The sequence below is a fragment of the Dendronalium sp. ChiSLP03b genome, assembly GCF_034531165.2.
Lineage (GTDB): Bacteria > Cyanobacteriota > Cyanobacteriia > Cyanobacteriales > Nostocaceae > Dendronalium > Dendronalium minutum.
This window is the reverse complement of the sequence record NZ_JAVRBR020000003.1, coordinates 1-115,343: the sequence shown is the minus strand read 5'-3', so window position 1 is coordinate 115,343 and position 115,343 is coordinate 1. Positions and strand designations below refer to the sequence as shown.

Genomic DNA, 115,343 nt, shown 5'->3' with positions numbered 1-115,343 from the left:
CAAAAGGTTCCAACTCAATGCCTGACGCTTGGGCAACAGCTTGCCAGCGCTCATTAGCATAGCTGCCAGATGCTCGCACTACGCCACCACCAAAGTTGAGAGCCACATTGCGGAAAGAAACGGTGCGATTTGAGTTGACAACCACCTCACCAGTGCCGGGATAGGTCGCTCTGGGAGCCTGCCACTGTACCACAGTCTTGACATCATCAGCATTGCCTGTGACTTGGGCTGTAGCGGAGACAGTGCCGATTTGAAAGCCAGGTGTTGTATCGTAGAGTTTAGCGATCGCATTACCAGGAACATTCTTAGCTGCGAAATTCAAATTCAGTCGCGGAGTTTCCCCCATCTTGATTGTGCCACCGCCTATAATTTGTCCGCCAACTTTTGCTACACCCTGGATATCTCTCAAAGTAACTAAGGAATTGCTAGTAGCAAACTCAAAATCACCACTGACGCTATTAAAATCAACTTTGTCAATTCGGGCAGGTTTGGTAGTGGCAACTGTGCCTGAGAGAATCGGGCTGATAGCCGAACCAACTAGCTTCACATCAGCTTTTAGTTGACCGCTTACAGGTACAGGGAGTTGTAGGTTCAGAGTTTGCTTAGCATCTGCAACACTCACAGCTTTTACACGCCCTGCTAACTTAAAGCCAGCTTCAGTATCGATGATTCCCGTTGCAATGACGGGAATTTTGCCGTAGTTGGTAGTCAGACCGTCTAACTGGATTTCCGTTCCTTGAAAGCGGAGATTTCCTTGAGTCTTATTCAACGTTTGTTGTAAGCGAGGAACCTGAATCGTTACTCCTTGCAAGTCAGCGCTACCAAATAACAAGGGTTTCTGTTCCACTCCCTGTTGAATCTGTAAGTCGCCATTAACTCGACCTGCCTGTAACTCCAAAGGTAACTTGACAAGCCGGGTAACATCAGCAGCTAGCAAGCCCTGTCCTCGTACCTGGAACGTGCCTGCTATTACCTTGGCAAGTGTCTCTCCCTGAACAGAAACACTGCCACCACTGTCTGCTTGTCCCTCCACATCAAATCTGATCTTCTGGTTATTTTCCAGAATTTGGGCAGTGCCGCTAAGTTGGGAAAATGCTACAGGCGATGAAAAGGATGAGGGAGATTTTGCTCCCCCTGCTCCCCTACTCCTCTGCTCCCCTACTTCTAATACTCTCTTCTGCCCTAGCAATGTCAGCTTGCCATTACGGAAATGCAGTTTATCCAGATCGGTTTTAATTGGCCCTTCTTCACCAGGGGGGGCTATGCTCACGGTAATCCAGCGATCTTGTTTATCCTGTTCAATGTAAACGTCGGGATTGACTAGAGTTACATCTAGCTTTAACTGACGGTTAAAGATTAATTCCAATGGGTTAAAACCCACCTCCACAGCATCAACTGCAACTCGATCTGGATCTGTAGGTGTCGCTGGTATAGCTGAAGCCTCAAACTTGACTCCCGTTAGCGAAAATCCTGTGACTTTTCCCAAGTTTACCGGACGGTTGAGTGTAGTCGTGAGACTTTTTTCTGCTAACGGCGTTAACTCTTTTTGTACAAATGTCCACAATCGCCAACTAACGACTGTTAGTCCAACCAGAAAAATTCCGCCAAAGGCAATGCCACCGCGAGTCAACACCAGAAACCAAAAACGCTTACGGGTGGCGGAATTGAGATGATGTTCTCGATTGGAAGTTTTAGTCATGTGGTTGGTTTCACTTTTTACTTGCTGGATGTTGCAGGCAAACTACTAGCACTAACGAGCACATGTGTTAACAATGCCAATTCCAGCATACAAACCAATTTGAGATTTTGGATTACTTGGGTGGCTGTTAGTATAGTGGCCCTAAGTTAGAATTCCCATTTACCAGTACTTGTATTAATTCACTAAATTATTGCTACGGCAATTGGCAAGCCAGGAAGGTAGAGAGGCGGAGGAGCAGAGGAGAAAAACTATATTGAGATATTCTTTTTCGCTTATCTCCTCTACTCCCTATGCCACCATCCTCTTCTTGACTCCTTGTCTTCCTTGGCATAACCCCTATACCTTCACACCCCTACACCCATGTTCAAGACACTCAGATGTAATCTGGGGTTCCAGATTTGAATCTATTGCCAGATTTTAGAGAATTGGTGTATGTCCAGAGGATTTGACAGTGCAAACTTGATTTTTTGCGTGCTTTAGTGTCTTCATCTCTGGTGCAAAGATACAATAATAAACTGCTCGCGATCGCCCTATGAAAAAATTTCATTATTATGCATGAGAAAAGGAATATTTCCTATACACCATACCCCAGAATCTTTATAAACTAGATAGTTGTTTCTAGCACATTGAACTAGTTTTTCAACAAGCCGTAGCTTTCAGCTGTAAATATTGTTTGGAGTTAGTTTACTTTTAATTAATAATTTTTACTTTCATCTACTTCATTCGTGCAGTTCTCATAAATTTGGCAGAAGATGTTATTTACCCAATCAAATAGGAGCCGGACTTGTGAGTGAAAAAGTGAGGACGGCTAAACTAGATGACTACCTAGCTGCTGGCAAGGAGATAGGGCGTTAATGCGGTCGCTTGCTTATGCACCACGATAAGCCCTGTTGCCAGTTGGTCCCAAAGTTTGCGAACAGCGGTGACCATCCTCCTGTCCTCTTGCTTGCCGATCGTGATTCACTAGGGTTGAGCAAACTATCACCTTGGAGGTACTGAATCTGCAAAATATACCATTTACTACTTATCTGCGTCAAATTGCCAAAGATTTTAAAGTCAAATAAATACGACAATTTTTTAAAAATTCAAGAGGCAATAATGATTTTTAATAAACCTGAAGAAGGTGTAATTTTAATTGTCGATGATACTCCAATTAATTTAGAGGTATTGTTCAATGTTTTAGGAAATGCTAACTTCAAAGTGCTGGTAGCTGAAGATGGAGAAAGTGCTATTGAAATGGCACAATATGCAACACCAGACTTGATTTTGTTGGATATATTAATGCCGGGAATTGATGGTTTTGAAACCTGTAATCGGTTGAAAAGCGATCGATCTACTCAAGACATTCCCATAATTTTCTTGACCGCCCTTACTGACAAGGTAGATAAAGTTAAAGGGTTGAATCTTGGCGCTGTAGATTACATTACTAAACCATTAGAACATGAAGAAGTTTTAGCTCGTGTTAACATCCATCTACGCTTGCGAAATCTGACTAAAAAACTTACAGAACAAAATGAGCGTTTAGAGATGGAAATCTTTGAACGTAAGCAAGCAGAACAGAAAATCCGCGAACAAGCTGCCTTGCTCGATATCACAAAAGATGCGATTATTGTCCGAGATTTAGATAACCAAATTCGATTTTGGAACAAAGGCGCTGAATGTCTATACGGATGGATGGCAGAAGAAGCACTAGGGAAGAATGCCAATCAACTTTTGTATCCAAAAGACACCTTAGTTAAACTGAAAAATATCCAAGAAACTGTGGCTAAATTTGGTTCTTGGCAAGGTGAGTTAAATCAAGTTACGAAACAAGGTCAGGAGATGATTGTTGCTAGTCGCTGGACATTGGTATACGACGATCGAGCAAAACCGAAATCTATCTTAATTGTCAACTCCGATATTACAGAAAAAAAACAACTCGAAGCGCAGTTTCTTCGCGCTCAGCGTATGGAAAGTCTTGGTACCCTAGCAAGTGGTATTGCCCACGACCTCAATAATGCACTAACACCAATGATGATGTCGGTTCAACTTCTTGAAAAAAAAATCACCGACAATCAAAGCCAAAAATGGCTGTCGATTATGGAAACCAACATCAAACGAGCAGCAGAGTTGGTTAAACAAGTGCTTTGGTTTTCACGAAAAGTTCAAGACCATTTTACAACCTTGCGGGTGAAAGATTTAATTTTAGAAATTGAAAAAATTATCAAACAAACATTTTCCAAAAATATTGAAATCTACGTCAATATTCCCAAGCAAAATCTTTGGAATATATCTGGTGATGCTACTCAGTTACACCAAGTGTTAATGAATCTTTGTATTAATGCTCGTGATGCCATGCCTGATGGCGGTATACTACAAATTTCGGCAAGAAATTTTTGGGTAGATAGCCAATATAGCCGCATGAATATTGATAGTAAAGTTGGTTCCTATGTGATGATTTCGGTTTCCGATACAGGTACAGGAATTTCTAAGGAAATAGTAGATAGAATTTTTGAGCCTTTCTTTACAACTAAAGAAGTCGGTAAAGGTACAGGGCTTGGTCTTTCAACTGTAATGGGCATCATTAAAAGTCACGAAGGTTTTGTGAATGTAGTAACCGAACTAGGAAAAGGAACAGAGTTTCAAATATGTCTACCTATTACACAGGTAATGGCAGTAGAAAATATAGAAGATACACTTAGAGACTATGAAGAATTACCTGTAGGGCATGGGGAATTGATTCTTGTTGTTGATGATGAATATGCAATTCGTGAGATTACTAAAACCTCATTAGAAAAAAATGCTTACAAAGTTTTGGTTGCTAGTGATGGGATTGAGGCTATTGCTTTATATACAAAAAATCAACAAGAAATTAGTGTTGTGTTAATTGATATGATGATGCCATCTATGGATGGTCTAACTACTATTCAGGTGTTGAAAAAAATAAATCCAGAAGTCAAGATTATTGGTGTTAGCGGTTTATCTTCAAATAATGACATGATTAAAGTAGTTGGTAATAACATCAAATCTTTTATGTTAAAGCCATACACGTCAAATGATTTGTTAAGAAGTTTACATAAAGTTATTAACGGTAACTAATGGTTTGTGGCAAAATTTTTGATAAGTTTGTAGTAATTACTTTAGTGCTTGAATATTAGAGGACTAAAGTCCTCACTACAAAGATTGCAAACCTAGTGACATAGACCAATAGTGCGAGTAGAAAACTGGTAGGGAATGAGGGAGACAAGAGAGACAAAGAGAATAAATAACTCCTGTACAGACGCGATTAATGAGCCAGCGCGTTGCGGGGGTTCCCCCCGTTGTAGCGACTGGCGTCGCGTCTCTATTCCTCACTTCACTCAGTAATTTAATATGAGGAGTGAAGAATATTTTTGTTCTCACTCCTCATTATTCACTCCTTACACACATAGCTATTCTCGATTGTGTTCGTTACATTGTAGGGATGCAAAGCTTTGCATTCCTAAGACTAATGTTTGTATTGAAACCAATTGAGAACTGCCATAGTTCATATACAACATGTAATCAATGTACTAAACCTCTAACTAAAGTTGCACATTATTGTGAACTAATTGAGTATTTATAGATACACAAAATTTATGAATTATATATCTTTACTTGGTACTGGTGGTAACTTGGGTTTTTGTTGCTCTAACTGTTCTTGCAAACGTTTCTGGGCAATGCTTTGATTGGCTTGTGCTAAAGAGTTTTTGGGGTCAAGTTTTAAAGTTTCATCAAATGCAGCGATCGCTTCTTGAAATTTGCCCAATTTAAGTAAGACAACTCCTTTACCAGCTAATATGTTGGCATTATTAGGAGTGAGATTATTGGCGCGATTGTATGCAATAATTGCTTCTTCATACCGTGCTAAATCTAATAGCACTACACCCCGGTTATACCAGCCTTGTGATAATTCGGGATTGATACTAATTGCGCGATCGGCAGAGAATAAAGCTTCTTGATTTCTGGCTAAATGCCACAAGACTACACTCCGATTAGCCCAAATATTTGCTAACAGTAAATTTTCAGTCAATTTAGTAGTATTTTCTAACGCTTTATTGTAAGCTGCTAACGCTTCAGGATATTTTTCTAAGGTTCTGAGAATTCTACCTTTATTAAACCAAGCTTGAGCATATTTAGGATTAATTTTTGTGGCGCGATCGCTACTAACAATTGCTTCGGAATATCTGCCTAAATACCATTGTGTAGCAGCACGATTATTCCAGGCTTCGGCATATTTGGGATTCAAAGCGATCGCTCTGTCTATAGATGCTAATCCTTCTTCATAATTTCCCAATCCTGCTAAGGCAATTCCCCGCTGTTCCCAAGCGAGTGCGGGACTCGCATCACCCCAGCGATTATCTCCTTGTAATGCTTGTTCGCTAGCTGTTTGTGCTTCTTTGTATTTGCCTAATTTGTTGAAAGCTACACTTTGACTTGCTAAAGCTAAAGCATAATTAGGACTCAGTTTCACAGCAAATTCATAAGAAACACTTGCTTGTTCTGGTTTCCCCAATAATGTTAAAGATTTACCGTGTTCAGTCCAGATATCAGCATCTTTGGGATTAATCGCGATCGCCTGATTAAATGACGCGATCGCTTCTTCTATTTGTGAGTTTTGTTTTTGTGCTAAACCCTTGGCATACCACGCAACCGCTGGAGAACTATCACCCCAATTCCGATTAATTTTGATTGCTAAGTCGCAAGCTGTTATTGCTTCTACGAATCTGCCTAAATTAGATAAAGCTTGGCAGTTAGCAACTAAAACTAGAGAATTTTGGCGATCGATCGTTAAGGCACGATTAAATGAGGCGATCGCTTCGTTAAATTGACTCAATTTACTTTGTGCTAATCCTTTGTGATACCATGCCACTACTGCTGTAGTATTTCCCCAATTTTCATCTGAACGCAGTGCTAGATCGCAAGCTGCAATTGCTTGTGCATATTTTCCTAAGTTCAATAATGCTTGACACCGCTGGGCTAAAGCTAAGGAATCTTTGGGGTTGAGGCGTAAGGTACGATCTGCTGAAACCAAAGCCTGAGTATACTTTGCTTGTTTAATTAGCACTTGGGTTCGCGCTATCCAGATTTCTGGTTCTTTTGGCTTTAGCGCGATCGCTTGGTTGCAAGCTGCAATCGCTTCTTCATATTTATTTTCTTCTGCCAGCAAATTACATAAACTTGCCCAATAATCAAAATCTTGGATCTCTAACTTTTCTTGAGCTAATACAGTTTGGGGTACGAACCAATTAGTTATCAAAAAAGCAAAAGTCAATACCCAGCCTAAATGGCTTTTTTGAGCTTTCTTCCCCACGATGTTGATTGTTAACCATATAGTGCATGTGATACTAGTTGATAGCATATGCTTTTTTTGCTAAGAAGTATACCATAAGTATTTTTAAATTTTACTGAGATTTTTAATAATTAATTTTGTAAAAAATGAGTAAGCAAAAACTAAATTTTTAATGAGATGCAAATATTTGCAAACATCAACTATTAGAGCAGCTATATAATGACAAAATACAGCAGAGTAACTAAAAAATTTTAGATATTTTTAAAGATTACTTAGTACAGCAGTATATTAAACTTTTTACAAAATAGTAAATTCTAATTAACGAACCGCCTGAGCGCAGCATCTCACAGAGAATAACGCCAAAATAAGAGTTTCAGAATTATTTAGCATAGCTGTCGTGACGGGTGATTTAAATTTTATTTCTGAAATCTTGATGATGCCAACAATTTCTCTAATCGTCACAGTTTACAATCGAGAGCGTTATCTTGGCGCTGCCATTGAAAGTATTTTGGCTCAAACTCGGGGTGATTTTGAGCTACTGATTTGGGATGATGGTTCTACGGATCGTTCGCCAGAAATTGCCCGCGAGTATGAAAAGCGCGATTGCCGCGTGCGGGTGATAGTAGCAGAACCTTTAGGGCGAGTATTAGCTTTAAAAGCTGCGATCGCCCAAACTACTGCCCCTTACCTTGGTTGGGTAGATAGTGATGATTTGCTGGCACCAACAGCACTGGCAGAAACCGCAGCGGTTTTAGATGCAAAACCAGAAATTGGTTGGGTTTACACCGACTATTTAGACATTGATGCAAACAACACAGTTCTTAGCTACGGCTATCGTTGTCTGATTCCCTACAGCCGCGAAGAACTGTTAAACAAATTCATGACATTTCACTTTCGCCTGATTCGGCGGCAAGCGTTCGACTTGGCGGGTGGAATTGACGAGTCTCTAGAAACAGTAGAAGATTACGATTTATGTCTGCGACTTTCAGAAGTAGCTAGAGTGCAGCATATTTTTCAGCCACTTTACTATTACCGCACCCATGCAGGCAGCATATCTCAGCAACGGCAACAGGAGCAAATTGAGCAATCGCATGAAGCTGTTAGAAAAGCCTATCAACGGATGAAAAAGGCAGGGGAGCAGAAAGGCAGGGGAGCAGAGGGGCAGAGGAGTCTTTTATGTGTAGGTTCTAGAGTAAAACAAGCAATTCCTTGTTTTTCCTTTTTCCTTTTTCCTTTTTCCTTTCTTTGCCTATTTCCTAATTTCGCCCAAGCCCAATCAATTACTCCTGCTAATGATGGCACAGGCACTGTTATTACGAACCAAGGCAACAACATTGATATTAGCGGTGGGAGTTTGAGTAGCGATCGCGCTAACTTGTTCCATAGCTTCTCAAAATTTGGACTTGATGCCAATCAAACTGCTAATTTTCTTTCTCAACCAGCGATTCAAAATATTTTAGGACGTGTCACGGGTGGCGACGCTTCCTTAATTAACGGCCTGATTACAGTCACAGGCGGCAATTCTAACTTATATTTAATTAACCCGTCTGGGATTATATTTGGCCCTAATGCTAGTTTGAACGTACCAGCTGCTTTTACAGCTACCACTGCTAACCGCATCGGCTTTGGCGAAAACTGGTTTAATGCTAGTGGCTGGAATGACTACACAGCATTGCTTGGCACGCCCAACAGCTTTGCATTTGATTCTAGTATTGCAGGTGCGATCGCTAATCAAGGAAATCTCGCAGTCAAATCAGGCAACAATTTAACTTTGATTGGCGGTACTGTAGCCAGTACGGGAGAAATTTCCGCACCAGGCGGTAAAGTCACTATCGCCGCTGTACCTGGTACAAGCTTGGTGCGCTTCAGTATTCCTGGAAATCCTTTAAGTTTAGAAATTCAACCAATCAATGCATCGACTAGCGCTAACAATCAACCGACGAATTCTCTAGCTACCTTATTGACTGGTGGTGGCGGTGGTAATGCTTCGGGATTAACAGTTAACAGCAATGGCGAAGTAGAATTGACTGGTTCTGGCTTGCGAGTTGAAAATGGTGATGTGGTAGCGACAAAAGCAACTGCTGATACTGCCACCTTCATAGCTAACCGCAATTTAACATTACCAGAAAGTCAACTTTTAACGACTGGCAATCTTAATTTACTTGCCAAAGATACAGTGATAATTCGTGATAGTGCTGCGAATCCTTTTTCTGCGATCGCTGGAGGTAAACTCTACATCCGAGGCGAGCGAGGCATCGATATTTTGGCGATAAATCATTTAGATAAAACACCTTTAGTTAGTGGTGGTGACTTAACATTAGTTAGTGATGGCAAAATTTCTCTAGATGCCCACTTTGCTAGTAGCGGTAAATTTTCAATTCTCAATTCTCAGGGTAAAGGCGCTAATTTTATCAGTCTTTACGATCCGATAGTTAGTTCTGACGAAGATGTTACCTTTGGTGATTATGAAGGCCCAGCTTTGAAAGTAGAAACTAGAGGTAGTATTAATGGGGGAAATATTACTATTACCGAGAATGACGGTGAATTGTCAGAACTTTGTGCTGAGACTACATGTTCCGCAGACGAGCAAATTTTAGCTAATGAACGAGCTTTAATTTTAAGAGCAGGTTTGAGCAATTTAGAATCATCTGCCAACTCTGTTATTCTTCCTCCCAGTCAAACGGTGTTAGATACAAATTTTAGCGCTGATGGAGTTACATCATCACCTGGAAGTATTAATGTTGGCAATATTAATACTAGCGATCCTGATTTCGGACAAGCAGGACGAGTTATATTAGAAGCTTTAAATGGTGATATTACAACAGGTGATATTAATTCTTCCTCAATCAATAACAATTCTGGCGAAGGAAATATTGATTCTACTGCTGGCTTAGTGGATATCCAAGCAGGAGGAAACGTTACAACAGGCAATATTGATACCTCAGCTGTTAAAAACGGGTTTGACTTTACTAGCAATATTACTAGCGGAAATGTCAATATTATTACCCAAGGAAATATCATCACAAATGCTATTAATGCCTTTGCTTCAAGTGCATATGGCACTGTTGTTAGTGGAGATGTGAATTTACAAGCAGCAGGCGATATCACTTTTGAAAGCATAAATACCAGCGCTGATAATTTAATTTTTGGTAGCGCTGAAGGTGGCAATGTTACTGTCTTAGCAAATGGAGTTGTCAAAGGAACCGGAGAAGTTGTAATTGATGAAACTCCAACTGGCAATACTATCCTGACCAGCGGAACAACTACCCCAGGAACTGTGCAAATTCAACACGATGGCGGCCCTGATAACGTCCCATTTACTGTAGGTGATGTCAGCCAAAACGGTACAGCGGGAAGTATTAATACAGGAACTTCTCAAATTACATCCACTTCGACTGTCAACTCATTTCCAGTATTAGAAAATGGCGGAATTGCTGCTGATACACCTAGTGGTATTTCCATTACTTCTATCAACAGTCCGCCCACGATCGCAACAAGCGTTAATGTACCAATAACTCAAGAAAATCAGGCAGTAACGTTTAAGTTTGGCGATCTAAATGTGTCAACTAACGATGATAATAAAGACAATCTCACCTTGGTTTTTGATGAGTTAAAAGCTGGTACTTTGACTTTAGAAAATGGCACTCCTGTTACACAAGGAACGATTCTTTCTGCCGATACAGTTTTAACGTACACACCGCCAGCAAATACCAGCGGTAACATTCTAGCTTTTACCATTAAGGCAAGCGATCGCGTTTCTTCTTCATCCCCGCAATCAATAAACATAAGTATCACACCAACGCCAACACCAACGCCAACACCAACGCCGACACCAACCCCGACACCAACGCCAACGCCGACACCGACAATTCCAGACAACGCTCCCAACCCAGAGGAGTTGCAAAAAACCCCCGCTACTCAACAACCACTTGTAGTCAGCAACTCTTCCCCAACAATTGAACTGAACAATACTGTATTTAAAATTGACGAAAAGTTTACGAACGAATTTCGGCAATACTTAGGAAGTACAACTCAACCTGAGATTAGAAACGTCAGCGAAACCCAAAGTATCCTGCAAGATGTTGAAAAAGCAACGGGCGTTAAACCTGCACTAATTTATGTCAGCTTTGTACCAGCAACCATTTCAACTTCTGATACACCAGACCCTAACAGAATATTAAATGTCGCATCACTAAGCGATCGCGTAGAAGTTATAATTGTCACCGCTAAGGGTCAGCCAATTCGCCAAGTATTAAAAGTAACGCGATCGCAATTTATGGAAGTTGCCAAAACTTTTAAAAGTGAAGTTACAAGTCGAACATTATCTGAAAACTACAAGGACTCTGCCCAACAGCTTTACAAATGGCTAATTGCACCCATTGACATCGACCTCAAAAACCGACAAATTAACAATTTAGTCTTTATTATGGATGAGGGATTGCGATCGTTACCTGTAGCTGCCCTCTACGATGGCAAACAGTATTTGGTAGAACGCTATAGCATCGGCTTAATGCCCAGTTTAAGCCTTACCGATACCAAATATGTAGATATTAGAAAAGCTGAAGTTTTGGGTATGGGTGCATCTCAATTCATTAACACTGAGCAACAACCTTTACCTGCCGTCCCTGTAGAATTGTCTACGATTACTCCACGTTTATGGCTAGGCAAATCTTTCTTAAACGAAACCTTTACCCTAGAAAATCTCCAAGCCCAACGTCAGCAAACACCCTACGGCATTATCCACTTAGCTACCCACGGTCAATTTAGACCTGGTGTACCTAATAACTCCTACATTCAACTTTGGAATGGCCAGTTAAAAATGAATGAGTTGCGGAAACTGGGTTGGAATAACCCTCCAGTACAGCTAGTAGTGCTAAGTGCCTGTCGTACCGCCATCGGTGATAGAGAAGCAGAATTGGGTTTTGCTGGCTTTGCAGTGCAAGCCGGTGCCAAGTCAGCACTAGCGAGTTTATGGTACGTTTCAGATGAAGGCACATTAGGATTGATTAGCCAATTCTACGAAGAATTAAAAAAAGCCCCGATCAAGGCTGAAGCACTCCGCCAAACACAAATTGGAATGCTGAAAGGGCAGGTGCGCTTAGAAGGCGGTAAACTCAAAACTTCTAGTCTCAACGTACCTTTACCGCCAGCCCTTGTCGAACTTGGCGACACAGACTTGAAGCATCCCTATTTTTGGTCTGCCTTCACGATGATTGGTAATCCTTGGTGAAGCAGCCCTGCTACAACGGGGGGAACCCCTGCACAGAAGTGGAACCCTCCCGCAGTGCTGGACTCACCGTACTGCCTCACGAATTACGAATTAGTATCACCTGTTCGCCGTTCTAGAAGTAACAGAGCGTTGTAAATTAGCGAGAGCGCGGTTGTAATCCAAAATAGCTGTGACTCGATTACCTTCAGCTCTTGTCAGGTCGTTTTGAGCAGCAATCACATCTGTTTGAGTGCCAACACCAGCTTGGAACCTCAGCCTAGCTAAAGTCAGAGCTTCCCTAGCTTGATTTAAAGCTACAGAAGAAGTTTGCACATTTTCTAGGTTGGATTGCAACTGAGAATAGTACTGTTCTACATCAAAGCGAATTTGATCGCGCTGGCTGGCAAATTGAGTTTCTGCGATCGCAATATTAGCTTTCGACTGATCTGCACTCGCTTTTGCTGCTCCCCCATCAAACAAAGTTAAATTTGCTTGTACTCCCACTGAATAACCATCAGCAACGCTAAGACCATCATTATATTGGTCTTGCAAGTTGTAGCTACTAGCCAAACTAATTTGTGGCCCTAGCTGCGAAAGCGCCTGCCGTCGTTGTTGTTCGCTGATGTTGCGTTGTGCTAGAAACTGTTGTAGTTCCGGACGATTTTGAAAAGCTTGCACAATAGTTTGCTCTAGCGTTGGCTGCCAAAGACCTGCCAATTGCACGGGATCTGCTGCACTGACATCAACTGACTGTGGCAAACTTAACAGCGTTGCTAACTGGCGACGGGCAATTTGCTGCTGTGAGACGGCATTAGTCAGGTCTTGTTGGGCATTGGCTAAATCCACCTGAGATTGCAGCACATCGAAACGCGTTCCCACTCCAGCTTGTTCTCGTGCTTGAGCATCACGCAAACTAGCTCGAGAATTTTCTACAGCTGACCGATTAATTCTGACTAGTTCATCTGCTTGTTGCAAATTGTAGTATTGGGTAGCTACATTTAAAGTAATTTCTAAAGACCTAGTTTCAACATCAAATTCATCCACACGTACTTGTTCTTCAGCAGCTCGGATGCTGGCTTGCCGTCTGCCAGAGGTGTAGATGTCATAATTCAGTTGGGCTTGACCGCTAAAAGAAGTAGTAGATGATTGGTTATCAGAATTTCTTTCCAGCACACCATCACCACTGTTAGTTAAACTACCGTTAATACCAAAAGTCGGTAATAAGACAGCTTGAGACTCCCGTAGCGCGGACTGACTGCGTTCTAGCTCTAATAGAGCCACCTGTAAGTCTCGATTGTTGCGTTTTGCTAGTTCTAAAGCCTGTGCCAAACTGATAGGTACAATTCCTTGAATCCTAACTTCTTCTGGCTTAGTGGGAAACTGGAGAGGATTGGGATTAGGGATGAGGTAATTGGGAATAGGCATAGAATTAGCACCCGTAACGCTGGGGGACCGCTGAGGTTGTGGGGGAGTTGTTGCACCTGCGCTCCCTGCTAAATTTGGGATGATAGCGATCGCCACTGCCACCCAGGTAGAATACACAAGAAATAAGCTCAAGTTCATATTTAATGTGGTAATTAAGTTAAAACTGTTCACTGATGATTAATAACTGATGACTGTTGTCATGAATTAACATTCTCCCTCATCTCCCCCCTACTTACCCTGCCTCGCCTGTTCTCTCAGAGAGTCAGCCTAAAATCAAACCATCCTGAACTCGGATAATCCTTTTGGTTTGGGCAGCAATATCTGGTTCGTGTGTAACAATCACAATCGTAATTCCTTGCTGATTAAGTTCTGTCATTAAATTCATAACATCATGGGAAGTCTCAGTGTCTAAAGCTCCCGTTGGCTCGTCTGCTAAAACCAAAGCAGGCCGGTTAACCAAAGCGCGAGCAATAGCTACCCGTTGTTGTTGTCCCCCAGAGAGTTGACTAGGACGGTTAAAAATACGCTCTCCTAGTCCTACCCTTTCCAGGGCTGCCAATGCCCTTTGACGACGTTTTCGCTTCGGTAAGTTAGCATAAACCATTGGTAGCATAACGTTTTCCAAGGCTGTTGCTCGTGCAAGTAGATTAAATTGCTGAAAAACAAAACCTATCCTTTGGTTGCGAATATACGCTAATTCGTCATCATCAAAAGTCGTCAGATTTCTGCCTTCAAAAATATAGCGTCCAGTTGTAGGACGATCGAGACATCCGACAATATTCATTAGCGTCGATTTCCCCGAACCGGACGCACCCATAATAGCGACATATTCCCCTTCCTCAATAGAAAGTTGAATTCCCTTGAGTATGGGAACATTAATTTCTCCTAATTGGTAAGTTTTAGTGATGGAATCCATCCAAATCATTGTTGGCATATGTTTTAGAGTGCTGATTAGAGACGCGACGCCAGTCGCTACAACGGGGGAAACCCCCGCAACGCGCTGGCTCATTAATCGCGTCTGTACAAGAATTATCTCTCCCTTGTCCCCTTGCTTTTCATTACTTAGTCACTACGTAAAGCAGCAATAGGATCTAATTTGGCGGCATTTCGCGCTGGAATTACTCCAGCAACTAAGCCAACGCTCAATGAGAGTCCAAAGCCAACGATGATTGAGACTAAAGAAACAACAAAGGGAAATTTGAAAATATTTGCAGCACTAAAGGCTATCAAAATGCCGCTTCCCATACCAATGCAGCCGCCAACGATCGAAATTACGATCGCTTCTGCTAAAAATTGATTGAGGATTGCGGAATTGGTGGCTCCTACGGCTTTGCGAATCCCGATTTCCCGCGTTCGTTCAACCACGGAAACTAGCATGATGTTGGCAATACCAATGCCGCCCACAACTAACGAAATTCCAGCGATCGCCACTACCATGACTGTAAATAAACCCACCACATTCGTAAAGGTGCTGACAATATCGGCTTGGTTGGTCAGCCGAAAATCATCGGCTTGCGGGGGATAGATGTTGTGGCGCAAGCGGAGAAGATTAGTGGCTTGAAACTGCGCCGCCTCTAGTTGCTCTTGATTGCTGGATTTAACTAAAATCCCATTTACAGAAATACCTGCTAGGGCATTGTTACCAACTAATCTGCCCGACATACTAGTTAGAGGAATAAAAATTTGGTCATCTCGATCCATCGGTCCCTGAGAACCTTTAGCCTCCATCACCCCAATCACTTCATAAGCCTCTCCTTGAATCCGAATTTTCTCGCCGATGGGATTTACACCTTGACCAAAGAGTGTGTTTTGGACTGTTGGCCCTAGAACAGCAACCTGTGTGGCATTATTTAGTTCTTCTTGAGTAAAATATCTTCCCTGCTGGGGGTGAGTATTTCTGGCTTCTGGATAGTTTAAATCTGTGCCATAAATTGTTGTGGATGTGTTCTGTCCGCCATAAACCACTTGGGCAGTGCGTTGGAGGTAGGCGGAAACAATTTCAGCCGATGGCGCTTGTGTAGCGATCGCTTTGGCATCTTCCCAAGTCAAGGTGCTGCTAGAACCTATTCCTTGACGGATATTCCCGCTTCTTGCCGCACCCGCCAAAATTTGGATTACATCCGTACCCAAGGCTTGTATCTGTTGCTCAACCCCCTTTTGTACTCCCTGACCCACAGAGGTAATGGCAATGACTGAGGAAATTCCAATAATCACCCCCAGCATAGTTAATCCTGTGCGTAATTTATTACTCCACAGTGTCTCAGCTGCCATTGACAATATCTCTAACAGCGGGACAGTGCTAGTACTCTTACCCTTGTAAAAACCCTTAAATATCGTAAACATATTGTTATATTTGTAACTAAAAGCCGAGTACTGAGTTGGTTGTCAGTTGTGAGGCAGTGTGTTGGGCGGGTTCCCCGACTTGTAGACGCGCTCTGCGCGGCTTCCCGCAGGGTAGCAACTGCCGTTAGCGCAGCGTTAGCGACGCAGGAGCGTCACCCGTAAGGGTCAGTTATCAGAAGGCAATAGAGGCAATAATCAGTAGTTATTCTCCGCGTCCCCGCGTCCTCTGCTCCACGGCAGTTGCTCCACTTGGGGAGCCACCCCCGTAGGCGGGTCTCCCGACTTGAGGGGAGTGGCGGGAAACCCCAAGACCGCACTGCCTCCCCTGCTTTTTTTTAAGGAGCAGCGTTGCCTGGAGAATTACCACCTCGGGAACCACCGCCTGGAGAACGACCACCACCACCTCCTAACCCTGGGAAAACTCCTCCTCGTGGCGTTGATTGCGGCCGCGATCCTGGTGGGAAGCTGAGTAATACCCTCTCGTTTCCTCGCAATCCAGACTTAACTTCAGTAAAGTTATTCACGGTTACGCCAGTCTCAATGCGAGTAAACACAGGTCTGTTATTCTCTCCTGCCACGTACACGCCTGTAGCATTTTCTCGGCGCACAACGGCTGCTGTTGGCACTACTAGGGCATTCTCTAATTTACCAACTTGAAAATCTGCTGCCACATTCATCCCAGACCGTAAGAGCCTTTCAGGGTCTGTTAGGGATACTTTCACTTCAAAACTGGTGACGTTTTGCGTAACCGTAGCCTGGGCAGCAATTTGACTGACTTTGCCTTCAAAGGTTTTTCCTGGGTAGGCATCTGCTGTAATCTTGACTTCTTGACCAAGCTTGATTTTAGAAATATTTGTTTCGGCCAAATTGGCTACAACTTCATTTGTAGAAGCCAGAGCCAAGATTGAAGAAGAAGTAGCCGAAGATACTTCACTACTGGCAGTCGTTGGTGTCACGAAAGCTCCCGGATCGGCGTACTTCTTCGTTACAACACCATCAAAAGGAGCTCGAATAATCGTGTCATTAATATCAGATTGAACATTTTGTAGTGAACCGCGAGCAGAAATCACCTGAGCGTTTGCAGCGTCAATATCTTCTTGGCGCGACCCGGCTTTTAGGAGTGCTAAAGCTTGCTGTCTTTGCTTGACTACAGCTCTTGCTTGCTCGATATCTTCTGGGCGTGACCCAGCTTTTTGTAACGCCAGTGCTTGTTGTGCTTCATTTACCTGTGCTTGGGCACTATCACGATCTGCACGGGTTTGGTTGAGAGTCTGAAGGGAAATACCTCCAGCTGTGTAAAGTTGCTGATTGCGACGGAAATCATCTTCTGCCTTACTTAAGGTAGCTTGAGCGCTTTGTAAACGTGCCTGCGCTTGGGCAATATCTTGAGGGCGATTACCTGCTTGCGCCTTTTGCAAATTTGCCTCGGCTTCCTCAAGTTGTGCTTGTGATTGGGCAATGTCTTGAGGGCGATTACCTGCTTGCGCCTTTTGTAAATTTGCTTCGGCTTGTGCTAATTGTCCTTTAGCAGAAGTGAGTTGCCCTCGCAGATTGGAATCATCCATGTAAGCTAAAATCTGTCCTTGTTTGACGAGGTCTCCTTCTTTTGCTAGCAGTGTTTTCAGCACCCCTGAATTTTTAGGGCTGAGGTTGATTGACCGTTCCGGCTTGACGGTACCATTAGCCGAAATCGCGATCGCTAAGTTTTGCCTTTCTACAGGCTGGGTTAAAATCCGCCGTCTTGCTTGTTGACCGGGAAGGACAGCCACTTGGTAATAAACTGCGTAGCCAATTCCGCCCAATAGGCAAAGAGCGACCAACCAAGATAGCCAACGATTCTTGCCTTTTTTTTTGATTTCTGGAACCAAAGCTGATGAATCTACAGTTTGTGATGTATTAATTGTCATGATAATTTCTAATGTATAAAAAAACAGCTACCGGGCTAGTTTTTCACGGCTGGAACCATAGCCTGGTAGCCCTATACTTACAATTCAGTTTTTAGTGTTTTAGAGGTTTATTTGTACTATCACTCCATTGGGCAGCCTAAAGTCGCCGTTTTGAAGCCTAACTAATCTCCTAGCAGGAACAATTTCCTGACTGGGAAGAAGAATATCCCCATTGGGAAGTCTCCAGTAATCTTGATTACGTAGTCTCACCAACCTTCTAGCAGCAATAATTTCCCCATTGGGATATCTGACATCACCATTACGAAGTCTAACTACTCTAATATTGGCTTCGTTATCGCGGTTCCAATCACGTCTGTCTATACGAGTTCTTTGTTCTCTTCTATCTTCTCTGTAGTTGCGTCTGCTGTCGCGATTCCAATCGCGATCGCGTTCACCGACAACGTGGACTTTTGTCTGGGCATTTGCAGGCGCACTCAATAAAGTTGGAACAATTATTAGGGCAGCCGCTAAGAGAATAGAGACGCGGTTTTGATTCCACATAGTATTGACTCCTTTATTTGTGTTGAAGTCTGATTCTGTTTAAGTTCCAGTTAAGTAACTTTAGGCAAGAACTAATATTGACGTATTTGTTGCTTTTGTTTTGGCATCAGAATCTTTGAATATCTGATGGCATTTTCTGCTGTTGCTCTGGTAATCTGTTAATATTTGATTACCTCCTCGTATAAATTCATGCAAGTAATTATCGTCCAAAAAGCCCCTAATTAATGCATGACCAAAGTCACTAGTAGTTCCTAAATGATGTATGACCAAAGTCACCAATTTAAACGAGACTGAGGATTTCGAGTGGCTAAAGCAACGTTAATACTTAAAGATAATTGCTAACAAAGCAGTACGAAGCAATAACATAAGGGACTTGCAAATCAAAAATACTCAATCGTAATCTTTAACTTTTGACTGCAAACAATTATCGAGTAGAGCTATTTATAGCAGGATTCAGGAATCAGAATTCAAAAAAATGTAAGTACTAACTTATTAATATAGAAAAAAATATTTGACTTGATTAAATAAGTCAATCTTGGTTAGGTGCAATTCCTTGCCAGAGAATATCTACAAGACCTCGAACAAACAAAGATTTTGGCGTTGGCTGGTCTTTTGTACCACTGACTGCAACTGGGAAAATCCCCGAATGTCCTGAGGAAAACTGATGCCTCTTGCCTGGGTTGGGAGAGCCTTTCGGCTGTTCCTGTAGGGGAAAATCCCCAAGTTCCTTACGGGTGAATCCTTCTCCTATCGGAACGGATACGCTACCCTTCGGGAATGCCAAGGGCGATCGCGAGTCATCTGGGTTGGGAAATTCTCCCATACTGGAATCACCAGATTGCCTCATTGTAGTGCTAGCTCCACCTTGTAACTTCTCTGTGGCAACATAGTGGCTGGGCTGGAAAGTCTCAGTTACTGTCTCATCTGTCGCCCAATGTATATGGGACGACATTTGCTTTAACAAAACGTAGTTCATTAGAGATCCGAGTAAGATATGAGCTACTGTTAGCGGGTCGCAAAGGCGAAGCCGACCTTGCTGTATCTCACGTTCTAGAAAAGCTGACATTATCTTGACATCTCGGATGGGCCTAGGCTCTTGTCCTCCAAATTCTGTCTCTGGGAGAGCATTACCTCGGGAACGCAGCATCATTATTCGAGGCATTACCTCGCTATAGAATTCCAAAATCTGGTGGCATACTTTAGTCAGGTTCTCTTTAAGATTGCCCGTACCAGAAAGAGTTTCCATCTCTTTAATCCAGAGGGGTTTTTCTGGAATTCCCATAGCAGCTAAGAATAATTCTTCCTTCGTTGAGAAGCGTTTGAAAATCGAAGCTTCAGAAATATCAGCTCGCTGAGCAATTTCTAAGGTGGAGCCACCAAAGCCTTTTTGTAAAAAGACTTCGCGGGCAGCATCTAAGATTTGCTGATTAGTAATTTTAGGTTTACGAGCCATAAATAAGTAATTTCACACTTACTAATTTATTCCTTGTCAATGGTGATGTCAACAAGGGATTTGGGAGAAGAAAGCAGGGGAGGTAAGGGGAGTAGGGAAGCAGGGGGAGACAAATCAATTCAAAATTCGCTCATTCAAAATTCAAAATGAAGAATCTATAATTCTGCCCTTCGGGTTCAGCAGTCCTCCAGGTGCTCGTGACGCTCGGTCAGCGTCTCACGCCACTTGCTTAACTTGGGGAAACCCCAAGACCGCAGTGGCTCCCCTTGGGGGAAGACTCGCGCTTCGCTGCGCTATCGCTTTTAGCGTCTCACGCCACTTGGGGAAACCCCAAGTAGAGGAAGTGGCATCCAAGACGGCAAGTGACTCACCAAGACGGGGGCTGCTTCACCGCAGTGGCTCACCTTCTGCCTCCTAACAACTAACTCAGCACTTTTTGTTGAATTAGGTTAAGGTGATTGATGCAGCCAGTGCTAACGACTATCAACTTGGCTTTTCGTCCAGAGGGGAGATCGTTTAAGCTAGCTGAAAGATTATTTGATTTGGCTAAGAGGCGGTAGTGTGCCAAAAAACGTTAGTTTAATTTCTTTTCTGGTTGTCTGTAGTTTGTGGAGTGTGCCAAGAGCTGCTCACGCACAGGCGCTAGCACCTTATACACTGCAACTAGATGCAGCAAAGTTGGAAAAACAGGGGTTGAGTTTAGCACAAGAGGCAGCTCAACTAGGACAATTCCAACAGTTTGAGTTGGCTTTGCCACGCGCTAAATTGGCCAGCCAACTAGCTCCTAAAAATGATAAAGTATGGTTTCTGTTAGGTGGTTTGCAGTTGCAAGCCAAGGATTATGATGCGGCGATCGCTGCATTGCAAAAAGCGCAATCTCTCAATCCTAAAAACGCCGACGTTCTATTTGCTTTGGGTTCGGCTAATTTTCAACAACAAAAATATCAAGCAGCACTTGGCAATTACCAAACGGGTTTGCAGTTAAAACCCAATGACCCAGATGGTTTATTTGATTTGGGCAATACTTACTATATGTTGGGTCGATTGCCAGATGCGATCGCTCAGTATAATAAAGCCGTTTCTCAAAATAAGAAATTTTGGCCGGCGATTAATAACATTGGCTTAATCAAATATGAGCAGGGTGACAGTGAGGGAGCGATTAAGCAATGGCAAAGTGCTGTGACGCTTGATAAACAAGCTGCCGAACCTTTATTGGCATTAGCAGTGGCACTTTATACTAAAGGCGATCGCCAACAAGGGCTAAAAATGGGAGAAACCGCACTCCGCATTGATGGGCGCTATGGCGATTTGGATTTCCTTAAGCAAAATCTCTGGGGTCAACGCTTACTCTCTGATACGAAAAAATTCCTGGAGTTGCCCAGTATCCAAGCTGCTTTGGAACAACAGCCTAGCCAATAGGAGTATTCAGTAAAGACGCGATTATACTCTTACGAGCGTCTACGCGTCTTTACAAAAGTGAGGAGTGCTGAGTCTTGAAATACTTAACTCTTAACTTTATTGCTTACCACTTGCTGAACGCGACCATTTCATAGTACATATATACTATTGCGACCAGAATTCGCCCAAAACATGAGTGGGCAAAGATTTCGTGAAAGAGGTCGTCGGTTCTTAGTGGTTATTTTAGGGGAGGAGTGCCATGATTTGGTCAACAAATTGTTGATGGTCTACAACAGGTTTAGAAATGTAGCCATCAGCACCGCTTTGCTTGAGAAAGTTCTCGCGATCGCCTTCCATGGCGTGTGCCGTCACCAGAATAACAGGTAAATTTGCTGTTTGAGGGTCAGATTTTAACATTTGTGTAATCTTGATGCCATCAACAGACTTACCTTGATACACGCTTCTTGACAGAGAAACATCCATCAAAATCAGGTCTGCTTCTCCTGATTGGGCGATTTTTATAACTTCTTCTACATTTTCAGTGTGTTTTACATCCAAGCCACCTCGCTTGGTCAAAATTTTGGAAAAAACGCGAGCATTAATTAGATCGTCTTCAACAATTAAAACGGTTTTCATGAGAATTTTATTTATAGAGGTGAGGGAGATTACAACTTGAGCAAAACAATTGTCTAGCTCGTTTTTAGTAATCAAAGTGCATCCCCGTCATCAAGGATAATACTACTGCTTTTTATCCTTTGACTATCAAGATTGTGTTAGTAATCGCATTTCATCCGTTATGCTGTGTTTGCTGCATTATTCAATTCCATCGACTTTTGTGTAGTTAAAATTCAGGGAAAAACTCATGGCAAAACAGTTAAACCTTCTCTCAACGGGACAGGTCATCACAACAGCCCTGCACACCGAGATGCAACGGTCTTACTTAGAATATGCCATGAGTGTGATTGTTGGGCGAGCGTTACCAGACGTGCGTGATGGCTTAAAACCAGTGCATCGGCGGATTTTATATGCCATGCACGAGCTTGGCTTGACACCAGATAGACCTTATCGAAAATGCGCTCGTGTAGTGGGAGACGTTCTAGGTAAATATCATCCCCACGGCGACCAAGCGGTTTACGATGCGCTAGTCAGGCTGGTGCAGGAATTTTCCAGCCGCTATCCCTTACTGGCAGGACATGGTAATTTTGGCAGCGTCGATAATGACCCACCAGCGGCGATGCGATACACAGAAACGCGTCTCGCACCCATCAGTCATGAGGGTATGTTGACGGAAATTGGCGAAGAAACTGTGGAATTTGTCGGTAACTTCGATAATTCCCAACAGGAACCTACTGTATTGCCTGCTCAGTTGCCATTTTTGTTGCTCAATGGTTGTACTGGCATTGCGGTGGGTATGGCGACGAATATTCCTCCACACAATTTAGGGGAAATAGTCGATGGCTTGATTGCTTTAATCGACCAACCTGATTTGTCAGATGAAAAATTATTTGAGTTAATTCCGGGGCCAGACTTTCCCACTGGTGGGGAAATAGTTGGTGATTCCGGAATTCGAGAAGCATACACCACTGGAAAAGGTGGGATTGTGCTGCGGGGAGTTGCCAATCTAGAAGAGATTCCACCTACCAGGGGAAGCAAGCGGCGGACAGCAATTGTGATTACAGAATTGCCTTATCAAGTGAATAAGGCGGGCTGGATTGAAAAAGTAGCGGATTTGGTGAATCAAGCCCGTCTGCAAGGAATTTCTGACATTCGTGACGAAAGCGATCGCGAAGGTATGCGAGTCGTAATCGAACTCAAACGCGATACGAATCCCCAAGAAATTCTCCAGCATTTGTATCACCAAACCGCTTTGCAAAGTAACTTTGGGGCAATTCTTTTAGCAATAGCTGATGGACAACCCCGTCAGTTAAGCTTGCGGCAACTGTTACAGGAGTTTTTAAACTTCCGGGAAGAAACGCTCAACCGTCGCTACAGTTACGAGTTTGGTAAAGCGGAAAATCGGCTGTATGTGGTAGAAGGTTTACTCAAAGCGTTATCTAACTTAGATGAGGTTATAGAAATTTTGCGAGGAGCTGCTGATGGTAGCACTGCAAAAATGACCCTTTGTAGCCGATTGGAATTGACTGAGGTACAAGCAGATGCGATTTTGGCTATGCCATTGCGTCGCCTCACCAGTTTAGAACAGCAAAACTTGCAAAGAGAATTTGAGGAACTCAGTCAGCAAATTACCTTATTGCAAAGGTTACTAAGCGATCGCCGAGAATTACTCAAGGCACTGAAAAAAGACTTGCGATCGCTCAAGCGCAAGTACAGCGATCCCCGACGCACGAAAATTGTAGAGGAGCAGAAGGAGGAGCAGAGGGGCAGAGGGGCAGAAGGGCAGAGGAGCAGAAGGGCAGAGGAGGAAGAAAATCATCAATCTTCTGACCCAGCAGAAGAAGTGGTTTTAGAGTTTACTCAACGGGGGTATGTACGTCGTGTTCAGACATCGGGGAAAAAGCCCAAAATCGAAAACGGTCTGCACGATCATGACTTCATTATCCAAACCGAGTTAACCGATACAGACAAAGAGTTGTTGGTATTAACTAGTGGAGGTAAAGTCTACCCTGTGAGGGTGGGAGATATCCCAGCTACTACTGGACGTTCTCCACGGGGAACACCATTAATCACCACACTCACCAGCACTGCTCAAGGCGCTCAAGAAGCTGTTGTCAGCCGCTTTTTACTGCCGGAAAATTTAGACACTACGCAGATGATACTCCTAACGAAGCAGGGACGAATTAAGCGCCTGTCTCTTGAGGAATTTTCTAATATCACACGTCGCGGTATTACAATTCTGAAGCTGAAAGACGATGATGAATTGTCATTTACTCATTTCACCAATACAGGTAAACATTTGATTTTAGCTAGTTCCGGAGGGCGACTGTTGCGGTTTGCCGTAAATGATGAGCAACTACCAGTTATGGGTCGCACAGCAATGGGTTTACAAGCATTCCGGCTATTGAGAAATCAGCAAATGGTCGGCTGTGTCACTGTAGGTAAAGATGACCAACTATTGTTAGTTACTCAAGAAGGATATGCCAAGCGGATGGTGGCGAGTCAGTTAAGAGCAGCGAATCGTGGCGATTTAGGCACGCAAGCGCTGAAATTTGCTAGCAAAACTGACAATTTAGCCGGTATGGTCATGGCGATCGCTTCTGCTGAGGTGGCCCTGGTGACTAACAAAGAGCGGGTAGTGCGGGTACCTGTGGAAACAGTACCGATCTTAGGCAGAGAAGTTAGAGGTGAAAGTATCCTCCAACTCAACCGTGATGAAAAAATTATCACGGTTGCCGAAGTACGCTCATAGTGAAGACGATGTTAAACCTGCGGCAAGCTAACTTAGCAGATTTAGAGGCGCTAGTTCTACTGCGCCTTGAATTCCTGCTTGAGGTTGGGGATATTAGAGATGATAGCGACACCGCAGCGATCGCAGCAGCAATTTCAGCATGACGAGACCAGGGAATTGCGACAGCACTTTTAAGGAAAATTATTAGCTTTGTCAAAGAGACCGAGGCAAAATGCATCTGGCTCCACACTACCAAAGATGGTAAACATCTCTACAAAAAGCTTGATTTTATTTCAACTACAAAATAAATGAAAATTGTTTGGTACTGAGCTGAGTCGATATTGTAGCGATCGCCTTTTTGTATGCCCAGTTAAGCAAATTCATACATAGCAAGCTTTTTGCGCTTTCCTATCCGTCGAACTCACGTTGTTTTAGTGTTTTGTACTTGAGATGTCTACAATAAATGCTAAAAATTACTAATACTAAAGATAACTAATACAGATTTATCTATAATTAAAATTCTTGTTATCCAGGCGCTATAAGCTAAAAATAGCTACTCAAGTGTTAAAATAATTGCTAATTACTGGCAATAATTTAAATATTCTCTGAGAAAAATTGATTTTGTCATATCTTTTAATTTCTAGTAGTTGTATCTGGAGATAGATGTTTGAGCTAGCTGTGTTCATAATTACCACTATTGATGTCAAGCTATAGCCATAAAAATATAAGTATATGTTGCAATTATGAAAAATATTGTTATATTAGTTTACGTAACGCAATAATCCTTTGTAAATCCAGTTTGGAGTGCCAACGATGACAAACGCAACTACAACCAAAATTACTGCCCCAGTTATTGAAGATCGCAACGCTTGGCGTTGGGGCTTTACCCCCCAAGCAGAAATTTGGAACGGTCGCTTGGCGATGATTGGCTTTTTAGCTGCCGTACTGATTGAGCTTTTTTCTGGTCAAGGCTTTTTACACTTCTGGGGCATTCTGTGAGTTTAAAAATACAAGATGACTGATAAAACAAAAAACCTGGAAGTGCAGTACTCCCAGGTTTTTCATTGTTTGGATTTTGCTAGTCGTCAGTTGTTAGTTGTCACTTGCTACTGACTACCGAATATATTCCTTGAGAACGCTGTTACGATTTGGGTGGCGTAACTTACGCAGTGCTTTTGCTTCAATTTGACGAATCCGTTCGCGGGTGACATTGAAAATCTGTCCGATTTCCTCAAGAGTCTTCATGCGACCATCATCCAAGCCGTAGCGGAGTCGGAGAACATCACGTTCGCGAGGACTGAGGCTATCGAGGACTTTTTCCAAATCTTCACGTAAAAGATTTTTGGAAACTTGGTCTTCTGGAGTCTCACCATCAGACTCAATAAAATCGCCCAATCGAGAATCTTCTTCTTTACCGATGGGCGTTTCTAGTGAAATGGGCAATTGCGCGGATTTAGCAATAAATCGTAACTTCTCGATGGTCATTTCCATGCGAGTAGCAATTTCTTCTTCTGTGGGTTTGCGACCCATTTCTTGAGAAAGCAGCTTGGTAGTTTTCTTGATCCGCGAGATGGTTTCGTAGAGATGGACTGGAAGCCGAATAGTACGAGATTGGTCGGCGATCGCTCTAGTGATTGCTTGACGAATCCACCATGTAGCGTATGTAGAAAACTTGTAACCTTTTTCGTGGTCGAACTTCTCAGCCGCGCGAATCAAACCGAGACTACCTTCTTGAATCAAGTCTTGGAAGGACAATCCACGATTCATGTACTTCTTGGCAATTGAAACCACAAGGCGCAAGTTCGATTGCACCATCTTATCCTTTGCCCTGCGACCAATATGCAGTCGGTAGCGAAATGCTGGCAATGGCAGTTGCACTGCTTCTGCCCATTCAATATCCCGAGGATCGCGTTCCAACTGTTCGCAAAGTCTTTCCCGCACCCTCTCTAATTCCAGTAAATCGGCTATTTTCCGCGCCAATTCAATTTCTTCGTCTGCCCGCAACAGACGAATTCGACCAATTTCTTGCAAGTAAAGGCGAATCGAATCTTCGGTGTAATGCTTTTTCTTGCTTTGTGTCCGACGACGCGACTTAGCGGCTTTTCCAGACTTTGCGTCGTCCTCATCAGACTGAGGCTCTAAAAACTCATCAATTTCGCCATCATCTGCGATCAGCAAGTCCTCTTCTTCATCAATTAAGAGTTCTTCTAACTCGAGTTCAGGCTGATTTATCATTTCTAGATCAGGCTGATATATGCTTTCGAGTACGTTGTTAGCCTGGTTCATGCCGCGTTCCTCATGCTCCTTGCAGAATCAATTACTCAAGATGTGTTTACTGCTCTTTTTAAGAGAGCTAATTAACAACCGAAAATAGGGTTTTGGACTGATTTCCCTAAGATGTTTTCGGAATTTTTACTCCTCTTTGTAGAGGAATTTTTTACTGAAAGTGGAAAGTCACAGTTAATGCTGACTTAATCACCTTAGCAAAAGTTATATGTGTTGCTGTCGCACACTACTTTTAATCGGTTTGTCTAATAAAAGACTCGTCTTGATAAAAAAATTTACCACTTCGATACAAAATATGACTGTTGGCATATTTTCCTATAAAGACTGTTCCGATTGTAGCCTGTTTCACAGAAATTGCACTCTTTTTGTGTGTAATCATCAAGTCATTCATTAAGGTAAAGCCACTATTATCAAAAAGATATTGAAATTGGTAGTCATACCCTTAAATTTTGCCTAAAACTTTTTGAAATTGCAGTGGCATTATCTTTACATTGGAAGGAAAATACATGCACTCTTACACTAAATTGAAAGGGAAATACACACGTTTTTACACAATTTTTAGTATTATTCATAACTTTAATACTTAGAAAGTGTGTATTTTATATTAACTTAGCCGAGAAGCATTAATACACCCATTTTTACATTTCCTTCATAAAATGACTGATTCCGAATAGTTGAGCGGGTATTGCCGCAGGATAGATACAGCAAGGGTGGTGATGCTTATCTTAATATCTGTAACTTGATGTATGCCAACTACCTTAACTAAGGAGCTGAGGTTGTGGCCCAATCAAGGAGATCGCAAGCAATTGAGAGATAACTAATTCGGTCTTATTCACACATTAGCGCACTGCTGAGATTTCAACCCTATGAAACTTGACAAGCTGTTCTTATTGTATACAACGATATTTTAATCAATCTAGACAGGATTTAACAGTTGAGATTATAGATATTTGCCTACTTAAAGCAAAAATTTATCAGATACAGGCAAACAATAGTTGTCCCACAGCAATACTGTGAAGGTATTAGCAAGTTAGTCGCAAGCTGTTGTTTGCTGCTAGCAGCGAGAAGTTAGAACTTATTTAAAAAGAGGCTTTCCGTAAATAAATTGTTAAATTTAATACGCAATCTTGTAATATTCAATTTTAAAGACATTTGGCGCATTCTGCTCGCCACAGAAGACTGAGCTTTGCTCTTCAAGCATAACAAAGGCTCTTCGAGATTATGGGAAAAGTGAATCCAGAATTTACTAAGTGGAAATTTTGTATGTGATTGTAGTGCAGCTTAAGTTGGCACATCTAAACAACACTCAATCATTCTTAAGAGTTACTTGACAAAAAATACTTTTTATGAACTAACACATAATAGAAAATTAATAATTTCGATAATTTGTAATTTATGTATTCTATCAAACAATTTACATTGCTTATAAATGACCAAAGAAAAGTTTTCGGTATTACTTAATACCGAAAACTTTTTTATTTACTGATTTACAAATTTACTGTGGTGTTGGTGTTGATGTTGGACTTAATGTTGGTGTTGATTTTGTGTTGAAACTGGCTGGAAAATTTGGTGGCAAAATTACCTTATCAACTATGTGAACAATGCCGTTGCTGGCTGGGATGTCTGCCTGAGTTACTTTAGCACCGTTGACAGCGATCGCTTTGCTGGCACTATCAACCTTGACTGTGGCGGGAGTACCCTCAAGGGTTTTGACTGGGCCGGATGTTAATTGGCTGGAAGTAACTTGCCCAGGTACAACGTGGTAAGCAATTAGCCTCACTAATTGTTGTTTGTTTTCTGGCTTTAGAAGATTGTCTAAAGTACCTTTCGGTAAAGCAGCAAAAGCGGCATCAGTAGGCGCAAAAACTGTATAGGGCCCCGCTGTAGTCAACTGTTCATTTAAGCCTGCCGCCTGCACTGCTCGCGTGATAGTTTTAAACTGTCCCTGACTAGCTGCTGCTTGTGCTAGTTCTGCTAAATTGCGGTTGGCGGTTGTGCCGACAGGACTAGTCGTAACCGGAGTTGGCGCGACAGGAGGGACAGTTGCAGCGGGAGTTTCTGCAATGGGCGGGACAGTTGCTGTTGGCGTTTCCGTGACAGGCTGAGCGCAGGAAGACAGAGTAACTAGACTTCCTACACTAATAATAGTGAACAATGTTTTTTTGACTACGCCTTTGCTCGCTTTCATACGTTTTACGTAAAATTCCAGTGAAATAGAGATTTACTGACAATAGTTAATAAATTTATAAATACGATCCCTCAGCCTAACGACATAGTTTGAAAATATAAAAATTAATGGGTAATTAGTTTTACCAATTACCCATTACCAATTAATTACCAACTTCACTATAATTGAACATCAGCCTAAGTTGTTATGAGCTTGATATTTAGATATCTAAATCTGTGAAGTTGAGTTTAGAACCGTAGGTTTCAATGAATTCGCGTCTAGGTGCAACACGATCGCCCATTAAAATTGTGAAAATGCGATCGGCTTCTGCTGCATCTTCTATTTCCACTTGCTTAAGGGTGCGCCTAGCCGGATCCATGGTGGTTTCCCAAAGTTGTGCTGGCATCATTTCACCTAAGCCTTTGAAGCGTTGGATAGTGTAGTTGGCGTTGCTGGGTAATGTGGCTAGGTGCTGTTGCAGTTCGCGTTCGTCATAACAATATTTTGGCTCACTACGTCCCCGTTCTACTTTAAATAATGGCGGGCAAGCAATATATATGAAACCTTCTTCGATGAGCGATCGCTGATATCTATAGAAGAAGGTTAACAGTAGTGTCCGAATGTGTGCCCCATCTACGTCAGCATCAGTCATGATGACTATGCGATGATAGCGCAGTTGGGAGGAGTCGAATTCCTCGCCTTTAACACCTAAACCGAGGGCTGTAATTAGCGCCTGAACTTCATTATTTTTATAGATTTTCGCGTCGTCAGTTTTCTCGATATTAAGGATTTTACCGCGTAGGGGTAGGATTGCTTGGGTACGGCGATCGCGTCCTTGTTTGGCACTACCACCTGCTGAGTCGCCTTCCACGATGTAGATTTCCGACTCGCTGGGGTCGCGAGAACTGCAATCTGCCAATTTACCAGGCAATGGCGAAGATTCCAGTACGGATTTACGCCGTACTAATTCCCGCGCATGACGGGCGGCTTCTGCGGCTTTGAAGGCTTGGATAGCTTTATCCAAGATTGAGTCTGCTATACCAGGGTGAAATTCTAGGTACTCGGTGAGAACTTCTCCCACCAGAGAATCGACAATTCCCCGCACTTCGGTGTTACCGAGTTTGGTTTTGGTTTGCCCTTCAAATTCTGGATCGGGGACTTTAACAGAAATTACTGCTGTCAAACCTTCGCGGACGTGTTCGCCACTGAGGTTGGGTTCATTTTCTTTAATTTTATTGCGCTTGCGGGCGATCGCATTTAAAGTCCGAGTTAGAACTGCCTTTAAACCTTCTAAGTGCGTACCACCGTCAACTGTACGAATATTATTGGCAAAACCCAGCACATTGTCTGTGTAAGCATCAGTACACCATTGCAAAGAAACTTCCACTTGTACGTTGTTACGTTCTCCCTGCACGTAGATAATTTCTTCATGCAGTGGCTGCTTCTCACGGTTCATGTAAGCGATATATTCTTTGATGCCACCTTTATATTCGTAGCTTTCTACTTTGGGTGTATCGCTTTTCAGTAGTTCTAAACGATGGTCGGTAAAGGTAATTTTGACACCTGCGTTCAGATATGCCAACTCTCGCAGACGACCTGATAAAGTGATGTAATCGAACTCAATCCCAGTACTGAAAATTTGGGTATCTGGCTTGAAGGTGACAGAAGTCCCTGTTCTTGCTTCTTTATAAGGCTTTACTTGCAAATCGGTCGTTGGGATACCTCGTTCATAGCGCTGGGTATGAACTTTTTTATCCCGCCAAACTGTAACTTCTACAATCTCAGACAGGGCGTTAACTACAGAAATCCCAACCCCGTGCAATCCTCCTGAAACTTTGTAACCACCGCCGCCAAACTTACCTCCGGCGTGTAGTACCGTCATCACCGTTTCTAAAGCTGATTTTCCCGTGCGCGAGTGGGTATCGGTAGGAATACCCCGACCATCATCTGTTACAGTCACGGAACCATCAGCATTGATATCTACCTCTATATGGGTGCAATAACCCGCTAAAGCTTCATCAATAGAGTTATCTACCACCTCGTAAACTAGATGATGGAGTCCTCGCGGACCTGTAGTACCGATGTACATCCCCGGTCGTTTGCGGACGGCTTCCAGACCTTCCAGAACTTGAATCTGATCGGCACTGTAACTGCTCGTCATGTAAATTCTCCTGATGCGTGGGGTTAAAGTCGCCCAATGGCAAAAAAGTTAAAACACACCAAAATTATAACACAAAAGCCTTAATGGCGACTGTAGGGCAATTTTATGGGAAGTTTGGGTAGGGGATGTACTCCCTGAAGTTTTTTGAATAATTGCCTCAAAATTTCAGATTTCATATGTATAACTATCTGTCATAAAAGTTGTGCTAATAAGTGATGTTGAAATTGCCTATAGTGAAAAAAAGTAAAAAAGGCACCAAAATTTTAACACAGAAGCTCTGCGGGAGATTGGAGGGCAATTTTATGAGAAGTTTATACAGGGGTTGTAGTCCTGGGGAGTGTGGACAAGGGAGACAAGGGAGATAATTTCCTACTCCTGCCTTCTGCTTTCTGACAACCAATGACTGACAACTGTACAGACGCGATTAATCGCATCTCTACTAATGACTAAATTGATTGTGATTTGTGGGGCGACGGCGACGGGTAAGTCAGGCTTGGCTTTGGATTTAGCTATGCGGCTGGGTTCTGTAATTCTGAGTGCTGATTCTCGTCAAGTTTACCGTGAGTTTGATATTGGTACAGCTAAACCAACATTGGCAGAACAAAAATTAGTTCCACACTATCTAATAGATATCTGCGCTCCAACAGACATAATGACGGTAGCAGACTACCAAGAGCAAGCACAAGCTTTAATTAATTCTCCCCCATCTTCCGCATCCCCCCATCCCCCACTCCTCATGGTTGGCGGCACTGGTTTATACATACGTTCTATTGTTCAAGGGATGAAGATTCCTAGGGTAGCACCGCATCAAGAATTGCGATCGCAACTCGAATCTCTCGGTCAAATTCAACTCTACCCAATGTTACAACAAGTCGATCCTGTTGCCGCACACAAGATTCATGCTAACGATATAGTGCGGACTTTACGAGCATTAGAGGTGTTTTATATTACTGGAAAACCTATTTCAGAACAGCAAGGGGAGAATCCACCGGATTACCCGATTTTGCAAATTGGATTAGATTGTGATGTGGAAAAGTTGGGCGATGTTTCCGACGGGCTACGCCTACGCATTCACAAGCGTACTGAGCAAATGATAGCAGATGGCTTAGTAGCTGAAGTAGAATATCTTTGCAAAAAATACGGTGTTGATTTACCTTTATTGAACACTTTGGGATATCAAGAAATCAAGCAATATTTAGCTGAGGATATTTCTTTAGATGAAGCAAAAGAATTAATCGTTTTACATACACGACAATTTGCCAAGCGACAACGCACTTGGTTTCGTGCATATCCACAAATTGAATGGTTTGATGCCAACGATCCCAATTTGTTAGAGAAAGTTTGGCAACGCGTACAAAACTTCCTCGACAATTCTAACTGAGAGTATCGGGATCGATCCCCAATGCTCGTAATCTTTCTGCTAGTAATTGGGCGCGTTGTTCAGCTTGTTCAGCACGTTGTCTTTCTTGTTCAGCGCGTTCATCTCCAGTTGTGAGAACAGTTCCATCCTGGTAGCACCAGCGTAACCAAACATCCTGTCTACCTTCAAATTCACCTTGCCATAAAGTTACACCTAAACCAACTTGTTCTAACCAAGTTTCTGAAGTTTCAAAGTAACGCATTCCTCTTAGTTCATAAATGCGTAGTGCTTGTTCTCCTAGTTGCTGGGTAGGGTCATATAAGATGTAGTAACTAGCCCGCATTTGTTCATAAATTTTTAATTTTTTTCCTAGCTCATCACCTTCTTTGTTAGAGACAATTTCAACGACAACTTCTGGAGGTTTGCCAAATCGCCAAACCATATAACAACGATTTTGCTTTTCCCACCAATTTTGAGGTAGTTGAACATCTAAGCTGAGAAAAACATCAGGTACAATGGCGGGTTGAAGGTCAGTATAGTAAACACCGACATTTGCTTCGGCTAAAAAAGTCTGGTTTTGCAGGGAACTGTAAAGAGAACCAACTAAAAGGCGTTGTTGTTTGGCAGATGCGAAATTGTCCACAGGCGTATCATCTTCGGTGACAAGCAGGTTGGCATCTGGCACATAGAAATCATCATCATTGATTAAAAGTTGCTCAACCATGACTTTATCCACTATTTGAGAGTGTTATTTCTAGATTAGTTGATTGAAGATAAGAAAGTATTTAGCAGTAAGGATACTGCTATAGGGTGGGTTGTGCCAAAATCTACAGAAAGTGGTCTGTAGCATCAGCATCATGATTGGATATATACTGCGACAGCGTTACAAAATTGTAGATAAATTGGGATCTGGGGGGTTTGGGGAAACCTATCTGGCTGAATACCCACAGGATTTACCCATCAGCCCCAAGTATAAATGTGTTGTCAAGCGGCTTATCAGACCCCAGTTTGACGTAGCTCGCGACTTTCCCGAAGGACTAGCAGCAGTTAATATTGGTGGGCGAGAGAGCTTATTTGGTGGTGAAAGTGGTGGTAAGTGGGGCTATATTGACAAGAATGGGCAGTTAGTTATCCCGCTGAATTTTTACAATGTCAGAGCATTTTCAGAAGGACTAGCTGCGGTTGTAGCCATACATAAGCTACTTGGCATAGGAGGACAAAAGACTTACCCAAAGTGGGGTTATATCGACAAGATGGGATCTTGGGTAATCAGACCCCAGTTTGATATGGCTTATTCCTTTCACAAAGGAGAAGCAAAAGTCGAAATTGATGGACAGGAACGGCTTATCAACAAAACAGGAAGATTTATTTATTAGTCTGTGACGGATGTTGTAAAACCTGGTGAGATACTTCTAAGTTTTAGCTTACCTAGCCTCAGTTCATATCCTAGACAAACAAACATCAGTCATAATGATCGCCTCCTAAACCTTAAACTGAATACAGAAGATAGGAGCGATCGCCCCTCATTTACCCTAAACTGCTATTCTTGCAACAATAGTAATTACAGCTATACCAACCAGCCTGTAACATCTCCCTTTAACTATAAAAACTATGCTTACTGAAGATAAAAAACAACGTAACTGGAAACCTATTATCAAGGCATTCGAGGCTGTACTTAGTAAAAATGGTGTAGTGCAACGCCGCGAGGAACTCATTACCTATGAGTGCGATGGTTTAACTAGCTATCGCCAACGTCCGGCTTTGGTTGTGTTACCCAGAACTACAGAACAAGTGGCTGCGGTGGTGAAGATATGCAACCAATACTCTGTCCCTTTCATAGCACGGGGTTCTGGCACTGGTCTATCAGGTGGCGCTTTACCATCGGAAGATTCTGTTTTAATTGTCACTTCACTAATGCGGCAAATCCTCAGCGTTGATTTGGATAATCAGCGCATTGTCGTGCAGCCAGGAGTAATTAATAGTTGGGTAACGCAAACTGTCAGCGGTGCTGGATTTTACTACGCACCTGACCCTTCTAGCCAAATTATTTGCTCTGTTGGGGGTAATGTTGCTGAAAACTCTGGCGGAGTACATTGCTTAAAGTATGGTGTCACCACTAACCATGTTTTAGGATTAAGAATTGTTACGCCGGAAGGAGAAATTATCGATTTAGGCGGACAAATCCCGGAAATGCCTGGTTATGACTTAACGGGTATATTTGTCGGTTCTGAAGGTACGTTAGGTATCGCTACAGAAATTACTCTACGAATTCTTAAGAGTGCAGAATCAATTTGCGTACTGTTAGCAGATTTTACAAGCATTGAAGCTGCTGGGGCAACTGTTTCTGATATTATCAGCGCGGGAATTATTCCCGGCGGTATGGAAATGATGGACAACTTCAGCATTAATGCTGTTGAAGATGTTGTAGCAACAAATTGTTATCCCCGCGACGCGACAGCCATTCTAATAATAGAAATTGATGGTTTAGATGTGGAAGTCGAAGGAAATAAACAGCGAATTACGGAAATTTGTAAAAAGAATGGTGCGCGTAGTGTCACTTCTGCTAGTGACCCGGAAACCAGATTTAAATTGTGGAAAGGGCGTAAAGCTGCTTTTGCTGCGGCTGGACATTTAAGCCCAGATTATTATGTCCAAGATGGTGTGATTCCCCGGACTCAATTACCATATGTTCTTCACGAAATTTCCAAATTAAGTGAACAATATGGTTATCGTATTGCTAATGTATTTCATGCTGGTGATGGCAATCTTCACCCACTCATTCTTTATGATAATTCCGTACCTGGAGCATTAGAGCAAGTAGAAGAAGTCGGGGCGCAAATTCTCAAACTTTGTGTCAGAGTTGGCGGCAGTATTTCTGGAGAGCATGGTATTGGCGCAGATAAAAAATGCTATATGCCAGAGATGTTTAGCGCTGTTGATTTAGAAACTATGCAATGGGTACGGCAAGTATTTAATCCTAGAGGTTTAGCAAATCCTGAGAAAATATTTCCTACACCCCGTACTTGTGGTGAAGCAGCAAATGCCGCAAGTACCAAGCAGTTTGAAGGAGTGGAAAGATTTTAATTTTACATGTGAATAATGACTGTTAATAGTGAACATTATCATCGAGATAATGTGTGATTTTCCTGTGTGTAGTTTATGATATCTTTACATAATCCGGAGAAATGCTAATTTACTTTGTAGTAATAAGTATTCCTCCAAAATGAATTCAAAGCCACAAATGAATTGGTTGACTAGAAGTGGTTTTATCTACTTGCTGTGCTTGGACTTAATACTATGCTTAACAGCCTTTTCAGTCCCTTCACTCTCAGGTTATTACCAACAAAAGAGCTTACCAACTACAACAGAAATCCGTGGTGTTTGGCTAACTAATGTTGCCAGTGGTGTACTATTTGTACCTTGGGGAATTGACCATGCTATCAATCAATTATCGGCACTTAACTTTAATACGGTCTATCCTGTTGTTTGGAACCGAGGACATACCTTTTACAAAAGTGCTGTTGCTCAAATTGTTACAGGTTCAGATGCTCAACCTTTTTTGAATTTAATGCACGGTGGACAGGATGTTTTAGCAAAGCTAGTTAAGCTTGCTAAACCTCAAGATTTAAGTGTCATTCCCTGGTTTGAATACGGTTTCATGACACCGTTTGATTCAGAATTAGCAAGGCGTTATCCTGACTGGTTAACAAAAGGGCAACAAGGTATAAACTCTATCAAAGAAACCCCGTTGGAAGAAGTGGACAATGGCTTGACAAATAAGCAAGCTTGGCTGAATCCTTTACATCCAGAGGTTCAGAACTTTATTCTCAAGCTGGTTGTGGAAGTCGTTAGCAATTATGATGTAGACGGTATTCAGTTTGATGACCACTTTGGAATGCCAACACAGTTTGGCTATGACTCTTTTACTATCGACCTTTACCGCCAAGAACATCAAGGCAAAAGTCCTCCAACTAATCCATTTAACTCAGAATGGATGCGTTGGCGAGCAAACAAAATTACTGATTTCATGGCAGAAATCTACCAAGCCGTGAAAGCAGTTAAATCTAATGCCAAAATATCACTGTCCCCCAACTCACAGACTTTTGCTTACAAATACTACTTGCAAGACTGGGAAAGTTGGGTAAAAAAAGGTTTGATAGACGAGTTAATTTTGCAGGTATATCGAAATGATAAAAGCAGTTTTATTGCTGAATTGCAAAAACCAGCGTTAGAATTTGCTCGTACTCAAATTCCTGTAGGCATTGGTATCTCAACGGGAACATTACGTAATCCTGTAGAAATTGCTCAAATTCGAGAACAAGTGCAGATAGTGCGCGATCGCTCTTTTGTTGGCATATCCTTTTTTTACTGGGAAAGTTTGTGGGGTTACATCGCACCCGAATCACCCCGACAGCGACGCAGGGTTTTTCTGGAGATGTTTGCCAATAAAGCTATCAGACCTTTACCGCAGTCTAGGAAATGACTAAGTTACGGCATCCAAGACGGCAACTCCCTCACAAAATACGAATTATTTTGACTCGCACTCCCGTTTCGTTATGTAGTGTCGGTAGCGAAACATTGCTTCTAGTTGTGCTTGGACTAACCAACCGCCGATAAATTCAACTGTTCCTCCACCAGGCATAGAAAAGGAAATCGCATCAGTCAACCTAGTTTTACCATCTTGCGGTTCAAACTGATGTCGATGTACCCAAGACTCAAAAGGCCCAGATATTTGTGTATCGGTAAACAAGCGATATTGTTCGCATTCAGTATGGCGCGCTAACCAAGTTAAGGGTAATGGGCCTAGAAATAATCGAAATTCTGTGATAGCACCCACTTCCAATCCTCCTTCACGGCGGACTACTTGAACTGGTTGCCAAGGGGGATTTAGTAGTTGCAAAATATCTGTTCTTTCGTGAAATTTCCAAACTACTTCTGGCGGCGCATTAATTGTTGAGGAATGTGTAAAGTGCAGCATGGAAAGAAAAACCTAAATTTTAGCCTTCGTATTCGGTATCGATTTCGATATCTAGGGTGTCTTCATCAACCCGCACATATAAAATGTTTGGATTACAGCAAACTTGACAATCTTCTACATAAGATTGTTGTAACCCAGCACTCAAATCAATAAAAGTTAAGTTAGGTTCGCCACAATAGGCGCAGTAATACTCAGATGTTGTTTGCATCAAGTTTTTAGCTATAAATTTATCGGTACTGGGGACTGTGGACTGGGTATTAATATATTTCATATGTCCCGTTTTAAAGCCTCTTCCATATTTCAATTTGCAACCCAGTCCTTAATTCCTAATCCCCAATCCCCAGTCCCTTGTTGAGATGATTGGAAATGACTGGTAGCATCAGCCAAATGCTTTAGTAGTGTAGACTGTGGTAGAGGCCCTTGCAAGTGACTCCAGGGTAGAACTTGCTCTGTTGACCAGTTGGCATGGACGTAGAAATCTAAATCGGGAAGTTGGCCTTTGAGTTGCTTGAAAGCACGTTTGTAGCTGCCTAAAGAATCGCCAAAGTTGCGAGTAAGTTCTAAAAAATGCGAGAGTCGGCGATCGCCTCTGGATAACAAAGCTTGGATTATTGACCAATTATAGCTTTCTGGGCGAAAATCTATCCCTTGGGGTTTTAGCTGTTTTTGTAATAATTGCAACCGCTTTTCTGCTTGCTTATTCACTCCAAACCATTGAAACGGTGTATGTGCTTTGGGAACAAAAGTGCTGCATCCCAGTGTTAAGCGTAATCCTGGTGCAGCTTTTTTGATATTACGCATCATTGCCACAGTTTGCTCTAAATCTTCTGGTTCTTCACCAGGAATTCCTACCATCCCGTAGAGTTTCAAGCCTGACAATCCACCAGCTTTGGCATTTGCTGCCGCTTGGATGATTTCGTCATTATGCAGCTTTTTGTTGACGATTTGCCGCAATTTTTCTGAACCACTTTCGACAGCAATTGTAAGCGATCGCGTGTCTCGTTGTGCTAAAGTTTTGGCTAGCTGTACTGTTACTGTATTTGTTCGTACCGAAGCAATACTCAGACGGACATCATCGTATTTTGGCTGATTAATATAGTCTAGTAATACTTCAAATTCTGGATGCTGGGTAACAGAAGCGCCCAATAATCCTAGACGATTTGTAACTTCTAAACCTCTATCAATAGCTGGAATTAACGAACCTTCCAAACTTGCTGTTCTAAAAGGCAATGTCAGATAACTAGCCAGACAAAAACGGCACATTTCTGGACAACTTCTTACCACTTCCACCATGTAAATATTTTCCCAAGCAGCATTTTGGGTAACAACAGTTGATGCTGATAAAGTATTTCCCCGATAAGTCTGCTTTTGCACCAATGTAGGAATTTCTGGTGAAATTGGTTTAATTGACTTGACTGCACCATCTATTGCTTGATATTCCACTTCGTACATACTCGGAACATAAATTCCTGGTATTTGTGCAAGTGTTTTTAGTTGAGTTTGTCTAGAAGCATTTCTGACATCTTTATACGCTTCAATGAAATTCCCTAGGAGGTTTTCGCCATCTCCTAACAAAATTACATCGAAAAAATCTGCAAAAGGTTCGGGGTTAGCAGTGAGAACAGGACCACCACCAAAAATTATCGGATGAGAATCATCGCGTGAAGTTGTCCGAATCGGAATTTCTAAAGATTCCAGTAAATTTAAAATATTCACATAATCCAGTTCCCAAGAAATAGAAAATCCGATTATTTCTGGCTTTCTGGGTAGTTGTTCGTGAATATCGGTAAATAGGCGGCTAACCTGCACATCATCGCGCATTGCCAGAGTTGCCCATACTACTTGATAGCCTAAGCTTGTGATACCCACGCTATATTCATTGGGAAAGGCAAAAATGAGTGGTATAGCGTCGTTGTTGGGGGTGGTAGGGGTAAAGAGGAGACGTTCGGAGGCAAATACAGATGATGTCACAAGTGTTTGTTATGGCAAGTTTATCTATATCTAATTTTAAGCCATAGAATAATTAAGTTAAAAACCAATGTTACACCGTTAGCAAGAATAATCGGTAACGATTGTAAATAAATTCCATAAATTAACCACAAAAAAATACCACTTATGAATGTAATCAGCGTAACCAATGAAACATCTTTTGCTGATTTTGTTTGCCAAGTTTTCAACATTTGTGGCAGAAAAGAGATTGTGGTTATTGTGGCAGCAGCTAATCCTAAAATTGTTAAAAAATCCATTAGATAATTTTTTAGGTTATTTATAGTTTAATGTAAAACTCAAAAATCTACAGAAAATATGTGCTATAATCAGTAAATATATCAAATTTTTAAAAAGTATTGAGCTATAAAAATACTATTTCTTGAAACTAAAAATAAATGCCGATTTAGGTTATTTATTTCAATGTTCCAAGTTATTGTTTAGAGCAATAGACTGAATTAGCGGCATAGGAGAAATAAAACAAGCCGAACGCGATCGCCTCCTAAAGCATCCAATCCAAATATTAGGTGTTGGCTTTGGCAGTAGTGCGATCGCGTTTGGTATAATCGTCAAACACATCGACAAAATTAACCACCCGCTAACAGCAATATCTCATCACAATCTACCAATCCTTTTTATGCCTCTTTGTTTGTAAGTATTGTGGCTACATTCTTGTTTATCGCTTTAGGTTGGCTGATAACTCAAAAACAAGTGAGACAAGTAGGAAAGAATTAATAAGTATTACTAATAAATAATCACTAAATCTTTATGGCAAACACTATTTCAATTACCGATTCTTTAGTTCCTAATTCTGTACCAAAATCAGCCATTATTCGCTTAGAAAGTATATATAAAATCTACGGTAGTGGCGAAACAGAAGTACGAGCATTGAATGATGTCAACTTAATTGTGGAACAGGGTGAATATTGTTCAATTATGGGGCCTTCTGGTTCGGGTAAATCCACAGCCATGAATATTATCGGCTGTCTAGATCGCCCCACTGGCGGACATTATTATCTAGATAACGTCGATGTAGCACAGATGAACGATAAAGAATTGGCACACATTCGTAACAAGAAATTGGGGTTTGTGTTCCAACAATTTCACCTGTTACCCCAACTGACAGCATTAGAAAATGTGATGCTGCCAATGGTGTACGCTGATATCGATCCTAGCGAAAGACGCGATCGCGCCGCAGAAGCGCTCAAACGAGTAGGTTTAGCCAATCGCCTTAACAACAAACCAACACAACTATCTGGCGGACAACAACAAAGGGTAGCGATCGCTCGGGCCATTGTCAACCGTCCCGTTGTCCTCTTAGCCGATGAACCCACTGGCGCACTTGATTCCCGCACCACTCAAGAAGTATTAGAAATATTTAACGAACTTAATGGCAGTGGAATCACGGTTGTCATGGTTACTCATGAACCTGACGTTGCCCGTCAAACCAAGCGCATCGTTTGGTTTCGCGATGGACAAGTAGTACACTCAAACTTGACTCCAGCCGACTTAAAGCAGTTGGTGACATCATGAGTGATTAAATATTTTTATTCAATATCCTCTACTATTCCACCCACAACAGCACGTGCCTCCACTGGGTTTAGGCGAACAACAAAGAGTATGACTCCCTATAACTTTCGACATCATCAGTCAAGGTTTATATACTCAACCAGCAGTAATAGTAACACCATCGATAATTAAATCTCTACTGGCTCTTGATCGAATTTCCGCATCAATTCTACAAGAGCATCTCGGTCTGGAGTTTGCCCATCTTTGAGGAGTTCAGCTAACCCTTCAAAATACTGTTCGCGTTCTCCTGCTGGACAAAACATGATTAATAATTTTGCAGGCTGAGTTCCGCGGTTAGCGAATGTATGAGGTGTATTACGTGGAACTAACACAAATGCCCCTGGTTGCCCTTGTACTATCTGATTGCCAACTTGAATTTCTACTTCTCCTTCTAAAACGTAAAACATTTCTTCCATTTGTCGATGAATATGCAGTACCGGAGCAGTTCCACCTGGTTGTATTAAGTTTTCAAATAATCCCAAGTGGCCGTGAGTGTCAGCACCAACTACCTTAAATGTTATTTCACTATTACCAGTAATTAGATGATTACCTTGTCCTGGTGCTAATATAATTTCTTTAAGTGGTAAAGTCATTAACACTCCTACTATAATTTGATGTTTAACAGTTTCTTCAATCAGTCAGCATTACGTTATATTTGTATTTTGTTAAACACTATAAACTTGAACATCATTCAATAAGTAAGTTTTTTACACCACAGGAGTTTAGCACTCACACTTTCAGTCTAGATGAATGCCGATCGAGGTGCCGGGTTGCACATTTGCAACTTGTCCCTGACAGATAATCTTTACTGATTCCCTGTTATCAGGAGCGGCTGTAATGCCCAAATGCTTTGCCGTAATCTCAATTTGCAGATCGTTGCCCTGATGATTCAAGTTAACGCGCAGCCGATTGAGGTGTGCTGGAAACGATGGCTGGAGGTAGAGAATTGCATCACGGGCGCACAAGCCAAGGTAGCAATGATGTAGCATATGTAGCGTACCTGCCATTGCACCTAAATGGATTCCTGTTTCAGTACCAGAACCGTCTCTATGGGAGCAATCTGTGAACAGTGCCTGTGTAAATAGCTGCCAGGAAGTATCGCAATCGAGCGTCGCCGTTGCCCCTGCATAAATAAGACGGGACAAGCTGGATTCATGGGTAGTGCGCTGGAGGTGGTAGGCGATCGTGCGCTGCATCTGCTCTTGGTCAAAAGCGTATCCTAACCGTTTTAAAAGGGCTGTCAGTTCCATTTCGCTTAGTAGAAAGAATAAAACAGCGACATCAGCTTGTTTAGCGATTTGATAGCGATTGATATCGTCGCCCTCTGCCTTTAGAACCCACTCAATTCTTTGCTTGCCGTGCTGCTCGTGGAATTGCTCTACATCAAACGCTTGCAGGCGCTCAAACCCTTCGTACTGGCTTAGAATCCCATCATCGTGGAAGCTGACATACATCTTGCGGCTTACAACATCCCACTGGTCAATCTCATCCTGGTGCAGTTCTAATACATGGCAAAGTTCAGCCCGACGGGAGGGTGATAGTCGACCGAGTGCCTCCCGCGCCCGGCAAAGAGTCCAGACAGCCATCAAATTGGTGTAAGTGTTGTTGTTAATGCCGGGAGTTTCCGCCTCTGGATACGTTGTGTGGTATTCGTCTGAACCCACGACACCCAGAATTTCATAGCGATCGCGCTTAGGATTATAGGTGGCGATACTCGAAAAGAAACGGGCAATTTCAATTAGCAGTTCAGCGCCCCAATCGCTCAAGAACACTTGGTCATTGGTCGTGATGTAGTACTGCCAAACCGTGTAGGCAACGATCGCCCCAATGTGACGTTGCAAAAAGGTGTTGTCTGGCATCCACTGCCCTGAAAGGAGATTGAACTGAAAGCGGGGAGTCTCTTCGCGTCCGGTGCTGGCACTACGCCAAGGAAACATGGCACCCCGGTAACCGTGCTGGCGTGCCAATTGTCGGGCTTCATTTAGCCGACGATAGCGGTACAGCAAAATAGAACGCACGATCGCCGGAAACCGACAAGACAAGAACGCTAGTACAAAAGTTTCATCCCAGAAAATGTGTCCGCGATAATCTTCCCCGTGCCAGCCCCGTGCCGGGATGCCCACATCCAAGTCAACGGTATGGGGTGAGACGGTTTGCAGCACGTGAAAGATGTGCATTCGGGCTGCTTCCAGGTATTTCACAGGGTCGAGGTCAAAGTCGCAGCGAAGCCAAAGCCGCTCCCAAGCTCGCTGATGTGCTTTGAGCAGCTCGGCAAAATTGGGAGCCTGTTGGATTGCCAATTGTGCGGCTTCTGTGCTTTGGGCGATCGCCGGATCGCGTGAGGTGTAAAGGGCGGCAATTTTTTCGATCGCAACTGTTGCACCACGCTCAACCTGCACCTGTATTCGCTCTGCAACTTGAGCTTCATCACAGTCGCGAATTTGGGCTGCATTAACCTCATGTCCGTTCGCAGCGACGCGAGTTCGGGCTGCCATTGCGATGTCAATGTGAGATTGGCAGGTACGCATTGTCAACCAAATTCCTTCTGGTAGCGCTCCAGTTGCTACTGGCTCTAAATGTTGCTTATTGAACGGCGCATAGCGATCGACATTGTTGTTAGTAACGCGTCCATCGATCGCCGAACGAATTTCTAAGTTGCCTGACCAATTCTCTGGCGTTAGTTCAATGTGCAGCCCAGCAAGATGCGGTCGATCCATGCTGACAAAGCGCTGTTCTTGCAGCGTTGTTTCCCGTCCCTGGCGATCGCGAAATTGCACTTCACGCCTGAGAAGACCCTGCCGCAACTGCAAAATCTGGCGATAGGCAAGAATCTCAACCGCGTCGAGCGAAAACCACTCACCACCATCAATCCGAAACGTCAGCGACAACCAGTTGGGCAAATTGACAATTGACTCGTCATCCACTTCTTCGCCATTGACTTGACTGACCAAGCGATTGTAGAGACCTGCCCGATATGTACCAGGGTAGTGAACTTCATCGGCTGTGGCCTCCGGTGCGGCTGCACGGGTGACAAAATAACCGTTTCCCAGGGCGCATAGGGCTTCCCGCCGGCCTTCTTTTTCTGGGTCGTAGCCCTCAAAGACGATGCTCCAAGGATCGTCCGAGGGGTGAGAGTTACTAGGAGACATGGGCATGTTGGATGAGTTGTTCAAATAGGGCTTTTAGCTGCGATCGCTTTGGGTAGGCGGGTTGGGAACCATACTCGGTCAATGATGTCTGCGCTCCTAGATTCAATGGACAAACCCTGCTGAAACTGCCAATAGATTCACCAGACAATTAGACAGGTTGCTTGGTCAATTAAACAATTTTCTAAGGGTGCAGGTCATCTAACTGGAGTTAAATAAGTCTAACAATACTCGGAGATTTGGATCGTTTTGCTTGGTTCTGTTTCGGAACCTGGAAATAGCACAGACACCAAGGGAAACACGACATAGCTACCGAGGTGTGAGAAATCAAAGACCTCTGTTCCATCCCGCTAATACACTTGCAGCATGAAGCGGATTTTAAGCAGGGATTGCTCCGGCGGTCGAGCATTACACATTAGTTGCAAGAGCTATCGCGGTCAATAATATTTACGGTGAACCCCATCAATAGGATTTAGCAGCTATAAACTCAAGAACAGAAGCATGGGTGGCAGAAGTTACACCAGCCAATGTATATATGGAGATTGTTGCTTAAACAAATTTATGTCCATTCAAGTTTACGGAATTCCCAACTGCGGCACTTGCAAAAAAGCTTTGACGTGGCTCCAACACAACAAAATTGACTATGAGTTCATTAACACGAAAGAAACTTCGCCGGATCGCGAGCAAATCCAAAACTGGGTGAATTCTTTGGGTTCTGCTTCCATGCGAAATACCTCTGGCCAATCCTACCGCGCTTTAGGAGATGAAAAGAAGACTTGGACTGATGAACAGTGGATTGACGCATTCACTAAAGACGCAATGCTGCTCAAACGCCCAGTTTTCGTCAAAGATGGAACGGCAGTGCTAGTAGGCTTTAGAGATGAGGTAGTAGTTACAGCAAAATTAGGGCTTTAATTTAGACTGGTTGCTCTAACTGTTGATTCCCAGCAAATTACAGCTAGATTGGCATGTACATTGTTGTGAAGTGCGATCGCCACAAATAAACTTTCAGACTGATAATCTGTAATTTTTGAGAAAGTTTCACATCATGCACACACATTACTATTAGCCATAAATTCAATGACATCTCCAAGATTAAAGTTTAAACAGTGGTGGGGAATAGCTGTCCATTAAAGAATTATTTAAAGTGGTTATTTAGCTCTCTTTTCCTCATTACTGAATCGGCGTTTTAGCATTTTTTTATACTTTGACTTCACCAAAATCCAAACTACGAATTAGTGAAGCATAATGTCCATCCAGATGTAGAAGTTCCTCATGGGAACCTTGTTCAACAATTCTCCCTCGATCGAGGACTAAAATTGTATCTGCATTGCGGATAGTACTCAATCGATGAGCGATCGCAATCCGCGTACATGAGATGTGATGCAAATTCTGTTCGATCGAGCTCTCAGTTACTACATCAAGATGGCTGGTTGCTTCATCCAGTAAAAGAATAGCAGGTTGGTGAGCGAAAGCACGCGCTAGTGATAACCGTTGGCGTTGTCCTCCCGATAAACCACTGCCTCCTTCAGCAACTCTTGTTTCATAACCCATAGGCATTTGCATAATATCATCGTGGATAGCCGCAAGCTCTGCCGCTGCCACGATCTGCTCAAGGGAAAGGCTGGGATCGTTAATGCTGATATTTTGACGAATTGAACCGCTAAAAAGGAATGGCTCCTGAAGTACTACCCCAAATTGACTACGCAATGTGCGCCAGTTTAATGCCTGCAAGGGCATCCCATCATACAAGATTTCGCCTTCCGTTGGTAAGTAAAGTCCAAGTAAAAGTTTAGCTAGTGTACTTTTTCCCGATCCAGAACGACCTACTAAAGCTATTTTTTGTCCAGGTTCGATACTAAGTGAGATATTGTGTAAGACTGATGGGGCATTTCGATCGTAACGGAAGCTAACCCGATCTAATTCAATTCGACCTGTTAGTCGTGGTGCAGTTTGAACTTTTTGCAACTTCTGCTCCGACTCGGCTGTAAGAACATCAGTCAGCCGCTCAAGATGTGCGTCTACTAATTGTAAACGCTGACCGTTTGATACCAGCGAGGACAGGGGCATTAAGAAGGATGCGGCGATCGCATTTAACGCTAGCATTGTCCCTAAGCTCATACTTCCATCTAGCACATACAGCGCTCCCACCCATAACAAGACAAGCGGTGAGAAAGATCGCAGCGATAGCATTGCTGTGTCAACCAGTGCACCTAAATGATTGCGTTGTAGCGAGACATTCAATTGCTTGAAAAATAAATTAGACCAGTATTCAAAGGCACGGTCTTCACTTCCACACGCCTTGAGCGTCAGGATTCCTGTTAATGCTTCGACTAAGTAACTTTGAGACTCTGCCTGAGCTAACAAATCGCGTTGCATTAGGTCATGGACTCGGTTGGTTGTGCCAAATAAGAGCATCACCTGAAGCAGTCCGACGATCGAAACAACGACCCCAAAAGCAGGTTCTTGAACAAACAGTAAGATCAGGTACCCCAACACAAACGTACCATCTAAGATGATTGATAGCGTCTGACTAGTGAGCGTTTCTCGAATCATGGCGTTGCTCCCCAAGCGCATCAAGAGATCGCCAACTGTACGTTGCTCGAAAAAGCGAAAGGGAAGTGTGAGCAAGTGTTCAAAGAAACCGAGCATTAAGCGGGTATCTATGCGTGCTTGTAAATAAATCAGCAACGCGGCTCGTAAATAACTCGTTACCATTTGCGCGAGAACGAGAATCATCATCCCCAGCCCCAGGATTGGCATGACATCGGTGATGTGAAGCGGCAAGATGCGATCGACAACTACTTTAGTCAAAATGGGTAGCGCTAGCCCAAGTATTTGTAAAAGGAGAGAGGTACTGAGGATTTGCAACAACAAGCCGGGTGTATGCAATATGTATTCAAGCAAGTAGTCCCACCACGATAATTGAGCTTTTGTCCGGCGGTATTGGAATTGCACTCCTGGCTCGAAAGTCAATACCACCCCTGTAAAGCCCTCATGGAATCGATCCACAGTTAATTTGCGTCGTCCGCAGCTTGGATCGACAATTTCAACGGACTTCGATGACCAACGTTCCACAACTATGAAATGCTCGAAGTTCCAATACACAATTGCTGGTAGATGGACATATTTAAAATCGGCAAGTTCTTCTAGGGAGTATGCTTTTACACGCAATCCATAGGCACGGGCAGTTCTGGCAATTGTCTGTGCAGTTACACCATCTCGACTAATGCCCATAAACTCTCGACATTCAGCAACCTGAGTCTGTCTGCCATAATAACTAAGAATCATTGCTAGGCAAGCTGCACCACATTCAACAGCATTTAGTTGTAGTCTGATGGGAACTCGACGTTGATAATGCTGCAAAAACCGCCAACGAACAGGTGAGATGAGATATTTTAGTCGCCAGCCGATCGCCTCAAGCGGTAAATACATTTGTTGTACTTTCTTAAGAACATTCATAGTTGCTTATTTAAAGAACTGCCCAATTAGCGGTAACAGAGATATGATGCGTTGCGAACCAACTTCAGCTTTGGCATCACCGACACTACCTAGATATGCAGAAGCAGACAAATTTTCGGGTATTGGCTCTAATTGTGCGATCGCTACTGCACTTGGCCCAGCGATTTGCTGTACAATCTGCGAGTTGAGCGCAAATTGTTTTTGGATAGCATCAGGGCTAATAATCTCCGGTTCAACGGCAATAATGGAATGGCTGAAGCGATCGCCCCTAGCATCAAAATTCAAAAACAATTTCTGGGTAGTTCGCAAACTTGAAAAATGTTGAGGCGGGAAAAAAGCAGCGACAACAATACCTTCATGAGTGCCTTTTTTACTTTTCCAGTGAACAACAACGGCTGAACCAGAAGCATACACGGGCACTTTAGTAAACCAAGCGATGATGCTACTCATCACCAGCAACCCTAACAGGAACCACAAATAAATAAACGTGCGTGGAGAAACCAGTCGTGGCAAAATGGACTTTTCTCTGCCTTCTAGATAGCGACGAACAGCATCTTCACGAAAGATTGAGCGACGTGAGTCTTTCATGTTGTTTATCTGGTGACTTGTAATTAGTGGGAGTTGCTTAAGGCGATCGCTCTCAAAAGCGTTTACTCCCACAGCAACACTGAAGGTAATTGCTCTGGTTGTGCTAGGCGAAGTAGCTGATAACCAATTCCGGCTGTTCCTGGGAAGAAGCCAGGATTAAATACAGAATTAGGTAAATTGGGAAACAGTTGATATGCTCCAGTGCGCTGGGCTTTAGCCACAACATTGGTCGCATTCTGGAAAGCAGCCTGATACCAATCAGGACGAGAGCAGCGCTGGGCACCAACTAACAGCACTTCAACGCGACCCAGATTGCCACAGCAGAGATGATCGATGACTTGCAATGCATAGCGCTGAGTGGTTTGCAGAGCTATTTCAATCTCGCGTTCAATTTCAGATGTTTTGACAATCTCGAAACTGCCTAAGCGTGCCAATCCAATTCCGGCTGCGCCATGACACCACTGAGTTGGAAAGACAGGCTGCCCTGTTTGTGCTAATCCACGGAAGTCGGGCCAGTTGGCGTTGGAGTTGGAAAAAACGCTGCGCTCATACTCAATCCCTTCTAAGGCGGCTTCTAAGTAGTTGCAGTCTTGGGTAACAGCGTAAAGTTGAAGCAGCGCATAGGAGATACCTGCGGCTCCGTGGGAGAAGCCTGTAAAGGGCATTTCACCAATGGTCAACCAAGCTTTAGGCGCACCTTCATGGCTGACTTGGTGGGTGAGTAAATGCTGTCCGCAGGCGATCGCTTTTTCCAATACTGTTGCTTGTTTTGTTACTCCATAAAGAGACAATAGCCCTAATATGGCTCCAGCAGCTCCGCTGATAATATCCAAATATTTATCCGCTGCAATCAGTTCCGGTGTCATCCAATCAGACAAAGCTTGAGCATCTTGCAACAGCGTTTCATCGCCAAGGAATTGGCTGATTTTGACGAAAGTATAGATCGTAGAACCCAAACCTGATGCACCCCCAATTCCCATGAGGCGAGCTTTTCGCTGCTGAGATTCTGGGTCGATTTGGATCTGGCTACGTAAGGATTGTAATGTCTGCAATGTCAAATTACGGAAACGTAACTCACCAGATACCTGAGAGAGTGCAGCGAGAAACAAAGCAACTCCACAGCGTCCGTCATAAAGACTGTCGTTTAACACTTGTAGTTGGAATCGTTCTGCCTCCGGGATATAGACTAAGCCAATCCAGTTAACGCTACCATCGGGGTCGGGAATGGCTCTGGCTTCGAGTTCAGTAGCGATCGCCTTAGCTTCCTCAATCAACTGTTGTGAGTTCAGCACTGGTAATGATTCTACATCCCATCCCTCGTTTTTGCTTGAGGTTTGCGCCATCTTGGCGTAGTAGGAGCCTTGAATGATAGCGACTTGTCGGGACAGGTCAGTTTCATCAAGGGCTTGCAATTGACTTAGAACCTGCTGGTAACTAGGTTGCTTGAAGTAGTGCCCAATAGCTTGATTGCTGCCTACACTCAACTCATCACTACCAGCGCTAGCTGTGAAAAAAGGAATGTCTAACTGTTCCATAGCTTGCAGTTCCGCAGTCAGGATTGGCCAGGCATGGGGTTTTTCCTGAGCGACCAGAAAGGCATAACTGAGGCGATCGAGTTCAATGCTATAGTCTGCCCCGTTTTTCAGGTAATCGGGTGCCCACGCGTTTTGCAAGATAGTACCGTAAATCTGGGTAGCGCGGAAGATAAAGCGGACTTGTTGATTTTGCATGGCAGCAAGTGGACTGTCTGGAGCCAGCAGTCTATCTTTGTTTACCATTAAAAAACGACACATCTGCTCAAATCCGGCAGCGATTTGTACCTGATAATCGTTGGTAGACAAAGCGATTTCACCTAAGCGCGGTACATTTTTTTCTAGGGGAAATGGCACAGACTCATACCGTTGGTGCATATTGTCGGTATTAATCGCCTGCCAGCGAGGCATTTTCCGGGGAGCTTGCCCTGAATCGGTACTGCCCAACCCGCTAATATCATAAGCAACGCGGCGATCGCTGCTAAAGTCCCACCGGGGTAACAGTCCGGTGCGGAGTACCGAATCCCAAAGGCGTTGGGCTGCGGCTGTCTCAAACTCTTGAATAAACGGTGAATTTTCAATTAAATTTGCTTCATGATGCAACAGGGTTTCCATATCGATCAACACTAGGTGTTCGCCACTAGCGATTAAGTTTTCGCAGTGGCAATCGGTTCCCCTAAGCGCATAAAGTACACACAACAGCATCCCAGCTCGCTGATAAAAGCGTTCCGCAGCAGCTTCATCCACACAAGGTTGATGCTCAACATATTCCACCCAACCGTAACCGTTCTGGTTCAGCACCTGGATGATTTTAAAATCCAAGAGTTGGCTGTGTTGGTCGCACCAGGTCAAAAATTGGTTAAAAGCAACCTCCAACCCTAAATCCTTGGGCTTATAGACGAGTTTGAGTCCAGATTCAAAGGTGAGTAAAATGACGGTTCTGCCTTGCTTATGCGGGTCAGAAAGAGAGGTTTCAATTTCAGTAACTTTGCCTAAGCTATCAATTGTTGAGCTAAACAGGTGCAGAATATCTGTATCCTCAGCCAATCGCTGAAGAAACTCAGCCACGAACTCAACCCAAAAATTGACTGCTGTTGCCACTAACCGACCGAGGACTGGATACTTCTGGAAGAAGGTCAGCAATCCATCTTGCAGTAGTCGATAAACAAATTGGGTGTAGTGGCTTTTGCTATTACTGTCTTCCGTTTCTAGCCCCAGCAAATTGAGCAAATTCTGACCAAAGGGACGAACCTGGGAAAATTCAAAGTCCAGTGTCTTGGTGCAAAGTGCCGCCAGTCGTTGCAGTAAGCTTTGTTCTAAAGCTTGATAAGCAGCTTTTGAGAGAATCGATAAAGGAAGGGTATCTTGCGTGAGTTGCCCAGAACCGAGACGAGTCAGGAGTTGCTGTCTGGCAACTATGATGGCAGGTAAGAGAACGTCCTCGAAAGGAATAGGTTTGTCTGGATCGATTGGCAGAAATGATTCAGATGCAGACATAAACTCTGTTGCCGTTTGCATAATTTGTTGCAGGGTTTGTGCCCATTCCGGCAACGGTTGAGTGCCAGTAATTTGCACGCTTCCTAACCGAGGACGAACCGTATCGAGGTTCAAACCTTCCCACTGTAAGCGTTTTTCTAAGGTGTCCAAATTGCCCTGGGCGACAACCTGACACCAGCGATCGCATCTGCGATCGATTTCTGATTCATTTGCCTGTTCGCCATCCACAGTAAAACGCTCTGGATCGAGACGTTCCCAGAGGAAGCTAGCGTTAGCAACAATTGCGGCTAACTCTGCATGTGTGCAATTAACTGGAGGTGCGTAGGCGCAGCCTACCGTAGGCATCGATATCTGAGACATAGTGTAATTCCTGGGAATGGGAGCTAGACAAGTGCTAAATGAATCAAGTCTGCAATTGAAGTGAAAAGAAATCTGCTTTTGATTTCAAGCAATCTTACTGTCGAACTGGGATTCAACAAAGGAACTGGAGCTTGCTAGCTTATTCCGTGCAATAAACCAAGCCACATTTACAATCGGGCATTAGCCCACCGGCGACCATGAGTAAGTCAGATTCCGTCAGTGCGTGTTCCTCTAACATGAGCTTACCGACCGCCTGAGCCACACTTTCTTGGGTAAACGAGTAGCCCTTTTGTGCGCCGACAGTTGTAATCAGTTTGATGGCTTCTGCTAAGTTAATAGCTTCCTTTATTTGCTGTTGTAGTTCGGCATTTTGTAGCAGTTGTTTGATGTTCTCAATCATGAGTTTATTCTCCTTTTTGAAGTTAGATAAAATTACCTTGAGCAGATTGAAAGCTAGCCGTATAGTCTCCCGCTAAATCCAACACGAAGTATTTCTCATTTTCGTGTTGCAAGGAGGAGGCAACGCCCCAGCAATTGAGAGTAAGTCAGCTTCTGTAAGTTCATGCCCCTCTAACATCAGCCTGCTGAGCACCTGAGCTACACTCTCTTGGGTAAACGAGTAGCCCTTTTGTGCGCCGACAGATGTAATCAGTTTGATGGCTTCTGCTAAGTTGGCAGCTTCTTTAACTTGCTGTTGCAGTTGAGCATTTTGTAGCAGTTGTTTGATGTTCTCAATCATGAGTTTATTCTCCTTTTTGAAGTTCAATACCTTGAGTAAATAGAGAGCTACTTGACCTAGAAATTATTCGAGTAGCTCTGAGGTTTGTTGAAGCGCATTACTTAATGCGTATTAGTACCAGATGTTGAAATTGTCCAACCTTGGATAAATTCACAGCAGTTTCCCACTCGAACTGTTTTTTGGAAGCAATTTCACTCTCCAAATATGAGCGAATAAAAACTGAAACCGAGCTAATAACACGGGCCAAAAAAAGTCTGCCACGATGTAAAACTTTGCAAACCTCCAGCAACTGTGAGTAAGTCAGTTTCAGAAAGTTCGCGTTCTTCTAACATGAGCTTGCTGACCACTTGAACTATACTTTCCTGGGTAAAAGAATAGCCTTTTTGTGCGCCGACATTTACAATTATTTTGATAGCTTCTGCTAAGTTGGCAGCTTCTTTGATTTGCTGTTGTAGTTCAGCATTTTGTAGCAATTCTTTGATGTTGTGAATCATGAGTTTATTTTCTTGTAAATTAGGTAATCTGAGGAAATATAGAAGCGATTTTGCTGTTTATTTCTCTAAATTTCGAGCTAGGATTGAATCCGTTTCGCAAGAGCAGTCGGCGATCGCACTAAATCACACAGCTTCGCCACGTTGCCTTGAATCTATCAACAACAGCTCAAAATGCTTCCCGTTATAGAAGAAGCCCGCAATCCGCCAGCAACTGCGAGTAAGTCAGCTTCCGAGAGTTCGCGCTCTTCTAAAATTAGCCCGCCAACCACTTGAGCTATACTCTCTTGAGTAAACGAGTGACCTTTTTGTACACCTGCGGTTGTAATAAGTTTGATGACATCTGCTAAGTTTGCAGCTGCTTTGACTTGCTGTTGTAATTGAGTATTCTGTAGCAGTTCTTTGATGTTTGTAATCATGATTGTGTCCTCATTAAATTAGATAATACTGAGAAATTTACTTACCTAAAGTAACCGACTACCTCTGACCGCTCTGATGAAGCATTTGGCTTTACGTTAGTCGTGTTCAAGTAAGTAATACCAGATTCTCTTATGAATTCAAAAACGTAAATGTGGATAATTTAAGGAGTTCAATTCAATCAAATGAAGTTATAAAAAAGCTCAATTAAGGTTAAGTAAGTAAATTTAAGGATAGTAATCTTTGCCGATCCAGACTAGCTCACACTTTCAGCCAAATGAATATTGTTTAGTGAAAAAAGAGTGAGAAAGTCGCGGCGTTCATGACGAGCTTTTTGGGTATTTAAAAGCTTTAGCCTCACAAGGAGAAAAACTGCAACAACAGAAATATGATGAAAAATTTAAGGGATGTCGAGCTTAAACACAGGCTTACCATACAGACCGGAAAAGAATACATCTAGCCCGTGGCTTTGTTTATCTGCTTTTGCGAGCATACTTCATCACCTGCAAGCAAATATACCTCATTAGCACGGTACAAATGTTTGCAAGACAATGCCTTTTTTTGTCCCTTTTCAACCCGTCGAACTCCAAGGAAACAGGATCGCCTAAAGAAGATTGAGGTACGAGATAAAAGCCAAGTTGTAAAACTTTTTTCTTCAAGTTATTGAGTACACGTTCATGGTATTGCTGTTCATAAGTAGGTAGACATCATTAAATGTAAGATGTCATTGCGTTCGCGTAGCGTCTCGTAGAGAGGAGGAACGAAGCAATCGCAAAGACTGGGATTGCTTCGTTCCTCGCAATGACAGAGCATATTATATTTTTTTAAGTCTATCTACTTAGGCATCAACACCAGGATCTTTGTATTCTCCACCTTGAATCCAGAGATGGTAAAAAATGCAAGCCAATTTATGAGCAGTCGCAGTAATGGCTTTCGGTGTGCCAAGGCGAACACGGAAGTGACGAAAAAAAGCGCCCAAGGCAGTTTGGCTGTTACGTAGGACATGAAGTGTCTAAATTTCTCTTGTTTCCAGGCTTTGTCATTGCATCATCAGCTGACCCATGTCTTCACAGTTGCAAAGTGCCCCAGCCTGGGTTCAGTCAGTTCAAATTCTCCTAGACGGGATAGGGAATCGCTCCCTTCACCAATAGCACAACCTTCTCACCAGAACCAAGCTCACATACGGGTCTAGTGACACCATTATTCGTGCGGTCTTAACTGCTAGAGCATCTTATAGATTAAACCCATTTACTGTCTTTATCCGCTGCTATTTTGTTTCTTTTTAGGCATAACGAATGCTGTTCTTTGGAAGCTCACGTTAATTTTTGTTAGGAAATAAGATGCGTTTCCCCTGCGCTATATCTGCCCCATATTGAGGGACAGTTAATGGCAATCCATCTGGATAAAAGCTTGTTAACCTCCTCAGCACGTTCATGCTGCATCCAATGACCCGAATCGATCTGATTAATTGTCAGGCGACGACATTTTTTTTTCATCGGGTTTATAAGATTGGTTCTTACCGTATCGTTGATGTAGTCGTAAGTACCCGCCAGGAAAAGAACTGGCATTTTGAGTATGCCATTGTTCATAGCTTCATTGGCATACACTAGATTGTTCGCATCGTTCATGTATAGAGAATTCACACCGACAAAACCAGTGCGTTGATATGCGTCAACATAGATAGCGAGATCGGATGGTGTGAGAATAGAAGTGTCCAGAGGTACATCTGGTGCTACGCGAGTAGGGCCAAACCACCCGCCTTGCAGTCGAACGAAGGCCGTCGGGAAAGGCTTGCCAGCTTGTGCTGGGTCGCCCCGACGCAATAGGATTTTAAACGTATTCTCGATATTTGCTTCAAAATCTTGCGTTGCGATATCAAAGTTCTCTTGATAAAACTTGTAGTATTCATATTGTCCATACGGGAATTGAATTTCGGGGTAAACTGTTCGGTCAATAAACTCTCTTAATCTTTCAACCCCACGTTCAAGCGTGTCATACGGAACAGTGAGAGCGACAACGCCATGACAACGGTTGGGATGATGGCTAGCGATGTTCCAAACTACGGGTGCGCCCCAATCATGCCCAACCCAGATCGCGCGATCAATGTCTAGAGAATCAACCAATTCGAGCATGTCTTGAACGATCTCGCGTTGTGCATAAGCGGAATGGGTACTGTAGAGGTTCGACTGACCGCACCCACGAAGGTCTGGCGCAACAACGCGAAAACCAAGCGACGAGAATGCCACGAGTTGATTCCGCCAAGCCCAAGAAATTTCGGGCCACCCATGAACAAAGACGATCGCCGACCTGTGTCTTCTTGGCCCAGCCTCAAGATAAAAACTCTTGTGCCGCGCTGTGCGTACATACCCTGTCCTGATGTATTGCTTCATGCGACCAAAATGCTGATTTTGGTTTTCTATTTTTTCATGGGCCTTCAGTTGCGAGTCCAGTAAGAAAGTCGCACCCATCGTTGCGAATGCGCCAGCACTCATGAGAATATTTCTGCGTTTCATTGTCTATCTCTTCAGTATTGCGGTTAAAACCCACGGATAAGACCTCATACCAATTCGTAATTCGTAATTCGTAATTCGTAATTAAGAAAGTCCCATTTAGTCTAGGTTCCTGGGTTTGGATCTGTATCATTATTTTTGGGAAATGGTATGAGCCATCCATGTATGAAAACGATGTTGCGTTATTCAATAACCCTTGTATAAACGTTGCAGTGCCACGTCTCTACGCCCAGATTCATACTTCGTGGTACTAACATTTTCAAGACATTCAACCTTTACCCAGTCCAAGATTATTGTCGCTTCGCTGATGCTTAGTCATACCGTCCATCACCCCACCCATAATCCGCACCCTCGCCCACCTAGGCAACGTGGAGAGGGAGTATATCAGTAGCTTTGACAGTCGCCCTGGCAATATTGTGGACTTGCGACCCAAGGCATTTAACGTTGGTTGAGCCACGTCCGCAGGGTTCATTGCCATCCCCATCCGCATACCAGCGCGGCTAGCGAAGCCGCTGTTTGTTGGGGCTGGGGCAGAGGCCAGGACATCAACTCCCATAGGCGCAAGTTCAACATACAGTGCCTCGGCTAACGTCTGCACGTAGGCCTTGGTTGCTGCGTAGTGGGCAGCGAAGGGCATACCCTGGAATCCCACGATGGAACTCATCAGCACCATGCCGCCGCCACCACGCTTTGCGAACCGCCGCCCAAAGTACCAACTCAACTCCAAGAGCGCACGGCAGTTAACATTGAGCATTTCTATCTCTTGTTCCAGTCGGGAATTGAGAAACGATCCCGAAGTCCCAAAACCAGCAGATGCGATTAGCAAACCGACATCCAAATTTCGGGTAGCAGCTTCTAGGGTTTCGACTCCTTTCTCCAGAGCTAAGTCTAGTCCAACAACCCGAACCTCGATACTATACTGAGTGGTGAGGTCGGTTGCCATTTGCTCCAGTACTTCTTGGCTGCGCGCGCTCAAAACGAGATTTAGTCCTGCCTCAGCCAGCTTGAGTGCCATTTCACGACCGATACCTGAGGATGCACCAGTCACGACCGCCCAAGGGCCATAGCGAGTGTATAGTCGCTTTTGCCAGCTTACGCCCATATTTAGCTCCTTTAAGTTGATTTTTCTGGAGTTTCGCGCCGGAAACTCGTCTATAGTCCAGTCATGATATTAAGCGACCATCTTCCATCTCAACAATGCGATCGGCAATATCTAAAATGCGATTGTCGTGAGTTACCAGCAAGATAGTACATCCTTGTTCTTTTGCTAAACGCTGCATGAGGTTAACAACGTCTCGACCAGTTTTTTTGTCTAATGCAGCAGTTGGTTCGTCAGCTAAAACTAACTTGGGATGACTAACTAATGCACGAGCGATCGCTATCCGTTGTTTTTGTCCGCCAGAGAGATTTTCGGGATAATAATTGATTCTTTCTTCTAGTCCCACTTCTGTAAGTATTGCTTCAGATTTAATTCTTGCTTCTTCTTTATTAACATCTTCATGTAGTTCAATCGACATTTGTACGTTTTGTCTTGCTGTCATAAATGGCAATAAATTATGAGCTTGGAAAATATAACCAATAAAACGTCGAATTTGCACCATTTGCTCTTCATTTGCACCATTTATTTCTTTATTGAAAATGTTCAGACTTCCTTGTTGAACTGACCTTAAAGCACCGATTAATGATAGTAAAGTAGTTTTTCCCGATCCCGAAGGGCCAGTCATAATCACAATTTCTCCAGGATTTATATCTAAGTTAATATCAAACAAGACTTGTTTTTTTAAATTACTATTACCAAAATAATGGTTGAGATTACGAATAGAAATTACAGATTCCATAGATATATAACCTTTAAAAAATATCAGCCGGATCTGCCGATTTTAGTTTACCTACCGCAGTTGCGCCGGAAATAAAACACATGATAATAGTTGCTAAGATGACAAACATCGCCCGATTGAATGTCATTTCCACAGGAAGAAGTGTAGCTTTTTTGGTGATTTCATACTGAAATATAGAAATTAACAAACCTGGAATATAACCTAAAATACTAATAAATAAAGCTTGTTGTAAAACCATCGATAATAAATATTTTTGTCGATATCCCATTGCCTTAAGTGTTGCATATTCAGGTAAATGTTCAGAAACATTTGTATAGAGAATTTGATATACAACTACCATCCCCACAATTAGTCCTAAACCCACTCCTAAATTAAAGATAAATCCAATAGCTGTACTACTCTGCCAATAGTTTTTCTCAAATTGGATAAACTGTTGTTTGGAGAGAACTTTAACATCTGGAGGTAAGTAATTTTCAACCTGCTTGATAAAATTTTGAATATCTGTTACTGGTTTTAATTTAATTAAGCCAACATCAATAAAACCTTTTTGACGGTTACTAAAAATTCTTAAGAAATTTACATGACTCATCATTAAATTACCATCAGAACCAAAAGATGTTCCTAACTCGAACAAACCTACTACATCAATTTTGCGATTATTACCCCTGCTATTAACTTCTGTAGTCACAGTCTTTTTCTGCTCAAAATCTGAAACAATAGGGCCAAATTCAGAGCGAGAATTGCGGTCAAATAGAACTGTATCAGGTATTTTGAGAGCTTCAATATTCTCATTAACTCCTGGCAAATTGAATATGCGATAACGTAAATCAAAACCAATTACATAGAGATTTCGCCAATAATTTCTAGTTTCAGGGTTTTTCCACTGAGCAAAGTCTAAATATATAGGAGCGACAAAATCAACTTCTGCAAACGCCAATACTTGATCTAAACGTCTTTCCGAAAATGTTTCCATAGCAATTAAAGAAGTAGAACGGGGACTGATTAAAAAACAATCTCCCTCTAATCCTTTATGCAGACGGACGGCACTATCAAATAAAGCATCGCGGATACCAAGCTGCATAAAGATAATCACAACAGCAAAAATTACTCCCGAAAGCGCAACTATCAGCCTAACTTTTTGATATCTCAGTTGTAACCAGGCTGTAGGTATTTTACTAAACATAGTATTTGATTAAAATTAAGTAGGCGTGAATTGTGATTATTTGGAGCAGTTAGGAGAGTGCAAACTTATTTTGTTTTTCTTGAAATAGTACTGTTTTTCCATATTCTTCTACTAAGATTGCTAAATTAATTACTCTTACTGGTCTGAGAATCAACTGTGTTGATGATTACATTCACTTGTAAATTAGTTAAGCTGGCAACTTGTTGACTAGATTCTGAATTTAAGCGAATTTTTACTTCTACTACTCTGGCATCTGCATCTGCAACTGGGTCAGTACCTAGGGCATTTTTAGTGCTAATCTTCCACCCAATTTCCTCGACTGTTCCTTTTAATTCCTCTATGACTCCCTGCGCTTTAATAGTTGCTATTTGATCGACGCGGACTCTAGTGATATCTGTTTCATACACTTCTGCTTTTACATACATTTGGTCAGTTTTACCTAATTCTAAAATTCCGTCACTACCAATTAGTTCGCCAGGCCAAGTATGAATTTTAATAATCCGACTATTTCGAGGCGATCGCACATAAGCTAAATCTAATTCAGCCTGCGCTTGCTGCACAGCTGCTTGCGCTGCTTCAAGTTCCGACTTGGCTAGTTGTACGTCCACCGGACGAACTTCTGCTACTGAATTAAGAGTCGCTTGTGCTTCCTTGATTTGCTTGCGATTCGTGGCTATGGTGCGATTTAAGTTGGCTTGAGCTTCCGCGATCTGCTCTTGATTTGTGCTAACAATGCGATCGAGATTTGCTTGTGCTTCCTTGAGAGTTTCTTGTGTGGTGTTCTGTTGTAAGCAAAAACTATCTCGCTGTTGAGTTGCAACCGCCCCTTGTTGATATAAGCTTTGATAGCGATCGCAATTAATCCGAGCATTTTCCAATTCAGCCTTAATGCGTTCAATAGTTGCTGTTTGAGCGCTTCTTTCCCCTGCTAACTTTGCTTTTAAGCTAGCAATAGTTGCTCTCTGGGTGGCAATTTGCCCTTCTAATTCAGCTTGAGTACGCTCAAATCTGGCATCTTGAGCGTTGATATCACCTTTTTTTGCTCCAGCTTTGACTTGCAAAAGACGAGCTTCAGCAACTTTAACTTGTGTTTGCGCTTGTTTGAGAGCTGCTTGTAAGCGATCGCGATTATCCAAAATCGCCAACACCTGTCCTGACTTGACTTGAGATCCTTGTTTAACAAGCAGTTGTTGAACTTTTGCACCTTCCATAAAAGCTGGAGCTGAGATTTTAATCACTTCTCCTTGAGGTTCTAAATATCCTGTCGCAGCCACAGCATTAGGAGTAATTACAGCAGCTTGGGAAATAACTGGAGGGCTAGAAGTTACTGACTGGAAATGTAGTACAGAGTAAGTAGTCACAGCACCAGTTACTAAAGCAGCAGTAACTAAAACACCAGTTTTTGCCCATCCTGTTGGTTTGAAAGCTAGCTGTATTTTCATGGAGCTATCCTGTAATCGAAAAAAATTTCTACGATCGCTTCAGTCTAGTGGTAGTTATACACGTTAAATAAGCATTGCGGCGGCAGATTGGCTTTGACGTTTTTCAATTCCCAGCTCTACTTATTCAATTCACATTTTTTGTAACAGTCCTTTTCTACCAATGTATTGACCGTGAATGCTAACCATATAAGGAACAATGTAAGTCAAACCTCCAGAAATCCAACGCTCAGATGTCATGTGACCAGTCAAAAGTGCCCAAGCATGATTGATTGCGAACAGAAGAGATCCGATAAATAGCGCTACTTTAAAAGCAGTTGGCATCAACTGACGATCGAATAAACTCGATAGATATTCTCTTACAAAGTTCCTATGCCTCATTCTGTAACTTTCCTTGAAATGAAGATATCACAATCATGGAGTTGCATTTATTGACATAATGTTGTGTTGTGGAGAATTTATCCAACTTTTCTGATGGTAGGAGCATTTAAATAAGCTTGAGGATTTTCCGGATCGAATTCCAAACCATTAAAAAATTTCTCTACACCTCGTGATGTACTTGGTGGAATTGCTTTTTCCTGACCAATTAATTTTGCTGCTTCCCGCCATAAATCTTCACGATTGACAGCATCAATTAAAGGTTTAGTTTCAAATTCTGGTGAGCGATGTCCCCAGCGCATATCCTCAATTAGAAACCATAAGTCATGACTTTTGTAGGGGTAGGAAGCACTGTCACGCCAGAATTTAATCGCATGAGGACTGTTTTCTACCACCCGCCCGTTTCCATAATCAATCTTGCCCAGTAAGCGATCGCGAATTACATCGATTTTTACTCCCATCCATTGGCGCTGTGAGAGAATCTGGAACATTTCTTCCTTATTTTCAGGGCGATCGCACCACATTTGAGCTTCCAAGACTGCTGCGAGCATTGCTTTAGCCGCCTTGGGATGCTTATCTACCCACTCACCACGCATTACCAGCGCTTTTTCCGGGTGATTGTTCCACAATTCTCCAGTAGTTACAGTTGAGTATCCAAACCCCTTTTGCAGCAGTCGTTGATGCCAAGGATCTACACAAGAGAAGGCATCCATGCTTCCTGCCCGCATGTTAGCCACCATTTGCGGAGGTGGCATTGTAACCAAGGATAAATCTCTACTGGGATCGATACCACCGTAAGCTAGCCACCAACGCATGAAAAAGTCCCCTGTACATCTGGGAAAAGGAACAGCACAACGCACAGTTTCTCCAGCCAGAGCCTTCTGCTTAAATATTGATTTGAGAGCAGAGCTATCCAAATTAAGGTTTAACTCTTTATAAGCATTGGCAAGTGAAATTCCTTGTCCATTCACATTCAAGCGAGCCAAGATATACATCGGAATTTTCCGACGATAGCTAATCTCTCCCGTGGCAATCAGGTATGCCATATTAAAGAGTAAATGAGCGCCATCCAAGCCACCATCAGGCGAGCCTAACATCAGTTTGTCTCTTTGCACAGCCCAAGAAGGTTGCTTATTTACCTGGATATCAGGCATACCATACTTAGCAAAAAAGCCCTTGGCTTTGGCAATGATTAAAGGAGAACAGCTGGTCACGGCGATGAAGCCAAGTGTAGCTTTTTGTACTTCCGGAGTATCGCTTTCACCAGCATATACACCCGATTTTAATTGGGCAAAAGTAGAGCCAGAAGTAGAGCGATGGTTTACGGTTTGAGTTAATAAAGCTGCTGCACTCGTTGTTAACAGAAATCTGCGTCTGGAAAACTTTGTCATATCGATTCACCTCTGGAAAGTGAATAAAACAACCACAATATATCTACTTGATTTACCAAAGAAACTTTGATGGATTAGTCATCTACAAAAATTAAGTTTTCACCTAGACAGGAGCAGAGTTTGAAATTATTTTTCGGAGATACCTATTAAATAAAAAACCACAGAAGATGCAGAGTGATAAAAGTGAAGAATGAGTCTCAAAATTGGTTTACCGCTCAAAGTTCCTGTGGCAAAATATTAAACGGCTTTGGGTAAAGTTTTGACAATTTGACTTTCTATATACTTAACTTGCTGCTGATGATGCAGAAATTGCATGAGTTCATGGTGTAGGTGATGGTAGTTACTACTATCCATAATCTCTATCGGGAGTCGAGGATACGGAAATGGCACTGCTAAAATTTGCTCAATGGTAGCACCAGGACCGTTGTTCAACATCACTACACGATTGGAAAGCAACAGTGCTTCATTCACATCATGAGTAACCATCATCGTAGTAATATTGTTTGTACTACAGATATACATCAATTCAGCTTGCAAATTACTACGGGTGAGTGCATCCAATGCTCCAAACGGTTCATCTAACAATAGCAACTTAGGCTTAATAGCTAAGGCACGGGCTAACGCCACTCGTTGCTTCATCCCCCCAGAAAGTTGTGTGGGTTTCTTGTGAATGGCATCTTTGAGTCCGACCATTTCCAGGGTATGGGCAATCAATTGATGGCGTTCTTTCTTGGATTTATGGCGCATGACTTTATTAACAGCTAAGGCAACATTATCCCAAGTACTTAACCAAGGTAAGAGGGAATAATTCTGAAACACCATCATCCGGTCTGAACCAGGTCTAAGTATCAGTTGACCATCAATTTGCACATAGCCTTGTGTTGGTTTATCTAATCCAGCTACGATATTGAGTAAAGTAGACTTACCACAACCTGAATGACCAATTAGGGAAACAAATTCTCCCGGTCTGATTTCCAAATCTATGTTTGTGAGGACAAGATTTTTACTACCATTGGATAGTTGAAATTCCTTGGTTACCCCTCTAATTTCCACAAAACTAGACATAGTTTACGATCCTTACTGTTATAATTTGAATATTTTTCTCTGCAATAAAGTTAAGCTGTTGTGCCGATCTGCCCAATAAAAAAATTAAAAATCTAACAAACTTACTCTTGTGGAGTTAATTTGAAGGATAAATAACCCATCATCTTATCTAGAAGCAAACCTACTCCACCTAAGTAAATAATTGCCAAGATGATTTCACTAATGTTTGAGTTGTTGTAAGCATCTACAATGAAAAAACCAATTCCATCATCAGAAAGCAACATCTCAGCTGCAACAACAGCTAACCAAGATAAACCAAGCCCAATTCTTAATCCTGTGAAAATGTAAGGAAGGGTGGCAGGTAATTGAATTTTCAGAAAGTTCTCAAAAGTTGTTAGTCCTAAAATTCTGGAGACATTCGTGTAATCTCTAGGAATCAGTTGCACGCCCAAAGCAGTGTTAAGGATAATCGGCCAAATTGCCGTGATGAAGATGACAAATATGGCAGAAGGATCTGGTTTTAGGAAGATAGCTTGAGCTAAAGGAAGCCAAGCCAGAGGCGCGACAGGACGCAAAATTTGAATAATGGGGTCGATCGCGTCTTTAGTAAATTTATTGAGACTAATGATAAAACCAATAGAAATGCCTACGATTGCAGCTAGGGAATAGCCAAAAGCCACTCGTTCTAGGCTAGCAAGAATCAGCCAGAAGAATCCTTTGTTATTACCTCCTTTGTTAAAAAAGGGATCGATAATTAAACCCCAAGTATCGGTTGTCACCTGAAATGGAGAAGGCAGTGATGTTTGAGGATTTAAGCTGAGTAAATGCCATACAATCAACATGACTGCAATACCAACAACAGGTGCAATAATTGACTGAAACTGCCGATGAAAAATTAATTTTTTAGTGTTGACGAACATTGAGGCATATCCTCTCATTTTTGACGTTTTTGCGCTGATGTCCTGCATCAATCCCGATACTAACTCACCTTTTCAGGCGATCGCTAATTCTGTTGTCCACTTGCAGGAATGTTTACCACCTGCGGTAATGTTTACCTATGTCATTGAGAAAGCGATCCATACTGCGTTCGGCTAAAGCCGCTATAGTGAGTGAGGGATTGGCGCAGGCTGAAGAGGCTGGAATCAGAGAACCATCAACAATAAATAAGTTACGATAACCGTAAACTTGCCCATAGGTGTCGCATACTTGTCCAATGACTGCACCGCCCAGGGGGTGACCTGTGGAACTAAAGTCAGGTGGCCCGGCCAAACTTGTACCGTTTGCTTGATTAATCAGTTGATATGTATATTGAATAGCCTTAGCCAGTTTTTGATTGTTAGGGGAGGTAGAAGGCCAAAATAGATCCGTTGACTTAGTCGAAGCATTGTAAGTAAAGTAACCCTCTGGCTTTGTGATTCCTTGACCGAGAATAATCGCAGCACCTTGTGGTACTGAGGGAATAGGAAATGGTTCGAGTAGTACTGGTGCAATGGGATTATTCAAATGCTCGATGGCTACCACTCCTGGAGTTCCAAAAGTCGGATTAGTTTGTTTGTTGCTAATCACGGTAGTCACTGAATCGGCATTAGTTCCCCATCCGAACCCAATTTGATTACTGAGGCGGGGTAAAGTCCGTTCTTCCCTAGCACGCACCAATAACTCTGTAGTGCCAATTGAACCGGCAGCTAAAAACAAGTACCGACAAATAAAATGCTTTTGGGCAAGTACTTCTCCTTGCTCGTTAATTTGATTGCAAACAACCTGGTAGAGCTTATCTCTGAATTCGCTGATTTCAGTCACGACGTGCAAAGGTCGGATTTCGACGTAACCCGTTTTCTCTGCCATTTTCAGATAGTTGCGGTCTACGCTGTTTTTTGCACCACTTTCAGCACCGTAGTAATATTGACCTGAAATAATTGAAGGTTTCTTTTTACCTGTGATTTCTTGCCGAACAATATCCCAATCAAAAGCGATCGGAATTTTTCGGGTTTTTAAACCTGCTTTGGCTGCTTGTTCTAGAAAAATGCGGCTGGATAAGTAGTAAGGAGTTTGAAGAATATCATCTGGAATGGGAGTTGCCTTCAGGATGGAGCGTACTCGTGGATAATAGATAGAATCCAGTTCAGAATACCTGATTGAACGTGGAAAAACCTCGTAAAACAACCTTTCTGTCGGCTGAGAGGTGATACCGCCGTATACAAGTGAAGTCCCGCCAACACCAGCTCCATTCAACGCACCAATACTATTTCCTACTCCCAACTTCCCACTCAGAATGCCAGTGTAAATGTCGATAGGAGTGCCAGCATTAAAGAACAAGGCCGTTGGACTTAAAAAAGCCGCGCGACCATCAACCTTGTCGTAGGGGCTAAAAGTATTGCCAGCGTCAGTGATTGTCCATCGTCGGCCGCGCTCCAATACAATAGTTTCAATTCCGGCCTCACCCAAGCGCAATGATGCTACCCCTCCACCAAAACCACTACCAATAACGAGTGCTTCAATGTATTCATTAGACCCATGAAACTTATGAGCCTGCGCTCTCAGGTTAGATAAACCTATGCTGGCAGCCGCACCTATCGTACCTTGAATAAACTGACGACGCTTCAGCAACTGGGTCATATTCTATTTCCTCTAATTTTTATCCACAAAGTCACGAGAGTACTCTTTCTCATTGATTACAGGCATTAATTGGGTATATTTTGTATCTATTATGTTGCAAGGTTGCGATCGCAGTTAGCAGTAGCCAAGCGTTGCTGATTTATCTTTTGCAGACGCTGCAATAGCAATTCAACTTCTGCTGCTAGACGTAGAAACTTAACTTGCTGCTCGACTTTGTATGGTATTTTTTTTAACCCGTTCCAGTGTGAATTAGAGATCGATGTTATATCAACGTCACTCATCGACTGGAGATTATCCACTAAAGTTTGGTAACGGGATACACTAGATGACATGAAAGACTCAATACTGTGGTGGGTGTTTGAGGATGTTGAGCAATTACACACAATTTGACAGCAGAGACATGGGATTATATTCTTGAAGCCCTGCGTATAGCCGGAATTTTATAAAATGCTAGCAGAGTCAAATTTACTATTTCTCAAACATCCTCAGAGAACTACATTATTCCAAACGCTGTAGAAAATGTCGCATTTAGATAAATCTAGAAGTATCTAGATTTCCATACCTTAAAACCAAGGTTGTAGTTGAGGCTTATATTGGTAATTTTTAAAGTCTTGCCTCATTTGATTAATGAAGGTGTTATCTGGAAGAGTACGAGTTTTAAACAAATAAATTTGTTCGCCCATTCCAACATATATATACAACGCGAATAATTGCAATACTCGGAATATGCAGCGTGGAGATAGGACACCTAAAATTCCAAATCCTTTGAGGCGTAGTTTTAGATAATAAAAAATCAGGAAGAAGAAAGTTGCTTTCATCCCTGCAAACACATTACAACGCAGAGCCTCAAACTTTGTATTTGGTAGAAAATCATCAAAGGTTTTGGTAGGGGCATAATTCCAAAACAATTGATCGGCTCGTGTATAATCTATAACGCCAATATTAATCTGTCTCTCAACCAGTTGGTCAAATAGCTGATATAGTTCAGTAAAAATACTATTTTTACCAAAGAAGATAAAATCAGCAATTTTTTGGTACTGCGAAACAAAATCAAAATCCAAAAACCACTTACCTATATACATGGGAACTAATATGCCAAACCAGAACATATTTTCCATGTAAATTCGCCAACTCATCACACTGGCATCTCCCAAATGCTTATCATGTTTCTGATAAATTTGGTTATATGTGCGAGCATTTGTCAGCAAAAAACGATTGTAAAATTCTTGCTTTTTCTCAACATCAGGTTCGCCAGCAAGTTTGCCACAAATGATTTCCGTGGTACTTTCAATTGCCAAAGCTGTTAGGGTTAAGCCAGGAGAATAAAAAGGATCGAACATGTGAGCTGCGTCACCTAACACATACCAATTATCTTTGGAGATAATTTGCTTACTGTTATGTGCCAATCTTGGTAAGTGATTAAAATCAACCAGTTCGCCACTTTCAATCAGATTAGAGACAACAGTATGGTTAGCTTTTAAGAAATTAGTGAACTTCTCTAAAGTATTTATCTCCTGGCTAGGAATGACATTTTTATGATAAACAATTCCAATCGATAACTCTTTGTCATGTTTGTCGATAGGAATCATCCAAATCCAATGACCGTGACCAAACCAGTGATGAGTAGCATAGTAACGGCTAGCTGCGGAAGTTGCGGGATGATAGCCATTGTCAATAATGCTGCGGTCTATATTCTTCACCCGCAGCCACGCAGAACCAGTATTAATTCCATAAAGCTGTTCGGGGTCGAAGATTAAATTATCAGTTTTTTTACCAATAATAAAGCGACGACCGGCAGCATCAACCAGATGCTTGGCCTTCAGTTCAATTTGATTTTTCTCAAGTTTAACCTGAACTGTATGCAGTTCATCTTTGGGTGTTAATTCTACATCTACAACTCGACCATTGTAGAAAATTGCCCCCATTTCTCGATTCATTTGGAGTAAATCTTGCTCCAATTTCGCTCTGTTTAATTGAAATGTATCAATAGCAACAGTACGATTTCCAACATGATAATAGTCATCTATATTCTGGGTTTGATTGGGATTTTTTGCCCAATGAAAATTCAATCCATGTTTAGGGGAATGATTCTCAATCAGATATTCATGCAGACCCAATTCTTTGCTTAAGAAAGTTGCACCAATTTCTACAGTAGACTCACCCACTTTTAAATCTTTTGTAGTCCTTTCTGGAGAACGAGGATCGATGATTGCTATCTTGATACTGGGATTTTTTAGTAATAGGTGTCTAGCTTGACAGTTACCTGCAAAACCGGCTCCCATAATCACGACATCATAAACTAATTCTTCAGTAGAGTTCATGAACTGTTTCTCCTTTTTATTGTACAAATTCTAGGGGCTGCTGTCTGATGAGAACCAGACAGCAAATATTTTTAAGCTTTGATCGCTTCCTTCCAAGAACGTAGCTGAGGTTGATGTTGGTAGGTTTTAAACTCTTTCCTTAGATTGTCAACAGCAGTGTTAGCTGGCACGTTACGCATCTTGAACAGGTAAATTCGTTCGCCAATAGATACGTAGAGATATAAAGCTAATAATTGAATTGTCAAGAAAATGTTACGTGGAGATAACACTCCTAAAATGCCAAAGGCAGCGAAGCGTAATTTCGCAGAGGCAAGGATAAAGAACAGGAAAGTTCCCTTAATTCCAGCAAAAACATTACAACGCAAAGGCTCAAATTTAGTCTTTTTCAAGTAATCATCAAAAAATTGCAGAGGCCCGTACTTGAAGAATAATTGGTCGTTGCGAGTAAAGTCCATTAGACCAATATTGAGTTGGCGATCGACTACTTGGTCTAAAATCTTATAAATACCAGCAAACAGACTATTCTTTCTGAAGAAAAGAAAATCAGCTATGCTCTCATATTGAGAAATAAATTCAAAATCAAGAAACCACTTACCAATATACATTGGCAGCAAGACACCAAACCATAGCATATCTTCTAGGTAAGTACGCCAACTCATTGCACAAGCATTACCCAAATGCTTTTCATGTCTTTGATAAATGTAGTTATATGAATGAGAGTTGGTGACTAAAAATTGATTGTAGAAAGCTTGCTTTTTCTCGGCATCAGCTTCTTGAGCAAGTTTAGCACGAATGCACTCAGTCACGCTTTCAATATCAAGAGCTGTGAGGCTTAACCCAGGAGAATAAAAAGGATCGAACATGTGAGCTGCATCACCTAGCACATACCAGTTATCTTCTGAAATCATTTTGCGACTTTTATGTGCTAGTCTCGGTAGGTTATTAAAGTCAATACATTCACCACTTTCAATGAGATGATAAAGAAGAGTATGATTCTCTTTTAAGAAAGCTTTGAATTTCTCGTCAGTGTTGATGTTCTGAGTAGGAATCACATTTTTATGATAGACAACCCCAATTGATAACTCTTTGCCAGACTTACCAAGAGGAATCATCCAAATCCAATGACCGTGACCAAACCAGTGATTTGTGGTGTAATAATGGCTGGCGATTGAGGTATCGGGATGATAGCCATTATCAATTATGCTTCGGTCTATTCCTTTGACATGGAGCCATGATGAACCGGTATTAATTCCATATAATTCCTCAGGGTCTAAAATTACATTATCTGTCTTTTGACCAATTAGAAAACGGCGACCAGCAGCATCAACTACATGCTTGGCTTTGAGGTTAATTTTACCATCTTTAAGTTTTACCTCAACAGTATGAAGTTCGTCCTTAGGAGTTAAGTCTAAATCTACAACTCTACCGTTGTAGAAAGTTACTCCCATATTGCGATTCATTTGGAGTAAATCTTGCTCGAATTTTGCCCGATTCAGTTGAAAGCTTTCGGTGGGAGGAAGACCATTTGTCCAAATATTATAGTAATCATCTGTGCTATTTGTTTGATTGGGATCTTTCGGCCAGTGGAAACTAAGTCCATGTTTAGGTGCTTGGTTTTCAATCAGATATTCATAAAGACCCAATTCTTTACTTAAGAAAGTTGCAGCAATTTCTACCGTGGATTCGCCCACTTTTAAATCTTTTGTAGTCCTTTCTGGAGAACGAGGATCGATAATCGCTATCTTGATATTGGGAATCTTTAATAACAGGTGTCTAGCTTGGCAGTTACCTGCAAAACCTGCTCCCATAATCACGACATCATAAACTAGTTCTTGAGTAGAATTCATTTACTTAGCATCCTTTTTCTGTTGAATGAATTGAGTGAATGCTGTCTGATGGCAGTAAAATATAAGAAATTTTTACTTATACATGAGACAGCACATCGTTATTACTTTTACCCTTTACTGCCAATGAAAACTTGAGGTAGGTATTAATAAGCTAGGCTGCAACTGGCACTTCTATGAATTGACGGCGAATGGTTTCTCGATAGGTTTCGTAGATTGGTTGTTCTACAAACACCTTTTCATTCGCATTAATATTTAGCCCTTCCATCACTCCAATACTGAGTTTGGCAGCACTTTCAGCAGACATACCGCAGTGTATTGAGCAAGCTAAATCGTTGTGTTCAACAATGTTGTTAGCAAAATAACGAGCATTTGCAGCTTGGGTAGAACCTAGAGATACGTAAGATGCATAAGAACCAGCTGCTGCTTTTAAATTTTGTAATGTTTCTTCGCTAACTCCACCAGCGTAAGTACTAGCTACACCAATACCACTCCAAATATCTCTTCTCCGAGATTCTGGAAATTTCTGCAATTCTTTCACAATTGTGTTGATATCGGCACTGAAGAGAAACCAAATACTTCTGCCCAATCCGCGATCGAATGCTCGCTGGGCATAACCATTAACTTTCTTGGGAACAATTTGTTTTTGTACAGATTGTTTCCACTTAAAGATGCCATTATAAAAACCATAGCCATCCATAGCCCACCACCGTTGCATGGGGTTCATAGGTGCTAAAGATTTTTCGATATCTTTATTGAGTACAGAAATAGCAAAACCTGCACCAATGTGAGCCAAACTTGTGTGGTTAGGATTTTCGTCTACAAATTTTTGGAATTTGCTTTCTTTTCCAAAACTGGTGTAATCGATCATAATCAAGCCCATGCCAACTCCCTCATAGGCAAAGCCACGCAGATTAATATCAAAAGCTTGGAGTTCGCTGAGTATGATATGTGATAAACCAACTTCCAAGGCTGTATTATAACCGCTAATGAAAGCGTTACTAGACAATCTCAATAGCTTTCTCGCTTCTGTTTCAGGCCCCGGAAACTCTTTCCAAAATTTATCCATTCCTTCTATAGGAAGACCGAATAAGAATCGGCGCAAAAATCCAATGGTGAAAATCATAATTTACTCCCGTTTTAGTTGGTAAAGTTGGGTGAATTTGTCAAACAAATGCTGGCAATTGAGTTGACAATTAGACAGCAACTGTATTTTTGAGGAATTCTCTACGAACGCCTTCTCGGTAGGTTTCATAGATTGGTTGGTCTACAAAAACTGCTTCTTGTTCATCAATAGTTAGCCCTTGGATAATTCTCAATGTCAGTTGTGCTGCATCTGTTGCTGACATTTCACAAAGAACTGAACAAGCAAGGTTAGTGTGGTCGAAAATGTTGTTAGTCAGATAACAAGGATGTGCTGCTAATGCAGCACCCAAGCCTAAATAAGATGCCTTATCACCTGCTACTATCTTGAGATGTTGCAAAGTCTCTTCATTAACTCCGCAAGTATGGGTGCAAGCTAAGGCGATTCCACTCCAAAGATCCCCATGACGGTTCTCAGGAAAAGATTGTATTTGCTTGACAATTCTGGGGACATCCCCACCGTATACAAACCAAATTCCCCGCCCTAACCCACGATCGAATGCCCGAATGGCATAGCCTACAAGCCTCTGGGGAACAATTTGCTTATGTACAGAATTTTTCCAGTTAAGAATGCCGGCATGGAAACCAAAGCCATCAATTGCCCACCATCTTTGCAAGGGGATCATTTGAGATAAAGACTTTTGTACATCACGCTTTAAAACTGCGATCGCAAAACCTGCACCAATATGAGCCGAACTTGTATACTCAGGATTTTCATGCACAAATTGTTGCACTCTATGCTGGTTTCCGGGAGGAATATAGTCTAGGATCGCCAAGCCCATAGCTGCTCCCGTATAAGCAAACCCAAGCAAATCGCCATCAAAGGCCTTTAATTTGGTACTTAAATTCTCTGACAAACCAGTTTCTAGGGCGATGTTATAGCCATTGATAAAAGCACCACTTGATTTCCTTAATTCCTGACGAGTAGGGCTATCGGGAACGTTCAACTTTTGCCAACAGCTATCCATTACTTCTGTTGAGATCCCAAATATTGAGCGGCGTAAATATCCGAAATTGGGAACCATACTCTGTCTTTATCTCCTTGAAATGGCTTTGTTGTCTTGATAATTGTTAAGTGGGTAATGCCCGCCTAATAACAATTCGTAATTTGTAATTCGTAATTCGTAATTAAGAAAGTTAGATGCAGCAAGACTTTCCTGATTTACATCTGTTACCTCATTTTGGATAATTGGTATAATGCTCTATTTTTTATTCACGATCGCAGCAATCATTCTCTGGGAATCTTTTGTAAAGCTGACTGGAAAAGTCATTACGTATAGCTCTTTACCAGCAGCTTTTCCTTGGAACAAGATTGTATCTTCTTGTTGAGAGTCAATGCTCAGACTAATGTCTTTAGTATCAAAAGCTTTACGCAGAGCTTCTATTGCAGCCCACAAGCGTGTACCTGCAATATCTACAGACTCGTAACTAGTTGCTAGTAATTGATTGAGCAGCAATTGGCGATCGCTACTAAACAGAGACATCCAATCTGCTTGGGAGCGATGATTGACAGGAACAATGTCACAACCTTGGGGGCCGCGACCGACAACGCATAGGCAAAACCTATCATCATGGGAAAGCGATACTTCTACTTGTTGGCTTTCTAATCCTTCAAGTACTGGTTTCCCGGAATCGAGCCATTTGATTTGTACTTTTTGTGGGCTTTCTGAACTAAATAGCGGTATTGAATTGGATTCAGTTTGAGTAGGATGGTTTGCTTCTGTTTGGAGACTGATGGACTGTACAAGAGTTGTCATTGTTTTTGACCGTTTGTTTGTAATTATTCAAAAGCGTTCAGAAATTTAGCGACAGTCTGACAAACAACTCCCTCACTGTCACCGCGAATATCAGCAGTAAAACCAACAAGTTCAGATATTTACCAACAGTCCGAGAAAAAATTGGTATTTGCTGATGGTGACGTTCTTCCGCAGATAGGTTGTGCATACCAGGCATCTCCACTAAGGATATTTGCGGTACGGTGACATCAAAAGCTGCGGCTCGCTCAACCAATTCTTGATGTAAAAGTTGTTCGTGGCGATCGCTGCGTGCCAATTCTTCCGCAGTTGGATGATCGGGACGATGGTCAATTATGCGTAACTGATAACCTTCTAGCTGTTCAATTACCCGTCCGTCTGCATCGACACTGAAAACTGTGGTATCGTACTGCTTGCCTTTTTTGCCTTCTCCTTGAGCCACACCAATACAAGACTCTACACCTTGGCTATAGATTTGATAAATCTGAATGCCTTTGATACCGATGGGTAAACCTAAATCCTGGGGAACCATCGGCTGCACTGACTGTAGTAGTGAATCCCGGTAATAAGGATCTCCTAACAAGAAAGGCCCATCAGCTCGATCCCCAGACCCTTGCACTTCCTCCCCTGCATCCCTTTGAGTGCGGAAGACCATTTTTGTGGAGTTAAGGGTGTAAATCTGTTGCAACCGTTGGAAACGCGGCCCTTGGAATAATAACCAGCTGTAGAGGTCTTCTTTGGGTGCGATCGCCAGAGGTTCGGGAGGCAGTTCCAACTTTTGAATCGGCGCTTCCACTTCTTGACCCAAGATAAAGGTAGCAGCAAAATGAGCTGTAGTAAACCCAGTCTGCTCGGTTCTAATTTCTGCCAAGACTCGCAGTGGAGCATTGCTAGATTCTCGTTCCAATACCTCTGCACGCAGTTCTATTTCTACGCCGTTTTGAGGATCTACTACAATGGGTCGTTCTAGACGAATATTTTCAATACGCAGAGTATAGAAGCGTTCTTGAGCTACAGTATAGGCAACGAGTTGTGCCATTGCTTCTAGACCAAACACTGTGGGAAATAGGTAAGAACCTTTGTATACGTGGTCTTTGACGTAGGAATCTTTTTCTAAACTGAGGTGGGTACGAGCAGTGATTTCAATCGCTGGATCGATAATTTGTAGCTGTTCGATAAATTTAGATGTTTCTGGAGGCGGAACCCGTTTAACTCGCCAAGTATCAAAACCACGTCCTAATGTCTGCACGCCGCCCAGACTGGAAGTAATCACAACTTGAGCGTCACCTGGATCTTTTTGCATCAATTGGACAAAACGATTCACACCCTCATTTTTAGGAATAGCTTTGATCCCCATCCGGCGGAGGTTGTGAACAGTTCCCATGCGCGCTCCCATACCTACTTCAGCCCAAACGCTATAGGCAGTGGAAATAACTGAAGTTTCTGGGTGTTCCTGACCGAAGCGACGCAGAATTAGATCGAGTACTTCATTGGAAAAACTGTACCAAGAATTCCCAGGTAAACCAACCACCGCACCGATGGATGAGATACCTGCAAACATCTTGGGCGGCTTGTCCTGGAGTGCTTGACAGAGGTTGATTGCACCCATTACTTTCGGTGCGATTTCGGCTTCTGCTTCTGCCAAAGAACAATTTTCTACCCGTCGTGCTTTATTAACTGCCGCTCCGTGAATAATCCCTGTAATATTACCTAAATCTTTCTCAACTCGCTCCACTAATTCTACTACAGCTTGAGCATCAGCAACATTACACTGGTAATATTGACAAGTTAACTCTTCATCGCCGAACCTTCTCAAAATCCGAGCAATTTCGGGACTGCTCTTACCCATCGGATTATCCTGGGGATGTGGTGAACTACCCACTAAAGCCATTTTTACACCAGTTACTCTAGCTAAAGCTAAAGCACACTCAGCTGTGATCCCTTTTGCTCCTCCTGTAACTAAAAATACATCATTGGCTGACCAAGTGAGATTACGGTTTTCATATAGCGATCTGTCTTGGATTTTAGGACGAGGAATGCGACGAATCAATTGCGAATCGTAACCGACTGCCAAGAAGGCATCTGGTCTAGCGATCTCTTCAATTACACGTTCTACAACAGCACTCGGTTCTACATCAGCAGGCAAATCGATAATTCTTACTTTCAGGTCTGGACGCTCAAGATGGAGTGTAGATACAAAGCCGATAGTACAACCTTGTTCAATATCGCCGATTTGATGCAGCTTGCCAAAATAACCGCCGCCAAACTGAATATAGCTGACACTGGTATACTCCCGTTGTCCTTGAGATGATGGCGGTGGAGTCGCTACAGCGTGAAGTCTAGCCATAGCTCGTTTCAGTTGTGTTTCTGGGGATGCCTCACCTTTGACATTGTGGGGTAGTACGGCGATGAAGTGAGTAAACTCCACTTTTTGAATTAGGGAGTTTGCCAAGATTTCTTCAAAGTTAGTCACCTCTACTTGAGCGCCTATCAGCTGAAGTTTTTGATGAACTGCTGCGACGAAATCTGCTGCTTCTGATTCTGCAACTATTAAGACTTTGGCAGTTTTCCAGTTATCTACTGCAAACAAGTGAGTATTTTGCCAATTCTCCTCCTGAGGGGATATGGAGGTGGCTGACTCTGCAACGTATTCAACTACAAAGTTACGCGTCCAAGAGTTTAATTCTTCACTTACAGTAGGCACGTTTTCCGTAGAGGTTTGCTGTTGTGACTGTTGGGGTTTAGATAGCTCTTTTAAAGCCTCTATGATTTCCGTGAGGCTAGCATTGGCAAAATGTGATGGATCTACCTGTCCTTGAACTCCTACTTGTTTAGCTGCTTGAGCAACTAATTCTGCGGATTTAATCGAGTCCAGATTTAAATCGTCTAGTAATCTTGCTTGCAGGTTAATACTATGTCGTGGATATCCAGTATGCTCGACAACTAAATTAACGAGAATATCTTGTATGGAAATTGTCTGCTGTTGATTTGCGTTATCAACTGGATGAGTCGGTTGATGTCCGTTATCAACTAGATGAATTGGTTGATGTCCGTTATCAACTGGATGAATCGCCAGAGGTGCGGAAACTTTAACTTCAAGCTTTTGTTTGCCGTTAGATGTACTCTTTTTGTAAATTTTCGGCTTGCTAGTTAAATATGGCGAACTTTGGAGGTCGGCTCGAATGACTTGAGCTAAAAAGTGACCTCTGTGAGAAAAGTAGCTAGACAGTAACTCGATCAGTTCCTCGTTGTTGGATGAATTCATAGAATTATTTAACGCTCTTGAGTGATAGTTGATAGCAAAGGTAAGCTTTCCAAGTCAGCCCGAATTAACTCAGCTAAGAAAAGACCGCGTTCTGAGAAGTACTCGGTTAAAGCTTCTACTAGTTCTTCTGAGTCTATAAATTGATGTAATGAGTCAGTCTGAGTTCCGTTTTCCACCAAGCCATTTTCAACCGGAGCGATCGCAGATATTTCTGCATCGGACACTTGAAAAGGTCGTTCGCACTGGTTCTCTATAAAGATGCGTTGTGATGCTCTGACAAAAGGACGGACTAAGCGATTGCCATAAACAACTTGCCAGTTAATTTCACCGCCACGAACAAAGAAACTACCTAAAACTGTGTTGAGGTCGCGATCGCGTCCTGGTTTTGATTCTAAGGGAAGACATACAAGATTTGGTGAGGCGGTAGTTGCTTCTACTAAACCAGCTAGCACTTTTCCCGGCCCTACTTCTACCATCAGATCGCACTTGCTCTCCATTGTTTTCACTAAGGAGATAAAGTCCACTTGCGAGAGCATCTGATGAGCAAAGTGCTGTCGTAATTCTAATCCTTCTGTTGCCCGTTTTCCATTGCCGCTGAGAAATAAGGGTATGGAAGTTGCGGTGAGTTTTTGTGGTATCTGAGCTTGCTCCTGCAAAAATGCTGCTGCTGAGGACATCATTTGCGAATGGAAAGCGTTAGCAACTGGTAGTTGACGGCTTTGAATATTTTGCGACTGAGCTTTTTGCACTACCTCTGCTACACTTGCACTCTCGCCAGAGATGACAGTCTGTGTGGGACTGTTAATATTGGCAATCACTACATAACCAGATACTCCAGCTATTAATTGCTCGGCAGTTTGGCGATCGCAGCCTAGACTAGCCATTGTACCAATACGATCCCCAGAAGCAGACATGGCTTTTCCCCGCATGGCTGCTAGACAGATGAGGGTTTTCTCATCATAGGCACCGGCGGCACAAAATGCTGTCAGTTCACCCAAGCTGTGACCACCTACAGCCACAGGTTTAATCCCCAGATATTCCAGGTATTTTTGCCACAACAAAGAAACAAAACAGATAGCTGGTGAAGCTATATCTGCTTTGGTTAAATGTTCTGACCATGCTTGTATTTCCTCTGCATCAGCCGCCCGTTCTAGAGGACGATATATGTATTTACTGATGGGTTTGCATCCGATTTCTTCTAACCAACTATCAGCTTGCTCTAGAAATTGCTTTGCCCAGGAATGGCGTTCCACTAAGGTGCGAGCCATGTTTAATTTTTGCGAACCTTGCCCAGGAAATAGAAAAGCCACTCTACAGCCTGGGAGATTGTTGCCAATCCAGATGTCTCTTTCTGGAGACGCGATCGCGTCTCCAACAGCGGGAGGCATATGATTAAGCATTTGCTCTAACGCATATAAACGCTCCATTAAAGCTTTAGGAGTGTCAGCAATCAATGCAGCGCGTATTCTTTGTGATGAGTCTATCTCCTGTGTTAACTGCACCGCCAAGTCAACCATCTCTGCAATACTTACCCCTTGTGCCATTACCCTAACGATTTGGGTGCGTTTTATTAAATCTGTAATGGATTTGGCACTGATAACAAACAACTCTGTATCCTGATTGGAAACTAAGAGTGCTTCTTCTTGAAGAGAAGGTTTTAGTTGGGGTGCAGGTCTATCCCCAGATTCTAGGGTGATGTGGGAATTAATCCCCCCAAATCCCATAGCGGAAACTCCAGCTCGGAGGATATCTGTTGGCTGACGCACCTCTCCAGAAAGTACTGGATAAAGTGATTTAGCGGTAGTTTCAAATATGGGATTAAGTTCTTTGCAACCAGCAGTAGGGGGAATCACCCTTTGGTTAACAGCCATGACAGCTTTAATAAAGCCACCGATTCCGGCTGCTGCTTTTGTATGTCCCACTAGAGATTTAAAAGAAGTCACCCCTACAGAACGAGGATTAATTTCTCCATCCTCAGCGATAGCTAAAGCAATTCCTTCTAATTCCGTGCGATCGCCTACTGGCGTTCCCGTACCATGTCCCTCAATAAAGTCTAGATCGTGACTGCTGTAATATGCCTTATCGTAAGCACGACGCAGGGCTTTTGATTGCCCAATTTTAGATGGAGCTGTAATTCCGCCTTTACCATCGGATGAGATCCCCCAACCTTGAACAACTGCATATACATAGTCTCCAGCCGTTCTCGCATCTTCTAAACGCTTAAGAACGACAAAGCCACATCCTTCTCCAGGAATAAAGCCACTAGCCTGGCGATCGTAGACATTCATATCACCCTCTGTGAGCGCACCTGCCTTAGCAAAGCCAATTAATTCAAAAGTATCTAGACTAATGTCTACCCCTCCAGCTAAAGCAATATCTAGTTCTTGGGTTGCTAGTTGAGTGCAAGCAGTAGCTACAGAAATGAGAGAAGAAGAACAGGCCCCGTCTACTACATAGCCGCCACCGTCAAAATTAAAGTAGTTGCAGATTCTACCAGCAACTGTATTTGCCAGATTTCCCGCTAGGGTATCCTCTGTAATTGGTGCAAACACAGACTTGTAGTACTTTTCCATTGTCTCTACTAGCACTTCTGTGTTCTGTGCGGTCATACCTTTTGCATTCGCAGCAGCCTGGAGAGACTTGCGGACAAAGGGCCAACGCAGCCGCATATATTGAGAACGACTTTGTTCTCCAGTTAAGGTATTTCCTAAAATAACCCCTGTGCGTTCTGTAGGAACATTTCCACGGGTATATCCGGCATTCTCTAGAGCTTGTAAGGCGACTTCTAGAGCTAACCAATGAACAATGTCAGACGATTCAAAAGCTGTTTTTGGAATCCTCTGATTAGCCCAGTCAAACTCAAAGCCATCTATAACAGCAGCACGACTTCCATAAGTCTTATCTGGTGCTTTTCGGTCTGGATCGTAATATTCAGATACTGGCAATCTGATGTCTGGAAATTGTCTAAACTCGCGTCTTCTTGCAAGTATATTTTCCCAAAGTTGTTTTAAGTTATTGGCACCAGGATAGTAGCAACCCATGCCAACAATCGCAACAGCAGGCGTGTTTGCTTTAGCAAACATACTTATGCTTCTCCCGTTTTATTAGACATCTGCGAAAATTTTTCAAGTCCGACTAAACAACACAGTCAGTTCACTGCCAGAATCATCAGTCCTAAAACCTTATGTCCTCAAGCTTAGCTCGATACTGATAGTTCTTGAACTCTTGCTACGTCTTGGTCATTTAACTGTTGGTGAGTGGACTTCTGGTTCTGCACTGGGAAATTAACTACGCCCTCGTCCCAAGGCTGTAGCTCAGACTGGTAGCGGTAACTTGTGAAGTCTTGGCGTATCTTGGCCACTTGGCTATTGGTCGGCACGCCCTTGATCTTGTATTTATAGACCAACTCACTTATAGAAATGTAGCCTGCCAATATCAACAATCGGAAGAAGTGGTAGAGGTGTCGTGGAGCCAGCAAGCCAGGAAGGCCAAAGCCTTTCCACTGCAACTTCATGTACCAGATGGCGAAGTAGAAGTGGGTGTATTTTAAACTAGCAAAGATGTTGCACCGCCAAGGCTCAAACTTGGCGTTCTCCAAGAAATGATCGAAGTGCATCAGCGTGTTGTAATCACCAAGCAACTGATCCGCCCGATAACAGTCCATAAATCCAATGTTGGCTCCCCGATCTACTAATTGGTTGAACTGTTTGTACACATCAACGAATAGTCCGGTTACAGTGTCGCGATAGACCTTCATGAAACTGTTGATGAACGTCAGATTCAAATGCCATTTACCAACATACAAAGGTACAACTATCCCGAACCACAACATGTACTCAAAGTAAATGCGCCAGCTCATAACGCTAGCATTACCTAGCTGCTTGGCATGATTACTCATGAGTTGGTTGATGCCTCCCGTTTGTATGAGATTGAACTCGTTGTAGGCAGACCGCTTCGCCTCTGCATCAGCTTCTCCTGCTAGCTTGGCGCGGATAATCTCCGTCACACTCTCAATGGCAAATGCAGTCATCGACGATCCCATTGAGTAAAAAGCATCGAAGATACAGGCAGCATCGCCAATCACGTACCAGTTGTCTGGAGAGAACATCGTTTTACTGGTGTGTGCCAGCCTCGGCCAATAGTGGAAGTCGATGTTTTCACCACTAGCGATCAGCTGGTAGAGCATATTATGGTTCGCCTTCAGGAAAGCGTAGAACTTTTCTTGGGTGTTGATACTTTCAGCAGGAATCACATCATGATGTTGGACGATCCCAATTGACAACTCCATCGATTGGGTGTCGGTCGGAATCATCCACAGCCAGTGTCCATGACCAAACCAGTGATTCGTAGCATAGTAATGACTGCATGAAGCACCTGCTGGGTCATAACCATTGTGGAAGATGGTGCGGTCTACGTTTTTAACACGCACCCATGCTGAGCCAGTGTTGATCCCGCAGAGATTATCCGGCCCAAACAAGACATTATCTGTCTTGCGACCAATAATAAACTTACGACCGGCAGCATCAACCACGTGTTTAGCCTTGAGTTCCACAGACTCAGTGCCGACTTTGACCTTGACGGTCTTGAGGGCATCACCTAGCGTCAGATCCACGTCAACCACACGACCGTTATAAAAGACCGCACCCATATCTTTATTCATCTTCAGCAAATCCCGCTCGAATTTGGCGCGGTTTAGCTGAGTGGCGGTCATCGGAGGTTGTCGGTTAGTCCAGATGTGATAGTAGTCGTCGATAGTCCCGGTTTTTGCTGGATCTTTAGGCCAATGGAAGTTCAATCCAAATTTGGGTGGGTGGTTCTCGATTATGTATTCATACAGACCCAACTCCTTACATATGAAGAGAGCGGCAACTTCGACTGTTGACTCACCAATTTTCAGGTCTTTTTCTGTGCGTTCTTCTGGGCGTGGGTCGATGAAGGCGATTTTGATATTTGGAATGTTGAGCAGTAGGTGTCGAGCCTGACAGTTGCCAGCAAGACCCGCACCCATGATTACAACATCGTACTCTTGTGTCTGAACGCTGTACATTTGTAACTCCTTACTAACTTGCTTAAATTTTTACTAGAAAATATGGTCTTACTAAATACATGTGAGCCTTGGTTAGTAGTACAAGTCAATGCAACAAAGTCGTCTTGATTGCAGATTTACATAGTGAAAACTCACACTAAATGGACAGGTTAATATGCGGTTATGTGTATGTTTTCAACCCCAAAATGTAGATTCAAACAGGCGAAGTCTACGAATCAAAGTGGCGATTCTAAGAGGTTTATGAGAACTTGAACAGACTAATCACCAAGTCAAGCAATAATCCAAGTTGCACAAGGCAAAGAATAAGGCGGATATTGTGACGTGGGGAGACCGGCACGCAGAAGATTTTAAGTCATCAAAGTTGCTTTAGCAGACTACTATCGCATTCAATTTATCTGAGCGTTGAACTTTCACTACCGCACGACGAACGATTAGTAATGCTTTCATTGCTATTGTGCCTAGTCTATATGTGGGTCTGTGGGATTTCTAATATATGTCTTCCTTGTAGTTGTAAACAGCAGTGGTTTTCTAGGCTTCGGATCAATTCCTTTTTTGACCAGCTGAAATTCTGCCTGACCACAACAATCAGGATTTGTGTAATATTTACACGAATTGTTGATGTATGAGACAGCTAGTATGGATAAAAAGGAAAATTTAACTGTAATGTGAATTGAGTGTTAGAATCCTTGCAATTTCATCGATAGTGCCAAAACCACGATTTTTAACAAGTCTTGAAACGCTTATGGTACAAGAGACATTTTTAATTCACATCAGGCGTAATTAACCAATTAATACGCTAATTGGGAACAGATTAATTAAATGATGCCATTTTTTATTTGGCAAATTTAACGATCTGATTAACTTATCCCGCACTTATCTAGATCGTAGATGATGACCGTAATGGTATATGTTTGTCACCTTACAAGTCAATACATTTACATCCCAAATTTTGAATATGATACAAAACTTTATTTAAAAAATTACACTTTAATTAAGTGTGTAATATTTATTTAATTAATTAACAAGTATGCAAGATTGATTTAAGAAAAAGGTAAATGTCACAGAATTTTAACTAGATAAGAGGAGTTTTAAAAGTGAGGGAGTGTTGTAAAAAAACTTACAATGCTCAAGCTGAAATATTTAAGAAATCAGTGCCTCGTGAGCAAATGACTAAAGCATATCTACACCTATTTGACTTGGAAACAGTGGGAAATTATTACACATCTATTTCCAGAAGCAAAACCAGATGGGCGTACTTGCATTGAGTATTAATTTGTACTAATAAATTAAGTATAAAACGTAAGCTATAAGCATAATCTAAAGCTCAAGTTTTATTATCTACACTTAGTACATCCAGAATATATTGAATTGTTAATGTCTAATTAAATATTCCTTAATCTGAAAGAAATAAAGAATATCTATTGTTTTGATATATTATTTCAACTCTAGTAATACCAATTCTTTATGGAGCTAGCAAAAACAATCACTAATATTCTTGCTCAGTCGGGTAGGGCGGAGGATTTCTACTTCTTTTCCCCTTATAAGCGTCCAAGCGCTTTACATTGCACATCGCTTAAACAAATCATGAAACTACCACTTAGGTAACTCTTAATTTATAAGTAAAAGCACTTTTAAATGGGAGTTTATCTGTTGATGGCAGTCGTAATCTACCAATTGATTAGTGTAACTATTTTTGCCTTGTAGATGTCGAGAGATGATGTGGGGAGAATATAATGTTTCTCCATTAAACAGAGATTTACTATAGATTAGACATTGATATTCTTGCTTAAAAGCTATCTTCTGATAACTGGGAATTAACGCTTTTGATTTTGCCTTTTTCCTGTTCTTCCAATTGCTTGGCAAGAATTCTGATGTAGGTGCGCTCGTCGTTCATCAATCTGATTACTCTGTAACCAATTCTGTAAAGCTATATTTTGAGTGATAATTTTACAGTTAACTTGACACAAAATATCTAAATCTTCTCTCAGAATGCCAGAGGCGATCGCTTATATAAATAATCTCAGTATAAAAGGTAAAGTAACACATAAAAATGTATAAATCAAAACTAATAGTAATAAAAATTACTCGCATTTACGACAATAGGTTAAGGAATGGTTATAGGATAATTGTTTGCCTCTAGGTTAATCTAGCAAATATAAATTGATTTACAGGCTTAGTGTAATTTTGTGTTAAAACAAATACATGTAATTTTTATTTTGACAATTGTAACTTTAGGGTTTGCATCTACGGCTACTGCTGCAACTCCTCGTCAAAGTTGGGTAGAAAATGAAATTTACCAATACAATCATCCGTTTGCCTCTCAATTACCTCAAGAACTAGCAACAAAAATGCAAAAGATGGCGGCTAGTCCTTTCGCGTTTTATCGGGGGACTGCTCATATCTTTTATTGTGATATGCAGACATTACCAAGTTCATCATTTGTCAATTCTTCAACCTCAGCTATTTGGTTAGAAGGTGATATGCATATGCAGAATCTTGGAGGAATGAGGGATAGCAATGGTAACAACGTGTTTGATACCACCGATTTTGATGAAGGCTATCTTGGCTTTTACGTTTGGGACTTGCGACGTATGGCGGTTTCGATTCTTTTAGCAGCTAAAGAAAATGGCCTTAGCTCTAATGATGCTCAGGATGTTGTTCGGAATTTTCTGGATACTTACCTTAACAAGATGAGCGACTTCAAGGGAAATAATGACGAATTATCTTATCGTTTAGAATCCAGTAATACAAACGGTGTCGTTAACGACCTAATTCAACAGGCTGCCAGTAAAAGTCGTTCAGGCTTATTAAGCAAGTATACGCTGCTCAACAGCAGTGGCGATCGCGTTTTCCAGACAACCTCTGAACTCCAAGCTCTATCTAGCAGTACCTATTCAAGTATTAGTACTGCTATGAGTAGTAGCTATATAGCTTCAATTCCTAGCAGTAAGCGCTACAGCAATAGTTATTACAATCTCAAAGATATTCGTCTTAAATTAGGATCGGGAACTGGTAGTCTTGGTAGATATCGATATTACTTGCTAATTGAAGGCCCCAGTTCTGCAACCGACGATGATCGCATTTTAGAAATGAAGCAAGAAACCAGCAGTACTGTGGCGATCGCTGTTCCAGGTTTGTTATCGAGTTCTGTATATGGGAACAATCAAGGCGCAAGAGTGACAATCGCCACGAAGGCAATGCTTGCCAATACCGATCCTTTAGTTGGCTATACTACGGTCAACAATCTCTTCTTCATGCTGCATGAAAAATCGCCTTACCAAGAAGACTTTGATTTTACCTTGCTAACAACCAAAACAAAATTCATGGATGCGATGGGATATGCAGGGAAAGTCGTAGCGAAAAACCATGCTATCTCTGACAAAGATTATAATGATGCGATCGTTCCCTATAGTGTGGATAAAGAAGTAACAGATATTGTCAGCGGTAATAAAGCTGCATTTAAAAACGAGATTGTCAACTTTGCTTTAGACTATGCAACTCAAGTTGAGTATGACTATGCAAGTTTTGTAGATGCTTTAAACCGAGGTGTACCACTCTACTAATAACTTTATTTTAACACAATATCCCTGTGTAGAGCGACTGTCGATTAACTAATTATTTGTCGTCTTAACAAAATAATGTCGTTAAACATAAAATGATTACAAACGCTGCTACATAAGTGTTTACAGCGTTTTTTAGTATGTAAACTGCTAATCATTAATTTAACACTTTAATTGTCGCATTTTAAAATGCTAACAAAATTTATGTCGTTTTTTGAAAGTTGACATTTTCTAAAATTCTAGAGTTTCGTAACAAATTAACTGTCGCTTTTTAGCGTTAATAGTGGTATTATTATTTTACATAGTATACTTGTACTAAATAATATATCCTCATACCGAAAAGTGATTACTTCCATTGAAGTGTCAACCGCTTTAGGAATATTGGATTTTCTCGCACAATAGCGAGACTGATATTAGTGTTTTGAGCATTAATCAAGTTTTCCTATGGATCAAATGCCCATTTTCAATCAAGGTGACGAATCTTTACTTTTTGAAAGCAACGATGATATAGGTGAAATTCAAGATGATGAATCAGAAGAAGCAAACGTAATTTTTACGGAATTATCGGCCGAGGCAAAACTCAAAATGGAAGTGATCCAAGGTTTACTTGAACCATGCGATCGCAAAACTTATGGTCAAAAGTTAAGGGCAGCAGCAGAAAAACTGGGCAAGACAGTACGAACAGTCCAACGTCTGGTCAAAAAGTATCAACAAGACGGTCTATCTGCAATTGTTGACACGCAGAGAAATGACAAAGGTAATTATCGAATAGACCCTGAGTGGCAAAAGTTTATTATTACAACTTTTAAAGAAGGCAATAAGGGTAGCAAAAAAATGACTCCTGCTCAGGTGGCGATGAGAGTCCAAGTCAGAGCAGAACACTTAGGCTTAGAGAAATACCCTAGCCACATGACAGTTTATAGAGTTCTCAATCCTATCATTGAGCGTCAGGAGCAGAAACAAAAACAGAGGAATATTGGATGGCGAGGGTCACGAGTATCTCATAAAACTCGTGATGGGCAAATTTTAGATGTGCGCTATAGCAATCATGTTTGGCAGTGCGACCATACAAAATTAGATGTCATGTTGGTCGATCAGTATGGTGAACCATTGGCTAGACCTTGGTTGACGAAGATTACAGACAGTTATTCTCGCTGCATTATGGGTATTCATGTGGGCTTCGATGCGCCTAGTTCTCAAGTGGTTGCCCTAGCATTACGTCATGCTATTTTGCCAAAGCAATATAGTACAGAATATAAACTTCTTAGCGAATGGGGAACTTATGGCGCACCGGAAAATCTCTTCACTGATGGTGGTAGAGATTTTCGCTCTGAACACTTAAAACAGATTGGTTTTCAATTAGGCTTTGAGTGCCATCTACGCGATCGCCCCAGTGAAGGTGGTATAGAAGAACGTAGTTTTGGCACGATTAATACAGAATTTCTCTCTGGTTTCTATGGCTATTTAGGCTCTAATATTCAGCAACGTTCAAAAACAGCAGAGGAAGAAGCCTGCTTAACTTTACGGGAATTAGACCTATTACTAGTTCGCTACATTGTTAACAACTATAATCAGCGTCTTGATGCACGTACAAAAGACCAAACAAGGTTTCAAAGATGGGAAGCCGGACTACCTGCTCTACCAAAAATGGTTAAGGAGCGGGAATTAGATATCTGTTTGATGAAGAAGACTCGGCGCAGTATTTACAAAGGTGGATATCTCAGTTTTGAAAATATCATGTATCGCGGTGACTATCTAGCGGCTTACGCGGGAGAAAGTATTGTAATCAGATATGACCCTAGAGATATTACAACGGTTTGGGTTTATCGAATAGATAAAGGAAAGGAAGTGCTTCTGTCTGCTGCTCATGCACTGGATTGGGAAACAGAGCAATTATCTCTAGAAGAGGCTAAAGCTGCCAGCCGAAAAGTTCGCTCTGTTGGTAAAACGCTCAGTAATAAATCCATTTTGGCAGAGATACACGACCGTGATACTTTCATCAAGCAAAAGAAAAAGAGCCAAAAAGAACGCAAGAAAGAAGAACAAGCTCAAGCTCATTCTGTTTATCAACACATCAATCTGAGCGAGAGAGAACTGCTAGAAAATTTGCAAGAAACACCAAAATCTGAAACTCGAAAACCCAGAGTTTTTAACTATGAGCAACTTCGTCAAGATTATGACGATTAGTTTTCATTGTATCTACACAAAAATTTTAGTAAACATATTCAGACGCTAAAACATTATTGATTTTTTGCAGCAATCAGAATCATGAAAGACGATTATTGGCAGAAATGGGTACAAAATTTATGGGGAGATGAACCCATTCCAGAGGAATTACAGACAGAAGTCGAACGTCTTCTTACTCCCAGTGTTGTGGAATTAGAGCATATACAAAAAATTCATGATTGGTTAGATGGTTTGCGTCTTTCTAAACAATGTGGTCGAATTGTTGCACCTCCACGAGCAGGTAAATCAGTTACTTGTGATGTCTATAAACTATTGAATAAGCCACAAAAAAGAGGAGGTAAAAGAGATATTGTACCTGTTTTGTATATGCAAGTACCAGGAGATTGCTCATCGGGTGAGTTATTGGTTCTGATCCTGGAAAGTTTGAAATATGATGCAACTTCCGGAAAACTTACTGACCTGAGAAGGCGAGTACAAAGGCTACTCAAAGAATCCAAGGTTGAAATGCTGATTATTGATGAAGCTAATTTTCTTAAATTGAGTACTTTTAGTGAAATTGCACGAATTTATGACTTATTAAGAATTTCAATTGTTCTTGTTGGTACAGACGGTTTAGACAATCTAATAAAAAAAGAACCATACATTCACGATAGATTTATCGAATGTTACAGATTACCTTTGGTATCAGAGAAAAAGTTTCCTGAATTAGTAAAAATTTGGGAAGAAAATGTCTTGTGTTTGCCCCTTCCATCTAATCTCACAAGAAATGAAACTTTATTACCTCTGTATCAAAAAACAGGCGGCAAAATTGGTTTGGTGGATCGGGTATTGAGAAGAGCTTCAATCTTAGCCTTGAGAAAAGGATTGAAGAACGTTGATAAAGACACTTTGACTGAAGTTTTGGATTGGTTTGAATAATGGAAATCGGTGCAGAAGAACCTCACGTTTTTGAAGTAGAGCCCCTGAATGGAGAAAGCTTAAGTCATTTCTTAGGCCGCTTTCGTCGAGAAAATTATTTAACCTCTAGCCAGTTAGGTAAATTGACTGGACTAGGTGCAGTTATTTTACGTTGGGAAAAGTTGTACTTTAATCCGTTTCCTACTCGACAGGAGTTGGAGGCTATGGCATCTGTGGTGAGAGTTGATGCGGATAGATTAACCCAGATGCTATCCTCCAAGGGTGTGACGATGAAGCCTAGACCAATTCGATTATGTGCTGCCTGTTATGCAGAACAGCCTTGTCATCGAATTGAATGGCAGTTTAAGGAGAAAATGAAATGCGATCGCCATCAATTACGCTTACTCACAAAATGCACTAACTGCGAGACACCCTTCTCGATTCCAGCAGATTGGGTACAAGGTGAATGCCCTCACTGTTTTTTGCCTTTTACTACGATGGCGAAGCGTCAAAAATCTCGCTAAGAAATGCCATCGACCCTTTTATACAATATCAACTAAAGAGCGATCGCTCAATGGAAAAGTTTCGCTATAATTTCCCACCGTTTTGCCAGCAGTTAGAGGCGTTGGTGGGGGGTGATCGGCTTAGTGCAGATTTTACCTCCTGCTGGGGTAGTGATGAAAATAGAAGCAATTCCGTTGTTTGGGGGTGTTATGCTAATCCTTGTCTCAAGATTGAGTAGCAGTTTAAGGCAACTCAGAGGTGTCAGTATTAGTTTCAGTTTGCTGTCTGAGGGTACTAAGTGTGGGGCTAGGTTTAAAGTTCTGGTGTTGTAGGTTGATGGTTGGTGACCAAGGTGTTTTACTGGGTTTGAGGAGATCCAGACAAACCAAAAAGAGTTTAAATATCTTAACTTTACTTAATTTTTCTTTTAATATTCCCTTCCACTTTCATGACTCAAGGCTTTTTTCCTGAATTATCGAACAGGACTACTAAACATGAGGGAAGAATCCATAGCGTCCCAAATCAGGATTTTTTGTAAAGTGTGTAAAGGTAATCCTGTTTTTAAGATCATCTGGGGGATGCTCATTCTCAATGATGGTTATTTGACTGTCACTATGGTTATCAGCCAAATAATTATAAAACCGAACCTTGAGATCCGAACCTTGTAGGCTGTCTTCCTTACTTTCTGGTTCGTAGTATGCCAAAAGAGGTGAATCTAACACAACAAAACCTGGATGTGATAGATTCTTTTCCTTACAAAATTCCATAAGACCGATAGTCATTGCCGCGTGAGTAATCGCTCTCAGCCCCTTCCCTCTACTGGTACGGTTTTGTCCACCTATGACAATATCTTTAAGCTCCTTATCAAAATACACTCGATCAGAGCCAGGAAAATCCCACACTTGGAGTAGATGTTGAACTTTTTGGGCGAATAAATCAAGTAATGAGGTTGAAAGGTCAACAGGCGGAGTGATAACATTTACTGGTTTTTGAATCTCCGCAAGAAGTTCGACTTTCTTATCTCGTAGTTGCTCAACCCTATTAAATGTATCAATAGCACTTTGTATATAGCCAAACTGCTTTACAATTTCACTAAAAATATTTTGAGCACCCTTAATAGGAGAGCTAATTTCTTCTATTTCCTGATTGAGTCCCTGGAATTCAGGGTTGAGTAGCTCCCGTTGTGTGGTTAGTTCCTCAACCTCATCTCTGAGATCCGATGCGGTTTGGTCGAGTTCCCTTGAAAGTTTCTCTACTTTGGCAATTTCAGCAGTTGCAGCATGAACTACACTCGCAACGTCACCGTCACAGACTTCACTTTGATGCTGCTCGTTTGGAAGAGAACCACAGAGAGGACATGGTGTTCTCTCTAAGTGGACAAAAAGAGACCCAGACTCTTCAATTGCGGTAAGACGCTCAATGTCTACTAGGTAATGCTCTTTCAGCAGTTCAAAACGTGATAGAAGACTATTGATTTCGTTGATTCTAGTAGACAAACGTTCTAGCTGATCCATGATTGCACGACGGCGATTGATTCGCTCATTCAGTTCGTGTTGCGCTTTATTTAAGATATCTTGTTGTGCCTCGTAACGCGCTTTTAGTTGCGATAACTGAACTTCTGCTTCAGTACGATTAATCCCGAACTGGTTTATCTGAGTTTGTAACTCTTGAATAAGCTCGTCTATGAATTCAACTTTAGCATTATTATTCTGCCGAGTAAATTCTAGTTCTGACTGGATTTCAGCTTGCCCTACAAACGCACTATCATCTACACCAGTCAGCAGTAACTTGAAGACTGATGACTCTAATGTTTTATTAGTGTTCTGTCCCGATAAAAACGGCGAGAATCGTTTTTTTATCTCACTTTCTTGAACTACGATCAATTTAACAAGGTTACGAAAGCTAAGGCTTACTGTCTCTCCCTTTTGGTTTTTTCGTACACGCTGATCCGCGATTCCTATAGCGGATAAAAGATAAGTTGAAACTGTATCTTTCCTCCCCTCTGCATGTTTTTGGCGAAGAATATGTGGTTGTACATTAGGATTATCTAATAACCAATTTCCCTCAAATTGACGGAAATCTCCCCCGTCCGTACTTCTTTCAAGTGTGAAAACTTTGCCATTTGTTGCTTGTAAGACTAGCCTTGCCTGATTGTACTCAATCCGTTCAGGAATATCTCTTAGAGGTGATTTAGCACTAGCGCCGAGAAGAAAATCAATCGCCTCTACAATAAAAGACTTTCCGGTGTCAGATGCACCGCATATAACATTCAAGCCACTTTGAAATTCTAAGGAAGCGGGATCTTTGTACGGGCTGCTGAACGAAATTCCGCGCAATTGAAGAGGATTCCAGGTCATATTCCTTGTCCTCCTGCGCGATCAACTGAATGAAACTGTGTAGACCATTCCCGAAAAAAACTGCGCTCTAACGCTTGAAGTTCTTCGAGATTTGATTCACCGAAAGTTCTAGCTACCCACTCTGCACGGTCTTTAAGCTTCAAGATATATTGAGAACTCATCATCGAAAGAAATGCGTTAGCACTTTCCGATGCAATGTATTGAAAGCCATCTGATGAAACTAAACGCTCTACAAGTTGACGGCTCATCATCAAAAAAATGCCACGCTCTATTAGCCCACGTCGCACAGTTAGTTCACCGGAACGTAGTGGGAGTGGGGTGTGCAGACTGCTTGGGCCTTCAACATCACCCGAATGTAAAACTAGATAGTCAAAATAGACAAGGTGTTGGAGATCAAGTGATCTAGGAAATACTGCCGTCAAAATTGCAAGTGTTCTGATGCCCGTCTCAAGTGGACTATTGAACGGTGATGTCATCTTGCACCTCCCCATCCTTATGCACCCAAACTAGCTTGTATTCATTTGCAAGTTGATGGCAAATACCCTGTTTATCTTGTACCTGAACTACACTTGCCAGGGGGTTTGATGAAATCGGAATATTTGCGGCTTGGGCAATTGTTGCTCGCATACAAGCTAATCCATCTTTATGATGATTATTGCAAATATCGATTACTCCGTGAAAGACCTCCTTCTGTAAATTGTTGAATGTTCCATCGGGAACAGTGTCACGAGCAAAGTTGCGTAAAGATTCCGCGTGATAAAAGCGTTCCCTTTGTAGTAAAAAATCTTGATTCAGAGATGAAGGGATATCTGAAATATCATTTACAGGTATTCCTTTGTAATCACTGTAAGCGTAGAATAATTGCTGAATATAGCCGCTCTCTTCGGCATTATGCTCTTGTGGTGGCGGTGTAACTTCAGGTCTAGGAGGTAAACCACCGCCAAATCTTACGGAATGATAGCGTGTTTTAGCGTGGCTATTTATGAGTTCCAAGACGGATTTTTCTGAAAAGATTGAGAAGTCGAACTTGTTAAACCAATCGAGTAACTCACCCTTTAACGGAAGACTAACAGTTGTCGTTATTTTATCTTGACAATTATCTTTCCACTTAGCCTCAGCCTGCTCTTTCAGCTTTGCTGGATTCCCAAGCAAATTGTGTAAAGCTGTGCCTACTCCTTTAGATGCAACAAAGTAGTATTTGCGTGGTGGTGGATATTCCCCTTTGTAAGAATAATAAATGATCTTTCCAATTTCTACCCAGATGTCACCTGGACATAGAGGATTATTGTACCGCTTACATTGATAATTATCCCAACCCCCATCCCAATTTGCATCAGTTATAAATCCAACTATATCGATCCCTTTGTCACCAGATCCTCCAAACTTTCTGACACGGGCATAAGAGCATGTCAACGAGCTTGCCCACTCCTCTGTAAACGACTCCCATTCTTCAGGGGAGAAGCCAGCAACACGATTTGGTTTGGGGATAGGAATACCATTGAAGACATGATCTGCTGATGGATACACTTTGAGTGTTCCCGGAGATACAGATATTGGTTTCATGTCTTCGTCAGCAATCAAAGATCCATACTCCGGTTACTAAGTTTTACTTTGGTGGATTTAATTTTGATAATTAAATTTAACATACAATATTTTTACCTGTAAGTTATGCCTAAATAAGGTATTTTAACAACCAACAGGTTAATAAATAAGTTTTTTCTTCTGCCCGATTCTCTTGATGGTAGGTTTTTGGGCTATCACGAATAGCCTGTTGATAGTTTTAGCTTGCTTTTGGTTTTGTTGTTGGCTAAGGATAAAGTATCACCTATTGCTTTTCAACTTCATCTCCAAACGTTGATACATTCTGTCCAACCACGCAGAAATCGCAAGGTAAGCTTTCGATCCGCACCTCCCAACCCAAACCCCACAATTTCAAGCGATCGCCTCACAAATGTGGCTTGCTAGTACCTGCTTTAACGATAAAAGTTAGTGCAGAGATGGCAGAATGTAAAAAGCAGATTTATAAGGTTTAGATACTCACACTTCTTACCTAACCAAAAGTTTGCCTTGGCTTGTTGCAGCTGCGATCACACCATTATTTGCAGTAAAAACTTTAATACCTGGGACAGTCACATAATCACCATCATCAGTAATTATCTGTGCGACTCCTGCTTTGTCCATCGCTTCCAGTATCAGCAAGTCGTAGCCGTCAAGTAATTGGGTTTTAAATCTGGTTAGCGCCGCATTGCTTGTTTCTTCGCTAACCAAAACATCTGTGCATACAGCACTAGATATCACCTGACTCCAAGCGGTTTGAACTTCTGCTACAACTTTTGCTCTCTTTGTTTGGAAGTTATGACGGTATTCTTTGGGTTTTAATGTTGAAGAAAATATTTCTCTTTCTGTTTGCTCGATGTTGTGTGCTAATTCTGCCAATGAAAGACCGCAGTATAAAAGTAATGAGTTTGCAGAAATGGCTTTGGCAATGTAGGAAGGATACTCTGTAATCTGATAAAGACGAGATGAAATACTGGCATTAGTATATGTGTACCAATATCAGGCGTTTGTATCAACTAAGAAAATATCATTATTTTTTGGAACGTCAGACCGGATATCAACCACTTCAGCCTGAACTGTGTAGTTGACTGACATTACTGGATATTTGCTTGTTCGCTGATAACTTGGTCTACTCTACTGCGAAAATTAGGGTCGGAGTAATACCGCTTTGAATTTTCGATTACAAGTTTAAGTATTTGCTTACCGACTGTATTAAGATTGGAGAATTTCAACAGACGATTGAGGGTTTCTGGCTGAATATCTCGGAGTAATTCTCCAATAGCAAAGTTAAAGAACGGGGAAGCAAAAATTTCTACTCCTGCAAAGTCTAGCTCAACTTCATTAAAAGCTAATAATTCTGGATGAACCAAATCGTACACTTTCTGACCATCGCCAGGTGTAATACAGTTTTTGCCTATTAGGGTTAGGATTTCGTGTTTCATAGCTGCATTTCATCTTAATAGAAACGATATCTAAAACTTTTGTTCTGTGGCTGAAAACCTTTAATAGACTTGTTTCTGCCCCTTCGATGGATGGCCTAGCATAAAAAGTCTGTTTAAGATGTATTTAAAGTTCTTTGCTTTTTCTGATAAAAAGGTACATTTTTAGGATGATATAGATATATAGCATTGCAAAGTGGCTGGAAAGCAACTCGCTAGTCGTGTAGTTATATTACAGTTGTATGAGGAGGTTGTTTTACTCAGTCCTGTGTAATCTTAGCCGTTGGTGAGGGTTAATTGTCTAATGCTCAGTAAAAATGTGGAAGTTAGAGATTTTTCGATTGTGGTGGTGGCGGATAACCAAAATCCATCAATCTTGAATCCTGACTTTTTGAAGTACAACCAAATTGTACCGCCTGACTGGGAGTTGGCAATGCCGCCGATTTGTACCCCTGCTCTATCTCAAGTTGTGTTCAAAAATGGAGTTAATGTAGTAGCTCAGTCTGATAGAGTCACTTTCTGGGAAGCATTAGATAATAATAATCTAGTGTTCCAAATCCCAGACATTTCATGTAAGTATATTGATATCGTTCCTGCTTACGATTATAGAGCTGTGGGAATTAATATAAATGCTCATCTTCTTATAGCAGATAAAGAAGATAATCAAGATACTGTTTTAAATAAATTAATTAGTCAAGGAAAATGGAAAAATTTTCAAGGTAAGTCACCAAATGCTGTTGTTCAATTCACATATCAATTAGATAGTGCTAACTTAATGATTGCTATACAAGAAGCAATTATTCAACAAAATCCTAATAACCAATTAGTAAATGTACTCAACTTTTCAGCCAATTTTCATAGAGAATTAATGAACGGTACTTACCCGGAAAAAATATCTTATGTAAAAAATATTATAGAATATTGTAAGGGTGATTTTGAAATTTTTATTTCTTTTGTAGAAGAAGCTTTTTTAGAGTGATAGCAAGGGTAACAATATGAACAAAATCGCTTGGGAAGATACCAGTCTCAATGGTATTAAAGGGAAGGATACCACTTCAATTTATAAAACAGCAGATCAAATTTACCCTGTTTCTACAACCTACACGAAATGTGTTGTTCCTGTGTCATCTGCTTCAAAAGCTGCTATTTTAAGGTATTTAACTTTTAACCGTGTTTACGACATAAGAGATTCTTCCTTGTTTATCGATACGCGTAAGCAACAGGTTTTTGACTGGCAGAAAAATACTAATGCTTATCAAAGAATTATTCACTTGTCAGATTTGGAAGATAAGTGGGATGGTTATGGTGCTCCTAAATTTTCTAAAGAACAGATTGATTTAGCTCTCAACCTCTACTCTAATTTCCGTACTTACTGTATTAATAGAGGGCTTGATTTTTCAAAGGTTGAACCGTTTATCGCCCCATGCTCTGATGGTATGATTTTATTTGAATGGGCTGGTAAACGTTTTACTTCGAGACAATTAGAAATTTACATCCCCTTAGAAACAGACGATAAACTTGAATACTTAAAGACTGAGGACAATTCAGACATCGAAGGTGAATTCCATCTAGAGGAGTTGTATTCTATACTAGATTGGCTATTTAAATTCGATTGTTGATAAATGGCTGAACTGTATCAAATCAAGCCCTCTGATAAGCTGTTGAGGTGGCTGCATCCAGGTCAAATTCACCCAGAGGAAAATAGACCAACTTCAGCAGCTTTTAGAGATTCTGAGATGTCTGTGGATATACTTTCTCTAACAACAATAGAAGAAAGCTATACCAGAGCTAAAAAAATAGGTAAAAATGCTGTTGTATCTATAAAAGCTCAATTGGTTATGGAAAAAGGTTTAGAAATTTGCCATAAACCAGTTGATGGTAATGATGCTCATGCTGTTGTTTTAGGTAAAAAAACTAATTCCATTTCTAAATTTTTGGCTAATAACTGCGAAATAGAAATTTATCCACCGAATCAGTAGTAAGTTAATTGCGGGTTCTCTCCTCAAAGTTCTCCTTTAAAAGCTTTATTTAAGATAGAAGGTAATAGCGCATCAAGTTCTTTCATGGCCTGCTCTCTGAGTCGTTTCATTGTGTCTACTTTGGTCTGGAGTTCATCAAGGTAGGCGACTATGCGGCGTTGTTCGCAGACAGATAAATCTGAAGGGAAGGGAATATTCATCACAACTTCCTGTGAAATCTTTTTCATAGTTGGGCTTGTTCCCTTTGCTCTACTTTTGATGTAGTCACGAACCAAAGTACTAGCAAGCCAATGATGTACAAAATGTTTATCAGTTTTAGATTCATCAATCTCTAAACGCATCATCAAGTCAGGATAGATACATGGATAGGGAAAACCATTGTAAATTGCTGCGTGTCCTACCAATTCAGGAGTATTGCTTCTGGTAATGAGTAAATCACCAGGTTTGAGCCAGTAATGTGCATCTAGTAAAACAGGTTCTGATGTTCTTTTAAATTCTGTTTCACGGTATAAAAATCCTGTAATAGCACCAAGTGACAAAACGGGAATACCTTGTGGCATATTGTTGCATCTTGCTGACCAACCATTCCTGGGTTTGTTAAGCAAAATATCTGATAATTGACCATTAATAAGAGTATTGTTTAAGAATTTGGTTGAGCTAGCAGCAAGAAGTGCCTCTGTTTCTATTAGTGCCTTTTGACGTAGCGATCGCACTTCCTCAACCTTCCCCACCAGTTCCTCAACCCGCATCATAATCCACCGTTGTTGCTCCAGTGGTGGCGGGAGTTCTGGCAGTTCTTCAAAACTACCATCTTGTCGTTTTCTCACAACTTCTAAAAACTTGCTGATAGCTGACTGAATCTCACTATCAAGCATTGGCACTAAAATCTTCATCAATTTTTGACCATTGACGTTAGGCTGTGCGGAGCCTTCCTTTTCATCTACAGCAGTTCCCGGTGTTATGAGGTACAGTAACAGCAATTAGTAAACCAATTTTTTAAATCTTGAGGATTCATTAAGTTGAGTGCAACTGAGATTACTGTATCAACCATTTTTGTTGTAGTTGGAGCAAAACTGCGTAAAAAAGATTTGAGTTGTGACCACCATAATTCAATTGGATTAAAATCGGGAGAGTATGGAGATAAACAAATAACTTTTGCACCTACAGCTTCAATCATTGGTTCAATTGATGCTAGTTTATGAGCGGGTAAATTATCCATAACTACTACCGCTCCTGACCATAATTGAGGTACTAAAAACTTCTTAACAAATACATCAAATGCTGTGCTATCCATTGAGTTGTTCATTGTCATTAGTGCCACAACTTTTTTCATACTAATGGCTCCAATGACTGTTACCTTAGACCCGCGATAAAATGGTTTTAATTCGTATACTCTTGTTCCCGATTGTGAACGTGCATGAGTTCTGGCTAAACCCAGTATTACTCCTGTCTCATCTAAAAATACTAAGTTATCTGGCTCTATATCTCTGACCTTTTCCCAATATTCTGCTCTGAGCTTTTGGACTCTTGGAGTTGCTGCTTGAGTACTCCGCAATGTTTTTTTTTACGATTTAATCCCAATTTTTGTAAGGCACGGCACATTGCAGTTCGACTCACCCAATTTCCCGTCTTGAATGCAAATAATTCACATAACTCAACTATTGTTGCATCCTGATTCTCTACAACCAGTTCTCTTAACTCTACTTCTGCATTTGTCAGATGACTAAACTGCGGTTTACCTCGCTGTTTAGGTTGTAAATTTCCCTCAAGAAGTTGTTGCTTTACTAGCTTTTGGACTAGACTTTTGCTCACAGCAAATCTGATTGCCACTTGACGAATTGATATTTTCTCCTGAATATGTGCTGCAACTATTTTTTCTCGGAGATCGATTGAATATGCTTTCATGAAAAGATATTATTTTTCTTCTTACTAACTGTACCTCATAACAACGGGAAGTGCTGTACTTGCTGTCTTCTCCCAAAGGGGAGACGCTGGCGCGAAGGCGGTTTCCGTCAATAGCAAAGTGCTGTTAGCGCAGCGAAGCGCGACGTTAGGAGCTTCACCCGTAAGGGTCTTGGGGAGCCACTGCGTTGGACGGGTTTCCCGGCTTGTACCGCTAAAGCGGAACCCGCACGGTAGGGGACTTCCAAATAAAAAAATAATCAATCGCTTGGGTGAGCAGGGGGAGCAGGGGAGGCAGGGGGAGAAGAAATTGGATACTGGTATTGGATGCAGGAATTGAGTAATTTAATTATTGGATGTCCCTAGGATGAGGACTTTAGTCCTCAAATATTCAAGCACTAAAGTGCTTACTACAAATCTATCAAAGCCTTGCCCGAAGACCTTTGTTACAGAGCCAATACATTAGAGAAACTATAGCAGTTTCATCGCCCCTGCTAATTACCGCTAGGAATTTCAATCAAAAACTCCGTTCCTTGTCCTAGCTTTGAGGAACATTTAATGTGACCGTGATGTTTTTCAACCACTATTTGGTAGCTGATAGACAATCCTAAGCCTGTACCTTTACCTGGTGATTTAGTAGTGAAAAAGGGGTCAAAAATGTGCGATCGCACCTCTTCTGGAATACCAAGACCATTATCAGCTATTCTAATTAAAATCTGATTGTTAATAAATTGCGTATTAATCCAAATATTCAAGGGTATTTTTGGGCATAATGTTGATGATTCCAAATGCTGATAGTGGATGTTTTTAAACTTTTCCTCTAAGGCATCAACGCTATTGCTCAGGAGATTCATAAATACCTGATTTAATTGGGCAGGATAGCATTCGAGTAAAGGAATATTGCCATATTCTTTAACAATCTCAATAGCTGGGCGTTCATTATTATTTTTGAGTCGATGCCCTAAAATCAGTAAAGTACTATCCAATCCTTCATGGATATCTACTGGTTTCAATTCAGCTTCATCTGTACGAGAGAAATTTCGCAGTGATAGCACAATCTGGCTAATCCGCTCGGTTCCTATCTTCATAGACTCAAGCGTTTTAGGTAAATCTTCAATTATAAAATTCAAATCACTCTTATCGATTTGTTTTTTAATGTCTGGAAATAAAGAATCATTTTGACGATAAATTTTTATAACATTTAGAAGTTCTTTAATATATTCATTTAAATGTATAAGATTGCCAAAAATAAAACTTACAGGATTGTTGATCTCATGAGCCACTCCAGCAAGAAGTTGTCCTAAGCCTGCCATTTTTTCACCTTGAATTAAGCGGGTCTGAGTTTGTTTTAATTCTTGCAGTGCTTGAGTCAATTCTAGAGTTTGACGTTTGGTTTGTTCGAGTAATTCTGCTTGTTGAATCGCAATTCCCAATTGCACCCCTACTTGTGCCAGTAAATTAATTTCTTCATCTTTCCAATAGCGTGGTTGCGAATTTTGATAAGCAACTAATAATCCCCATAATGTTTCGCCTTGCCGAATGGGAACAAAAGTTTCGTTGCGTGGCAATTTATCATCTTCGTCTGTATCTTCAAAAGTTTCTAGAATTATTGGTTGGGCTTGTGCAACAGGTTTCCAACCATCTTTAAATGAATCTGCTACAAATTTACCGCTCCAATCAGAGTTAAAGCGGTAGATTGCAACTCGCTCTACCTCAAGCAACTCTCGAACAGCTTGAGTAGTTGTTCTAAAAATAGTTTCAACATCCAGCGACTGGCGGATTTTATCAACAGTTGTAGCCAGAAGTTCTTGTCGTTCCATAGCTTTCTCGCGTTCAGTGGCTTCTGCTAACTGGACAGCCTGCATTTGAAATTGCTTTAAATAAGAATCCTGTCTTAATGCGACTCCCAGTTGCTCGGCTATTTGACTTGCAAATTCAATTTCAGAAGATTGCCAGTAACGAGGAGCATCACATTGGTGAATACACAGCAATCCCCAAAGTTCACCTTTCTTTAACAAAGGTGCGACCATATTCGCACGCACTTGAAATCTTTGCAGTATTTGAACGTAGCAGGCTTGAAACTTTTCTTGATAGATGTCAGCGATCGCATTGACTCGACCTTGGGCGTAAAGCGGTGCAAAGTGTTCGCTGAAGCAGTGATCGTACACTTTTTCCGATCTTGCTGAAGTACAACTTGAAGCTACATCTTCGTAAATAAATTCTCCTTCCCAGTCTTTTTGAGGGTCAAAACGAAAGATTCCTACTCGATCTACTTGCAGCATTTGCCGCACCTCGGTGACAGTAGTTTGGAAGATTATGTCTAAATCTAGGGATTCCCGAATGCGAGTAATGACGCTAGTTAACGTCTTTTGTTGTTCTGCTTGGTACTGCGCTTTTGTTAGCAATTCATGATGCCGCAGTACTACACCAATTTGCGTGCCGATTTTGCTGAGAGATTCCACTTCATAGGATTGCCACTGTCTGGGTGAGGAATTTTGGTAGGCAGCGATGACTCCCCAAAGTGTGTTTCCCTGGAGAATAGGGGCAGTTGCAAAAGCTTTTGCCTGGAATTGCTCCAACAAACTTACATGGCAGTCTTTTAATCCTGCTTGATAAATATCATTGACTGTAAATGTCTCGTTATTAACGTAGCGTCCCCCTTGAGTTTGTTGCAAATAAGTATCAGCGATCGCATTCTGAACACCAACTAAGGGAGTCCAGCCTTCGGCAAATGATTCGGCAACAAAGCTACCACTCCAATCAGCATTGAAGCGAAAGATAGCAACTCGGTCGGCTTGCAGCAGCTTGAGTATTTCTTGAGTTGTAGTTTTAAAGATGGTGTCAATATCAAGAGGCAAACGAATTTCATCAACAAGCCGATCGATGACTCGATCGCGCTGGGCTGCTTGAGCCAATTGTGCGGCTTGTAATTGGACTTCATAAAGATGCTTGGCTTGTTGAATAGCAACTGTTAAATGGTCAGCAATTTGGCGAATAAATTCAATTTCCGATTCTTTCCAGTTCCTAGCTTCACTGCATTGATGAATGCAAAGCAATCCCCACAGTTCTTTCTCTCGTAATAGAGGAACAACGAGGTTGGCGCGTACTTGAAATTGACTTAAAATTGCCACATGACAATCGCTCAGTTCAGCCTCGTAAATATCAGCTACTGCTTGTACCCGACCTTGTTGATAATGAACGGCAAATTGTTCTCCAAAGCAATGATCGTGGACTTTTACCGCCATTGCCGAATTCCAACCAGGCTCAACATCCTCAGAAACAAATTCTCCGTCCCAGTCTTTTTCCACATCAAACTGGAAGACTGCTACACGATTAGCATTGAGCAACTGGCGCACTTCTATAACGGTAGTTTGGAAAATCGTCTCCAAGTCAAGAGACTCCCGAATTCGTCCAATCACACTTGCTAAAGCTTTTTGTTGCTCTAGTTGCTCTTGAAGTTGAACCCCTGACAATAAAAGTGAATTTTCCGTGAAATTTGAATTGAGTTCCATTGCTCTGAATTTTGTTTTTTTATAAATATTTTTCATCCCAAACTTCTTTGGTTGAATAGCATCAAAACTATGACAAACTTCCAATTTTTGGAATGTCTAACTATTTCCGAGAAGATGGTTACTGTTATAGTTCCCCTTTTTGATCTCTATTTGTAATGGGTTAAAAAATAATTCTGTCTTCCAGAAAGAGGCTACAAACGCGTCATGGCGCATTTATACAAGAGTCAGTTGTTAGAAGATAAAAGGCAAGAGGCAAAATATGTCTTCCCATCTCCTCTGCTCCCTCATCCTCCCTTGCTCTTCCATCCCTCTGCCTTTCTAGCTAAAATGCATACAATCATTGCCATCTCAGCAATTGAATTTTGAGCGATGCCTTCGGCAAGGCTTCGCCAACGCACTTAAAATTATTGCCATGAGACTAAAAGCTCATGACTAATTTGGCAAATTTAACCTGACAGTCCTGGAGATTTCAGGTTAAATATTCAAGAGATATGCACTCTAGCAGAGTTGTCAGGTATTCTTCGTGACTAATCAAGAGCAAACACCGTCTCGTTCTTTCGCTGGGATTGCTGGCATTGTTGCCGCAGCCACATTCATTAGTAAAGTTGTTGGTTTAGTGCGGCAGCTGGCGATCGCTGCCGCTTTTGGTGTTGGTGCGGCTGCCACTGCATATAGTTACGCCTATGTGATTCCTGGCTTTCTATTAATATTACTAGGCGGTGTGAATGGCCCATTACACAGTGCGGTCGTCAGTGTTTTAGCCAAGCGCAGGCAAGAAGAGGCGGCTCCTTTAGTAGAAACAGTGACAACACTGGTGGGAGGATTGCTGTTGCTGGTGACATTTGCTCAGATGTTCTTGGCAGATGAAATTATTGATTTGGTGGGTCATGGCTTGGATGCCACAACCAGAGGTATCGCTATCCAGCAGATCCAGATTATGGCACCGATGGCTTTATTTTCGGGATTAATTGGCATTGGCTTCGGTACTCTCAATGCAGCCAATCAATATTGGTTGCTCTCCATCAGTCCTTTGTTATCCAGTATCACCGTGATTGTTGGTATTGGTATCATGCTTTTGCAACATGGCAAGGATATTATCAAGCCAGAATACGCTTTTATCGGTGGTATGGTATTGGCTTGGGGAACCTTGGCAGGAGCAATTCTCCAATGGCTGGTGCAGTTAGTTGCTCAGTGGCGGTTAGGACTCGGCACGTTACGGCTGCGGTTTGATTTTAAATCCCCTAGCGTTCAAGAAGTGATTAGAATCATGACTCCGGCGACCATTTCCTCGGGCATGATGCCTATTAACTTTGCTACAGTCCTTTACTTCGCTAGCCCTATCCCTGGTGCTGCTGCTGGCTTTAACTATGCTAATTTGCTAGTGCAAACTCCTTTAGGAATTATTTCTAACATCATTTTGCTGCCGTTATTACCAATATTCGCCAAACTTGCTAACCCAGAAAATTGGTACGACCTAAAATTACGCATTCGCCAAGGACTTTTGCTGAGTGCTGTCACCATGCTACCTCTGGGAGCGCTCATGGTAGCGCTAGCTGTCCCCATTGTTCAGGTAGTATATCAACGCGGTGCTTTTAAGCAAGACGCTACAGAGTTGGTGTCATCCTTGCTAATTTTCTACGGAATTGGCATGTTTGCCTATTTGGGGCGTGATGTCTTGGTGCGGGTGTTTTACGCCCTAGGCGATGGACAGACACCTTTTCGTATCAGTACTTTTAACATCTTCCTGAATGCTGGACTCGATTGGATTTTAGTTAAACCTTTTGGCGCTCCCGGTTTGGTGTTAGCAACAGTGGGTGTAAATTGTAGCTCAATGTTGATGCTGTTGTGGTTGCTCGATCGCAAGCTGAATGGTTTACCTTGGCGAGAGTGGACAATGCCAATTCTGGGTTTGACTGCGGGTAGTGTAGTAGCTGGGATGGCAAGTTACGCGACTTTGGTTGGTTGTCAACAGGTGTTAGGTAAAGAAGGTTTACTAATTTTGCTGTTGCAATTGTGCATATCAAGCTTAGTCGGGATTGTGGTGTTTGGTGCGATCGCCTCATGGATGAAAATCCCAGAAGTGGATACTTTTGTAATTCGTATGCGCCAGCGTTTCTTAAAAAAATAGCTGCCATTTGAATTGCATAGTGAGTTCACCCAATTAGGTGAAAAATTTTTAACCTTACAGGGTGAACCAAGTGCAGGAGGGTGAAAGACCTTTAAAAAGGTGACTCTAGTACTAGAGAACATTAATTGAACTTAATTCTAGTAAAGAGAAACCTATGAAACTTAAAACTTTAGCTGCTTCTTTCCTTACTGTTGCTTCTATTATCCTCTCAGCGGGAATTGCTTCTGCTCAAACAGCCGGAACAGCGGGTACGAACAGTAACTATATCGGTGCTGGTATTTCCGCTGGTGCAACTAGCGGCGGACAAGGTGATGATGACGCTCAATTTGGTGGCAACGTCCAAGGACGCTACGCTATTCCCAATGCGCCTGTTTCACTTCGGGGTGCGGTTTTGTTTGGGGGCGATGCCACAGCAATTATGCCTATAGTGACTTACGATATGCCCATCGCCAAAAATACTAACGTTTACTTCGGTGGTGGTTACTCTTTTGTCACGGACGAAGGTAAAAATACTCCGTTAGGTAATGAGAATGCACCTGTAGTTACTCTTGGTGCGGAATCATTAGTTGCCAAAAATATCATTGCCTATGGTGATGCGAAATGGGGTATTGACGCTTATAAGAACAGCGATGCTGATGCTGTTAGTTTCCAAGCAGGATTAGGCTATCGCTTTTAGAGCATTGATTCAGTAAAGGTGATTAAGCAAAGGAGCCAGTGTGCTGGCTCCTTTAACTTGTGACTTGAGAAAATTTACGTATAATTACTAATTAGACTGCATAGCTTTTTATTGCCTAGACTACAAGATTAGTCATGATGCAGTTTAAGCCCTTGAAAACCGCTCTGCACTGAACCGCATCTCCTCTCACCATGCTTGGACTACTAACGTTCTTTTGCTTTAAATCTTAAGTAAGTCCCTCCCAACCCTTCTACAATTGTGCGTGTATTGGAAACCATCATTTTCTGGTAGGTGTCTCCATCGCTTCTGGATTCCCCAAGTCCATCAGTATACAGTTCTTTTTCTGAAACTTTCACTTCCACCTCTTGAGCTACGGATTGAATTAACTCAGGATTCATTGTCGTCTCTGCAAAAATTGTTGGTATTTTAGCCTGCTGAATGTTTTTCACCAAATTTTTCATTTGTGTAGATGTTGGTTTTCTCCCAGTACTTATACCTTCTATTGCCCCTGCCAACGAAAGACCGTATGCTTTGGCGTAATAACCTAGTGCATTGTGGGTTGTGATTAATTTGCGTTGTTTGCTGGGAATACTAGCAATTCTTGACTTTATCCAACTATCCATCTGGATTAGTTGATTTTTGATTTGGCGTGTATTGTCACTATAAGTTGCTGCATTGCTAGGTTCTAATTTCTTCAGGTTGTTGCTAATTACCTCCACCATACTGATAGTATTCTTGGCATTGTGCCAAATATGAGGGTCAGTGACTCTTCGGCCAGCTTGGCGAAATTGCTGTGGCTTAGGAACCGCAAGTTGAGCAACGGCTATTTTGGGTGTAGAGTTTTTAGTTGCTTTAATTATTCCGATCAATCCTGGTTCAAAATTGTAGCCATTGTAAAGAATCAGATTAGCTTGCTCAATGGCTTTGCGGTCTTCTAAACTTGGTTGATAGACATGGGGATCTTGACCTGGAGAAATCAAACAGGTGAGATTTATGGTATTTTCGGCAACCTGTTTGATTAAGTCACACAGCACACTTGTGGTTGCTACGACTTGGGGCAGATTCTCGTTTATGCTGGTGGTTTGAGTGAAAGAAGTGCTTACGGCTTGATTTCCACACCCAGCAAATCCAATTGTCAAGGCAACAAGGCCAGCTTGTAGGGAATTATTTGATGGTAATTTTTTTGACATCATCAACTCCTGCTAGTTATAAAAATGATAATCATTATTAGTAAGAGATGAGTGAAATGCTATTTCAAAACTTGCTTGGTAAATGCTGAGGTGTTTGCGCGTCCCAAGGTTGCGGGTAAAAGCACAATGGTAAAAAGCGATGCTAGATTCAGTAGTGCTGAGTGAAACACCATAACAAAAGTAAAGTTAGGAGATTGAATAAGGAACTCGCTTCTTTTTCTTTTCGACTCCAGGCGGAGGCTTCAGACCGAAAAACCCTTACAATTCCTTCCCAATATGCTTCATTTTACTCAGCACTGTTTTGGTGAGTGCTTCCAATAAAAAGTGTAGTGCAGGTTTTTACCGTCTGCTGAAGCAATAATTACGCTAAAGGTCGCAAATCAACCGAAATGATCGGGTTAAGGTGTGGAATGTAGTGATGCGGCGTATTGCTCATGCGGGATGATTTTGCAAATCAAGTCGTGAATCTAAAGCAATTGTAGCGGTGGTTTAGCAAGGTGTGAGATTTTAATTGTTGCGAGGGCAAATTAGTTGGATTTTTGGGAAAACTGGCAACTAGTGATAAGAGAGTAGAGGCAGATGAGGGAGAAATAACTGTTAATACCAATTCGTAATTCGTAATTCGTAATTCGTAATTAAGAAAGTCCCATTTAGTCTAGGTTTCTGGGTTTGGATCTGTATCATTATTTTTGGGAAATGGTATAACTCCTATACAGACGCGATTAATGAGCCAGCGCGTTGCGGGGGTTCCCCCCGTTGTAGCGACTGGCGTCGCGTCTCTCCTAACTCCTAACTCAGCACAATAAAGGCACAGCATTGCTGTGCCTCTAAAATATCTATAATTCCTAACTATATCAAAAGCCGACAGATGGCAGCTTGCCTTGTAGCATTTGTAATTTAGCCTGAACGCAACTAGCACAATTGCAACCAAGTCCATCACCGATAGGATTGGATGCCAAAGTCAACTTTGGTGCTGCCAAGTCAGTAGTTTGCTGCGTAGATACTACCGCGATCGCTTGTGTAGCAGGTGCAGATTTTATACTTAATGCTTTGGCTGGATTGGCTATCAATAGTATAGATGCGAGAAACACAGGACAGGCAAGCAAAATCAATTTGATTATCTTCATAATTGACATCTAAATAGTATTGTTGATACAGCATAGCCAATTTATTGACTACCTTCAACCTCGATTACTTAGCATTGCTTAACTTTGTCAGAATCCTTGACATCGTTACATTTTTGACCATAGGAGTAATTCACCTTTTTCGCCGCCTGCGGCTAGAAACTTGTCTTGGGGATGCCAAGCTAGACTGGAAAAACCTGCTGAAACACCTGTGATAATTTGGGATACTTGCTTGGCTTCGTTCCATAAACACAACCAGCCATCAGCAGCAGCAGAAGCGAGAACAAAGCTTTTGGGTGCAAAGGCGATCGCAGCGATCGCATCCACATGATTAGTTAAAACTTGCGCTTCCCAGCCTAAAGAGTCATCTTCTAACTTTTCCCACACTACAATGCCTTCAACACTGGAAGATGCGAGTATTGGCGCACCTAGATTTGTGGTAGCTTCTGACCATGCCAATTGGCGGATTTTACCAGGGAATCCACGCATTACCCAAGGGTCGGGATTGTTCCATTCTAAAACGGTGACGCTGCGATCCATGTTGCCAGAAGCAAGGAATTTGCCATCGGGCGACCAAGCCATTGCTACGCTGACAGTTGGCATAGCCAAGATATATGGTTCTGCATCCCAGTCTTGACTGTGCCAAATCTTGACTCCTTTGTAACCAGCAATAGCTAAGTATTGTCCATCCTTACGCCAATCAATACCCAACACTGACGAGTTATCAAAATTCAGTGTAACGACAATTTCGCGGGTATCTGCATTCCACACTTGAACGTAACGCCCCAAACTAAAAGCTAGTTGGTTGCCAGTGTGACTCCAAGCCAGCTTATCTACCCATACCGGGGCATTTTCTAAAGTGGCAATTAATTCAGTTTCCTGCCAGATTTTGACTCGTCCATCCTGTCCGCCAACGGCTAAAAACTTGCCATCTGGCGAATAGGCAAGGCAGTCTACTGATTTACTGTTACCAGTCTGCAAGGTTGTGAGTTCGCCATCATTCCACAGCACTACTTCTCCAGCGGCGGAAGTTGCTGCGAGAGTTTTACCTTGTGGTGACCAAGCGATCGCAGTTACATAATCTGAAAGCGTCCCTGAATAATATTCTTCAAATTCTTTGGAATTGCTAGTTGTAGAGTTCATAGCTGTGGGAGATTGAGGATGAGGGGGATGAAAGGGATGAGGGGGATGAGGGGGATAATATTATTTGTTTTTTGCTCCCTTATCTTTCCTTGCTTCCCCATCTCCCCTTGCTTGTTTTATGCTAGACAAGCACGAAAATCTTGTTTGAGTTGGGCTTCATCAAGATTGCGACCAATGAAGACTAGTTCGTTTTTAGGAGTTTCGTTTGGTTTCCAGGGGCGATCTGGTCTGCCATCAAATATCATATGCACCCCTTGGAACACAAATCTATTATCCTCTCCGGCAATATTTAAAATTCCTTTCATCCGGAAGATATCTGGCCCTTGGGTACGCAGTAATTCAGAAAGCCAAGCGTTTAATTTTTCTCCATCGACTGCGCCTGCTTCTACTAAAGCCACAGAAAAAACGCTTTCATCATGTTCGTGGGCATCTTCACCTAAGAAATTCGGATCGATTTCTAAAGCGCGGTCTAAATCAAAAGCTTTCACTCCCAAAAGGGCATCCATTTCTAGTTCAGAGTTACGAGTACGGTAGATTTTAGCCATAGCATTCATCGCCCGAATCCGCTTTTCTAATTCATCTAATTCTTCTGGCGCTACCAAATCAGTTTTATTAAGTAAAATTACATCAGCAAAGGCAATCTGCTCTTGTGCTTCGTCTGCATCCCAATGCTGCCAAATATGTTTAGCATCTACAACTGTAATCACTGCATCTAAAGACATTTGTCCTTGCAAATCTTCATCTACAAAGAACGTCTGAATTACTGGTGCAGGATCCGCCAATCCAGTAGTTTCAATTACTAAATGGTCAAACTTATCACGCCGTTTCATTAAATTGCCGATGATGCGAATTAAATCACCACGCACCGTACAACAGATGCAGCCATTGTTCATCTCAAATATTTCTTCATCTGCATCAATAATCAATTGATTATCAATGCCCACTTCCCCAAATTCATTTACAATCACAGCAACTTTTTTGCCGTGTTCGTAGGTGAGGATGTGATTGAGTAGGGTCGTTTTACCTGCTCCCAAATAGCCAGTCAGAACAGTAACGGGAACTGAATTTGTGATTGCGTCAGCTACCATACTCTAAATGCCTCTTGTCCTACCTTATGGATAATCATTATCACCCATAATAAATGTTTTTTTAGGAGTAGGGGGATGAGGGGGACATGGGGACGCGGGGACAAAGAGAATAACTCCTAACTCCTGACTCAGCACTCAACACTCTTTCATTAGCGACGGTGCAGTAGCCAATACCATCCCGAACCTTCACGGGTTAGCCAAGAAGAATCCTCAAATTCAGTATGATTGTCATTTAAGTGAGGATTGTAGTTCGGGTAATCAGAAAAGTCTGAGCCGTCTTGCACGCGGATTTTGACATTGCGACAACTGCTCTCTATTTCAATGGTGACAGTTTCATTGCGTAGACGCAACGCGGCTTGTCGATAGACATCGCCAACATCCGATCTTAAAAGACTATCTCTGATGATACGACGCTTGCTATCTATTTCCTGCTTACTTTTAGAAACACAACGCACTCTCACCAATGAATTGTCATTGGGATTATCCAATAAATAGGGTAGGATTTGGGAATCACGAATTGTACGAGATGGTGTCTCAGCACTTGCTAAAGATATTACACATAGGAATAGCATTGTACTGAAAGTAATAATTCTTCCACCTAGCTTGAAAATACGGAGTGGGCAATGGCGAGTAAGGAGTATGGAAGAGGAATTTTTATCCTGTGTTGTAAACAATTGTTTGTAGGTGCCTAGCTTGCTTTTCATAGTTTTCCTAATGGGAAATAAAGCAATTGCCAGGGCGCTGACCCCGGCGTTTCGACAATTAAAAATTAAAAATTAACGATTCAAAACCTTATACTGTCAACTTTGAAATGACGGGTTCAAATGAGACAATGAGAAATCTGACAACTGACTAATTATTTATCTTCGAGTAGTTGGTTGACTTGTTGTCCACGACGACCAGTTTTAATTTCATAGCGGCGGGTGAGATTATCTTCGTAGTTCATATCTCTGGCAGCGGCGGAGTTCACAAAAGCATCACAATTCTTGCCTTGAACTACTGTCGAAGAACTATTGGTTTTTTCTTCGTTGCGGTTGGTGCGTTGATCTTTAGAATCACTGTTATTTTGGCTACCTTGGCTAGCACCACTGCCGCTAACACCAATACCTAAGAAGCTAACACCACCGCCACCGCCATCATTATGGCTGCGAGAAGAACTGGAACGGGTGCTAGTAGAATTTGCTAGAGCAAGTTTGGTAGAACTGCTGCTGGTGTTGTTGCCTAAGCCAACATCACTACATAGGGCGCGGGGGTCATTTGCCAAGGTTTTTGGATCGACCCAAGATTGATGGTCGCCTAATCCTTGGACTTCAGTATTGCCAACTGGATTACTGGGTGCGGTAGGAGTAGTAGGAGTCTTGGCAGTTCCATTTCCTAAAACTGCTCCGGGAATGACATTCACTGGCTTGAAGATACCAGCAGGTTGAGCATCAAACGGGCCGGCGAAAGCTGGTAATGTAGAGGTCACAAGTGCGGTAGCTGTTAACAAAGAACTGGTTAAGTGGCGAAATTTCATGGTCATGCTCCTAAAGTTTCAGTGTTGTTGTGTATCTTGGGTTTCAACCCCTTCACTTACTCAATAGGTTGACCTTTATTTGTTTATGCACCCTCTGCCCAAATTTTTTTTAAACTGCTGCACAGTCACAGATGAAGATGAAGTTGAAGAAAGGCAGCAGTTAGAAGGAAACAGGCAGTAGTTATTTTTTAGGCGTTGCATAGTTGCGGGATGATTTAGCAACTTCTAAAATTCTCCCCCTGCCTCCCCTGCCTCCCCTGCTTACCCCAATTCATCCCACTGTTATGCAACGCCATTTTTTATATCTTCCCCTGCCTCCCTAAATTTATTCCACTGTTTGTTATACAACACCTGTTACTTCGTCCCTAGAATTGGGATTAATAGGGTGATAATTCTCCGATTTTCCGCAAAACTATGCAGTATCCTCTGGAACTCACCTTTAAATTCTGGGCATTAGCACCCCAAATGTCTATTGTTGATGCTCAAGGCAGTTTGGTTTTCTATGTCAAACAAAAACTCTTCAAGCTCAAGGAAGCAATTACAATCTTTGCCGATGCTGAACAAACTCGTCCGCTATACTACATCAAAGCCGATCGCATCATCGACTTCTCGGCACGCTATGACTTTAGCGATAGCAACGGTACTTATATCGGTTCGGTAAAACGACGGGGGTTGAAATCTCTTTGGCGTGCGCGCTATGACATCTTTGATGGCGACACGACTACTTTGAACATCCAGGAGAAAAATCCGTGGGTAAAAATTGCTGATGCTCTCTTCGCAGAAATCCCAGTTGTGGGTATGTTCACTGGTTATGTTTTCAATCCAGTGTATTTAATTAGCCGAGCTGATGGCACGATTGTCATGCGTTTGGAGAAAATCCCCACTTTCCTCTCCAGAAAATTTATTATCAAAGCGGTGGATCGAATCAGCGATCGCGAAGAACAGCAAATTTTGTTAAGTTTGATGATGATGCTGCTGCTAGAACGAAATCGTGGTTAGACAAACTCAAGGTTGAAGTATGAAGTATGAAATTACTCTAACCTGAAGTGATGGGTTACAAATATCCTAAAACTTAATTTTTCACTCCACTTGCTCTTGAGACATATACGGGTAAGTTCTCACTTCATACTTCTTGAGTCTAACTAACCAATTAATTTTTGCCAGGTCATTCCTCCTACAATCCCATCGGCATCTAAACCATTCTGTCTTTGAAATGTCTTAATAGCTGCTTCTGTTTGAGGCCCAAAGACACCATCAACCTCAACACCTACACGGTATTGCAGATATCTCACAACAGTACCGCCAGCGTGATTGGGTCTGATGATGCGTTTAGCTAAAATCAAATTAATTGCATTCCATGTAGTTTCCCCAGCAACTCTTGTTGCTTGAATCCCGGCAATATTTTGAAATTTCTCTATTGCAGATTTTGTTAACTCATCTAATGAGTTATCTTCTACTAAAGGCTTGCCATTTTTATCAGTTATTTTTAGTCGATTTAAGGATTTTTTCAATCTGAGCGTTGTGGTATCTGTATTCTGCTCATCATCCGGAACCGGAGGAACAGGAGTAGTGGGTAATTTCCCAGTTAAACCTTTGACGATCGCATTAGAAATCGCTTCAGCGTTATATAGATTTACATCCTTTTGGGAATCAATAAAGCAACTTTCTATTAAAATTGCGGGCATACTTGTATTTTTCAGGACAAATAAGTGAGAACCACTCTTAACGCCACGATTAAAAAATCCTAACTTGACAATTTCATCTAATACAGGTTTGGCAATTTGTCTACCCTTGTCACTAGTTGCATATACTTCAGTGCCATTAGCTTGCCCATTAAAAGCATTAAAATGTATCGAGACATAAATTTCCACTCCGTTAGCATTCGCTTTATTGCATCTTTGTGCTAGCGAATCCTTTACTGTATCAGCTCTATCTGGCTTACACGAAATTACTTCATGCCCCAAACTTTTCAACTTAGCTATAACTTTAGTACCTACCTCCATAGTGAGATTATCTTCAAATTTTATTCCTCTAGCTCCAGTATCTGGAGGACAATTATGCCCGATATCAATGCCAAATTTCATATCCTAGTCCTCGGTATATTTGCACCATTTTCAAGATTCCAGTTTCACATATCAAGTTTAATTTATAGCTATTGAAACAAACTTGATGCACATATTGTCTTGAGCAGAATCTTAAATATCGAGTTCATATTGTAACAAAAAAAACTTATTTTACATATCTATATCAAGATTAATAAGAATAGATTAATTATTAAATTAATTTAAAAAAATAACTTCTAGTAAAACTAGACAGCTATGGCACTTTTACATAATTCGATGCTCAATCCAAAAACACTGTCTGATGTAACCGAGTGTAGCAAAATTTGTTAATTCGTGAGGCTACCCTCAACTGATGAAAGTTTCCGCCGAACTGTTCGTAATCATTGAGTAGCGATCGCAGTTATGGCAACGTGGTAAAGGCTCACTTTTCCCAATCTAAAACTGAAGCAATATTCACTATCCTTGAAAAATGCATCAAGGGAGATATTCCTGAATCAAATTATTGCTTGTTCAGTTTTAAAGCTAAGATGCAACTTGAACAGGCTTTTACACTGTTAGGGTATTTAAAAAAAACGGAGAGGGGGGGATTCGAACCCCCGTTGAGTTGCCCCAAAACGCATTTCGAGTGCGTCGCATTCAACCACTCTGCCACCTCTCCAGATATTTATTCACAGATTTGAGTATAGCTTCAGTATTCAAATGATGTGAATTTGGAAACTGCAATGTCTAAAGACAAGCCGTCTTACATGTAAGTATTCCCTGGCCATCATAGCATGTCAACGCAAATCACCATCTTCTTAAGACTACGTCAAACACCACTTGATGCCAGTCCGCTCAAGTCGAGCCACTGCCTTGCGGAGCTAGCGCTGTGCGGAGGATTCCCCGTTGAAGCGATTGGGGTGGGGTTCCGCCCGTTGTAGGCGGAACGCCTTCCCGCAGGATAGGAAGTGGCGTGAGACCCCTGCGTACCCGTTACTGCCTCACCGCCGAGATAGTAAGTGCTTCACCACAGTGGCTCCCCAACCCACAATTTTTTTGCAACTTTTTAGTCTTGCCACTACATTCTAGATACTCTTCTTGCAGTCTTTCTTGTTTCTACATAAAAATTACATAATGTAGTACTTTGTAGTTATCAAACAATACTAAATTGCTGATTGGAAATTCAGAAATCAGCCTTTTGATATAAACTATATTTCTTCTTTTATGCTGAGCGTAAGTAACTTTTATATAACTTTATCTTATGAAATTTGTGCGTTTTTATTGGGTGTTGGACTCGTGAAAACGTTAGGAAGAAAAGCAAAGTGGGATTTAACTTATTTCTGATGAAAGTTACATATTGTAGTGCTTTGTAGCTACCAAACAATACTAAATTGCTGATTGAAAATTCAGAAATCAGCCTTTTGATATAAGCTATATTTCTTTTTTTATGCTGTGTGTAAGTAACTTGTACAGAACTCTATCTGTAGACTTATCGCCTTACACAAAAACTCGAAGTATATCAACTAGACAAGCAAAATTTTATATAAAACATCCTCCTTTGGTATAAAAATTGTGCGTCTTGATAGGATGTTTAACATCATGAAGATGTTATGAAGAAAAGGAAAAAATGGGATTCAAAAAGTAGGAAAAGTGGGTTAAGTGAGTTAAGTAAGAAAAGTAGGATCTTTTGTATAAGCTATTGACAAGCTATTAATTAAACTGCTATTTCTAAATACATCAAAGGCACAAATGCCTAAGTAACTTTCTGGAGGAAATTATGGCTAACGTTAATGGTTTGACACAACTAAACAATCAAGAAGCTGTTTTTGAGGAAATTAATGAGGAAGAATTAGAAGGAGTAGTGGGGGGAGGAATACTCGGAGGAGTACTTACAGGACTAGGAGCACCACAACCAGCAATCGACGCTGTGAAAAATTCTACAGCAACGCTTGTATTTGCGCTTTTAGATATTCTCCTATAGCCTTTCTAGCGTAATTGCTTTGCTGAACTCAACAAATAAATTGAAGTATAGCAAGTGTGATTACTAAGAGATAAAGTGAACTTAAATCAAAACAAGCATAAAAATATTAGCCTGAAGAGGTTGTAGTTTTTATGAAGTTTGTCGACTGAAGAAAATGCTACAAATTCATATTCGTTGTAGCTCAACCAATACCTAGTGTAACCCTAATTGTACACTCCTCATTATCTGTTTGGTAAATTAGTCAGAAGTCAGAGGATTCTGACTCCTGACTTTTCTCATGTCACTTCTGTGTTCACAAATAAACGATTTTTACCAGGAGTTTAAAGTTTGAATTAAAATTTAAGCTTTGAAATTTTAATTGATAATTCACTTTTGTATTCAGAGGTTGTTTGAAAAGTCTTTGGCTGTGATTGTAAGCACTTATTGATCCCCCCTAACACCCCTTCAAAAGGGGGAACTATAATCAAAGTCCCCCTTTTGAAGGGGGATTTAGGGGGATATGAAAGTATTTGATACATCAATAGGGACTTTTCAAACATCCTCTAATGGCAAGGACTAGCCGACAATCTTCTTTTATGAAAAATCGTAGTATTAAACTTGTATAACGTAATAAAAATAGGAACAATTAGAAAAATAAAAACTAGAAAATTGAGGAAAGTAAGTTAAGTAAGAAAAGTTGGATCTTTTTTATAATCCGTTGACAAGCTATTAAATAAACTGTTATTGGTAAATACATCTCAAACACAAATTGTCTACATATTTCTGGAGCAAGTTATGGCTAATGTCAATCGAGTTAGTTTCAAATCTACCTGTAGTCAAAAAGTTATTGTCGAGGAACTGATAGATGGTGAATTAAAGGGAATAGTGGGGGGTGAAACATTGTCTTTTTCAAGTTCAGATATACCTGCGGACGGAACTATTATCATTGAGCTATCCACTGAAGACAAGCAGACTGGAAATGAAAGAACAGTCAAAAGAAAGTCAAAGAAGACTGTGGGTGAAACAACAGAAATAACGGAACAAGTATTGAAGTACGTTAATGGAGTTCAGGTTCCCTAGCTATATAGAGATAGAGCAACAAGATAAGGATGTGTAGATGTGGGATAAGTTGTGGAAGTGTGATGGAGATGGAGAGAAGGGGCGTAGGCTATCGAAGTACCAGCTAGAATGAAAATATTAGCCTGGATAGGTTGCAGTTTTTCTAAAAATTTATTCATTGAAGAGAGTACTGTAAATTCATTCTTCGTTGTTGCTCAAACGATGTCTGCTACAACTCCAAATTTTACACTTCTGTTCTATCTAAGCTCGACTTTATCCAAAATTAAGAACTTATTCTCCTTATAGGGCAAAAACTCTAGCTTTTTGGCAAAAACTTTTTCCATGTCACTGATTCACAGTGAAATCGAAAAAGTAAAACTACCACCACATATAGGTTTCAG

The 115,343-nt window shown here is 41.8% G+C and carries 89 protein-coding genes and 1 tRNA gene (1 of these 90 running past the window's edge); 25 read left to right on the top strand and 65 right to left on the bottom strand.

Features of this window, described 5'->3' with window-relative positions:
- Positions 1-1,699: the start of a translocation/assembly module TamB domain-containing protein gene (locus RMY31_RS00785; protein ID WP_322656787.1), read on the bottom strand. It extends 4,001 nt beyond the left edge of the window; only the first 1,699 of its 5,700 coding nucleotides appear in the window; its start codon is at positions 1,697-1,699; the stop codon falls past the left edge of the window.
- Positions 1,700-2,797: 1,098 nt separating this feature from the next.
- On the opposite strand from RMY31_RS00785, the gene RMY31_RS00780 reads away from it, so the two are divergent.
- Positions 2,798-4,777, top strand: a complete 1,980-nt coding sequence (locus RMY31_RS00780; protein ID WP_322656786.1) for a response regulator — start codon at positions 2,798-2,800, stop codon at positions 4,775-4,777.
- Between the two features lie 523 nt (positions 4,778-5,300).
- On the opposite strand, the gene RMY31_RS00775 is transcribed toward RMY31_RS00780, so the two are convergent.
- Complete coding sequence (locus RMY31_RS00775) at positions 5,301-7,058, bottom strand: tetratricopeptide repeat protein (protein ID WP_322656785.1); 1,758 nt, start codon at positions 7,056-7,058, stop codon at positions 5,301-5,303.
- Positions 7,059-7,422: 364 nt separating this feature from the next.
- On the opposite strand from RMY31_RS00775, the gene RMY31_RS00770 reads away from it, so the two are divergent.
- A complete protein-coding gene (locus RMY31_RS00770; RefSeq protein ID WP_409877035.1) occupies positions 7,423-12,219 on the top strand; it encodes a CHAT domain-containing protein in 4,797 nt (1,598 codons plus the stop codon).
- Positions 12,220-12,315: 96 nt separating this feature from the next.
- Here RMY31_RS00770 and RMY31_RS00765 read toward each other — a convergent pair whose 3' ends face one another.
- The 6 genes from RMY31_RS00765 to RMY31_RS00740 all read right to left on the bottom strand — a co-directional run bounded on the left by RMY31_RS00765 (position 12,316) and on the right by RMY31_RS00740 (position 19,866).
- Positions 12,316-13,761, bottom strand: a complete 1,446-nt coding sequence (locus RMY31_RS00765) for a TolC family protein (RefSeq protein WP_322656783.1) — start codon at positions 13,759-13,761, stop codon at positions 12,316-12,318.
- Between the two features lie 124 nt (positions 13,762-13,885).
- Complete coding sequence (locus RMY31_RS00760; protein ID WP_322657073.1) at positions 13,886-14,557, bottom strand: ABC transporter ATP-binding protein; 672 nt, start codon at positions 14,555-14,557, stop codon at positions 13,886-13,888.
- A gap of 128 nt (positions 14,558-14,685) precedes the next feature.
- Positions 14,686-15,966, bottom strand: coding sequence for an ABC transporter permease (locus RMY31_RS00755; RefSeq protein WP_409877034.1), 1,281 nt, complete (start codon positions 15,964-15,966; stop codon positions 14,686-14,688).
- A gap of 335 nt (positions 15,967-16,301) precedes the next feature.
- A complete protein-coding gene (locus tag RMY31_RS00750; RefSeq protein WP_322656782.1) occupies positions 16,302-17,873 on the bottom strand; it encodes an efflux RND transporter periplasmic adaptor subunit in 1,572 nt (523 codons plus the stop codon).
- A 99-nt stretch (positions 17,874-17,972) separates the two neighbouring features.
- On the bottom strand, positions 17,973-18,413 hold the full coding sequence (locus RMY31_RS00745) for a hypothetical protein (RefSeq protein WP_322656781.1): 441 nt from the start codon (positions 18,411-18,413) through the stop codon (positions 17,973-17,975).
- Between the two features lie 529 nt (positions 18,414-18,942).
- Positions 18,943-19,866: a TetR/AcrR family transcriptional regulator gene (locus tag RMY31_RS00740; protein ID WP_322656780.1), complete on the bottom strand. Its 924-nt coding sequence runs from the start codon at positions 19,864-19,866 to the stop codon at positions 18,943-18,945.
- 561 nt (positions 19,867-20,427) lie between these two features.
- On the opposite strand from RMY31_RS00740, the gene RMY31_RS00735 reads away from it, so the two are divergent.
- Positions 20,428-21,285 carry a tetratricopeptide repeat protein gene (locus RMY31_RS00735; protein WP_322656779.1) on the top strand — a complete coding sequence of 286 codons (858 nt, stop codon included), beginning with the start codon at positions 20,428-20,430 and terminating at the stop codon, positions 21,283-21,285.
- 222 nt (positions 21,286-21,507) lie between these two features.
- Here the strand turns inward: RMY31_RS00735 and RMY31_RS00730 are convergent, their stop codons facing one another.
- A complete protein-coding gene (locus RMY31_RS00730; RefSeq protein WP_322656778.1) occupies positions 21,508-21,900 on the bottom strand; it encodes a response regulator in 393 nt (130 codons plus the stop codon).
- 226 nt (positions 21,901-22,126) lie between these two features.
- On the opposite strand from RMY31_RS00730, the gene gyrA reads away from it, so the two are divergent.
- From gyrA to RMY31_RS00710, 4 genes are all read left to right on the top strand, one after another.
- Positions 22,127-24,631, top strand: coding sequence for a DNA gyrase subunit A (gyrA, locus tag RMY31_RS00725; protein WP_322656776.1), 2,505 nt, complete (start codon positions 22,127-22,129; stop codon positions 24,629-24,631).
- Complete coding sequence (locus RMY31_RS00720; RefSeq protein WP_322656775.1) at positions 24,631-24,774, top strand: hypothetical protein; 144 nt, start codon at positions 24,631-24,633, stop codon at positions 24,772-24,774. Before gyrA ends, RMY31_RS00720 begins: the two co-directional genes overlap by 1 nt.
- A gap of 12 nt (positions 24,775-24,786) precedes the next feature.
- Positions 24,787-24,918 (top strand): hypothetical protein, encoded by a 132-nt coding sequence (locus tag RMY31_RS00715; protein ID WP_409877037.1) that lies wholly within the window; start codon positions 24,787-24,789, stop codon positions 24,916-24,918.
- Positions 24,919-25,423: 505 nt separating this feature from the next.
- Complete coding sequence (locus RMY31_RS00710; RefSeq protein WP_322656774.1) at positions 25,424-25,609, top strand: chlorophyll a/b-binding protein; 186 nt, start codon at positions 25,424-25,426, stop codon at positions 25,607-25,609.
- Positions 25,610-25,723: 114 nt separating this feature from the next.
- Here the strand turns inward: RMY31_RS00710 and rpoD are convergent, their stop codons facing one another.
- From rpoD to gyrB, 3 genes are all read right to left on the bottom strand, one after another.
- Positions 25,724-26,896, bottom strand: coding sequence for an RNA polymerase sigma factor RpoD (gene rpoD, locus RMY31_RS00705; protein WP_322656772.1), 1,173 nt, complete (start codon positions 26,894-26,896; stop codon positions 25,724-25,726).
- A gap of 1,495 nt (positions 26,897-28,391) precedes the next feature.
- On the bottom strand, positions 28,392-29,084 hold the full coding sequence (locus tag RMY31_RS00700) for a fasciclin domain-containing protein (protein ID WP_322656771.1): 693 nt from the start codon (positions 29,082-29,084) through the stop codon (positions 28,392-28,394).
- Positions 29,085-29,283: 199 nt separating this feature from the next.
- The gene (gene gyrB / locus RMY31_RS00695; protein ID WP_322656770.1) at positions 29,284-31,224 is read right to left on the bottom strand and encodes a DNA topoisomerase (ATP-hydrolyzing) subunit B; all 1,941 of its coding nucleotides are present in this window, start codon (positions 31,222-31,224) and stop codon (positions 29,284-29,286) included.
- A gap of 442 nt (positions 31,225-31,666) precedes the next feature.
- Here gyrB and miaA point away from each other — a divergent pair, with 442 nt between their 5' ends.
- A complete protein-coding gene (gene miaA, locus RMY31_RS00690) occupies positions 31,667-32,605 on the top strand; it encodes a tRNA (adenosine(37)-N6)-dimethylallyltransferase MiaA (RefSeq protein ID WP_322656769.1) in 939 nt (312 codons plus the stop codon).
- On the opposite strand, the gene RMY31_RS00685 is transcribed toward miaA, so the two are convergent.
- Complete coding sequence (locus RMY31_RS00685; RefSeq protein WP_322656768.1) at positions 32,598-33,308, bottom strand: Uma2 family endonuclease; 711 nt, start codon at positions 33,306-33,308, stop codon at positions 32,598-32,600. The two genes, miaA and RMY31_RS00685, sit on opposite strands and share 8 nt — an antisense overlap.
- Positions 33,309-33,441: 133 nt before the next feature.
- On the opposite strand from RMY31_RS00685, the gene RMY31_RS00680 reads away from it, so the two are divergent.
- From RMY31_RS00680 to RMY31_RS00670, 3 genes are all read left to right on the top strand, one after another.
- Positions 33,442-33,960, top strand: coding sequence for a WG repeat-containing protein (locus tag RMY31_RS00680; protein WP_409877033.1), 519 nt, complete (start codon positions 33,442-33,444; stop codon positions 33,958-33,960).
- A 235-nt stretch (positions 33,961-34,195) separates the two neighbouring features.
- Positions 34,196-35,668: a glycolate oxidase subunit GlcD gene (gene glcD / locus RMY31_RS00675; RefSeq protein WP_322656767.1), complete on the top strand. Its 1,473-nt coding sequence runs from the start codon at positions 34,196-34,198 to the stop codon at positions 35,666-35,668.
- 157 nt (positions 35,669-35,825) lie between these two features.
- A complete protein-coding gene (locus tag RMY31_RS00670; protein ID WP_322657070.1) occupies positions 35,826-37,067 on the top strand; it encodes a glycoside hydrolase family 10 protein in 1,242 nt (413 codons plus the stop codon).
- A 45-nt stretch (positions 37,068-37,112) separates the two neighbouring features.
- On the opposite strand, the gene RMY31_RS00665 is transcribed toward RMY31_RS00670, so the two are convergent.
- The 5 genes from RMY31_RS00665 to RMY31_RS00645 all read right to left on the bottom strand — a co-directional run bounded on the left by RMY31_RS00665 (position 37,113) and on the right by RMY31_RS00645 (position 40,133).
- Positions 37,113-37,562 carry an SRPBCC family protein gene (locus RMY31_RS00665; protein WP_322656766.1) on the bottom strand — a complete coding sequence of 150 codons (450 nt, stop codon included), beginning with the start codon at positions 37,560-37,562 and terminating at the stop codon, positions 37,113-37,115.
- A gap of 19 nt (positions 37,563-37,581) precedes the next feature.
- Positions 37,582-37,770, bottom strand: coding sequence for a CPXCG motif-containing cysteine-rich protein (locus RMY31_RS00660; RefSeq protein WP_322657069.1), 189 nt, complete (start codon positions 37,768-37,770; stop codon positions 37,582-37,584).
- A gap of 92 nt (positions 37,771-37,862) precedes the next feature.
- A complete protein-coding gene (locus RMY31_RS00655) occupies positions 37,863-39,533 on the bottom strand; it encodes a radical SAM protein (RefSeq protein WP_322656765.1) in 1,671 nt (556 codons plus the stop codon).
- Between the two features lie 20 nt (positions 39,534-39,553).
- Positions 39,554-39,808 (bottom strand): SemiSWEET transporter, encoded by a 255-nt coding sequence (locus RMY31_RS00650; RefSeq protein WP_322656764.1) that lies wholly within the window; start codon positions 39,806-39,808, stop codon positions 39,554-39,556.
- 160 nt (positions 39,809-39,968) lie between these two features.
- Entirely contained in the window at positions 39,969-40,133 is a 165-nt protein-coding gene (locus RMY31_RS00645; protein WP_409877032.1) for a hypothetical protein, read from the bottom strand.
- A 183-nt stretch (positions 40,134-40,316) separates the two neighbouring features.
- On the opposite strand from RMY31_RS00645, the gene RMY31_RS00640 reads away from it, so the two are divergent.
- Positions 40,317-41,081 carry an ABC transporter ATP-binding protein gene (locus RMY31_RS00640; RefSeq protein ID WP_322656763.1) on the top strand — a complete coding sequence of 255 codons (765 nt, stop codon included), beginning with the start codon at positions 40,317-40,319 and terminating at the stop codon, positions 41,079-41,081.
- Between the two features lie 164 nt (positions 41,082-41,245).
- Here RMY31_RS00640 and RMY31_RS00635 read toward each other — a convergent pair whose 3' ends face one another.
- Positions 41,246-41,710, bottom strand: a complete 465-nt coding sequence (locus RMY31_RS00635) for a cupin domain-containing protein (protein ID WP_409877031.1) — start codon at positions 41,708-41,710, stop codon at positions 41,246-41,248.
- A 144-nt stretch (positions 41,711-41,854) separates the two neighbouring features.
- Positions 41,855-44,266 (bottom strand): glycoside hydrolase family 65 protein, encoded by a 2,412-nt coding sequence (locus RMY31_RS00630; RefSeq protein WP_322663162.1) that lies wholly within the window; start codon positions 44,264-44,266, stop codon positions 41,855-41,857.
- Positions 44,267-44,824: 558 nt separating this feature from the next.
- Between RMY31_RS00630 and RMY31_RS00625 the strand changes: the two genes are divergently transcribed.
- Positions 44,825-45,178 carry a Spx/MgsR family RNA polymerase-binding regulatory protein gene (locus RMY31_RS00625; RefSeq protein WP_322663158.1) on the top strand — a complete coding sequence of 118 codons (354 nt, stop codon included), beginning with the start codon at positions 44,825-44,827 and terminating at the stop codon, positions 45,176-45,178.
- Positions 45,179-45,221: 43 nt separating this feature from the next.
- Here the strand turns inward: RMY31_RS00625 and RMY31_RS00620 are convergent, their stop codons facing one another.
- The 28 genes from RMY31_RS00620 to RMY31_RS00485 all read right to left on the bottom strand — a co-directional run bounded on the left by RMY31_RS00620 (position 45,222) and on the right by RMY31_RS00485 (position 81,122).
- The gene (locus RMY31_RS00620) at positions 45,222-45,350 is read right to left on the bottom strand and encodes a hypothetical protein (RefSeq protein ID WP_409877030.1); all 129 of its coding nucleotides are present in this window, start codon (positions 45,348-45,350) and stop codon (positions 45,222-45,224) included.
- Positions 45,351-45,463: 113 nt separating this feature from the next.
- Positions 45,464-47,725, bottom strand: a complete 2,262-nt coding sequence (locus tag RMY31_RS00615) for a peptidase domain-containing ABC transporter (RefSeq protein WP_322663156.1) — start codon at positions 47,723-47,725, stop codon at positions 45,464-45,466.
- Positions 47,726-47,731: 6 nt separating this feature from the next.
- Positions 47,732-48,313: a hypothetical protein gene (locus tag RMY31_RS00610; protein WP_322663154.1), complete on the bottom strand. Its 582-nt coding sequence runs from the start codon at positions 48,311-48,313 to the stop codon at positions 47,732-47,734.
- Between the two features lie 62 nt (positions 48,314-48,375).
- Positions 48,376-51,702, bottom strand: a complete 3,327-nt coding sequence (locus RMY31_RS00605) for a type 2 lanthipeptide synthetase LanM family protein (protein WP_322663152.1) — start codon at positions 51,700-51,702, stop codon at positions 48,376-48,378.
- A gap of 139 nt (positions 51,703-51,841) precedes the next feature.
- Complete coding sequence (locus RMY31_RS00600; protein WP_322663150.1) at positions 51,842-52,102, bottom strand: Nif11-like leader peptide family natural product precursor; 261 nt, start codon at positions 52,100-52,102, stop codon at positions 51,842-51,844.
- Positions 52,103-52,174: 72 nt separating this feature from the next.
- Positions 52,175-52,441: a Nif11-like leader peptide family natural product precursor gene (locus RMY31_RS00595; protein WP_322663148.1), complete on the bottom strand. Its 267-nt coding sequence runs from the start codon at positions 52,439-52,441 to the stop codon at positions 52,175-52,177.
- A gap of 230 nt (positions 52,442-52,671) precedes the next feature.
- Positions 52,672-52,935 carry a Nif11-like leader peptide family natural product precursor gene (locus RMY31_RS00590; RefSeq protein ID WP_322663146.1) on the bottom strand — a complete coding sequence of 88 codons (264 nt, stop codon included), beginning with the start codon at positions 52,933-52,935 and terminating at the stop codon, positions 52,672-52,674.
- A gap of 155 nt (positions 52,936-53,090) precedes the next feature.
- A complete protein-coding gene (locus RMY31_RS00585; protein WP_322663145.1) occupies positions 53,091-53,351 on the bottom strand; it encodes a Nif11-like leader peptide family natural product precursor in 261 nt (86 codons plus the stop codon).
- A gap of 836 nt (positions 53,352-54,187) precedes the next feature.
- A complete protein-coding gene (locus RMY31_RS00580; protein WP_322663144.1) occupies positions 54,188-54,328 on the bottom strand; it encodes a hypothetical protein in 141 nt (46 codons plus the stop codon).
- Positions 54,329-54,677: 349 nt separating this feature from the next.
- Positions 54,678-55,862, bottom strand: a complete 1,185-nt coding sequence (locus RMY31_RS00575; protein ID WP_322663142.1) for an alpha/beta hydrolase — start codon at positions 55,860-55,862, stop codon at positions 54,678-54,680.
- A gap of 265 nt (positions 55,863-56,127) precedes the next feature.
- Positions 56,128-56,961: an SDR family oxidoreductase gene (locus RMY31_RS00570; protein WP_322663139.1), complete on the bottom strand. Its 834-nt coding sequence runs from the start codon at positions 56,959-56,961 to the stop codon at positions 56,128-56,130.
- 61 nt (positions 56,962-57,022) lie between these two features.
- On the bottom strand, positions 57,023-57,697 hold the full coding sequence (locus tag RMY31_RS00565) for a DevA family ABC transporter ATP-binding protein (protein ID WP_322663137.1): 675 nt from the start codon (positions 57,695-57,697) through the stop codon (positions 57,023-57,025).
- Positions 57,698-57,710: 13 nt separating this feature from the next.
- On the bottom strand, positions 57,711-58,880 hold the full coding sequence (gene devC, locus RMY31_RS00560) for an ABC transporter permease DevC (protein WP_322663135.1): 1,170 nt from the start codon (positions 58,878-58,880) through the stop codon (positions 57,711-57,713).
- Between the two features lie 125 nt (positions 58,881-59,005).
- On the bottom strand, positions 59,006-60,322 hold the full coding sequence (locus RMY31_RS00555) for an ABC exporter membrane fusion protein (RefSeq protein WP_322663133.1): 1,317 nt from the start codon (positions 60,320-60,322) through the stop codon (positions 59,006-59,008).
- A 129-nt stretch (positions 60,323-60,451) separates the two neighbouring features.
- Complete coding sequence (gene nrtS / locus RMY31_RS00550; protein WP_322663131.1) at positions 60,452-60,700, bottom strand: nitrate/nitrite transporter NrtS; 249 nt, start codon at positions 60,698-60,700, stop codon at positions 60,452-60,454.
- Between the two features lie 77 nt (positions 60,701-60,777).
- The gene (locus RMY31_RS00545; RefSeq protein ID WP_322663129.1) at positions 60,778-62,088 is read right to left on the bottom strand and encodes a CmpA/NrtA family ABC transporter substrate-binding protein; all 1,311 of its coding nucleotides are present in this window, start codon (positions 62,086-62,088) and stop codon (positions 60,778-60,780) included.
- Between the two features lie 237 nt (positions 62,089-62,325).
- Positions 62,326-63,153, bottom strand: coding sequence for a nitrate ABC transporter ATP-binding protein (locus RMY31_RS00540; RefSeq protein WP_322663128.1), 828 nt, complete (start codon positions 63,151-63,153; stop codon positions 62,326-62,328).
- Positions 63,154-63,254: 101 nt separating this feature from the next.
- The gene (ntrB, locus tag RMY31_RS00535) at positions 63,255-64,052 is read right to left on the bottom strand and encodes a nitrate ABC transporter permease (protein WP_322663126.1); all 798 of its coding nucleotides are present in this window, start codon (positions 64,050-64,052) and stop codon (positions 63,255-63,257) included.
- A 112-nt stretch (positions 64,053-64,164) separates the two neighbouring features.
- Positions 64,165-65,748, bottom strand: coding sequence for a GMC oxidoreductase (locus RMY31_RS00530; protein ID WP_322663124.1), 1,584 nt, complete (start codon positions 65,746-65,748; stop codon positions 64,165-64,167).
- An 89-nt stretch (positions 65,749-65,837) separates the two neighbouring features.
- Complete coding sequence (locus tag RMY31_RS00525) at positions 65,838-66,080, bottom strand: hypothetical protein (protein WP_322663122.1); 243 nt, start codon at positions 66,078-66,080, stop codon at positions 65,838-65,840.
- A gap of 231 nt (positions 66,081-66,311) precedes the next feature.
- Positions 66,312-68,069, bottom strand: a complete 1,758-nt coding sequence (locus RMY31_RS00520) for an NAD(P)/FAD-dependent oxidoreductase (protein WP_322663119.1) — start codon at positions 68,067-68,069, stop codon at positions 66,312-66,314.
- Positions 68,070-68,140: 71 nt separating this feature from the next.
- On the bottom strand, positions 68,141-69,916 hold the full coding sequence (locus tag RMY31_RS00515) for an NAD(P)/FAD-dependent oxidoreductase (protein WP_322663117.1): 1,776 nt from the start codon (positions 69,914-69,916) through the stop codon (positions 68,141-68,143).
- Between the two features lie 151 nt (positions 69,917-70,067).
- Positions 70,068-71,039, bottom strand: a complete 972-nt coding sequence (locus RMY31_RS00510) for a DUF1702 family protein (protein WP_322663115.1) — start codon at positions 71,037-71,039, stop codon at positions 70,068-70,070.
- 70 nt (positions 71,040-71,109) lie between these two features.
- Complete coding sequence (locus tag RMY31_RS00505; RefSeq protein WP_322663113.1) at positions 71,110-72,081, bottom strand: DUF1702 family protein; 972 nt, start codon at positions 72,079-72,081, stop codon at positions 71,110-71,112.
- 177 nt (positions 72,082-72,258) lie between these two features.
- Positions 72,259-72,813 (bottom strand): hypothetical protein, encoded by a 555-nt coding sequence (locus RMY31_RS00500; RefSeq protein WP_322663111.1) that lies wholly within the window; start codon positions 72,811-72,813, stop codon positions 72,259-72,261.
- A gap of 37 nt (positions 72,814-72,850) precedes the next feature.
- The gene (locus RMY31_RS00495) at positions 72,851-76,075 is read right to left on the bottom strand and encodes an SDR family NAD(P)-dependent oxidoreductase (protein WP_322663109.1); all 3,225 of its coding nucleotides are present in this window, start codon (positions 76,073-76,075) and stop codon (positions 72,851-72,853) included.
- Between the two features lie 8 nt (positions 76,076-76,083).
- Positions 76,084-79,158 carry a type I polyketide synthase gene (locus tag RMY31_RS00490; RefSeq protein WP_322663107.1) on the bottom strand — a complete coding sequence of 1,025 codons (3,075 nt, stop codon included), beginning with the start codon at positions 79,156-79,158 and terminating at the stop codon, positions 76,084-76,086.
- A gap of 113 nt (positions 79,159-79,271) precedes the next feature.
- The gene (locus tag RMY31_RS00485) at positions 79,272-81,122 is read right to left on the bottom strand and encodes a tryptophan 7-halogenase (protein ID WP_322663103.1); all 1,851 of its coding nucleotides are present in this window, start codon (positions 81,120-81,122) and stop codon (positions 79,272-79,274) included.
- Positions 81,123-83,308: 2,186 nt separating this feature from the next.
- Here RMY31_RS00485 and RMY31_RS00480 point away from each other — a divergent pair.
- The 4 genes from RMY31_RS00480 to RMY31_RS00465 all read left to right on the top strand — a co-directional run bounded on the left by RMY31_RS00480 (position 83,309) and on the right by RMY31_RS00465 (position 88,290).
- Positions 83,309-84,685 carry a DUF2252 domain-containing protein gene (locus tag RMY31_RS00480; RefSeq protein ID WP_409877029.1) on the top strand — a complete coding sequence of 459 codons (1,377 nt, stop codon included), beginning with the start codon at positions 83,309-83,311 and terminating at the stop codon, positions 84,683-84,685.
- A 441-nt stretch (positions 84,686-85,126) separates the two neighbouring features.
- Entirely contained in the window at positions 85,127-86,869 is a 1,743-nt protein-coding gene (locus RMY31_RS00475; RefSeq protein WP_322663099.1) for a Mu transposase C-terminal domain-containing protein, read from the top strand.
- Between the two features lie 81 nt (positions 86,870-86,950).
- Complete coding sequence (locus RMY31_RS00470; RefSeq protein WP_322663097.1) at positions 86,951-87,787, top strand: TniB family NTP-binding protein; 837 nt, start codon at positions 86,951-86,953, stop codon at positions 87,785-87,787.
- Complete coding sequence (locus RMY31_RS00465) at positions 87,787-88,290, top strand: TniQ family protein (protein ID WP_409877028.1); 504 nt, start codon at positions 87,787-87,789, stop codon at positions 88,288-88,290. Before RMY31_RS00470 ends, RMY31_RS00465 begins: the two co-directional genes overlap by 1 nt.
- Before the next feature lie 468 nt (positions 88,291-88,758).
- On the opposite strand, the gene RMY31_RS00460 is transcribed toward RMY31_RS00465, so the two are convergent.
- From RMY31_RS00460 to RMY31_RS00440, 5 genes are all read right to left on the bottom strand, one after another.
- Positions 88,759-90,627 carry a hypothetical protein gene (locus tag RMY31_RS00460; RefSeq protein ID WP_322663091.1) on the bottom strand — a complete coding sequence of 623 codons (1,869 nt, stop codon included), beginning with the start codon at positions 90,625-90,627 and terminating at the stop codon, positions 88,759-88,761.
- On the bottom strand, positions 90,624-91,103 hold the full coding sequence (locus RMY31_RS00455; protein ID WP_322663089.1) for an ABC-three component system middle component 2: 480 nt from the start codon (positions 91,101-91,103) through the stop codon (positions 90,624-90,626). Before RMY31_RS00455 ends, RMY31_RS00460 begins: the two co-directional genes overlap by 4 nt.
- The gene (locus RMY31_RS00450; RefSeq protein ID WP_322663087.1) at positions 91,084-92,208 is read right to left on the bottom strand and encodes an ABC-three component system protein; all 1,125 of its coding nucleotides are present in this window, start codon (positions 92,206-92,208) and stop codon (positions 91,084-91,086) included. The genes RMY31_RS00455 and RMY31_RS00450 overlap by 20 nt, the downstream gene beginning before the upstream one ends.
- Positions 92,209-92,673: 465 nt before the next feature.
- On the bottom strand, positions 92,674-93,063 hold the full coding sequence (locus tag RMY31_RS00445; RefSeq protein ID WP_322663085.1) for a hypothetical protein: 390 nt from the start codon (positions 93,061-93,063) through the stop codon (positions 92,674-92,676).
- A gap of 215 nt (positions 93,064-93,278) precedes the next feature.
- Positions 93,279-93,626, bottom strand: a complete 348-nt coding sequence (locus RMY31_RS00440; RefSeq protein WP_322663082.1) for an STAS-like domain-containing protein — start codon at positions 93,624-93,626, stop codon at positions 93,279-93,281.
- 301 nt (positions 93,627-93,927) lie between these two features.
- Here RMY31_RS00440 and RMY31_RS00435 point away from each other — a divergent pair, with 301 nt between their 5' ends.
- Genes RMY31_RS00435 through RMY31_RS00425 form a run of 3 tightly spaced genes read left to right on the top strand, consistent with a single transcriptional unit; the run spans position 93,928 to position 95,602 of the window.
- Positions 93,928-94,602, top strand: coding sequence for a hypothetical protein (locus tag RMY31_RS00435; RefSeq protein WP_409877027.1), 675 nt, complete (start codon positions 93,928-93,930; stop codon positions 94,600-94,602).
- A gap of 16 nt (positions 94,603-94,618) precedes the next feature.
- A complete protein-coding gene (locus RMY31_RS00430; protein ID WP_322663079.1) occupies positions 94,619-95,242 on the top strand; it encodes a hypothetical protein in 624 nt (207 codons plus the stop codon).
- A 3-nt stretch (positions 95,243-95,245) separates the two neighbouring features.
- The gene (locus tag RMY31_RS00425; RefSeq protein WP_322663077.1) at positions 95,246-95,602 is read left to right on the top strand and encodes a hypothetical protein; all 357 of its coding nucleotides are present in this window, start codon (positions 95,246-95,248) and stop codon (positions 95,600-95,602) included.
- Positions 95,603-95,625: 23 nt separating this feature from the next.
- Here RMY31_RS00425 and RMY31_RS00420 read toward each other — a convergent pair whose 3' ends face one another.
- From RMY31_RS00420 to RMY31_RS00405, 4 genes are all read right to left on the bottom strand, one after another.
- Positions 95,626-96,582: a hypothetical protein gene (locus tag RMY31_RS00420; RefSeq protein ID WP_322663075.1), complete on the bottom strand. Its 957-nt coding sequence runs from the start codon at positions 96,580-96,582 to the stop codon at positions 95,626-95,628.
- Positions 96,561-97,157: a transposase gene (locus RMY31_RS00415; RefSeq protein ID WP_409877026.1), complete on the bottom strand. Its 597-nt coding sequence runs from the start codon at positions 97,155-97,157 to the stop codon at positions 96,561-96,563. The genes RMY31_RS00420 and RMY31_RS00415 overlap by 22 nt, the downstream gene beginning before the upstream one ends.
- A complete protein-coding gene (locus tag RMY31_RS00410) occupies positions 97,082-97,507 on the bottom strand; it encodes a helix-turn-helix domain-containing protein (RefSeq protein WP_409877025.1) in 426 nt (141 codons plus the stop codon). The genes RMY31_RS00415 and RMY31_RS00410 overlap by 76 nt, the downstream gene beginning before the upstream one ends.
- Before the next feature lie 491 nt (positions 97,508-97,998).
- Entirely contained in the window at positions 97,999-101,016 is a 3,018-nt protein-coding gene (locus RMY31_RS00405; RefSeq protein ID WP_322666581.1) for a GAF domain-containing protein, read from the bottom strand.
- 523 nt (positions 101,017-101,539) lie between these two features.
- Here RMY31_RS00405 and murJ point away from each other — a divergent pair.
- Together murJ and RMY31_RS00395 are read left to right on the top strand one after the other, a co-directional pair.
- Positions 101,540-103,144: a murein biosynthesis integral membrane protein MurJ gene (murJ, locus tag RMY31_RS00400; RefSeq protein ID WP_322666579.1), complete on the top strand. Its 1,605-nt coding sequence runs from the start codon at positions 101,540-101,542 to the stop codon at positions 103,142-103,144.
- A 154-nt stretch (positions 103,145-103,298) separates the two neighbouring features.
- Positions 103,299-103,820 (top strand): outer membrane beta-barrel protein, encoded by a 522-nt coding sequence (locus RMY31_RS00395; RefSeq protein WP_322666577.1) that lies wholly within the window; start codon positions 103,299-103,301, stop codon positions 103,818-103,820.
- Between the two features lie 203 nt (positions 103,821-104,023).
- On the opposite strand, the gene RMY31_RS00390 is transcribed toward RMY31_RS00395, so the two are convergent.
- The 6 genes from RMY31_RS00390 to RMY31_RS00365 all read right to left on the bottom strand — a co-directional run bounded on the left by RMY31_RS00390 (position 104,024) and on the right by RMY31_RS00365 (position 109,881).
- Complete coding sequence (locus tag RMY31_RS00390) at positions 104,024-105,010, bottom strand: metal ABC transporter solute-binding protein, Zn/Mn family (RefSeq protein ID WP_322666583.1); 987 nt, start codon at positions 105,008-105,010, stop codon at positions 104,024-104,026.
- 854 nt (positions 105,011-105,864) lie between these two features.
- Positions 105,865-106,137, bottom strand: coding sequence for a hypothetical protein (locus tag RMY31_RS00385; RefSeq protein ID WP_322666575.1), 273 nt, complete (start codon positions 106,135-106,137; stop codon positions 105,865-105,867).
- A 105-nt stretch (positions 106,138-106,242) separates the two neighbouring features.
- Positions 106,243-107,277 carry a WD40 repeat domain-containing protein gene (locus RMY31_RS00380; RefSeq protein WP_322666573.1) on the bottom strand — a complete coding sequence of 345 codons (1,035 nt, stop codon included), beginning with the start codon at positions 107,275-107,277 and terminating at the stop codon, positions 106,243-106,245.
- A gap of 116 nt (positions 107,278-107,393) precedes the next feature.
- Positions 107,394-108,365, bottom strand: a complete 972-nt coding sequence (locus RMY31_RS00375) for a GTP-binding protein (RefSeq protein ID WP_322666571.1) — start codon at positions 108,363-108,365, stop codon at positions 107,394-107,396.
- Between the two features lie 149 nt (positions 108,366-108,514).
- Positions 108,515-109,069, bottom strand: a complete 555-nt coding sequence (locus RMY31_RS00370) for a hypothetical protein (RefSeq protein ID WP_322666569.1) — start codon at positions 109,067-109,069, stop codon at positions 108,515-108,517.
- A gap of 152 nt (positions 109,070-109,221) precedes the next feature.
- Entirely contained in the window at positions 109,222-109,881 is a 660-nt protein-coding gene (locus tag RMY31_RS00365; RefSeq protein WP_322666567.1) for a hypothetical protein, read from the bottom strand.
- Positions 109,882-110,295: 414 nt separating this feature from the next.
- On the opposite strand from RMY31_RS00365, the gene RMY31_RS00360 reads away from it, so the two are divergent.
- On the top strand, positions 110,296-110,880 hold the full coding sequence (locus tag RMY31_RS00360; protein WP_322666565.1) for a hypothetical protein: 585 nt from the start codon (positions 110,296-110,298) through the stop codon (positions 110,878-110,880).
- A 143-nt stretch (positions 110,881-111,023) separates the two neighbouring features.
- Here RMY31_RS00360 and RMY31_RS00355 read toward each other — a convergent pair whose 3' ends face one another.
- Positions 111,024-111,965, bottom strand: a complete 942-nt coding sequence (locus RMY31_RS00355; protein WP_322666563.1) for an N-acetylmuramoyl-L-alanine amidase — start codon at positions 111,963-111,965, stop codon at positions 111,024-111,026.
- A gap of 552 nt (positions 111,966-112,517) precedes the next feature.
- A tRNA-Ser gene (locus RMY31_RS00350) sits at positions 112,518-112,602 on the bottom strand.
- Between the two features lie 1,098 nt (positions 112,603-113,700).
- On the opposite strand from RMY31_RS00350, the gene RMY31_RS00345 reads away from it, so the two are divergent.
- Both RMY31_RS00345 and RMY31_RS00340 read left to right on the top strand, forming a co-directional pair.
- Positions 113,701-113,904 (top strand): hypothetical protein, encoded by a 204-nt coding sequence (locus RMY31_RS00345; protein ID WP_322666561.1) that lies wholly within the window; start codon positions 113,701-113,703, stop codon positions 113,902-113,904.
- A 774-nt stretch (positions 113,905-114,678) separates the two neighbouring features.
- The gene (locus RMY31_RS00340) at positions 114,679-114,963 is read left to right on the top strand and encodes a hypothetical protein (protein WP_322666559.1); all 285 of its coding nucleotides are present in this window, start codon (positions 114,679-114,681) and stop codon (positions 114,961-114,963) included.
- Positions 114,964-115,343 lie beyond the last annotated feature (380 nt).

Excerpts from the sequence above, each read along its gene's own strand:
- RMY31_RS00780 (WP_322656786.1), top strand. The coding sequence starts at position 2,798 with ATGATTTTTAATAAACCTGAAGAAGGTGTAATTTTAATTGTCGATGAT.
- RMY31_RS00775 (WP_322656785.1), bottom strand. The coding sequence starts at position 7,058 with ATGCTATCAACTAGTATCACATGCACTATATGGTTAACAATCAACATC.
- RMY31_RS00770 (WP_409877035.1), top strand. The coding sequence starts at position 7,423 with ATGATGCCAACAATTTCTCTAATCGTCACAGTTTACAATCGAGAGCGT.
- RMY31_RS00765 (WP_322656783.1), bottom strand. The coding sequence starts at position 13,761 with ATGAACTTGAGCTTATTTCTTGTGTATTCTACCTGGGTGGCAGTGGCG.
- RMY31_RS00760 (WP_322657073.1), bottom strand. The coding sequence starts at position 14,557 with ATGCCAACAATGATTTGGATGGATTCCATCACTAAAACTTACCAATTA.
- RMY31_RS00755 (WP_409877034.1), bottom strand. The coding sequence starts at position 15,966 with ATGTTTACGATATTTAAGGGTTTTTACAAGGGTAAGAGTACTAGCACT.
- RMY31_RS00750 (WP_322656782.1), bottom strand. The coding sequence starts at position 17,873 with ATGACAATTAATACATCACAAACTGTAGATTCATCAGCTTTGGTTCCA.
- RMY31_RS00745 (WP_322656781.1), bottom strand. The coding sequence starts at position 18,413 with ATGTGGAATCAAAACCGCGTCTCTATTCTCTTAGCGGCTGCCCTAATA.
- RMY31_RS00740 (WP_322656780.1), bottom strand. The coding sequence starts at position 19,866 with ATGGCTCGTAAACCTAAAATTACTAATCAGCAAATCTTAGATGCTGCC.
- RMY31_RS00730 (WP_322656778.1), bottom strand. The coding sequence starts at position 21,900 with ATGAAAACCGTTTTAATTGTTGAAGACGATCTAATTAATGCTCGCGTT.
- gyrA (WP_322656776.1), top strand. The coding sequence starts at position 22,127 with ATGGCAAAACAGTTAAACCTTCTCTCAACGGGACAGGTCATCACAACA.
- RMY31_RS00710 (WP_322656774.1), top strand. The coding sequence starts at position 25,424 with ATGACAAACGCAACTACAACCAAAATTACTGCCCCAGTTATTGAAGAT.
- rpoD (WP_322656772.1), bottom strand. The coding sequence starts at position 26,896 with ATGAACCAGGCTAACAACGTACTCGAAAGCATATATCAGCCTGATCTA.
- RMY31_RS00700 (WP_322656771.1), bottom strand. The coding sequence starts at position 29,084 with ATGAAAGCGAGCAAAGGCGTAGTCAAAAAAACATTGTTCACTATTATT.
- gyrB (WP_322656770.1), bottom strand. The coding sequence starts at position 31,224 with ATGACGAGCAGTTACAGTGCCGATCAGATTCAAGTTCTGGAAGGTCTG.
- miaA (WP_322656769.1), top strand. The coding sequence starts at position 31,667 with ATGACTAAATTGATTGTGATTTGTGGGGCGACGGCGACGGGTAAGTCA.
- RMY31_RS00685 (WP_322656768.1), bottom strand. The coding sequence starts at position 33,308 with ATGGTTGAGCAACTTTTAATCAATGATGATGATTTCTATGTGCCAGAT.
- RMY31_RS00680 (WP_409877033.1), top strand. The coding sequence starts at position 33,442 with ATGATTGGATATATACTGCGACAGCGTTACAAAATTGTAGATAAATTG.
- glcD (WP_322656767.1), top strand. The coding sequence starts at position 34,196 with ATGCTTACTGAAGATAAAAAACAACGTAACTGGAAACCTATTATCAAG.
- RMY31_RS00670 (WP_322657070.1), top strand. The coding sequence starts at position 35,826 with ATGAATTGGTTGACTAGAAGTGGTTTTATCTACTTGCTGTGCTTGGAC.
- RMY31_RS00665 (WP_322656766.1), bottom strand. The coding sequence starts at position 37,562 with ATGCTGCACTTTACACATTCCTCAACAATTAATGCGCCGCCAGAAGTA.
- RMY31_RS00660 (WP_322657069.1), bottom strand. The coding sequence starts at position 37,770 with ATGCAAACAACATCTGAGTATTACTGCGCCTATTGTGGCGAACCTAAC.
- RMY31_RS00650 (WP_322656764.1), bottom strand. The coding sequence starts at position 39,808 with ATGGATTTTTTAACAATTTTAGGATTAGCTGCTGCCACAATAACCACA.
- RMY31_RS00640 (WP_322656763.1), top strand. The coding sequence starts at position 40,317 with ATGGCAAACACTATTTCAATTACCGATTCTTTAGTTCCTAATTCTGTA.
- RMY31_RS00635 (WP_409877031.1), bottom strand. The coding sequence starts at position 41,710 with ATGACTTTACCACTTAAAGAAATTATATTAGCACCAGGACAAGGTAAT.
- RMY31_RS00630 (WP_322663162.1), bottom strand. The coding sequence starts at position 44,266 with ATGTCTCCTAGTAACTCTCACCCCTCGGACGATCCTTGGAGCATCGTC.
- RMY31_RS00625 (WP_322663158.1), top strand. The coding sequence starts at position 44,825 with ATGTCCATTCAAGTTTACGGAATTCCCAACTGCGGCACTTGCAAAAAA.
- RMY31_RS00620 (WP_409877030.1), bottom strand. The coding sequence starts at position 45,350 with ATGTCATTGAATTTATGGCTAATAGTAATGTGTGTGCATGATGTGAAA.
- RMY31_RS00615 (WP_322663156.1), bottom strand. The coding sequence starts at position 47,725 with ATGAATGTTCTTAAGAAAGTACAACAAATGTATTTACCGCTTGAGGCG.
- RMY31_RS00610 (WP_322663154.1), bottom strand. The coding sequence starts at position 48,313 with ATGAAAGACTCACGTCGCTCAATCTTTCGTGAAGATGCTGTTCGTCGC.
- RMY31_RS00605 (WP_322663152.1), bottom strand. The coding sequence starts at position 51,702 with ATGTCTCAGATATCGATGCCTACGGTAGGCTGCGCCTACGCACCTCCA.
- RMY31_RS00600 (WP_322663150.1), bottom strand. The coding sequence starts at position 52,102 with ATGATTGAGAACATCAAACAACTGCTACAAAATGCCGAACTACAACAG.
- RMY31_RS00595 (WP_322663148.1), bottom strand. The coding sequence starts at position 52,441 with ATGATTGAGAACATCAAACAACTGCTACAAAATGCTCAACTGCAACAG.
- RMY31_RS00590 (WP_322663146.1), bottom strand. The coding sequence starts at position 52,935 with ATGATTCACAACATCAAAGAATTGCTACAAAATGCTGAACTACAACAG.
- RMY31_RS00585 (WP_322663145.1), bottom strand. The coding sequence starts at position 53,351 with ATGATTACAAACATCAAAGAACTGCTACAGAATACTCAATTACAACAG.
- RMY31_RS00575 (WP_322663142.1), bottom strand. The coding sequence starts at position 55,862 with ATGAAACGCAGAAATATTCTCATGAGTGCTGGCGCATTCGCAACGATG.
- RMY31_RS00570 (WP_322663139.1), bottom strand. The coding sequence starts at position 56,961 with ATGGGCGTAAGCTGGCAAAAGCGACTATACACTCGCTATGGCCCTTGG.
- RMY31_RS00565 (WP_322663137.1), bottom strand. The coding sequence starts at position 57,697 with ATGGAATCTGTAATTTCTATTCGTAATCTCAACCATTATTTTGGTAAT.
- devC (WP_322663135.1), bottom strand. The coding sequence starts at position 58,880 with ATGTTTAGTAAAATACCTACAGCCTGGTTACAACTGAGATATCAAAAA.
- RMY31_RS00555 (WP_322663133.1), bottom strand. The coding sequence starts at position 60,322 with ATGAAAATACAGCTAGCTTTCAAACCAACAGGATGGGCAAAAACTGGT.
- nrtS (WP_322663131.1), bottom strand. The coding sequence starts at position 60,700 with ATGAGGCATAGGAACTTTGTAAGAGAATATCTATCGAGTTTATTCGAT.
- RMY31_RS00545 (WP_322663129.1), bottom strand. The coding sequence starts at position 62,088 with ATGACAAAGTTTTCCAGACGCAGATTTCTGTTAACAACGAGTGCAGCA.
- RMY31_RS00540 (WP_322663128.1), bottom strand. The coding sequence starts at position 63,153 with ATGTCTAGTTTTGTGGAAATTAGAGGGGTAACCAAGGAATTTCAACTA.
- ntrB (WP_322663126.1), bottom strand. The coding sequence starts at position 64,052 with ATGTTCGTCAACACTAAAAAATTAATTTTTCATCGGCAGTTTCAGTCA.
- RMY31_RS00530 (WP_322663124.1), bottom strand. The coding sequence starts at position 65,748 with ATGACCCAGTTGCTGAAGCGTCGTCAGTTTATTCAAGGTACGATAGGT.
- RMY31_RS00525 (WP_322663122.1), bottom strand. The coding sequence starts at position 66,080 with ATGTCATCTAGTGTATCCCGTTACCAAACTTTAGTGGATAATCTCCAG.
- RMY31_RS00520 (WP_322663119.1), bottom strand. The coding sequence starts at position 68,069 with ATGAACTCTACTGAAGAATTAGTTTATGATGTCGTGATTATGGGAGCC.
- RMY31_RS00515 (WP_322663117.1), bottom strand. The coding sequence starts at position 69,916 with ATGAATTCTACTCAAGAACTAGTTTATGATGTCGTGATTATGGGAGCA.
- RMY31_RS00510 (WP_322663115.1), bottom strand. The coding sequence starts at position 71,039 with ATGATTTTCACCATTGGATTTTTGCGCCGATTCTTATTCGGTCTTCCT.
- RMY31_RS00505 (WP_322663113.1), bottom strand. The coding sequence starts at position 72,081 with ATGGTTCCCAATTTCGGATATTTACGCCGCTCAATATTTGGGATCTCA.
- RMY31_RS00500 (WP_322663111.1), bottom strand. The coding sequence starts at position 72,813 with ATGACAACTCTTGTACAGTCCATCAGTCTCCAAACAGAAGCAAACCAT.
- RMY31_RS00495 (WP_322663109.1), bottom strand. The coding sequence starts at position 76,075 with ATGAATTCATCCAACAACGAGGAACTGATCGAGTTACTGTCTAGCTAC.
- RMY31_RS00490 (WP_322663107.1), bottom strand. The coding sequence starts at position 79,158 with ATGTTTGCTAAAGCAAACACGCCTGCTGTTGCGATTGTTGGCATGGGT.
- RMY31_RS00485 (WP_322663103.1), bottom strand. The coding sequence starts at position 81,122 with ATGTACAGCGTTCAGACACAAGAGTACGATGTTGTAATCATGGGTGCG.
- RMY31_RS00475 (WP_322663099.1), top strand. The coding sequence starts at position 85,127 with ATGGATCAAATGCCCATTTTCAATCAAGGTGACGAATCTTTACTTTTT.
- RMY31_RS00470 (WP_322663097.1), top strand. The coding sequence starts at position 86,951 with ATGAAAGACGATTATTGGCAGAAATGGGTACAAAATTTATGGGGAGAT.
- RMY31_RS00465 (WP_409877028.1), top strand. The coding sequence starts at position 87,787 with ATGGAAATCGGTGCAGAAGAACCTCACGTTTTTGAAGTAGAGCCCCTG.
- RMY31_RS00460 (WP_322663091.1), bottom strand. The coding sequence starts at position 90,627 with ATGACCTGGAATCCTCTTCAATTGCGCGGAATTTCGTTCAGCAGCCCG.
- RMY31_RS00455 (WP_322663089.1), bottom strand. The coding sequence starts at position 91,103 with ATGACATCACCGTTCAATAGTCCACTTGAGACGGGCATCAGAACACTT.
- RMY31_RS00440 (WP_322663082.1), bottom strand. The coding sequence starts at position 93,626 with ATGAAACACGAAATCCTAACCCTAATAGGCAAAAACTGTATTACACCT.
- RMY31_RS00435 (WP_409877027.1), top strand. The coding sequence starts at position 93,928 with ATGCTCAGTAAAAATGTGGAAGTTAGAGATTTTTCGATTGTGGTGGTG.
- RMY31_RS00430 (WP_322663079.1), top strand. The coding sequence starts at position 94,619 with ATGAACAAAATCGCTTGGGAAGATACCAGTCTCAATGGTATTAAAGGG.
- RMY31_RS00425 (WP_322663077.1), top strand. The coding sequence starts at position 95,246 with ATGGCTGAACTGTATCAAATCAAGCCCTCTGATAAGCTGTTGAGGTGG.
- RMY31_RS00410 (WP_409877025.1), bottom strand. The coding sequence starts at position 97,507 with ATGAAAGCATATTCAATCGATCTCCGAGAAAAAATAGTTGCAGCACAT.
- RMY31_RS00405 (WP_322666581.1), bottom strand. The coding sequence starts at position 101,016 with ATGGAACTCAATTCAAATTTCACGGAAAATTCACTTTTATTGTCAGGG.
- RMY31_RS00395 (WP_322666577.1), top strand. The coding sequence starts at position 103,299 with ATGAAACTTAAAACTTTAGCTGCTTCTTTCCTTACTGTTGCTTCTATT.
- RMY31_RS00390 (WP_322666583.1), bottom strand. The coding sequence starts at position 105,010 with ATGTCAAAAAAATTACCATCAAATAATTCCCTACAAGCTGGCCTTGTT.
- RMY31_RS00385 (WP_322666575.1), bottom strand. The coding sequence starts at position 106,137 with ATGAAGATAATCAAATTGATTTTGCTTGCCTGTCCTGTGTTTCTCGCA.
- RMY31_RS00380 (WP_322666573.1), bottom strand. The coding sequence starts at position 107,277 with ATGAACTCTACAACTAGCAATTCCAAAGAATTTGAAGAATATTATTCA.
- RMY31_RS00375 (WP_322666571.1), bottom strand. The coding sequence starts at position 108,365 with ATGGTAGCTGACGCAATCACAAATTCAGTTCCCGTTACTGTTCTGACT.
- RMY31_RS00370 (WP_322666569.1), bottom strand. The coding sequence starts at position 109,069 with ATGAAAAGCAAGCTAGGCACCTACAAACAATTGTTTACAACACAGGAT.
- RMY31_RS00365 (WP_322666567.1), bottom strand. The coding sequence starts at position 109,881 with ATGAAATTTCGCCACTTAACCAGTTCTTTGTTAACAGCTACCGCACTT.
- RMY31_RS00360 (WP_322666565.1), top strand. The coding sequence starts at position 110,296 with ATGCAGTATCCTCTGGAACTCACCTTTAAATTCTGGGCATTAGCACCC.
- RMY31_RS00355 (WP_322666563.1), bottom strand. The coding sequence starts at position 111,965 with ATGAAATTTGGCATTGATATCGGGCATAATTGTCCTCCAGATACTGGA.
- RMY31_RS00345 (WP_322666561.1), top strand. The coding sequence starts at position 113,701 with ATGGCTAACGTTAATGGTTTGACACAACTAAACAATCAAGAAGCTGTT.
- RMY31_RS00340 (WP_322666559.1), top strand. The coding sequence starts at position 114,679 with ATGGCTAATGTCAATCGAGTTAGTTTCAAATCTACCTGTAGTCAAAAA.